Origin of the sequence: Pseudoalteromonas sp. bablab_jr011 (genome assembly GCF_016464045.1) — a bacterium.
In the GTDB taxonomy this organism is placed as follows: Bacteria; Pseudomonadota; Gammaproteobacteria; order Enterobacterales; family Alteromonadaceae; genus Pseudoalteromonas; species Pseudoalteromonas lipolytica.
Genome location: NZ_JACDWU010000320.1, coordinates 1 through 115,343, shown reverse-complemented (window position 1 = coordinate 115,343; position 115,343 = coordinate 1). Strand labels below are relative to the sequence as shown.

Annotated in this window: 113 protein-coding genes (1 of these 113 running past the window's edge); 57 read left to right on the top strand and 56 right to left on the bottom strand. The window is 40.8% G+C overall.

Features of this window, described 5'->3' with window-relative positions; all coding sequences use genetic code 11:
• Positions 1–2,009 carry the 3' portion of an efflux RND transporter permease subunit gene (locus JIG41_RS21320; RefSeq protein ID WP_199525436.1) on the top strand. The gene continues 1,066 nt to the left of window position 1, outside the view, so only the last 2,009 of its 3,075 coding nucleotides appear in the window; the start codon falls outside the window, past its left edge; it ends in the stop codon at positions 2,007–2,009.
• 1 nt (position 2,010) lies between these two features.
• Entirely contained in the window at positions 2,011–3,471 is a 1,461-nt protein-coding gene (locus tag JIG41_RS21315; RefSeq protein WP_199525435.1) for an efflux transporter outer membrane subunit, read from the top strand.
• Between the two features lie 67 nt (positions 3,472–3,538).
• On the opposite strand, the gene JIG41_RS21310 is transcribed toward JIG41_RS21315, so the two are convergent.
• The 5 genes from JIG41_RS21310 to JIG41_RS21290 all read right to left on the bottom strand — a co-directional run bounded on the left by JIG41_RS21310 (position 3,539) and on the right by JIG41_RS21290 (position 10,785).
• The gene (locus JIG41_RS21310) at positions 3,539–5,116 is read right to left on the bottom strand and encodes a BCCT family transporter (protein WP_199525434.1); all 1,578 of its coding nucleotides are present in this window, start codon (positions 5,114–5,116) and stop codon (positions 3,539–3,541) included.
• A gap of 329 nt (positions 5,117–5,445) precedes the next feature.
• A complete protein-coding gene (gene asnB, locus JIG41_RS21305) occupies positions 5,446–7,113 on the bottom strand; it encodes an asparagine synthase B (protein WP_065979900.1) in 1,668 nt (555 codons plus the stop codon).
• A gap of 391 nt (positions 7,114–7,504) precedes the next feature.
• Positions 7,505–8,446 (bottom strand): biotin-dependent carboxyltransferase family protein, encoded by a 942-nt coding sequence (locus JIG41_RS21300; RefSeq protein ID WP_199525433.1) that lies wholly within the window; start codon positions 8,444–8,446, stop codon positions 7,505–7,507.
• Positions 8,443–9,108 (bottom strand): 5-oxoprolinase subunit PxpB, encoded by a 666-nt coding sequence (gene pxpB / locus JIG41_RS21295; protein ID WP_199525432.1) that lies wholly within the window; start codon positions 9,106–9,108, stop codon positions 8,443–8,445. Before pxpB ends, JIG41_RS21300 begins: the two co-directional genes overlap by 4 nt.
• 153 nt (positions 9,109–9,261) lie before the next feature.
• Positions 9,262–10,785, bottom strand: coding sequence for a leucyl aminopeptidase (locus tag JIG41_RS21290; protein ID WP_199525431.1), 1,524 nt, complete (start codon positions 10,783–10,785; stop codon positions 9,262–9,264).
• Between the two features lie 199 nt (positions 10,786–10,984).
• Between JIG41_RS21290 and msrA the strand changes: the two genes are divergently transcribed.
• Both msrA and JIG41_RS21280 read left to right on the top strand, forming a co-directional pair.
• A complete protein-coding gene (msrA, locus tag JIG41_RS21285) occupies positions 10,985–12,211 on the top strand; it encodes a peptide-methionine (S)-S-oxide reductase MsrA (protein WP_065979991.1) in 1,227 nt (408 codons plus the stop codon).
• A gap of 77 nt (positions 12,212–12,288) precedes the next feature.
• On the top strand, positions 12,289–13,059 hold the full coding sequence (locus JIG41_RS21280) for an amino acid ABC transporter substrate-binding protein (RefSeq protein ID WP_199525430.1): 771 nt from the start codon (positions 12,289–12,291) through the stop codon (positions 13,057–13,059).
• Between the two features lie 106 nt (positions 13,060–13,165).
• On the opposite strand, the gene JIG41_RS21275 is transcribed toward JIG41_RS21280, so the two are convergent.
• Together JIG41_RS21275 and JIG41_RS21270 are read right to left on the bottom strand one after the other, a co-directional pair.
• A complete protein-coding gene (locus tag JIG41_RS21275) occupies positions 13,166–13,585 on the bottom strand; it encodes a hypothetical protein (RefSeq protein ID WP_036968511.1) in 420 nt (139 codons plus the stop codon).
• Between the two features lie 282 nt (positions 13,586–13,867).
• Positions 13,868–15,910 carry a winged helix-turn-helix domain-containing protein gene (locus JIG41_RS21270; RefSeq protein ID WP_199525429.1) on the bottom strand — a complete coding sequence of 681 codons (2,043 nt, stop codon included), beginning with the start codon at positions 15,908–15,910 and terminating at the stop codon, positions 13,868–13,870.
• A gap of 221 nt (positions 15,911–16,131) precedes the next feature.
• Here JIG41_RS21270 and JIG41_RS21265 point away from each other — a divergent pair, with 221 nt between their 5' ends.
• The 3 genes from JIG41_RS21265 (at position 16,132) to JIG41_RS21255 (ending at position 18,805) form a co-directional block, all read left to right on the top strand.
• Positions 16,132–17,508, top strand: a complete 1,377-nt coding sequence (locus tag JIG41_RS21265) for a serine hydrolase (RefSeq protein WP_227006819.1) — start codon at positions 16,132–16,134, stop codon at positions 17,506–17,508.
• A gap of 227 nt (positions 17,509–17,735) precedes the next feature.
• Positions 17,736–18,170: a GNAT family N-acetyltransferase gene (locus JIG41_RS21260; RefSeq protein WP_036968502.1), complete on the top strand. Its 435-nt coding sequence runs from the start codon at positions 17,736–17,738 to the stop codon at positions 18,168–18,170.
• A gap of 107 nt (positions 18,171–18,277) precedes the next feature.
• Positions 18,278–18,805, top strand: coding sequence for a hypothetical protein (locus tag JIG41_RS21255; RefSeq protein ID WP_199525428.1), 528 nt, complete (start codon positions 18,278–18,280; stop codon positions 18,803–18,805).
• 124 nt (positions 18,806–18,929) lie between these two features.
• Here JIG41_RS21255 and JIG41_RS21250 read toward each other — a convergent pair whose 3' ends face one another.
• Entirely contained in the window at positions 18,930–19,352 is a 423-nt protein-coding gene (locus tag JIG41_RS21250; RefSeq protein ID WP_199525427.1) for a hypothetical protein, read from the bottom strand.
• An 869-nt stretch (positions 19,353–20,221) separates the two neighbouring features.
• Here JIG41_RS21250 and JIG41_RS21245 point away from each other — a divergent pair.
• The 4 genes from JIG41_RS21245 (at position 20,222) to JIG41_RS21230 (ending at position 28,255) form a co-directional block, all read left to right on the top strand.
• Positions 20,222–21,145 (top strand): diguanylate cyclase, encoded by a 924-nt coding sequence (locus tag JIG41_RS21245; protein ID WP_199525426.1) that lies wholly within the window; start codon positions 20,222–20,224, stop codon positions 21,143–21,145.
• A 71-nt stretch (positions 21,146–21,216) separates the two neighbouring features.
• A complete protein-coding gene (locus JIG41_RS21240; protein WP_199525425.1) occupies positions 21,217–22,485 on the top strand; it encodes a PotD/PotF family extracellular solute-binding protein in 1,269 nt (422 codons plus the stop codon).
• Between the two features lie 9 nt (positions 22,486–22,494).
• Complete coding sequence (locus tag JIG41_RS21235; RefSeq protein ID WP_199525424.1) at positions 22,495–24,777, top strand: ATP-binding protein; 2,283 nt, start codon at positions 22,495–22,497, stop codon at positions 24,775–24,777.
• Between the two features lie 10 nt (positions 24,778–24,787).
• Entirely contained in the window at positions 24,788–28,255 is a 3,468-nt protein-coding gene (locus tag JIG41_RS21230; protein ID WP_199525423.1) for an ATP-binding protein, read from the top strand.
• A gap of 64 nt (positions 28,256–28,319) precedes the next feature.
• On the opposite strand, the gene JIG41_RS21225 is transcribed toward JIG41_RS21230, so the two are convergent.
• From JIG41_RS21225 to JIG41_RS21185, 9 genes are all read right to left on the bottom strand, one after another.
• A complete protein-coding gene (locus tag JIG41_RS21225) occupies positions 28,320–29,198 on the bottom strand; it encodes a LysR family transcriptional regulator (protein WP_036968484.1) in 879 nt (292 codons plus the stop codon).
• A 388-nt stretch (positions 29,199–29,586) separates the two neighbouring features.
• The gene (locus JIG41_RS21220; RefSeq protein WP_065979908.1) at positions 29,587–30,243 is read right to left on the bottom strand and encodes a 3-oxoacid CoA-transferase subunit B; all 657 of its coding nucleotides are present in this window, start codon (positions 30,241–30,243) and stop codon (positions 29,587–29,589) included.
• 11 nt (positions 30,244–30,254) lie between these two features.
• Positions 30,255–30,953 (bottom strand): CoA transferase subunit A, encoded by a 699-nt coding sequence (locus JIG41_RS21215; RefSeq protein ID WP_036968475.1) that lies wholly within the window; start codon positions 30,951–30,953, stop codon positions 30,255–30,257.
• Between the two features lie 11 nt (positions 30,954–30,964).
• On the bottom strand, positions 30,965–31,870 hold the full coding sequence (locus JIG41_RS21210) for a hydroxymethylglutaryl-CoA lyase (protein WP_118844254.1): 906 nt from the start codon (positions 31,868–31,870) through the stop codon (positions 30,965–30,967).
• A complete protein-coding gene (locus tag JIG41_RS21205; RefSeq protein WP_199525422.1) occupies positions 31,867–33,834 on the bottom strand; it encodes an acetyl/propionyl/methylcrotonyl-CoA carboxylase subunit alpha in 1,968 nt (655 codons plus the stop codon). The genes JIG41_RS21210 and JIG41_RS21205 overlap by 4 nt, the downstream gene beginning before the upstream one ends.
• Before the next feature lie 8 nt (positions 33,835–33,842).
• Positions 33,843–34,613, bottom strand: a complete 771-nt coding sequence (locus JIG41_RS21200) for an enoyl-CoA hydratase/isomerase family protein (RefSeq protein ID WP_036968466.1) — start codon at positions 34,611–34,613, stop codon at positions 33,843–33,845.
• 10 nt (positions 34,614–34,623) lie between these two features.
• The gene (locus tag JIG41_RS21195; RefSeq protein WP_199525421.1) at positions 34,624–36,231 is read right to left on the bottom strand and encodes a carboxyl transferase domain-containing protein; all 1,608 of its coding nucleotides are present in this window, start codon (positions 36,229–36,231) and stop codon (positions 34,624–34,626) included.
• A gap of 11 nt (positions 36,232–36,242) precedes the next feature.
• Entirely contained in the window at positions 36,243–37,418 is a 1,176-nt protein-coding gene (locus JIG41_RS21190) for an isovaleryl-CoA dehydrogenase (RefSeq protein WP_036968459.1), read from the bottom strand.
• Between the two features lie 50 nt (positions 37,419–37,468).
• Positions 37,469–37,903, bottom strand: a complete 435-nt coding sequence (locus JIG41_RS21185; RefSeq protein ID WP_036968456.1) for a MerR family DNA-binding transcriptional regulator — start codon at positions 37,901–37,903, stop codon at positions 37,469–37,471.
• Between the two features lie 341 nt (positions 37,904–38,244).
• Here JIG41_RS21185 and JIG41_RS21180 point away from each other — a divergent pair, with 341 nt between their 5' ends.
• The 15 genes from JIG41_RS21180 to JIG41_RS21110 all read left to right on the top strand — a co-directional run bounded on the left by JIG41_RS21180 (position 38,245) and on the right by JIG41_RS21110 (position 52,759).
• Entirely contained in the window at positions 38,245–39,426 is a 1,182-nt protein-coding gene (locus JIG41_RS21180) for an acetyl-CoA C-acyltransferase (protein WP_036968453.1), read from the top strand.
• A gap of 85 nt (positions 39,427–39,511) precedes the next feature.
• Positions 39,512–41,002 (top strand): CoA-acylating methylmalonate-semialdehyde dehydrogenase, encoded by a 1,491-nt coding sequence (locus tag JIG41_RS21175; RefSeq protein WP_065979912.1) that lies wholly within the window; start codon positions 39,512–39,514, stop codon positions 41,000–41,002.
• Between the two features lie 99 nt (positions 41,003–41,101).
• Positions 41,102–42,259, top strand: a complete 1,158-nt coding sequence (locus tag JIG41_RS21170) for an acyl-CoA dehydrogenase family protein (RefSeq protein ID WP_036968447.1) — start codon at positions 41,102–41,104, stop codon at positions 42,257–42,259.
• A 10-nt stretch (positions 42,260–42,269) separates the two neighbouring features.
• Entirely contained in the window at positions 42,270–43,049 is a 780-nt protein-coding gene (locus tag JIG41_RS21165) for an enoyl-CoA hydratase (RefSeq protein ID WP_065979914.1), read from the top strand.
• On the top strand, positions 43,049–44,191 hold the full coding sequence (locus JIG41_RS21160; RefSeq protein WP_036968442.1) for an enoyl-CoA hydratase/isomerase family protein: 1,143 nt from the start codon (positions 43,049–43,051) through the stop codon (positions 44,189–44,191). Before JIG41_RS21165 ends, JIG41_RS21160 begins: the two co-directional genes overlap by 1 nt.
• 5 nt (positions 44,192–44,196) lie before the next feature.
• Positions 44,197–45,087, top strand: a complete 891-nt coding sequence (gene mmsB, locus JIG41_RS21155; RefSeq protein WP_199525420.1) for a 3-hydroxyisobutyrate dehydrogenase — start codon at positions 44,197–44,199, stop codon at positions 45,085–45,087.
• A gap of 9 nt (positions 45,088–45,096) precedes the next feature.
• Positions 45,097–45,858, top strand: a complete 762-nt coding sequence (locus tag JIG41_RS21150) for an SDR family oxidoreductase (protein ID WP_199525419.1) — start codon at positions 45,097–45,099, stop codon at positions 45,856–45,858.
• A gap of 95 nt (positions 45,859–45,953) precedes the next feature.
• Complete coding sequence (locus tag JIG41_RS21145; RefSeq protein WP_199525418.1) at positions 45,954–46,442, top strand: hypothetical protein; 489 nt, start codon at positions 45,954–45,956, stop codon at positions 46,440–46,442.
• Between the two features lie 59 nt (positions 46,443–46,501).
• Positions 46,502–48,322, top strand: a complete 1,821-nt coding sequence (locus JIG41_RS21140) for a protein kinase domain-containing protein (RefSeq protein WP_036968435.1) — start codon at positions 46,502–46,504, stop codon at positions 48,320–48,322.
• A 513-nt stretch (positions 48,323–48,835) separates the two neighbouring features.
• Positions 48,836–49,381, top strand: a complete 546-nt coding sequence (locus JIG41_RS21135; protein WP_199525417.1) for a DUF7010 family protein — start codon at positions 48,836–48,838, stop codon at positions 49,379–49,381.
• Between the two features lie 185 nt (positions 49,382–49,566).
• Positions 49,567–50,040 carry a DUF6624 domain-containing protein gene (locus JIG41_RS21130; protein ID WP_249406730.1) on the top strand — a complete coding sequence of 158 codons (474 nt, stop codon included), beginning with the start codon at positions 49,567–49,569 and terminating at the stop codon, positions 50,038–50,040.
• 177 nt (positions 50,041–50,217) lie between these two features.
• On the top strand, positions 50,218–50,562 hold the full coding sequence (locus JIG41_RS21125; protein ID WP_227006818.1) for a lipoprotein: 345 nt from the start codon (positions 50,218–50,220) through the stop codon (positions 50,560–50,562).
• A 121-nt stretch (positions 50,563–50,683) separates the two neighbouring features.
• Positions 50,684–51,790 carry a serine hydrolase gene (locus tag JIG41_RS21120; protein ID WP_199525416.1) on the top strand — a complete coding sequence of 369 codons (1,107 nt, stop codon included), beginning with the start codon at positions 50,684–50,686 and terminating at the stop codon, positions 51,788–51,790.
• A 342-nt stretch (positions 51,791–52,132) separates the two neighbouring features.
• Positions 52,133–52,327: an antitermination protein NusB gene (locus tag JIG41_RS21115; RefSeq protein ID WP_075593573.1), complete on the top strand. Its 195-nt coding sequence runs from the start codon at positions 52,133–52,135 to the stop codon at positions 52,325–52,327.
• 108 nt (positions 52,328–52,435) lie between these two features.
• Complete coding sequence (locus JIG41_RS21110) at positions 52,436–52,759, top strand: low molecular weight protein tyrosine phosphatase family protein (protein ID WP_199525415.1); 324 nt, start codon at positions 52,436–52,438, stop codon at positions 52,757–52,759.
• A 143-nt stretch (positions 52,760–52,902) separates the two neighbouring features.
• On the opposite strand, the gene JIG41_RS21105 is transcribed toward JIG41_RS21110, so the two are convergent.
• Complete coding sequence (locus tag JIG41_RS21105; protein ID WP_074988219.1) at positions 52,903–53,118, bottom strand: 4-oxalocrotonate tautomerase family protein; 216 nt, start codon at positions 53,116–53,118, stop codon at positions 52,903–52,905.
• Positions 53,119–53,287: 169 nt separating this feature from the next.
• On the opposite strand from JIG41_RS21105, the gene JIG41_RS21100 reads away from it, so the two are divergent.
• A complete protein-coding gene (locus JIG41_RS21100) occupies positions 53,288–53,965 on the top strand; it encodes a helix-turn-helix domain-containing protein (RefSeq protein ID WP_199525414.1) in 678 nt (225 codons plus the stop codon).
• Positions 53,966–54,308: 343 nt separating this feature from the next.
• Positions 54,309–54,521, top strand: a complete 213-nt coding sequence (locus JIG41_RS21095) for a CPXCG motif-containing cysteine-rich protein (protein ID WP_074988217.1) — start codon at positions 54,309–54,311, stop codon at positions 54,519–54,521.
• A gap of 82 nt (positions 54,522–54,603) precedes the next feature.
• Here the strand turns inward: JIG41_RS21095 and gloA are convergent, their stop codons facing one another.
• From gloA to JIG41_RS21075, 4 genes are all read right to left on the bottom strand, one after another.
• The gene (gene gloA, locus JIG41_RS21090; protein ID WP_199525413.1) at positions 54,604–55,137 is read right to left on the bottom strand and encodes a lactoylglutathione lyase; all 534 of its coding nucleotides are present in this window, start codon (positions 55,135–55,137) and stop codon (positions 54,604–54,606) included.
• Positions 55,138–55,543: 406 nt separating this feature from the next.
• On the bottom strand, positions 55,544–55,960 hold the full coding sequence (locus JIG41_RS21085; RefSeq protein ID WP_036968414.1) for a VF530 family DNA-binding protein: 417 nt from the start codon (positions 55,958–55,960) through the stop codon (positions 55,544–55,546).
• Positions 55,961–56,053: 93 nt separating this feature from the next.
• On the bottom strand, positions 56,054–57,046 hold the full coding sequence (locus JIG41_RS21080) for an MDR family oxidoreductase (protein ID WP_199525412.1): 993 nt from the start codon (positions 57,044–57,046) through the stop codon (positions 56,054–56,056).
• A 69-nt stretch (positions 57,047–57,115) separates the two neighbouring features.
• Positions 57,116–57,748, bottom strand: coding sequence for a TetR/AcrR family transcriptional regulator (locus JIG41_RS21075; protein ID WP_199525411.1), 633 nt, complete (start codon positions 57,746–57,748; stop codon positions 57,116–57,118).
• 360 nt (positions 57,749–58,108) lie between these two features.
• On the opposite strand from JIG41_RS21075, the gene rmf reads away from it, so the two are divergent.
• Entirely contained in the window at positions 58,109–58,279 is a 171-nt protein-coding gene (gene rmf, locus JIG41_RS21070) for a ribosome modulation factor (protein ID WP_036968408.1), read from the top strand.
• Between the two features lie 66 nt (positions 58,280–58,345).
• Here the strand turns inward: rmf and fabA are convergent, their stop codons facing one another.
• Positions 58,346–58,861, bottom strand: coding sequence for a bifunctional 3-hydroxydecanoyl-ACP dehydratase/trans-2-decenoyl-ACP isomerase (fabA, locus tag JIG41_RS21065; RefSeq protein ID WP_036968405.1), 516 nt, complete (start codon positions 58,859–58,861; stop codon positions 58,346–58,348).
• A 207-nt stretch (positions 58,862–59,068) separates the two neighbouring features.
• Between fabA and JIG41_RS21060 the strand changes: the two genes are divergently transcribed.
• The 3 genes from JIG41_RS21060 to JIG41_RS21050 are packed head-to-tail and all read left to right on the top strand — an operon-like array spanning position 59,069 to position 61,180.
• Positions 59,069–59,926 (top strand): 6-carboxytetrahydropterin synthase, encoded by an 858-nt coding sequence (locus tag JIG41_RS21060; RefSeq protein WP_196857746.1) that lies wholly within the window; start codon positions 59,069–59,071, stop codon positions 59,924–59,926.
• Positions 59,919–60,737, top strand: coding sequence for a M23 family metallopeptidase (locus tag JIG41_RS21055; RefSeq protein ID WP_199525410.1), 819 nt, complete (start codon positions 59,919–59,921; stop codon positions 60,735–60,737). The genes JIG41_RS21060 and JIG41_RS21055 overlap by 8 nt, the downstream gene beginning before the upstream one ends.
• Positions 60,738–60,742: 5 nt before the next feature.
• Positions 60,743–61,180, top strand: a complete 438-nt coding sequence (locus JIG41_RS21050) for an acyl-CoA thioesterase (RefSeq protein WP_036968399.1) — start codon at positions 60,743–60,745, stop codon at positions 61,178–61,180.
• A gap of 278 nt (positions 61,181–61,458) precedes the next feature.
• Here the strand turns inward: JIG41_RS21050 and JIG41_RS21045 are convergent, their stop codons facing one another.
• The 26 genes from JIG41_RS21045 to JIG41_RS20920 all read right to left on the bottom strand — a co-directional run bounded on the left by JIG41_RS21045 (position 61,459) and on the right by JIG41_RS20920 (position 82,075).
• Complete coding sequence (locus JIG41_RS21045) at positions 61,459–62,781, bottom strand: Na+/H+ antiporter family protein (protein WP_036968396.1); 1,323 nt, start codon at positions 62,779–62,781, stop codon at positions 61,459–61,461.
• Positions 62,782–62,789: 8 nt separating this feature from the next.
• Positions 62,790–64,745, bottom strand: coding sequence for a transglutaminaseTgpA domain-containing protein (locus JIG41_RS21040; protein ID WP_199525409.1), 1,956 nt, complete (start codon positions 64,743–64,745; stop codon positions 62,790–62,792).
• A 2-nt stretch (positions 64,746–64,747) separates the two neighbouring features.
• Positions 64,748–65,560: a DUF58 domain-containing protein gene (locus JIG41_RS21035; RefSeq protein WP_199525408.1), complete on the bottom strand. Its 813-nt coding sequence runs from the start codon at positions 65,558–65,560 to the stop codon at positions 64,748–64,750.
• A gap of 150 nt (positions 65,561–65,710) precedes the next feature.
• Positions 65,711–66,604 carry a MoxR family ATPase gene (locus JIG41_RS21030; protein ID WP_065979925.1) on the bottom strand — a complete coding sequence of 298 codons (894 nt, stop codon included), beginning with the start codon at positions 66,602–66,604 and terminating at the stop codon, positions 65,711–65,713.
• Between the two features lie 22 nt (positions 66,605–66,626).
• Entirely contained in the window at positions 66,627–67,007 is a 381-nt protein-coding gene (locus JIG41_RS21025; RefSeq protein ID WP_199525407.1) for a response regulator, read from the bottom strand.
• Between the two features lie 518 nt (positions 67,008–67,525).
• Positions 67,526–68,668: a phage minor head protein gene (locus JIG41_RS21020; protein ID WP_199525406.1), complete on the bottom strand. Its 1,143-nt coding sequence runs from the start codon at positions 68,666–68,668 to the stop codon at positions 67,526–67,528.
• A 1-nt stretch (position 68,669) separates the two neighbouring features.
• Positions 68,670–69,212 (bottom strand): hypothetical protein, encoded by a 543-nt coding sequence (locus tag JIG41_RS21015; RefSeq protein ID WP_055021328.1) that lies wholly within the window; start codon positions 69,210–69,212, stop codon positions 68,670–68,672.
• Positions 69,213–69,653 carry a hypothetical protein gene (locus JIG41_RS21010; RefSeq protein WP_199525405.1) on the bottom strand — a complete coding sequence of 147 codons (441 nt, stop codon included), beginning with the start codon at positions 69,651–69,653 and terminating at the stop codon, positions 69,213–69,215.
• A gap of 10 nt (positions 69,654–69,663) precedes the next feature.
• On the bottom strand, positions 69,664–70,278 hold the full coding sequence (locus tag JIG41_RS21005) for a DUF3164 family protein (RefSeq protein ID WP_138617678.1): 615 nt from the start codon (positions 70,276–70,278) through the stop codon (positions 69,664–69,666).
• Entirely contained in the window at positions 70,271–71,776 is a 1,506-nt protein-coding gene (locus tag JIG41_RS21000) for a DUF935 family protein (protein ID WP_199525404.1), read from the bottom strand. Before JIG41_RS21000 ends, JIG41_RS21005 begins: the two co-directional genes overlap by 8 nt.
• The gene (locus JIG41_RS20995; RefSeq protein WP_199525403.1) at positions 71,769–73,508 is read right to left on the bottom strand and encodes a hypothetical protein; all 1,740 of its coding nucleotides are present in this window, start codon (positions 73,506–73,508) and stop codon (positions 71,769–71,771) included. Before JIG41_RS20995 ends, JIG41_RS21000 begins: the two co-directional genes overlap by 8 nt.
• Positions 73,508–74,014 carry a DUF1804 family protein gene (locus tag JIG41_RS20990; protein WP_063530259.1) on the bottom strand — a complete coding sequence of 169 codons (507 nt, stop codon included), beginning with the start codon at positions 74,012–74,014 and terminating at the stop codon, positions 73,508–73,510. The genes JIG41_RS20995 and JIG41_RS20990 overlap by 1 nt, the downstream gene beginning before the upstream one ends.
• Positions 74,014–74,352 carry a hypothetical protein gene (locus JIG41_RS20985; RefSeq protein ID WP_138617672.1) on the bottom strand — a complete coding sequence of 113 codons (339 nt, stop codon included), beginning with the start codon at positions 74,350–74,352 and terminating at the stop codon, positions 74,014–74,016. The genes JIG41_RS20990 and JIG41_RS20985 overlap by 1 nt, the downstream gene beginning before the upstream one ends.
• Before the next feature lie 9 nt (positions 74,353–74,361).
• The gene (locus tag JIG41_RS20980; RefSeq protein ID WP_199525402.1) at positions 74,362–74,805 is read right to left on the bottom strand and encodes a hypothetical protein; all 444 of its coding nucleotides are present in this window, start codon (positions 74,803–74,805) and stop codon (positions 74,362–74,364) included.
• Between the two features lie 397 nt (positions 74,806–75,202).
• A complete protein-coding gene (locus tag JIG41_RS20975; RefSeq protein WP_180311571.1) occupies positions 75,203–75,421 on the bottom strand; it encodes a hypothetical protein in 219 nt (72 codons plus the stop codon).
• Positions 75,418–75,612: a hypothetical protein gene (locus tag JIG41_RS20970; protein ID WP_180311572.1), complete on the bottom strand. Its 195-nt coding sequence runs from the start codon at positions 75,610–75,612 to the stop codon at positions 75,418–75,420. Before JIG41_RS20970 ends, JIG41_RS20975 begins: the two co-directional genes overlap by 4 nt.
• Positions 75,613–75,859: 247 nt before the next feature.
• A complete protein-coding gene (locus JIG41_RS20965; protein ID WP_063705226.1) occupies positions 75,860–76,267 on the bottom strand; it encodes a Mor transcription activator family protein in 408 nt (135 codons plus the stop codon).
• Positions 76,264–76,461, bottom strand: a complete 198-nt coding sequence (locus JIG41_RS20960; protein ID WP_199525401.1) for a hypothetical protein — start codon at positions 76,459–76,461, stop codon at positions 76,264–76,266. Before JIG41_RS20960 ends, JIG41_RS20965 begins: the two co-directional genes overlap by 4 nt.
• Positions 76,462–76,860 (bottom strand): phage protein GemA/Gp16 family protein, encoded by a 399-nt coding sequence (locus JIG41_RS20955; protein ID WP_199525400.1) that lies wholly within the window; start codon positions 76,858–76,860, stop codon positions 76,462–76,464. It lies immediately after the preceding gene.
• Positions 76,857–77,216 carry a hypothetical protein gene (locus JIG41_RS20950; RefSeq protein ID WP_063705220.1) on the bottom strand — a complete coding sequence of 120 codons (360 nt, stop codon included), beginning with the start codon at positions 77,214–77,216 and terminating at the stop codon, positions 76,857–76,859. Before JIG41_RS20950 ends, JIG41_RS20955 begins: the two co-directional genes overlap by 4 nt.
• A 36-nt stretch (positions 77,217–77,252) precedes the next feature.
• A complete protein-coding gene (locus JIG41_RS20945; RefSeq protein ID WP_199525399.1) occupies positions 77,253–78,512 on the bottom strand; it encodes an AAA family ATPase in 1,260 nt (419 codons plus the stop codon).
• A gap of 4 nt (positions 78,513–78,516) precedes the next feature.
• Entirely contained in the window at positions 78,517–80,172 is a 1,656-nt protein-coding gene (locus tag JIG41_RS20940) for a Mu transposase C-terminal domain-containing protein (RefSeq protein WP_199525398.1), read from the bottom strand.
• Complete coding sequence (locus tag JIG41_RS20935) at positions 80,172–81,089, bottom strand: hypothetical protein (protein ID WP_199525397.1); 918 nt, start codon at positions 81,087–81,089, stop codon at positions 80,172–80,174. The genes JIG41_RS20940 and JIG41_RS20935 overlap by 1 nt, the downstream gene beginning before the upstream one ends.
• A complete protein-coding gene (locus JIG41_RS20930; protein ID WP_199525396.1) occupies positions 81,079–81,261 on the bottom strand; it encodes a hypothetical protein in 183 nt (60 codons plus the stop codon). Before JIG41_RS20930 ends, JIG41_RS20935 begins: the two co-directional genes overlap by 11 nt.
• A gap of 48 nt (positions 81,262–81,309) precedes the next feature.
• Positions 81,310–81,759 carry a hypothetical protein gene (locus JIG41_RS20925; RefSeq protein WP_199525395.1) on the bottom strand — a complete coding sequence of 150 codons (450 nt, stop codon included), beginning with the start codon at positions 81,757–81,759 and terminating at the stop codon, positions 81,310–81,312.
• 52 nt (positions 81,760–81,811) lie between these two features.
• The gene (locus JIG41_RS20920; RefSeq protein ID WP_199525394.1) at positions 81,812–82,075 is read right to left on the bottom strand and encodes a helix-turn-helix domain-containing protein; all 264 of its coding nucleotides are present in this window, start codon (positions 82,073–82,075) and stop codon (positions 81,812–81,814) included.
• Positions 82,076–82,169: 94 nt separating this feature from the next.
• Here JIG41_RS20920 and JIG41_RS20915 point away from each other — a divergent pair, with 94 nt between their 5' ends.
• On the top strand, positions 82,170–82,883 hold the full coding sequence (locus tag JIG41_RS20915; RefSeq protein ID WP_199525393.1) for a LexA family transcriptional regulator: 714 nt from the start codon (positions 82,170–82,172) through the stop codon (positions 82,881–82,883).
• 29 nt (positions 82,884–82,912) lie between these two features.
• Positions 82,913–83,887, top strand: a complete 975-nt coding sequence (locus JIG41_RS20910) for a hypothetical protein (RefSeq protein ID WP_199525392.1) — start codon at positions 82,913–82,915, stop codon at positions 83,885–83,887.
• A 14-nt stretch (positions 83,888–83,901) separates the two neighbouring features.
• Here the strand turns inward: JIG41_RS20910 and JIG41_RS20905 are convergent, their stop codons facing one another.
• Positions 83,902–84,558 (bottom strand): hypothetical protein, encoded by a 657-nt coding sequence (locus JIG41_RS20905; protein WP_199525391.1) that lies wholly within the window; start codon positions 84,556–84,558, stop codon positions 83,902–83,904.
• 304 nt (positions 84,559–84,862) lie between these two features.
• Between JIG41_RS20905 and JIG41_RS20900 the strand changes: the two genes are divergently transcribed.
• From JIG41_RS20900 to JIG41_RS20795, 22 genes are all read left to right on the top strand, one after another.
• Positions 84,863–85,033: a hypothetical protein gene (locus JIG41_RS20900; RefSeq protein WP_199525390.1), complete on the top strand. Its 171-nt coding sequence runs from the start codon at positions 84,863–84,865 to the stop codon at positions 85,031–85,033.
• Between the two features lie 106 nt (positions 85,034–85,139).
• The gene (locus JIG41_RS20895; RefSeq protein WP_199525389.1) at positions 85,140–85,622 is read left to right on the top strand and encodes a hypothetical protein; all 483 of its coding nucleotides are present in this window, start codon (positions 85,140–85,142) and stop codon (positions 85,620–85,622) included.
• A 732-nt stretch (positions 85,623–86,354) separates the two neighbouring features.
• Positions 86,355–87,491 (top strand): hypothetical protein, encoded by a 1,137-nt coding sequence (locus JIG41_RS20890; protein WP_199525388.1) that lies wholly within the window; start codon positions 86,355–86,357, stop codon positions 87,489–87,491.
• Positions 87,492–87,495: 4 nt separating this feature from the next.
• On the top strand, positions 87,496–87,891 hold the full coding sequence (locus JIG41_RS20885; protein WP_182396351.1) for a DUF2190 family protein: 396 nt from the start codon (positions 87,496–87,498) through the stop codon (positions 87,889–87,891).
• A 41-nt stretch (positions 87,892–87,932) separates the two neighbouring features.
• A complete protein-coding gene (locus JIG41_RS20880; protein ID WP_199525387.1) occupies positions 87,933–88,871 on the top strand; it encodes a capsid protein in 939 nt (312 codons plus the stop codon).
• Between the two features lie 75 nt (positions 88,872–88,946).
• Positions 88,947–89,414 (top strand): phage protein Gp36 family protein, encoded by a 468-nt coding sequence (locus JIG41_RS20875; RefSeq protein WP_199525386.1) that lies wholly within the window; start codon positions 88,947–88,949, stop codon positions 89,412–89,414.
• A 2-nt stretch (positions 89,415–89,416) separates the two neighbouring features.
• A complete protein-coding gene (locus JIG41_RS20870) occupies positions 89,417–89,839 on the top strand; it encodes a phage virion morphogenesis protein (protein ID WP_199525385.1) in 423 nt (140 codons plus the stop codon).
• 22 nt (positions 89,840–89,861) lie between these two features.
• On the top strand, positions 89,862–90,305 hold the full coding sequence (locus tag JIG41_RS20865) for a hypothetical protein (protein ID WP_199525384.1): 444 nt from the start codon (positions 89,862–89,864) through the stop codon (positions 90,303–90,305).
• On the top strand, positions 90,302–90,505 hold the full coding sequence (locus JIG41_RS20860) for a hypothetical protein (protein WP_199525383.1): 204 nt from the start codon (positions 90,302–90,304) through the stop codon (positions 90,503–90,505). The genes JIG41_RS20865 and JIG41_RS20860 overlap by 4 nt, the downstream gene beginning before the upstream one ends.
• Positions 90,502–91,398: a hypothetical protein gene (locus tag JIG41_RS20855; protein WP_206770834.1), complete on the top strand. Its 897-nt coding sequence runs from the start codon at positions 90,502–90,504 to the stop codon at positions 91,396–91,398. The genes JIG41_RS20860 and JIG41_RS20855 overlap by 4 nt, the downstream gene beginning before the upstream one ends.
• Before the next feature lie 4 nt (positions 91,399–91,402).
• Positions 91,403–91,585 carry a hypothetical protein gene (locus JIG41_RS20850; RefSeq protein ID WP_199525382.1) on the top strand — a complete coding sequence of 61 codons (183 nt, stop codon included), beginning with the start codon at positions 91,403–91,405 and terminating at the stop codon, positions 91,583–91,585.
• An 8-nt stretch (positions 91,586–91,593) separates the two neighbouring features.
• Positions 91,594–91,920, top strand: coding sequence for a hypothetical protein (locus JIG41_RS20845; protein ID WP_199525381.1), 327 nt, complete (start codon positions 91,594–91,596; stop codon positions 91,918–91,920).
• A 20-nt stretch (positions 91,921–91,940) separates the two neighbouring features.
• Entirely contained in the window at positions 91,941–92,291 is a 351-nt protein-coding gene (locus JIG41_RS20840; RefSeq protein WP_199525380.1) for a hypothetical protein, read from the top strand.
• Positions 92,251–95,202 carry a tape measure protein gene (locus JIG41_RS20835; protein WP_199525379.1) on the top strand — a complete coding sequence of 984 codons (2,952 nt, stop codon included), beginning with the start codon at positions 92,251–92,253 and terminating at the stop codon, positions 95,200–95,202. Before JIG41_RS20840 ends, JIG41_RS20835 begins: the two co-directional genes overlap by 41 nt.
• Before the next feature lie 53 nt (positions 95,203–95,255).
• Complete coding sequence (locus tag JIG41_RS20830; protein ID WP_199525378.1) at positions 95,256–96,095, top strand: hypothetical protein; 840 nt, start codon at positions 95,256–95,258, stop codon at positions 96,093–96,095.
• 74 nt (positions 96,096–96,169) lie between these two features.
• Complete coding sequence (locus tag JIG41_RS20825) at positions 96,170–96,778, top strand: hypothetical protein (RefSeq protein ID WP_206770833.1); 609 nt, start codon at positions 96,170–96,172, stop codon at positions 96,776–96,778.
• A complete protein-coding gene (locus JIG41_RS20820; protein ID WP_199525377.1) occupies positions 96,778–97,368 on the top strand; it encodes a hypothetical protein in 591 nt (196 codons plus the stop codon). The genes JIG41_RS20825 and JIG41_RS20820 overlap by 1 nt, the downstream gene beginning before the upstream one ends.
• Positions 97,352–97,762 (top strand): DUF6950 family protein, encoded by a 411-nt coding sequence (locus JIG41_RS20815; protein ID WP_118844310.1) that lies wholly within the window; start codon positions 97,352–97,354, stop codon positions 97,760–97,762. Before JIG41_RS20820 ends, JIG41_RS20815 begins: the two co-directional genes overlap by 17 nt.
• Complete coding sequence (locus JIG41_RS20810) at positions 97,755–104,903, top strand: hypothetical protein (protein WP_199525376.1); 7,149 nt, start codon at positions 97,755–97,757, stop codon at positions 104,901–104,903. The genes JIG41_RS20815 and JIG41_RS20810 overlap by 8 nt, the downstream gene beginning before the upstream one ends.
• 16 nt (positions 104,904–104,919) lie before the next feature.
• The gene (locus JIG41_RS20805; RefSeq protein WP_199525375.1) at positions 104,920–107,889 is read left to right on the top strand and encodes a hypothetical protein; all 2,970 of its coding nucleotides are present in this window, start codon (positions 104,920–104,922) and stop codon (positions 107,887–107,889) included.
• The gene (locus JIG41_RS20800; protein ID WP_199525374.1) at positions 107,879–108,532 is read left to right on the top strand and encodes a hypothetical protein; all 654 of its coding nucleotides are present in this window, start codon (positions 107,879–107,881) and stop codon (positions 108,530–108,532) included. Before JIG41_RS20805 ends, JIG41_RS20800 begins: the two co-directional genes overlap by 11 nt.
• A 243-nt stretch (positions 108,533–108,775) precedes the next feature.
• Positions 108,776–109,249, top strand: coding sequence for a DUF3653 domain-containing protein (locus tag JIG41_RS20795; protein ID WP_118844314.1), 474 nt, complete (start codon positions 108,776–108,778; stop codon positions 109,247–109,249).
• A 247-nt stretch (positions 109,250–109,496) separates the two neighbouring features.
• On the opposite strand, the gene JIG41_RS20790 is transcribed toward JIG41_RS20795, so the two are convergent.
• The 3 genes from JIG41_RS20790 to JIG41_RS20780 all read right to left on the bottom strand — a co-directional run bounded on the left by JIG41_RS20790 (position 109,497) and on the right by JIG41_RS20780 (position 112,355).
• Positions 109,497–110,375: a hypothetical protein gene (locus tag JIG41_RS20790; protein ID WP_199525373.1), complete on the bottom strand. Its 879-nt coding sequence runs from the start codon at positions 110,373–110,375 to the stop codon at positions 109,497–109,499.
• Between the two features lie 57 nt (positions 110,376–110,432).
• On the bottom strand, positions 110,433–110,588 hold the full coding sequence (locus JIG41_RS20785) for a hypothetical protein (RefSeq protein ID WP_199525372.1): 156 nt from the start codon (positions 110,586–110,588) through the stop codon (positions 110,433–110,435).
• 195 nt (positions 110,589–110,783) lie between these two features.
• Positions 110,784–112,355 carry an ABC-F family ATP-binding cassette domain-containing protein gene (locus tag JIG41_RS20780; protein ID WP_199525371.1) on the bottom strand — a complete coding sequence of 524 codons (1,572 nt, stop codon included), beginning with the start codon at positions 112,353–112,355 and terminating at the stop codon, positions 110,784–110,786.
• Positions 112,356–112,600: 245 nt separating this feature from the next.
• Here JIG41_RS20780 and JIG41_RS20775 point away from each other — a divergent pair, with 245 nt between their 5' ends.
• On the top strand, positions 112,601–113,320 hold the full coding sequence (locus tag JIG41_RS20775) for a metallophosphoesterase (RefSeq protein WP_249406729.1): 720 nt from the start codon (positions 112,601–112,603) through the stop codon (positions 113,318–113,320).
• On the opposite strand, the gene JIG41_RS20770 is transcribed toward JIG41_RS20775, so the two are convergent.
• From JIG41_RS20770 to JIG41_RS20760, 3 genes are all read right to left on the bottom strand, one after another.
• Positions 113,309–113,680 carry a hypothetical protein gene (locus JIG41_RS20770; RefSeq protein WP_199525370.1) on the bottom strand — a complete coding sequence of 124 codons (372 nt, stop codon included), beginning with the start codon at positions 113,678–113,680 and terminating at the stop codon, positions 113,309–113,311. The two genes, JIG41_RS20775 and JIG41_RS20770, sit on opposite strands and share 12 nt — an antisense overlap.
• 168 nt (positions 113,681–113,848) lie before the next feature.
• Positions 113,849–114,421: a tRNA-(ms[2]io[6]A)-hydroxylase gene (locus tag JIG41_RS20765; protein ID WP_075593564.1), complete on the bottom strand. Its 573-nt coding sequence runs from the start codon at positions 114,419–114,421 to the stop codon at positions 113,849–113,851.
• 49 nt (positions 114,422–114,470) lie between these two features.
• Positions 114,471–115,109 carry a sulfotransferase gene (locus tag JIG41_RS20760; protein WP_180311603.1) on the bottom strand — a complete coding sequence of 213 codons (639 nt, stop codon included), beginning with the start codon at positions 115,107–115,109 and terminating at the stop codon, positions 114,471–114,473.
• Between the last annotated feature and the right edge of the window lie 234 nt (positions 115,110–115,343).

Sequence of the window (115,343 nt, the reverse complement as noted above, 5' to 3'; positions counted from 1 at the left end):
TGTTGATTTTTATGGGCTGGCGCAGTGCGACAATCGTTGGCGTTAGTCTGTTTTTAACTATTTTATTTACATTAGTGTATATGAATATGACTAATGTGGATCTGCAGCGCGTGTCACTTGGTTCATTTATTCTTGCCTTGGGTATGTTAGTTGATAATGCGATTGTAATTGTTGATTTATTTGTCGCTAAGTTAAAGCAAGGTATACAAAGAACAGAAGCAGTCAAAGAGTCAATTTCAGAAATGGCTTGGCCATTATTAGGCGCAACAGTTATTGCGGCTATGGGAACAACGCCTGTGTTGTTTTCACAGACAGACTCTGCCGAGTTTTCTCTATCAATAGTGCAAGTGTTATGTAGCTCATTATTACTCTCGTGGGTTGTAGCAATGATAATTACGCCACTACTATGTTGGGCGTTTATCCGTGTTGATCACAACCAAACAAAACAGAAAGAATCTAAGTTAATGGCAGGGTATCGCAAAGCAGTTAACTGGACTGTCGATAATCCTAAAAAAGCAGTTTTAATGGTAGTTCCTTTGCTTGTAGCAACACTCCTAGCAGCACCAATGCTAAAAGTGAACTTTATGCCAAGCTCAGACCGTGCAATTGTGTTTTTAGATTATTGGCTACCCAATGGTGGTCGAAGTGATGTTGTTTCTGAGGACATGAAAAAGGTTGAACAATGGTTGCTCGCACAGCCAGAAGTGAAAAGTATTTCAAGCTACATTGGTGAAAGTGCACCCCGTTTTTCTGTAACAGTTGAACCTGAGCCTCTAGATTCAAGCTATGGCCAAATCCTCATTAATACACAAAATTTTGCAGACATAGCACCATTAGTAGAACGAGGCGACCAATGGTTAGCTGCTGAGTTTGCACATGCCGAACCACGCTTTAGGGATCTAAAATTAGCGACGAAGGATAAGTATTCAATTGAAGTTAGATTTGAAGGGTCGGATCCAGAAGTATTAAAGCAACTGTCAAAACAAGCAAAAGACATTATGAGCTCACATCCAAATACCAAGTATGTGCGTGATGATTGGCGTCAAGAAAGTAAGGTTCTTGTTCCAATTATAAATCAAGAAGCGGCAAGGCTTGCAGGTGTAAACCGTACTGATATCGCTAGAGCACTTAACCAAGCTTCAGAAGGCATGCAAATAGGCACTTTGAGCCAAGGTGATGACTTAATCGCAATTAAGTTAATCAATAGCGATAGTAGTATCGAGCAGCTTGATAATATCCCCGTAAGATCATTATTTTCGAGCCATAGCGTGCCACTTGGGCAAGTTGTCGATGATATACAAATAAAAGGCGAGCAAAGTGTAATTTGGCGTCGAAATCGTCAACCAGCCATTACTGCACAAGCGGGTGTAGTTAACGCAACTCCTGCAACAGTACGTTCTGAATTAGCGCCTCAAATAGAGTCGATGACTTTACCTAAGGGCTACAGCATGCATTGGGGAGGAGAGTATTATGATGAAAAACGCTCGATTGATGACCTTTTAGAGCAGAACCCTAAAGCGACAGTATTAATGCTGCTTATCTTAGTGGCTATGTTCAATGCGTACCGCCAGCCATTAATTATTTTTATCACTTTACCACTTGCGAGTATTGGGATTATTTGGAGCTTAATTGCATTAGATAAACCATTTGGCTTCATGAGTATTGTCGGCATGATTTGTTTGTCGGGCATGATTATTAAAAACGGTATTGTACTGATGGATCAAATTGAGCTTGAGCGAAAAAATGGCAAGCGCATTGTTAATGCCGTGAAAGATGCAACGCTCAATCGTACCATGGCAATTTCAATGGCTGCGTTAACAACGGCACTTGGCATGATTCCTTTATTATCAGACAAGCTATTTGACCAAATGGCCGCCACTATAATTGGAGGCTTGATGGCCGCTTCAGTTTTATCACTGTTTATTATGCCTGCACTGTATCGTTTGTTTTATGCAAAAGAAGAGCGATTAGAAAAGCAACTGCAACACGATAAAGGCGAGGAGTATTAAAATGAAAAAACTTACATTAACAATCATTTCTTCAGCATTACTTATTAGTGGTTGCTCTATGACGCCAGATTACGAAAGACCAAGCGTGAGTGTTGCTGATGTGTATTTACACGCATCAAATTCAAAAGAGATACAGCAGCAATTAACACAACAAAATTGGTGGTATAAATTTGCTGATGAACAACTTATTGAGCTTGTTGAGGATGTTCAACAGCAGAACATTAATATTAAACAAGCCAGTGAAAGGATCAACGCAGCGAAGGCTTATCATCAATCAGTGGCATCGTATAAAGTTCCGACTCTTTCTTTAAATGCAGGAGTGGTTGATTTACGTTTTAGTGAAAATGAAGCCGTTGCTGGTGGATTAATTGGTGATATTGCCTTACCAGACAGTTTTGGTGGGGGCTATATCTCGGGTGCCAGTAGAGATAGTAAAGATCATTTCATCGGCTTAAATGCCAGCTGGGAGCTAGATATATTTGGACGTATAGACAGTATGTCTGCCGCTGCAAAAATTAGAGCTGAACAAGCAGAGGTTATGAAAACAGCTGTTAATACAGCTGTTACAGCCGATGTTATCAACAACTATTTGCAGTACCGAGGCGCGCAGTCTCGTCTTGCTATTGCGCAGCAAAATGTAGTGCAACAAGAGCAGTCTTTAGCGCTCGTTAGATCATTATTTGAAAATGGTTATAGCTCTGAGTTAGATATAGCCAATGAAAAAACAATGCTCGCGACGACGAAATCGGCACTCTTGCCACTTAAAACAGCGCAGCAAGTTCACCTGAATCGCATTGCTATTTTGCTTGGTGAGTCTGTGAACCAAACTAAATTAAGGTTTACTGATGCACCATTACCACAAATGCAAGGACTGGTGCCAACAGGGTTACCTTCACAATTGCTTACAAGGCGCCCTGATATAGCACTGGCGGAGCGAGAAATTGCTGCCAAAAATGAAGAGGTGGGTGTGGCTATCGCCGCTAAATACCCAAGCCTTTTTCTTACTGGTGCGCCAAGCTTTGTAGCGGGTGACTTTGATGATCTTATTAATTCGGATTCAATATCTTGGTCATTAGGCGCAGGAGTAAGTTGGAATATATTTGATGGCGGTCGAGCTGAGGCCATGGTTGATATGCAAAAAGCCAGTTTTAAACAGTCAGTGTTAAGTTATCAGCACACTGTTAATGCTGCATTCAATGAAGTTGAAACAACTCTCTACGCGTATGCGAATGCTCAGCAATTCAATACTCAAATTTCAAAAGCTGTAAGTCATGCTGAAATGGCATTGAATAAAGCAAGAGTTTTGTATCGTGCTGGTTTAATTGATCATATTTCAGTTCTAAATGCGCAAAAACAGAACAATCAACTAAAAGATGCAGAAGTGTTAGCGAGATTAAACACTGCAACCACAGTCGTAATGTTACATAAAAGCTTAGGAGGGGATTGGCAGATAAAAAAATAGTTTAAGAAATTTCATATGTTGAAACAAAACCCAACAAGAACTGACTCTCCTGTTGGGTTTTTATTTTTTATCGTCCTCTTGGCTCTGTTCTAAGGCCAAGCACTAAACTCACACACATAAGCAACAGCACGAATGTAAAAGGTAAGCCTGTTGATACTGCACCAGCTTGTAACGCCTCTATGGCTTGTGTTCCACCAATCCATACTAATGCAGCCGCAATTGCGCCTTCAATGGTTGCCCAGAAAATGCGCTGTGGTACAGGGGCATCAACCTTACCGCCTGCGGTAATCGAATCGATAACTAATGAGCCAGAATCAGAAGACGTGATAAAGAACACTAACACCAGCACAATAGCAATGAACGACAGCACTTGAGACATAGGTAATGCTTCAAACATTTGGAACATAGCCAGTGGTACATCGGTTAGGCCTTTTTCACCTAGTACACCGACTTTATCAACCACTTGTTCAATTGCGATACCACCATAAATTGACATCCAGAAGATAGTAACAACAGTAGGAACGAGTAATACGGCAATTAAGAACTCGCGAATTGTACGTCCTTCAGATACGCGCGCAATGAACATACCTACAAACGGTGACCATGAAATCCACCAAGCCCAGTAGAATACAGTCCAGGCGTGCATCCATGTTTCGTCTTCACGGCCATGTGGGTTACTCAGTGGAATAATGTTTTCGACATAACCCATCACCGTATTCGGGATATTACCAAAGGCTGCAGCAAAACCAACAATAGCAACAAATACAAGCAGTACAAAGGCAATCACCATATTGATATTACTTAGCAGTTTAACACCACCATCAATACCACGTATGACCGAAATCACCGCAAGCAAGGTAACACCAGTAATAACGCCAATTTGCAAACCGATGCCCGCATCAGTCCCAAATACATGATTAATGCCGGCAGAGGCCTGCTGAGCGCCTAAACCAAGCGAAGTGGCAAGGCCAAATAAGGTCGCAAGCACAGCCAGAATATCAATAAGGTGGCCAGGCCATCCCCATGCTTTATCGCCTAAGATAGGGTAGAAAATTGAGCGAATAGATAAAGGTAACCCTTTGTTATAACAAAAGAACGCTAGTGATAGTGAAACGACTGCATAAATAGCCCACGGGTGAAGGCCCCAGTGAAACATGGTTGCACCCATAGCCATTTTTGCGGCTTCAGGGGTATTTGCTTCAACACCGAGTGGTGTTTCATACCAACCTGTGTAGTAAGCAACCGGTTCAGCAACGCCCCAAAACATTAAACCAATGCCCATACCGGCCGCAAATAACATGGCAAGCCATGAAATACGCGAGTGAGTAGGGCGAGCTTCATTTCCACCTAAACGAATATTACCGTAGGGTGAAATGATTAATGCAAAGCAAAACAATACGAATAAGTTTGCTGACCACATAAAAAAACCATCAAAATTATTAATAATGTCGTTTTTGATACCGTTAAGGGTTGCTTTTGCAATTTCGGGGTCTGAAATAAGTGTTGCAATTAAAAAGATTGCAATTAAACCTGCACTAATGCCAAAAACAGGGTTGTGAACATCGAACCCCCATTTTTGTACATTGTCTTGGCCGACAGTGTAATCCGTATTGTCGATGCTGTACTTGTCATGATGTTCGCTCATGAATACCTCTTGTTGTAATTTTATCTAGCAGAAAGCTAAATGGCCGGTTGGAACACGTTTGCCCAAAGAATATTTTTACGCAATAAACGTGAAAATAGTTTGAAGACAAATCAATTTAGTACCAAATAGTAGTCTTTAGTGTAGGAGTTAGAGGGAAAATGTAAATGCTTTAGGCGCTAAATAGCCGAATAAAATCAATTTTCTCAGTTTTTTGATGGGTTTTTAAACAAAGTTAAGAAGAAAGTAAAAAAGTTTAATGACAGTATTGTTTCAGAACGAACAGATTAATACTAAAGAAGCTGCAAGCTTATGACTTGCAGCTCTCGCTACTATTTTTTATAAGCGTCGTTGTGAACGCCAGCAGCACGACCCGAAGGATCCGCATTATTTTGGAATGATTCATCCCAAGCAAGTGCTTCAGGTGTTGAACATGCAACAGATTTCCCATGAGGAACACACTTTGCTGATGCATCTCCAGGGAAATGATCTTCAAAAATACTGCGATAAAAATACGCTTCTTTTGAATCCGGTGTATTTATAGGGTATTTATATTTTGCGTTGGCAAGTTCTTGATCGCTAACTTGCATGCTCACATATTCTTTAAGGGTATCTATCCAGTTATAACCTACACCATCAGAAAACTGCTCTTTTTGGCGCCATAATACTTCATCCGGTAAGTAACCATCGAATGCTTCGCGAATGATGTGTTTTTCAATTTTACCGTCTTTGCACATTTTGGCTTCTGGGTTAATGCGCATTGCAATATCGACAAACTCTTTATCTAAGAATGGTACGCGAGCTTCAACACCCCATGCCGCCATTGATTTATTCGCACGCAAGCAATCAAACATATTAAGTTTAGAGACTTTACGATTTAGCTCTTCATGAAACTCTTGTGCGTTAGGGGCTTTGTGGAAATACAAGTAGCCACCAAATAATTCATCAGCTCCCTCGCCAGAAAGCACCATTTTAATGCCCATTGCCTTAATTTGACGTGCCATTAAGTACATGGGGGTTGATGCACGGATGGTTGTTACGTCATACGTTTCAATGTGGTAAATGACTTCACGCAGTGCATCAATACCTTCTTGAATGGTAAAGTGAATAGGGTGGTGAATAGTGCCAATCATATCGGCTACTTTTTGTGCTGCCGCTAAATCTGGCGAGCCCTCAAGCCCAACCGAAAAAGAGTGAAGTTTAGGCCACCACGCGTCTGACTCGTCGTTGTCTTCAATACGTTTTGCTGCAAAGCGTTGCGTAATTGCAGAGATAACAGACGAATCTAACCCACCAGAAAGTAATACACCATAGGGCACATCGCACATTAATTGACGTTTAACGGCTGCTTCTAAACCGTTTTTAACATCACTCACTTTTGCATCATTGTTTTTTACCGCGTCATAGCTTTGCCAATCACGTGAATAATAACGACGTAGCTGACCGTCTTTGCTCCATAAAAAATGCCCCGGTGGAAACTCTTCAATATGTTTACAAATTGGCGATAGTGCTTTTAATTCTGACGCAACATAAAAGTTGCCATGTTCGTCATGACCTGTGTAAAGCGGAATAATACCAATGTGGTCTCTACCGATTAGGTAGGCATCTTGCTCTTCATCGTATAAACAAAAAGCAAAAATACCATTTAAATCATCTAAAAACTCAGGCCCCTTTTGTTTGTACAGGGCTAATATAACCTCACAATCAGATTGAGTTTGAAAGGTAAAATCGGTTTCTAAATTTGCCGCTAGTTCTTTATGGTTATAGATTTCACCATTGACAGCGAGAATATGTGTACGCTCTGGATTATAAAGCGGCTGTGCACCACTTGACACACCAACAATGGCAAGTCGTTCATGAACTAAAATTGCTTTCTCTGATGAATACACGCCAGACCAATCGGGTCCGCGGTGCCTTAATAGTTTTGACATCTCAATTGCTTGGCTTCGCAATTGGGCAGGATCAGATTTAATATCTAATACCCCAAAAATTGAACACATAGTGACTCCTCATTCCAATTATGTGCGCAGTTAACAATAATTTTAAAACTGCGAATCTTTGTTTTAACAGAAATAATTACCTAAGTCACACAGGTTTTTTAATTATTTAAGAATAATCTATGCACCGAAAACACAGGCTTTGCACCAGATTGATCCAAAAGCTTTGTATGAACAATAGTGAACGAATTATTTTTAGTAAAAATGAAGAAATTTGATGAAATAAGCGACGTAAAAATTATTTTTGCTGCACCAATTTGGCGCAGCAAAAACAATTTATATCACTGTAAACAATGTCTCAAAAAGTAAATACACTCTTGTATAGACAACTTAGTTTAGGGGGTAGTCATTTATTAAACGCCAAACGAGTTTAAACACAGGGCATTTTAGACTGTTAACTTTTGGCATTTTTATACTTTAAAGCAATTGCAAGTTGATTTAGATGAGCAACGAGCTTTTGCTGGGCTGAATGAGCTTGCTCAAGACTAACAAACTCAAAGTGTAAGAAGTCACCGGGTTTAAGCTGAGCAAAATGACGCAAGTCAGCCTCAATAACAATACCAATTATTGGATACCCACCCGTTGTTTGCGCATCATTCAGTAAAACAATGGGTTCACCATTGGGCGGTAATTGAATACTTCCGGGCATAACTGCCATTGAGGGCAGCGACAATGAATGTGCTAATTTACACTCATCGCTTAATAATCGAGCGCCCATTCTGTTACTGCTAGGCGAAATATGCCATGAATGCTCTGTAAACTTTTCACATGTTTTATCAGGTAATATTGAGGCATGCGGACCGGCAAGAATACGAATATGTGTACTCTTTGGCGGTAACATGGCACCTAATCCGATTTTAGTTGCATATTTAGGCGTTATATCGAAACGATCACCCGCCTTTAAAGCATGACCATGCAAGCCACCAAAGCCTGCTGCAATATCTGTTGAGTAAGAGTCTAAAATAGCCGTTGGTAAATGCCAGTCACCACCAATAGCTAAATAGTTTCGAAACCCATGTCGGGCTGCGTTTAGCTTTAGTATATCGCCTTTTTTTATATAAAAACTCCAGCCCGGTTGAACTGCATTGCCATTCACAGTTGCTTTCATGTTGGTGCCATGTAAGGCGATGTAATAGTCGTTATCAAACTGTATTTCGGCAAGTCCAAGCGTGATCTCAATCACGGGATGGTTATCAGGATTGCCAACAAGACGATTAGTGATGATTTGTGCATAAGGGTCAACACACCCTGATTGACCAATGCCTAAATGGCGAGAACCTACGCGGCCTTGATCTTGTATAGACATTTGCATGCCGGGCTTGAGTATGGTGATCATTTTAGCACCTCCTGAATAACAAACTCTAACGTATCGCCCGGTGCAATTGCACACGGTGTCTGTGCATTTATATCAAACAGTTTGAAATCTGTATGACCTATTATTTGCCAACCACCTGGGGAGTCTTCGGGGTAGACACCAGTTTGCTCACCGCCTATAGCAACCGCGCCTTTAGGGACATGAATGCGTGGTTTTTCGTGACGCGGCGTGTATAACTGGGGGTTTAAGCCTGCTAGGTATGCAAATCCGGGTTGAAAGCCCAAAAACAAAACATGATACGTTGCACTGCTGTGCATTTGAGCCACGTCGTCTATGGTTAAATTATGGTATTTAGCAACAGCTGAAATATCGGGGCCATAATCGCCACCATACACCGTGGCGAGCTTATGATGCGTAGAGGTAAAATCATTGCTTTTAATCTCATGCCAGTGACTAAGTAATGAAGATTGCCACTTAGCAAGTAAAGATGACTCTTTTAAGTAAAGGGTGAGGTTATTATTAGCAGGCACCACATCAATAAAGTCTCCTGAATTTCGACAAAGTTGCGCGAGTGCCCAAATCTTTTTTTGTGTTTCAAGCACATCTTGCCCTGACTCATAGACATCGAAAAAAATGCAATGCGTAGTCAGTGCTGTGATCTGTGGTCGTTGAGTAGAAGCCATTGTATGTCACACTTATTATTATTTGTTGATGATAATTAGCATATAGGCCCAGTGGTGATAATGTAAATGAGTCTTTAGCGTTAATTAAAAACTCAACACTGCCAAGCCGTTATAAAATAATGATAACAGCTTGGCAGAGAGTAAAGGAAAAGGCTACTTATTGTTGTTTAGTAACCAGTTAGACAATAAGCGTACACCGTAGCCAGTACCGCCTTCAGCGAGTTCATCTTTTGCTTTATTGTTAAGTGCGTTACCCGCGATATCGATGTGTACCCAACGTGTGTCACCCGCAAAGTTTTGTAAAAAACTTGCCGCTGTTGTTGCACCAGGACCGTGAGAACCAATATTTTTTAAGTCTGCAATGTCAGATTTTAACGCATCGTCGTAGCCAAGCGGTAAGCGCCAAAGATTTTCGTTTACTTGCTTACCAGCCAGTGTTAATTGCTCAATTAATTGATCGTCTTTTGAGAATACGGCGGCGTATTCGTTGCCAACAGCCCCAATTTTTGAGCCAGTGAGCGTTGCAACATCAATCATAATAGAGGGTTTGAACTTATCGCGTGCATACCACATAGCGTCACTTAATACTAAGCGTCCTTCTGCGTCTGTGTTTACAATCTCAACGCTTAAACCTTCAGCTGTGCGAACAACATCACCCGGTGCAACAGCAAATTGTGAAACCATGTTTGCTGCCATCCCCATGACCGCAACAACATTGGTGTCGGCTTTAGCTAACGCCATTGCTTTTACAGTGCCTAGTACGGCTGCAGCACCCGCCATATCTGATTTCATACGTGCAATTGAAGCGCCAGTTTTAAGGCTATAACCGCCAGAATCAAAGGTAATACCTTTACCTACTAACGCGATAGGTGTGTTTTTATTACCTTGATAATGGGCAACAACAAGGCGTGAACCTTCTTCACTACCACGGCCAACCGCTTCGAGCGCACCCATACCCAGCTTTTTAATTTGTTTAGGTTCTAGAACCGTGATTTTAACACCTAACTTTTTAAGCTCTTTTGCGGCTTTAGCAAAGTCAGCTGGAGTCATCTCTGTCGCTACTTCACTGGTTAAGTCGCGTGCTAAAAATACACCTTGTTCAATATGTTGTAGTAAAGTGTGGTTTTTGACCACTTGGTCTATATTTTCAACATCGACAGTGTAATTAACTACATGGGTGTCTTTTTCTTTTTTGTATTCTTCAAAACGGTGGTCACGTAGGTTAGCACCATGAGCAAACTCGGCCGCATATTTGGCGTTTGTGTCTGTTTCTTTCAACACCGAAAAATCAAGACTAACCGAAGCTTGTTTCGCACTGTGAAGCTTAGCGTGAACATTACCTCCTAGCTTTGCCATTTTTGCAGCATTGAGTTCTGCTTGCTCACCAAGCCCAACAAGTAAAATACGTTGATGTTCACTGTTGTTTGGAGCAATGACTTCTAATGTTTTTCCGTACTTGGCTTTAAAGTCTGCAAAGTTAACCACTTTATCTAAGTGGGCTTGCGTTTCAGCGCTTAGGTAATTGAAATCAGAAACACCTGTTTTTGAATCAAAAAACAGCACTAACGTGTTGTCAGTTGGTTTAATAGATTGTGCGAAAGTGAACTCTGCTGCATTCACTTGCGTAGCAAGTGTTATACCCAATGCGAGAGCGGTTAGGCTATGTGCAATTCTCATTATTATATCCCAATGTAAAAAGGTGCTTTTTACCTTAAATATACAAAAGAGTTAAATTGTTAGCGGTGAATCACAGCTTAGACGCGTTTAAGGTGAAATGATTTATTAAACTCGCCGGTCTTTTAAATATACAGGCTTTAATGAGGAAATTAGTATGACAATTAAGTCAATGTTACTGATATTACTGACCAGTAGTGCCATGATGACTGCAAGTAAAGTGTATTCACAAGACACCATGCAAAACGCCACGCAGCATATTGAAACTATTGTACTTGGCTCTGGCTGCTTTTGGGGGGCTGAAAAACGCTACGAAGCACTGGATGGGGTAATTGATGCTGTATCAGGCTATGCAGATGGTGAGGGATTTAAAGCAACGTATAAAAATATTACCCGTCAGTCACGTCGTTTCGACGATAATAACTATGCTGAAGTGGTAAAGGTCACTTATAACAGCAATGAAATAACCACTGAAAGCCTCCTTAAGCACTATTTTGAGAATCACGATCCTACGCAACTTAATCGCCAAGGTAATGATGTTGGTACACAGTATCGTTCTACAATTCTTACCAGCAACGAACAGCAGCAACAAACAGCCATTGAATTAAAACAGACGTACCAAGTAAAGTTAACGGCCGCAGGCTACGGAACAATTGTCACAAAAATTAAGCCGCTCAAGAAATTTTACGCAGCAGAAAATTATCACCAAGATTATTTAAAGAAAAACCCGAATGGGTATTGTCCTGATCATTCAACAGGCGTGGTATTTGATTCAACCAACAAACCCAACGTTGATAATAGTGCCTTACTGACAAATAAACAGATTGTGGTTATTGATGCGAAGGGGTATTGCCCATACTGTGAAAAGTTCAAAAAAGAAGTTGCCAATAACTACCAAGGTACTATTCCCATGACCTTTCGTTATGCCGATGAGCTCGATGGGCTGACAATTAAGACCCCAACTTGGGCAACGCCAACTTTATTGTTTATAGAAAATGGTGAAGAAGTGTATGGCCGTCAAGGGTATGTAAGTAAAGATGAATTTTACAAAGCGCTCGGTGCGTTTAAGTTGGGTGACAGTGAGGCGTTTAGGGTTGCATTTCATGCTCGTACCGACAGTCCATATTGTAAGCAATATGATATTTTTAAAAATACGCCAGAGGGGGTTTTTATTGATAAACTCAGTGGTGCCCCATTATTTGATACCCGAGACCGCTTTAATTCGGGTACAGGTTGGTTATCGTTTACCCAAGCCGTTAAAGGCAGCGTCACCATGCACGAAGATAACAGTTATGGAATGCAGCGTATTGAATTAAAATCGAAAAGTTCAGGGATCCACCTAGGCCATTTATTCCCAGGTGAAGGTCCACAAGGTAAAGATAGGTATTGTATTAATGCAACGGTGCTTGAATTTGTTCCAGCAGAGTAAAATGTCGATACGCAATTAGTTCAAAGTCATTTTTTAGCCTAAGCTTGTATGTATGCCCAAAAAGTGACGTTTGAAATGTGAAAATAAATTTAATAAGTGGTTTGAGTGCTGTTGTAGTAAGCTTATTTTCGTTGCAGTTATTATGCGCAGAAAGAGCCTCGTATGTAGTAGGCGTAGAGAACATTGAATATCTACCTTATTACGAAGGGAGCGATAACAATAACTCACGGTTCACTGGATACAGCGCACAGTTATTGAAATTATTCGGTCTTAAATACGACTATAATATAGTGTTTTACCCAACGCCTCTAAACCGCCTTTATAAAGATTTTATTACGCAAAGTTACCTTGATTTTAAATACCCAGATAACCCGCAATGGCAAAAAAGTTTTAAAGATATCTACACAAAAACCAAGCAAATAGTCTATTCAAAGCCTGTTGTAACAACTGTAACCGGAATTGCGAGCCTTAATCCTGATACACAATTATCTGATTGCACCCGGTTTGGTAAAGTGCGTGGTTTCACCTCACAACGTTTTAAAGCATATTTTGTAAAAGAGGGAATTGCCGTTATCGAAACTGCGGATACAACGGAGCTTATTTCTTTGCTTTTATTGAACCGAATAAATTGTATTTATATCTCGCGGGATGTTCTTAACTATAAATTACGGAAAAAGTTAAATGTAACGACCGATGTCTACTTCCATGAATTGCTCGGTGTAGATGTACAAGACTTTCATGTATCAACGATTAATCATCCAGAGATTATTACTCAGTTTAACCAATTTTTAGCTACGTATAGTGAAGAAATTCAAGAACTGAAAGAGAAATTTAGTATCGGCCAATAGGGGGTTACAGTTTGCTTATTGGTTTATCATGTAAATCAGGCGCGAAAAAAAGCCCGGTCAGAACACACAAGAACCGGGCTTTCGACAACAATTTGGTGGGGTAACTTTACAACGCTAAGTTTTGCTTTGCGCGAGTTAAGTTATGATTTACAAGTTCGTTTTTAGAAATTTGAACTGCTTCATAAAAATCAGAAAGAGCTGCAGTATCGTTTTCTGACATGATGCGTGCAACACCACGATTACTTAATGCAAACGAAGTTAATTCGCGACGTTTGTATCCAGGTACTTTACTTGTACTAAGAAGTGAAATTGCCTCGGTACACAGGCTTTCAGCTTCTGAAAAATTCTTTTCTTTTACGCTCAATGCACAACGGTTGAAAGCATTTTCGTATGTGCTGTTTACGTCGTTTGAAGAGTGAGCTTGCTCGATAACCATCAGTTTATAATCAGCTTGGTTGGCTACTGCCATCGCTGAGCAAGTTAATAAAGAGCTAAGTGCAATAGTGGTTACAAGTGTTTTAAACATGATAGTTTTCCTCTGAATAAGTTGGTGTTTCTTGCCAACGAGTGAACTTTAAAATATTCCCCAAAGCTAAACAAACGATTAAATTAAACCTGATAGATGAAGAAATTTAATCTATAGAGTAATTACTCAATTCTCAGCGATTTAGTAGTGAAAATTAGAGAGGAGAGTGTCTGAAAATTACTTTCAAACACAATAAGCTTTGTTTTGTGAATGCTATTTATGTACTGATGTGATCAGTTTGGTTGAAAACACATACTCTAGATCAGCTAGTTATGATTGAAGCTATTTATTTAATGTAATATTCAAAACTAAAATATCTGCTGTATCAGTTTGTTCTTTGAGTAAGATAGTATTACCGCTTATAGCAGTTATTTGACTGCATAAATCCGCACAAAACTTTTCAAAATCAATACTTAAATTTTGAACACCAAGTTCATAATCGTAAAAATTCATTGTCCTAGAGTCGTTTTCTTTGTATTGAAGATAGAAGCCATTTTTAATTGGGTAAATGCTTGAAATAAAATGCGTATTATCAATTAGATTGGTACCAGAAGCAGTCATTACTTGGCCACTTGAAAAACTAAGTAATTCGTCGTTATGATTTAAAAAAATATCTTTATCTTTCAATTGCGTTTTTAATGACACTATTTCGTCAGTAACTAAATCAAATTTAACTATTTCATCATTGTGAGTGTTCTTATCAACAAACAAAATAGCATCTGACTGTCTATACCACCCGATTGGATACCCAATGATTCCATTTAACCATTCGATTGCGAACTGGTCTTCCTCTAGCTTAATAAGAAATGGTTTGTTATTTATACTGCTTGCGATACGTGTTCCAGAGGGGTCCCATATTGGTTTTGATAAAGCATATTCTTGCTCAGTGTTAACGAACAATAATTGTTCTTCTTCAGTCTCAATATGTTTAATAAAAAGTTGTGGAAGTCCATTTTTCATTGACATGTAGGCGATGAGTTTTTCATCAGGTGAAAGTGCAGCTTCTTTATCAATGGTATTAGAGTTTACGATTTTTATAGGAGTAGAGAGTGAATCTAAAGCGCTAATCAAAATATCTTGATCAGACTTAGCCTCAATAAAATACAGTTTGTCCTTAACGATTTGTGGATAAATCAAAAAGTTATAGCTTTTAAAATAAAGAGTCGTTAATTGGCCGTTTAATTCAAGTTGTTTTAACTCACTGCCATTACTCAATAACAAAGACTCACCATCGTTAAACCAAGTCATAAAGTGCCAGTTATGATCAATTTCACCGACTGATTCAAGGTTAAAACTCGATAAATTTAATAGTTTTACCTCCGAGATTGCATCTTCATTGAAGCCAATTATCGCTAATTGTTTCTGGTTAGGTGATAAAGCGAGCTTGTAGGGCTTGAAATCATCACTTGGTTGAAGAATTTCGTAAGAATGGCCAGTAATCAAGTTATGTCGATATAGGCTTACATTACGGCTGTGTTCGGAACTGTTTTGATTTGCTAAATAGAAAAGGTTTTCTTGTTCATCTATAAAAAACAAGCTGTTCCAAGTTATATCTGTACGAGAAAAGAGTTTTTCTTCGCTGATCACGTTCGCTTCTGTATCTAATTGCAGTCGATTGAATGAAATACTCCCTTCATCTTGAAACGAATATACAAGCGTATTTGCATCTGTATCCCATGCAAGGTAGGTGAACGCTTTTAAGTCTGTACTTAATTCTTTATATGAATTTAATAGTAAATCTTTGATTAAAAGCCTTCGCTTATTAGGACGATTGGTATTTTGTATGTAAGCCATGAAACGCCCATCAGGACTAACTTGTAGGTAACGCTCTTTTTCATTGCTTGCAGTGATAGGCTTAAGATCTTCTAAAGAAATGTGTTTATCTTCGTTAAGGAAATTGAAAAGGAAGATAATGATAAACAAAGCAGGGATAATTAAGAGTGCTAGTTTTGTATTTTTTATCTGATGTATTTTTGTTAATGGAGTGCTCGTTTTTTCATCAGAAAAACGTATTTCAGCCTCGAGACTATAGCCCCGTTTTGGGTGTGTTTTTATAATGTGCTTTTCTTCATCGGATAACGCTTGTCTTAACAAAGCAATATTTCTGCGAACTGAATTAGGGCTGTAAATAGCTTGTGGCCAAACATTAGCAAAAAGCATTTCGGCTGATAACACTTGATGTGGTTTTTGCGAAAATACTTCAAGAAGTGCCATCACCTTAGGCTCTAAAACAACAACTTTACCATCTGTTTGAATTTCGCCAGTCTCAAAATTAACTAAAGAGTCATTAAGAAAAAATTGTTTTGATAATTTACTTTCACTCAAGTTGATAGTTATCCATTTGTTATTATTAATTATTTTCAGCTTAATGTTTTCTTAAGCTTTTCTTAATCACTACTTCATCGCTTTTTGTTATGCGTAAAAGTAAAAGTATCGAAAGGCCAAGCGCCATATTATTCAATAAACAATAAAAGGAATGTAAAGTGAAGCGATATTTACTAATGCTCATATTTTTTATGTGTTTTATTAGCCATAAAGCACACGCAATGAAAGAGGTAGACTATAACAAATTGGCAAGTCAATTTATTACGGTTTTAAACACTAAAAATTTAGATGAGATCGAAAAATTTGTAGTAAAGAACTTCTCGCCAAATTCTCTTGCACGCTGGGAGGGTAAAGGTAAAGACCGTTATGTTGGGTATTCGATGAATGTTGCGCTTTTTCATGGAGAGTTGAGTGTTATTTCTACAGAACTTGATACGTCAACTAATCGCATCCGTCATATCAGTAAAGTTTATTCAAAGAATACAGATATGCAGCATCAAGTAGTGTTATTTTTTAATGATGACCAATTACAAGCAATAACAGGGTGGTCTATCGAAGAAACTCCACAAAACCAAGGTTCAAAAGGCTCTTTAACTGAGTCACAATTTATTGAAGAGATCAAAATCTATACTGATAAACTGGCGCAAAGAGGTAGTTTCTCTGGCACGGTATTACTTGCTAAAAATAATGACATTTTGTTCAGCGCTGCATATGGCTTTGCTTCACGTCGCTATGATGTGAAAAATAACTTAGAAACTAAGTTTCAAATTGGCTCAATGAACAAAATGTTTACTAGCGTCGCTATCTTACAGCTAATAGAAGCTGGCAAAGTATCGCTTGATGATCCGCTCACTAAATTTATTGATAAAAGCATTTTAGGGAAAGGTGATTTTAGCAAAATTAAGATTCGACACTTATTAAGCCATACATCAGGGATTGGTAATATTTCTGGGTATGACGAGATACAAAATAAGGTGCGGTCTCTTAAAGGTATCCAACATTTATACAGTTCAATTGATGCTACATTTGAACCCGGAACTGAATGGCGTTACAGCAATACAGGTATGGTTTTACTTGGTCAGGTGATTGAGAATGTAACTGGTGAAAATTACTATGATTACATAAACGAAAATGTATATAAAAAAGCTAACATGCAACAAAGCGGAAGTTATGACTTAGATGTGCCTGTCAAAAATACTGCCCGTAATTATTGGTTTTCTGTCGAAACTGGTCAAGTAACTGAAAATTTGATGTTTCAATCGGTAAAAGGGGGACCTGCAGGCGGAGGTTATTCAACTGTAGGCGATTTACACAAATTCGCCATGGCAATGCAAAATGCTCAACTAGTAAGCCGTGAACTCTCTAATAAAGCCTTATCAGCAAAACCTGAGCTAAATGCACCAAACTGGGGATATGGTTTCTCTGTGAGAAGTTCAGCAGGGAATACAACTGTTGGTCATAATGGGTCCCATTTAGGCATGACAGCAAGGTTAAATATCTATCAAGAAAAAGGCTATATTCTAGTTGTTTTGGGGAATTTTCAATCTTCAGCATGGCCTGTTGTGGCAAAAGTAGATCAACTCATAAAGCGTTTGTAAAAATTCATTAAAAATAGGGGCGTATTAAAGCCCCTTATAAACAACCTGCAAATCTATTATTGTTAAATTTAATAACAATGTAATGGTTTTACGTTGTGGTAGTGTTCGTGTCAGTAGGCTATATCATGTTAAAAATGCGTTTTAATTATATATGTAGCAATCATTTAGTAACTTTGTTAAAACTAATCCTCTTAAATAACAGGTGTTAACATCACAAAGGAATACTGGTGCAAGGATATAAAATCAGCACGGATAAAAATTACCTCGATTTTGAAGTAATTTACGGTTTTATTTCAAAAAGCTATTGGGCGTCCGGAATACCAAGGCAGACGCTAGAAACAGCCATTTCAAACTCATTTTGTTTTGGTGTCTATGATAGCCATGATTATCAAATAGGTTTTGCCCGCCTCATAACAGACAAAGCAACATTTGCCTATCTTGCTGATGTATTCATAGTAGAGAGTCATCGAGGCAAAGGTTTGAGCAAGTGGCTTGTTGAGAGCATAGTCTCTCACCCAGAGCTTCAAGGCTTAAGGCGTATGGTATTGGCAACAAGAGATGCGCATGGTTTGTACGCGCAATATGGTTTTCAACCAATTAAGAATCCAGAGATGTTCATGCAAATTTGGAATCCAAATGTTTACCATGAGCTAGAGAAATAACAACAATTTAAAGGTTACATGGAACCAACTACTTTTAGTTTGTGGTGAACTTAGTGTTTGATTGCAGTGTTATCTTATAAGGCACTAGTATAATTAAGGACAGAATTATGAAAACAGGAATTTTATCTATCGGGTTATTATTTACATCAAATCTTGCTTTTGCTGATTGTAAAGTAGCGCTTGAAGAAAGGTTAAAAGACGATTTGAACCTCACATACCAACAATTTGATCAGACATACGATGCTGGGTTTAGATTGTTAGAAAAATCAGGTTGCCATGCTGAAGCCGCAATTCTGATAAAACGTTTTATCTCTCACAATAATTCAAAAGAAAGCTCGTTAACGTGGCATTTAGCTCAAATGGAAGGGCTAGCTGGTGATTTTCAACAAGCTGTTTTTCACGCAAAAAAAGTATTGGACCCCGATGAAGAGCTAAGTGGTTCAAAAATGTATTGGAATGACTTTGTGTTAGGAAACATTGCTTTTTGGAATAAAGATAAAGAAAAGCTAAAACAACACATAGCAAATATTGAAAAGGGACAAAGCTTTAAACCTAACCAGATAAATCTGAACTACCTGAATCAGTTGCTCAAACATTTTGATTTAAGTTACAAACAAGCATTGTCTGAAGCTTAAGGTAAGCTTCGTTAGCTTAATTTCTAGATTGCTACTCGAATTTGAAAGAAGCATAAAATGATCAGTACATAAACGACAAAACCCAGCCTAAGCTGGGTTTTGAGACAACACAATTCTGTAAAACTTATAACGCTAAGTTCTTTTTCGCACGTGTTAAGTTGTGTTCAACTAACTCGTTACCTGAAATTTGTACTGCTTCGTAAAAGTCAGACAATGCAGCAGTGTCGTTTTCCGACATGATGCGAGCTACACCGCGGTTGCTTAACGCAAATGACGTTAATTCACGACGCTTATAAGCTGGTACTTTGCTTGTGCTAAGTAAACTGATTGCTTTTGAACAAAGCGCTTCAGCTTCTGTAAAATTCTTCGCTTGAACACTTAACGCACATTGGTTAAATGCCACTTCGTATTGACGGTTAGTCTCTACTGATGCTTGTGTAGATTGGTCAATCACCATTAATTTGTAGTCACCCTGATCAGCCACTGCCATCGCTGAGCAAGTTAATAAAGAGCTAAGTGCAACGCGTTTCATAAGTGTACTAAACATAATTTTTTCCTCTGTTAGAGCCAGCATTTATTACCGACAATTCAACTTTAGTTGAGAGAGGAAAATCGAACAAACGATAAAAAAACACCCAATAGGTGAATAAATTTAACCTATAGACTTTAGTCGAATAAAAGGCTTGAAAAGTGAGGCTCTCATGCTAAGAATAGTGTTGCTGCAAGGCTTAAGCTGTATCAGGAGAGGGCAGTATCAAAAAAATTATATTCTTCGTTTTTATGATTAACACATTAAATACGTTTAAAAAAGTAGCATTGTCCCCATTTATCTTTTAAAGGTTATTAATGGAAAGGTAAATGGATTTAATCACTATAGCACGGGTTGTTATTAGTAAACTGTGTGGCGGAACTGTATTGTTTAAATACATTGTTTAATCTGCTCTTTAAGCTGGTACTCTGGGCTAAAAAGATGCCAAAAGGGGCATATTTATTTATGGCCATATTCCCACTTCTTTCGCTATTTCCTATTCCCCCCCCTGTATTTGAAAATGTGGCTAAAGCAAAGCACGAACAACGTAAAAAACAAAAACGATATGATAAACCCACTTCATGACAGGATTAGCTATCTATTCACTGTAATAACCTTATGTTTAAGTGCATGGCGCATGCAATAAATAGCCATCATTCTTTTATACTACAAATAATGAAAAATAGTTAAGCATTAAATAGTGCTTTGACTATAATTACTGTTAAAACTTATTGAACTAACAGTTAGTTGCAGAATTAATAACATACTAAAGTGACCTTCTCATGAATAGTATGTTTTCAAAAGTTACAAGGTAAGTTAGTAAGCGATTATGCCTTAAAGAGCTGCTGCAAAGCGAAACTAAACAATAATAAAGATGAAGAATTTATATGCCTTTAACTCTAAAACCATTGTCAGAATGTAAAATACTTGTAGTTGATGATGATGAAATGATCAGACTTACACTTGAAACAATATTAGAAGAGCACTTTACTGTTTTACCATTTAGCGCTGGAAATAGTGTCTTAGAATACTGTAAAGAAAACACTGCTGATTTAATTTTGTTAGATGTGAATTTGCCTGATATCAATGGGTTAAATGTATGTAGGCAAATAAAAGACGATCACGCCTTTGAAAATGTACCTATTGTTTTTATTACATCGACCTACGATACCGATTCACAAAATGCCTGTTGGGAAGCCGGAGCAACAGATTTCATTGGAAAACCCATCACTGCTTCAACATTAATACACCGCACGAAGAATCATATTGAGAATAAACTTCGCCTCGAAAAGCTAGTTGAATTGACATACAAAGACTCTCTAACAGGTTTGTTTAATCGCCATTACCTAGACTTAGAGGTCTCTAATGTTTTTAAGCAAGCTATACGTGACAAAAGAGCTTTTAGCCTACTGATGTTAGATATCGATCATTTCAAGCGTTATAACGACCATTATGGCCATCCACAAGGCGACGTATGTATTAAAAAGATTGCTGAGGTATTAAATCGTTCAGTTAAACGCCCGCAAGATACGGTTGTACGATATGGAGGAGAAGAGTTCCTTGTGCTCTTACCTTACACAGATTTTGATGGAGTAAAGCAAGTCTGCGAGCGAATTAATCATGAACTAGCGAGCGAAAATATTCGTCACGAAGAATCTTCTTTAAATAGGGTGTCAGTCAGTATCGGGGGAGTTGTGTATTCTCACCAAGAGATGAAACAGTTTGATGAACTTGTCTCATTAGCTGACGAAGCATTATATGAAGCAAAAAATGCGGGTAGAAATTGCTTTAAATTACATGCAATTGACTGATGAAATAATCAGATTTTAACGTTAAAAATTTCATCTATACTCATAGTTGCTTATTTACTAGGTGAATATGTATGGCTAACTTAAAAGACCGTCGATGTTTTCTAAAAAAAATGGGTGTGGGAGTCGCTGCTTCAACACTGGCATTTAAAGCACCGTATGTTTTTGCAAAAAACACTGTCACTTTGAGAGTGATGGGCACACATGTCACCTTGCAAGAAGAGTTACGTCAACGAGCAATGCGTGAGCTTGGCATTAATATCGAATTTACTCCAATGGGCAGTGCTGCTGTTTTACAAAAGGCGGCAGCGGATCCAAGTTCTTTTGATTTGTACGAACAGTGGTCTGATTCAATTAATATTTTGTGGCAAGCTGGGGCTATCCAGCCATTAGATATTGATAGGCTTATTTATTGGAACGAAATTAACCCACTAACTAAAACCGGGCGTGTAATACCTGAAGCAAAAATAGGGGCGGGGGATTCACCCAATAAGCTTTTGTATGTTCAGCCTGATGGTCGTCTCGGTACGACGCCTAGCAAAAAAATCAGTTATATGCCGTATGTTCACAATGTTGATTCCTTTGGCTATAACACGCAATTTATTGAGCAAGGTATTCCCTATGAAACCGAATCGTGGGCATGGTTGCTCGACGAGAAAAATAAAGGGAAAGTAGGATTAGTTAATGCGCCCACCATAGGTATTTTTGACGCCGCACTTGCTGTTCAGGCCCAAGGGCTGATGAGTTTCAATGACTTAGGAAGTATGAGTATTACAGAAATTGATCAGCTGTTTAAAATTTTGCTCGAGAAAAAAAGGCAGGGTCACTTCTCTGGATTTTGGACATCGGTTCCACAGTCGATAGACTTTATGAAAACTAACCGTGTGACTATTCAAAGTATGTTTTCACCGGGAGTAAGTGCATGCAGAGGACAAGGTATCCCTGTTGTGTATGCTTCACCCAAAGAAGGTTATCGTGCTTGGCATGGGGTTATGTGTTTATCGGCCAATACGCAAGGGCATGTAAAAGATGCAGCGTACGATTACATGAACTGGTGGTTGTCAGGCTATCCCGGTGCATTTATAGCGCGTCAGGGCTATTACATTTCTAACCCAGAACGAAGTCAGCCTCTTATGTCTATACCAGAGTGGAATTACTGGTATCAAGGTAAAGAAGCGGTGACAGACTTAACAGGCACTGATGGAAAAATCTCTGTTAAAGCTGGGCAGGTAAGGGATGGAGGCAGCTACATTAAGCGCTTTTCTAATATCGCGGTTTGGAATACCGTCATGCCAAATTATGATTACAGTTTAGATAAGTGGTTTGAACTGCTTAATTCTTAAGGAACTGCCTTGTCGAATATTTTCTCACGCTCTGTTGCTGCAAAAATGTTATTAGCGTTGATGCTAATTTTACTTGCTATGAGCGCCAGTTACTACGTTATGAATAAACGCCTAAATACAATAGAGGTTGCTTTTAACGATATAAGCCGAATCAGTAATTACGCTGTCAGTATTCTTAGGATCAATAAAGACATAGTCGAAATGCAACGCGATATCTCTGTGTATGGCGGGAGTGGAAGCAGTGCTGTGTTTGAAAAAATCGTCGAAAATTTTCAAAGTATCAAAACACGTCTAAGCGATGTTGAGCTTAAAAATGAAGAGAATGAGAGTCAAATTTACCTCAACGCCATGTCTGAACTAGTAAAGAGGTACGGCGAGAATTTACAGGTCTTGACCAAGCGCTACGAAATAAGAGCAACATTGACAGAAAAAGAATTACCCCGAATTTACGCTGATGCAACGACACACCTTGATAACTTAATGCGAAAAGTAACCACTGTTGAAGAAAAGTTATTTATTTCTGAGTATCTCAATCTGTGGCATTCGTTGCATCGAGATGCGTATTTGTTTTTAACCAAAAAAGATTATGCAAAAAGAGCGTCAGTTAACGATGCTTTACGAATGATTTCGACGAAATTAAATGCCTCTGTGCATATTCAAAAAAGTGAATACCGCTCTGAAATTAACCAACTTTCAAAAATGGCAGATACTTATAGTCAGGCATTTGCGAGGAGTATTCAAGCAAATCGCAATTATTTAAGTTTAGTCAATGTTGTAATGGCCGGTGACGCAATTGAATTTAGTACTTTAGCAAATGAACTAAGAGAGCAATCATTAACAAGGTTAAGCCGTATCAAGGAAGAAGCAGAAAAAACAGTTTCTAAAACAGAGCGTATTTTAAAGCTACTCGCGTGGGGAGTGTTAATTTACATTATTGCCTTGTCTGCTTTTTTCCATTTGCAGATCTCCAAGTCTATTAAACGCCTTACGGTGAGCTTTAAACACTTTCTTAATGGCGATTTATCTGCACCAATTTATGACTTACATAGAAAAGATGAAATAGGTGTACTTGCAAAAGCGGCAGATAGCTTCAGAATTTTAAGTAAAGATTTATCAGATGCCAAACAAACCGCCGAACATACCACTAAAGTTAAGTCAGAATTTTTGGCGAATATGAGCCACGAAATACGAACGCCTATGAACGGTATTTTGGGTATGGCACGTCAATTGAGTCGTACACCATTAAATGCTGAACAAGAAAAAATGTTGGCCATCATACACTCTTCAGGTGCGAGCTTATTAGTAATTATCAATGATATTTTAGATTTAAGTAAAATCGAAGCCTCAAAAATTGAACTGGAAGAACAGCCAATAGCATTAAACTTATTACTCGATGAGCTAACGCATTTATTTAAAGCGCAAGCTAATAATAAACAAGTCGAACTGTTTATTTCAGTGTTGCCTGAGGACCCCAATTTTATATTTTTAGGGGATGAAACACGCCTTAAACAAGTGCTTATTAATTTAATTGGCAATGCAATTAAATTTACAGAAAGAGGCAGTGTATCGTTAAATGTGAGTATTCATCAGCTATCTAATGATGAATTTAGCATTATATTCCACGTTTCAGATACCGGAATTGGCATAGCGAAGGAACAGCTTAATAGCTTGTTTGAGGCCTTTTCACAAGCAGATGCCTCAATTACACGACGGTTTGGTGGTACAGGACTCGGTTTAGCCATTTCTAGTAAGCTATTAAAATTAATGGGGACTTCATTGCACGTTGAAAGTGAGTATGGTGTTGGCTCAGACTTTCATTTTGATCTCAATGTTATCCGAGCGAATGAGTCTGTTTATAGTGAACAACAGCGCATGCAAGAACCCCATGAGCAAGCAATTGATTTCTCTTGGCTGAATGTACTGATTGTCGAAGATAACGAAATCAATCAAATCGTTATTGAAGCGATGTTGAGTGAGTTTAATATCAGCTCTATCAATATGGCCGATAATGGCGAGCAAGCTATTCTTCAGTGTGAAACACGGGCGTTTGATCTCATTCTTATGGATATGCAAATGCCTGTCTTAGATGGGCCGCAAGCGACATTAAGGATCAGAGAGATGCCTTCCTATAAAAACACTCCCATCATTGCTTTAACTGCCAATGTATTAAGTGCCGACAAACAACGCTGTATTGATGCCGGGATGAATGACTTTATTGCAAAACCAATTAATTATGAGTGCGTTAAAGCTATTTTGTTGAAATGGTGCACAAAAGCAGCTGATGAACGGTAAGGGGAGCTGAGTGAATATTTTACTAAAAGAAAATAAAAAAGCAGCCTCATTGAACCCATACTTTGCTTTAGTGTCGATAGTATTTGTTGTTTTTATAGCAATCGCCGTTAGCTTTTTTGAAGGGCAAGTAAAAGAAGATGTTTTAGACTCGATAGACCAAGAGTTCGTCGAAACGAATCAAAGGCTAAAAGAAATTGTAACAACGACACTGTCAGAATATAAATCAGATTTACGGTTTTTGTATTCAACCCCGCCAATTTCAGGCTTACCAAGAGCCCATTTTAACAATGGAATAGACCCATACGATGGCACTAGTTATCAGCAATGGAAAGAGCGATTAGAAACTATTTTTATTGGTTTTATGGAAAATAACCTCGCCGTTGAACAGGTGCGTGTTATTGCGGTGACTGCTGAAGGTAACGAACTTATTCGTGTTCAGCGTGTTGGCGCATCTGTAGAAGCCTCTGCGGATTATTCATTACAATCTAAAAGTGGCGAGCCTTATTTCTTGCCCAGTACGTTGCTTGAACCAAAGCAAGTGTATATGTCACCACTGTCTTTAAATCGTGAGTTTGGTGAAATTGAATTTCCTTTTAAACCGATGATTCGGTTTTCGATACCAATATACAGTGAGAACGGTAAGCGTTTTGCTTTTTTAATTATGAATGTTAATGCCAGTACATTACTTAATAACCTTAAAGAAACAGTGTTTGATACCTCACAACTTATTATTAGTGGCTCTGATGGAGATTTTATTATTCATCCACTTGAAAGCTATCAATTTTCTAGAGATTTAAATCCCAGTGTAAATTGGCAGGCTGTTTACACCGAAAACATAAAGTACAACGGTATCTATTTAATAAAGTCAAAAGCGAATACAGAAGAACAGTTCTATGTACGTTCAGAAAAGTTGTATACCAGATCAGGTAATAAATATGGTTTTGTTAATTTTAACCTACTTGCACCTAAAGAATATGTGGATAATTTGATCAATGAAAAACGCTTGATCACCTACAGTCTGTTATTTGCAGTGATTGTTTTCACATCAATTCTTTTAATTACATTTTATCGTAATGCGATTAGAAGCCAATTACTCGCAGAAACCAGACAAGAAGCATCAGCAATTGTCGATGGTTCTATCGATGCAATTATTGCCCTTAACTTAAAAGGGTATCTGACCAGTTTAAACCATACTGCAGAGCGATTATTGCTCATTTCAAGTAAAGCGGCAGTAGGGAAATCGAGTAAGGAAATTGAATTTCTATCTAATTTACCAATCGATGAATATGTAAAAAAAATACAGAGTTCTAGAGCTCAAATAAAGGACGAGTGTTCATTCGTGCAAGGTGAATATATCGCGCATTACGCTATTTCAGTGAGTCCTGTTTTTTCTGAGCACAGTAACCTAAGTGGTTTGGCTTTAATAATTAGAGACATTAGTAAAGAAAAACAGGCTGAAATTAAAGTTAAACGTCTTAACTCTGAGCTTGAAGCCAAAGTGCGTAAACGTACACACGCACTTGCAGAAGCAAAAGACGAAGCAATTAAACACAGCGAGGTTAAAAGTGCATTTATATCGAATGTGAGCCATGAACTGCGAACATCATTAAATGGTGTCATTGGCACGCTAAATATTTTGAAACGAGAAGCGCTAACAGACAAGTCACGCAAGCTTGTTGATATGATGGAGTTGAGCGCATCAAGCTTAAACTTATTAATTAACGATATTCTTGATTTGTCGAAAATAGAGGCAGGAAAACTCGACTTAAATATTCAGTTGATAAACCCGCTGCTACTGATTGAAAGTTTGGTGAGCTCGTGTGCTGTCAGAGCCTTCGATAAAGGGGTTGATGTGTACTTAGACACCACAGAACTTACATGCGATAAGCTAGAAGTAGACCCCCTTAGACTAACTCAAATTATTAATAACCTGATTAGTAATGCCATTAAGTTTACTGAAAAAGGGTTTATTAAAATTAAAGTGAGTACGGAGCATGTTGCTAATAATGAATATAAATTAAGGGTTAGTGTACAAGATACAGGAATTGGCATTGATCCTCTTTCGCAAAAACGACTGTTTGGTGCATTCCAACAAGCGAGTAGTGCAATTACCGAGAAATTTGGGGGGACGGGATTAGGAATATCGATCTGTAAGCAGTTATGTCATGCAATGGGTGGAGAAATTTACTTAGATTCAACTTTAAATCAAGGCAGTACATTTAGCTTTTATATTAAGGCACGCGCAAGTGAAAGAAACTTAAAGCAAGAACAGAGATGTTTTTCCTCTAAACATGTTTTAGTGTGTAGTCAAAATGCACATATTATAGAAATAATTGAAAAATTGGTTGTTTTATATGGCGGGCACGTAAGCGTTTCATCGCTTAGTGAATTAGACCTACACGATGATGAGAACATTGATTTTGCCATCATAGACGACGAAGAAATCAATAATAATACGAGCTTAGATCACCTGCATGAAACACATAGCAGCACTCACGTTGTCTTATTGCATCAATCTGATACTTCAATACCAAAAAGCAAAGCGGGCAAAGTGAGTAAAATAAGTAAACCCCTTACACAAACAGCCCTATTACGCGTTGCAGGGGTTGAGCTGCGTGATTACGAAACACACACGTTATTACATGACAACAGTGATGGTGAGTTCGCAATTTCAAATGAACGTTTATCACAAATTAAAGGCAGTAAGGTACTTATTGTCGATGACAATAAAATTAACTTAGAAGTAGCGAAAGGGGCACTTGACGAGCTACCCATTGAAATACTCACGGCCAACAATGGCCAAGAAGCCATTGAACATTTATTGCAGAGCGAAGCAAGCGGAGCGCCTGTAAACTGTATACTACTCGATTGTCAGATGCCAACTTTAAATGGCTATCAAGTGTCTGAAAAAATACGTTCAGGTGAGGCTGGTGGCGCTTTTATTAATGTGCCTATGATTGCCATGACTGCGAGTGCGATGATGGGCGAAAAAGAAAAATGTTTATCAGTCGGTATGAATGATTATCTTAGCAAACCAATTAAAGCAGATGATGTGCTATCAAAAGTTGTGAAATGGATTTTATCTGATCATGAACAGCAAACAGAAGAACACGTTAGCACAGTAGATGAAGCGCAGTCATTATGGAATCGTCAAGAAGCGCTTGTACGGTTACTTAATAAAGAGGCTTTACTAAAAAGAATATGCCAAATATTTATGATCAACGCGCCGAAAAAACTCACTGATTTAAAAGAGCAGTTTGCAGTGCAAAATCATGCAGAAGTACATCAAACTGCGCATGCTTTAAAAGGGATGTGTGGTGAGCTGAGTGCCGATAAGCTCAGAAAATTATGTGAAGAAATTGAGTTAAAAGCACGCGAGCAAAACCTCGAAATCAAAGACACACTTCAAAAACTAGAGCGCCTGTTGCCACAACTAATGGCTGAGATAAAAGGGTGGTTAGAATCGCTAGAAAGATGAAATTACTCACGACAGAGCCCGTGTGAATGATGCCTGTGTTATGCACAGGCATCCAGATAAGTGATTATTTTAAATGCTTAAACGTATCAATCATCCACTTTATAAATAACTCTAGCTGTGCGTTAGTTTCACTCGGTTCGTGCTGGACTAAATAGTATTTATCTTTGGTTTTTAATGGCATATCAGTAAAATTAAATAGCCATTGCTCTTCAAACCAGGTTTGACTAATAGGCAAAGGAATAAGTGCAATTCCCATCCCTTGCTGTGCAGCTCGCGCAACCCCGAACATACTATCAACCTGAATAATTTGTTTTGGTGCGAAGTCTTCAATACCTGCATGTTCAGCCCATTGGTGCCATGCCCAAGGACGTGCTTTATGCAGTATTAGGGGCACTTCATTAAGGGCTTGAAAAGGGTTTTCGTGCCATGCTTGCCAGTTTTCTTTATTACATGCCGGTGTATACGACAACGAAAATAATTCGTGTACAACCCCTTCGTGTGGCTTAGATGACGATAATACAATTGATAAGTCACTTTGCTTGGTCAGTTCTTTGCGCGTTTTTAAGGTGTTTAGCTGTAAGTTAGTGTTTGGATGATCGGCGGTCCACTCACTCAACTTTGGCATTAATAATTCACTGGCAAAAAACTCAGGCAGAGTAATGCTTATAGTGATATTTTCTTGTAACTGACTAAATTCATTAATGGTTTTTTCGAGAGCTTTAATCAGAGGTGACACTGAATCATAAAAGTTCTTACCCGCAGCGGTTAAACGAATAGAGCGAGTTTGACGTTCGAATAGCTCAATCCCCAATTGCTCTTCTAATTGCTTGATCTGATGGCTTACGGCTGATGGCGTAAGATAAAGTTGGTTTGCTGCATCTTTAAAGCTCAGTGTGCGAGCAGCGAAACAAAATGAGCGTAGGCCACGAATAGGTGTTTGCATAGTTAATTTCAGTAATTCTCAATAGCGCGTTTTATGAAGTTAAGAGCTAAGCAATTATTATCCCAATATTTAAAAACTAACAGACTAAAGGGTGAATATAGCTAACTTTTGCGATAACGCCTAAAAATTAAGCGTTAATTGCTTGTTTAATCTAGTTTTTCGCCTCAAAAAGCAAAAAAGGCGAGTGTAGCAGTTTTTATTTATTGGTAACAAGTAAAGTGCTCCTTACGTGTTACTCACAAGTTTAGGGCATTTTATACTAATTGTGTGACAAATTGGTGCAGTGAGGGGGATATAAAAGATAAAAAAAATCCCTCTTGCGAGGGATTTTGGGTAACTCAGCGCCATTGGCACTGGGAATGAGGTCGGTACATTGGGATGTCAGTGGTTAGAAAACCATTTCAGGGACATCACCTTCAATAAGCAATTTTCCTGCCGTTTTGCTTATGATTTCATCTACTGACACGCCTGGTGCGCGCTCTAGTAGATGAAAAGCGCCGTCTTTGACTTCGAGTACGGCTAAATCAGTTACGATTTTCTTTACACAGTTAACCCCAGTTAACGGTAAAGTGCAACTTTCTAATAACTTAGAGTCGCCATGCTTACTTGCATGCGTCATCGTAACAATAATATTCTTCGCGCCAGCAACAAGGTCCATCGCGCCACCCATGCCTTTAATCAGCTTTTTTGGGATCATCCACGATGCGATGTTTCCGTTCTGGTCAACTTCAAATGCACCTAATACTGTTAAGTCTACATGACCACCCCGTATCATGGCAAAACTATCTGCACTATTAAATATTGCTGCACCTGTTGCTGCTGTCACGGTTTCTTTACCCGCGTTGATCATATCTGCATCAACTTGGTCTTTAGATGGGTACGCACCCATTCCTAACAGACCATTTTCAGATTGCAGCATGACTTCTATGCCATCGGGTACATAGTTAGCGACAAGGGTAGGGATACCAATCCCTAAATTAACGTAATAACCGTCTTGTAGCTCTTGTGCAACGCGCATAGCTACTTGTTCACGTGATAATGCCATTTTAATGCTCCTTAATCGCGAGTCGTTACACGTTCGATGCGTTTTTCAAAGTTACCCTTGATCACACGATTAACGTAAATGCCTGGGGTGTGAATTTGGCTCGGCTCCAGTTCACCCGGCTCTACGATTTCTTCGACCTCAGCAACGGTAATCTTACCTGCGGTTGCAGCCATTGGATTAAAGTTCATGGCTGTGTGACGAAACACGAGGTTGCCATAGCGATCGGCTTTCCATGCTTTAACAATCGCAAACTCACCTGTAATTGATTCTTCTAAAATGTATGGGCGGCCATCAAATTCTTTAACTTCTTTGCCTTGTGCAACAGGGGTGCCGTAACCAGTTGCAGTGTAAAATGCAGGAATACCCGCACCACCAGCACGCATTTTCTCAGCAAGTGTACCTTGTGGCGTAAGTACTACGTCAATTTCGCCATTAAGTAACTGTTGTTCAAATAAGGCATTTTCACCAACATAAGAGGCGATGATTTTTTTAATTTGCTTGTCGTGTAGCAAAATACCTAAACCAAAGTCGTCAACACCACAGTTGTTAGATACAACCGTTAAGTTTTTTGTTTGTTTACGCTTTATTTCGCCGATAAGTCCTTCAGGAATACCACACAAGCCAAAGCCACCAGCGATAATGGTATCGCCATCTTTTAAACCTTCCATCGCAGCTTCGTAACTCGAAACCACTTTATCAAAACCGGCCATGAGCCTACTCCTTAATTATTCTGCGTGTTCTTTAGAGCAAGTGAAACCTTGCTGACAGGTTGTTTATTTAATGCGCTACAAATAGCCCAACCAGCTTTCGCCAGTCTTTCTAAATCAATTCCATGCTCTATGCCAAGCCCTTGCAGTAAGTAAACCACATCTTCAGTGGCAACATTTCCTGACGCTCCTTTGGCATAAGGGCAGCCACCAAGGCCTGCAACGGCACTGTCAACTGTTGAAATACCTCGCATTAGCGCGGTGTAAATATTTGTGAGCGCTTGCCCGTAGGTGTCGTGAAAATGTACAGCGAGTTTTGACTTATCAATATGTTGCAGTAATAAATCTAATAACTCGTCCACTTTTTTTGCTGTTCCTACGCCAATTGTGTCACCAAGGCTAATTTCGTAACAACCCAAGTCTAATAAACGCTGCGACACCTTTAATACATCAGTGTAGTCAACGTCACCTTGGTAAGGGCAACCCATTACACAACTTACATAGCCACGAACACGAATATTATTTTCTTTCGCAAAGTCCATGACCTCTTTAAAGCGGTCAATACTTTCATCAATCGAGCAGTTAATGTTCTTTTGACAAAATGCTTCGCTGGCTGCGGTAAATATAGCAAACTCTTTAATGCCCACTTGATGAGCGGCTTCTGCACCACGTAAGTTAGGGGTTAGCGCACTTAAATTAACATTAGGTAAGTTTAATGCGTTGATCACATCACGTGAGTCAGCCATTTGCGGCACCCATTTAGGTGATACAAATGCACCCGCTTCAATATCGTTAAGACCCGCGTTGGCTAGGGCGTTAATTAGTTCGATTTTATCTTGGCTGGTGACGGCTGCTTCATTTTGCAGTCCATCACGGGCACCCACTTCAACAATACGTACACACGCAGGGAACTGTGTCATACCGCCTCCTGTTCCTCGACTATGGCGAGCATATCGCCATGGCTAACTAATTCACCTTCACCAAAACAGTAGCTGGTTAATACACCATCATGTGGAGCATTAAGCGTGTATTCCATTTTCATTGCTTCGATAATTACAACCGCATCGCCTTTAACAACTTCGCTACCCACAGCAACAAGGTGTTTAACGACTGTGCCGTTTAATGGGGCCGCAAGAGGAAGTGCATCACTTTCATGTTCACTAATGTAGTGTTTATCGATGAGTTCAATCACTGTTTGCTGAGCGTTATACATTACAGTGATATGCGTGTCTGTTTGGATAACATGCGCGACAACTTTTTCACCATTAATGACTAAGCGAGCAAGGCCATTTTCAACGGTGCCTGAACTTGTATAGTCAACTGAGTTGAGGTTGATTTTAAAACCATCGGCACACTTTTCAGCTTGCACCGCAACATCAGTAAATGGGATTTTTGTTAGCGCAGCGCTGTTTAGCATAAAGCCAGTTAATTGCTGCCATGGACTCGCACTACTGCCTTTTAGTGTGCTCATGTATGCAAATGCAGCGATTACTGTCGCGAGTGTATGTTGTTGCTCGTCTTTAGCGACTAATTGCGCACCTTGATCTTCAATAAAGTGTGTATCAGGCGCACCAGCTTGAAACGTTGGGTGGTTAGCAAGGTTGTGCAAAAAGTTAACGTTACAACTAAATCCAGCTAAATGAAATTGTTGCAGTGCTTTTGATAAACGACCAAGCGCTGCCTCACGGTTGTCATCGTGAACAATGAGCTTAGCAATCATTGGGTCGTAAAACGGGCTAATTTCATCGCCAGCGGCAATGCCTGTGTCTATGCGTACAAACTCTGATTCAGTCGGGGTGAATAGGGCATCAATACGGCCAGAACACGGGATAAAGTCATTGCTTGGGTCTTCTGCATAAATACGTGCTTCAAAGCTATGACCTTGCAGCTGAATATCCGCTTGTGACAGCGGCAGTTTTCCACCTGCAGCCACATTAATTTGCCAGCTTACTAAGTCAACGCCAGTGACCATTTCGGTTACCGGGTGCTCTACTTGTAAACGAGTGTTCATTTCCATGAAGAAGAACTCATCGCCACACAGTAAAAACTCAACAGTACCCGCACCACGATAGTTAATTGCTTGTGCACAGCGTACAGCGGCTTGACCCATTTCTTTTCGTAGCGAATCAGATAAACCCGGTGCCGGTGCTTCTTCAATTACTTTTTGATGGCGACGTTGTAAAGAACAGTCACGATCGCCTAAATAAACACAGTTGCCATGATTGTCTGCAAATACTTGTACTTCAACATGACGGGGTTTAGTAACGTAACGCTCTAGAAGCACTAAATCATTACCAAAGCCAGCTTTAGCTTCACGCTTTGCCCCTTCAAGCGCACTGATAAAGTCTTTTGCATGCTCTACTACACGCATTCCTTTACCGCCACCGCCAAAGGCTGCTTTGATAAGGACAGGGTAGCCAATTTTTTCTGCTTCGGCTTTTAAAAATTCAGTGTCTTGGTTATCGCCATAATAGCCCGGCACTAAAGGGACATTGGCTTCGTGCATAATTTCTTTTGCACGCGTTTTAGAACCCATTGCTTCAATACTTGATGCTGGAGGACCAATAAATGCAATGTCGTTTTGCTCACAGGCTAGGGCAAATTCACTGTTTTCAGATAAAAAACCGTAGCCGGGGTGAATGCAATCAACGGAGGTCTGTTTTGCAACGTCGATAATTTTATCTGCGACTAAGTATGAATCTTTACTTGGTGCAGGACCAATGTGATAGGCCTCATCGGCCAGCTTTACATGTTGCGCGTGTTTATCTGCATCTGAATATACAGCAACCGTAGTTAGGCCCATTTGTTTTGCTGTGCGCATAACTCGGCAGGCAATTTCACCACGGTTTGCAACGAGAATTTTTTTCAACGTTTTTGTTGTCATAATGGATCCTATTTCTGCCAATTTGGGCTGCGTTTTTCAAAAAATGCGCTAAGACCTTCTTGTCCTTCGTCTGATACACGAATACGCGCAATACGCTCTGCTGTTAAATCGATTAGTGTTTCATCAATGGCTTTACCCGCAACATCATTGATTAGCTGTTTGGCTGCTTTCACTGCAATAGGCCCATTATTAACAAGGCTTTGCAAGTGCTTGTCTAATGCTGTTTGTAAGTCACCGGTCACTTGATGAATTAAACCTAATTGTTTCGCTGTGTGTGCATCAAAGATTTCTGCGGTTAAAAAGTAACGGCGTGCAGCACGCTCACCAATCGCTTTGATCACATACGGACTAATCACAGCTGGAATTAAACCTAACTTCACTTCGCTTAAACAAAATTGTGCATCGTCTTGGCAAATAGCAATATCACAACAGGCTATTAAGCCTAACGCACCACCAAATGCAGCCCCTTGTACGGCACATAGCGTTGGATGAGGGCTTGTTGCAAGCACATGCATTAATTTGGCAAGTTGCTTTGAATCTGCGAAGTTTTCTGCAAAGTCATTGCCAGCCATCGACTTCATCCAATTTAAATCAGCGCCTGCAGAAAAATGCTTACCTTGTGTTTTTAATACCAAAGCACGTACATCACAGCTATTGGCGTGCTCAATGCACTGAATGAGTTCGCTAATCACGTCCTCATTAAATGCATTGTGTTTTTCTGGGCGGTTTAAAACGAGGACAGCCACATTTGATTTTGTTATTTGTAGTGTTACTGACATACGGCCTCCATTACATTCTAAATACGCCAAACTGAGAATCACGCTCTGGGGCGTTTTTAGCAGCACTTAAAGCAAGACCTAACACATTACGTGTATCGGCAGGGTCGATAATGCCATCATCCCACAGTCGTGCACTGGCATAATAAGGATGACCTTGTTTTTCGTATTGCTCGATAATTGGCTTTTTAAATTCGCTAATTTGCACATCAGTCATGCTTTCGCCTTTGCGTGCTAAACCGTCTTGCTTCACTTGAGCAAGTACGCCAGCTGCTTGCTCGCCACCCATAACCGAAATACGGGCATTAGGCCACATCCACATCATTGTTGGTTCAAACGCTCGGCCACACATACCGTAGTTACCCGCACCATAAGAGCCACCAATTAACACGGTGAATTTGGGTACATCAGCACACGATACCGCGGTAACCATTTTGGCACCGTGTTTTGCGATACCTTCTGCCTCGTACTTTTTACCCACCATAAAGCCGGTGATATTTTGTAAGAAGACTAAAGGGATATTTCGCTGCGCGCACAACTGAATAAAGTGCGCACCTTTTTGAGCTGATTCACTAAATAAAATGCCATTGTTAGCAACGATACCAACAGGGTGGCCAAAAATTTTCGCAAAGCCCGTTACCAAGGTTTCACCAAAGTAGCGTTTAAACTCATCAAATGATGAGTCATCAACCACTCGTGCAATGACTTCACGTACATCAAATGGCTTTTTAAGATCAGTACCAACAATGCCGTAAATCTCGTTAATGTCGTAACGTGGAGGTTTTACGTCTTCAAGTAATGGTGCAGTAGGGCGCTGATAATTAATGCGCTCAATACATTGACGTGCAATAGACAGTGCATGTGCATCGTTTTCAGCATAGTGATCGGCCACACCCGATGTTTTACAGTGCACATCGGCACCGCCTAGCTCTTCAGCGCTAACTTCTTCACCTGTTGCGGCTTTTACAAGCGGTGGACCCGCTAAGAAAATAGTGCCTTGTTCTTTTACGATAATGCTTTCATCTGCCATTGCAGGCACATACGCGCCGCCAGCAGTACATAAGCCCATTACCACCGCAATTTGCGGAATGCCTTTACCCGACATACGTGCTTGATTATAGAAAATGTGACCAAAATGCAGTTTATCTGGGAATACATCGTCTTGTTCAGGCAGGTTTGCACCGCCCGAATCAACTAAATAAATACACGGTAAATGGCAACGCTCTGCAATGTCTTGTGCGCGCAGATGCTTTTTCACTGTTAGTGGGAAATATGTCCCTCCTTTAACAGTGGCATCGTTGGCGATAATCATACATTCAACGCCTTTAACACGACCAATACCCGCAACAACGCCTGCACATGGAATCGCTTGCTCGTAAACACCAAACGCCGCAAATTGAGAAATCTCTAAGAACGGCGAACCTTCATCTAATAATGTTTCGATACGATCGCGTACAAATAACTTACCACGGCCAACATGGCGTTCGATTAAAGCAGGGCCACCGCCTAAGCGGATGTCGGCCACTTTTTCACGTAAGTCGTTTACAAGGGCAGCCATGTTATCGTGATTTTGCAGAAATTGCGGATCGTGTGGATTAACACTCGATTTTAAAATCGTCATAACTTTAATCCTTATCGGCTCTCAGTGAATAATTCGCGACCAATCAGCATACGGCGGATTTCAGAAGTACCCGCACCAATTTCATAAAGTTTAGCGTCACGTAATAAACGGCCTGTCGCGTACTCGTTGATATAACCGTTACCGCCTAAGATCTGAATTGCATCTAATGCCATCTTAGTTGCCAGTTCTGCTGCATATAAAATGGCACCAGCCGCATCTTTACGTGTTGTTTCACCGCGATCGCATGCGCGAGCTACCGTGTAAACATATGAACGCGCTGCATTCATTTGCGTGTACATGTCGGCAATTTTGCCTTGAATTAATTGGAATTGACCAATTGGGCTATCGAACTGTTTACGTTCATGAATGTACGGTACAACAATGTCCATACAGGCTTGCATGATACCAAGTGGACCCGCGGCTAATACAACACGCTCGTAATCAAGGCCACTCATTAAGACTTTTACGCCTTCGTTTAAGTTACCTAAAATGTTTTCTTCTGGTACTTCACAGTTTTCAAATACAAGTTCACAAGTATTCGAACCGCGCATACCCAGTTTGTCTAGTTTTTGTGCGGTAGAAAATCCTGGTGTGTTGCGCTCAACGATGAAAGCAGTGATCCCTTTAGGGCCTGCATTTAAATCGGTTTTGGCATAAATAACGAACGTATCAGCATCGGGACCATTGGTGATCCACATTTTGTTACCGTTAAGAACAAATACGTTGCCTTTTTTCTCGGCCTTTAATTTCATTGATACTACGTCAGAACCTGCATTGGGTTCACTCATAGCAAGCGCACCAATGTGTTCACCGCTGATAAGCTTTGGTAAGTATTTTTCTTTTTGCGCTTGTGTTCCATTACGGTTTATTTGGTTTACACATAAGTTTGAATGAGCACCATAACTTAGGCCAATTGAGGCACTTGCACGGCTAATTTCTTCCATGGCAATAACATGTTCTAAATAGCCTAAACCCGCACCGCCAAATTCTTCAGCTACCGTCATTCCTAATAAACCCATTTCGCCAAGTTGTGGCCAAAGTTGATTTGGGAACGTGTTGTCTAAATCTGTTTGTTCAGCAAGAGGGGCAATCTCTTGGCTTGCGAAGCTATTAACGTGATCACGGATCATGTCTGCGGTTTCGCCAAGTCCGAAGTTCATTTCTTTATAAAGTGAAATAGTGCTCATAATATGTGTTCCTGTGAGAGTCTGTTGACGCGTATAAAAAGGGTGTCAGGTTATTCGTCTAGGTTATTGAGGGTTTCACGACAGCGACGTTCAGCGGTGACTAATTCCATAAGAACAACTTTAATGTCGTCCATTTGTTGGCTTAAATCCGCTTTCTTTTCTGCAATAAGGTCAAGCATAGTCACTAACTGTTTAGCGCTTGATTTATCTGCGTCGTAAAGTTCAAACAAACGGCCGGTTTCGGCAAGTGTAAAGCCTAAGCGTTTACCTCGTAGGATCAGTTTTAGCCTTACTTTGTCACGTTTCGAGTAAATACGGGTTTGACCGTTTCTCTCAGGTGAGATCAAGCCTTGGTCTTCATAGAAGCGAATAGAGCGCGTTGTAATATCAAATTCTTTTGCTAGTTCGCTGATACTAAACGTTTGCTCATTGCTGGCAGGCTCGACTGCTGCACTTTCAAAGTTTGTTTGATTGTCTTGTTTCATGATTTATTTACCTCATTCGAATAACACCAATATAAGTGAAGTTTACGTAAAGGTAAAGTGTCATTGTGAAGTTATACTTTAGACTTATAAGGTTAGCGCTTAAAATTTATTTCAGCGCCTTATTTATATGGCTTTGTGAGGAAATGTTTGATTTTTAATACAGCAAAATACAGATAAGTTTACAGTTTTACCGGCCGCAAAAAAGTTGATTTTAGATTTACGTTGGCGTAAACGTAAATATTATGTATGCTGAATTAAATCGAAATTAAACTATAACAAATTAACTGTTTGGTTACACATGATTTGAACACATGATGATAACCACTAACATGGAGCCAATTATGACTACTGAAGCCGTTGTTATTGTTGCCGCAAAACGCACACCTATGGGTGGGTTTATGGGCGCACTTAGTGGCGCACACGCAACTGATTTAGGGGCGACTGCCATTAAAAGCAGTTTAGAGCACGCGGGATTATCTGCGGATAAAATCGACGAAGTGATTATGGGCTGTGTATTACCGGCAGGTTTAGGTCAAGCACCAGCGCGTCAAGCAATGTTAAAAGCGGGCCTAAATCAAGGCACCGGTGCAACGACTATCAATAAAGTATGTGGCTCAGGTTTAAAAGCGGCGATGTTCGCGCATGATCTAATTAAGTCTGGCTCTATTAATGTTGCTGTTGCTGGTGGTATGGAAAGCATGAGTAATGCGCCTTACATGCTACCTAATGCACGTGGTGGTATGCGTATGGGTCACGGTGAAGTGAAAGACCACATGATGTGTGATGGCCTCGAAGATGCCTATGACAACAAAGCAATGGGCTGTTTCGCACAAGACACCGCTGATCAATATTCAATTGGCCGTGAACAAATGGATAACTTTGCATTAAGCTCGTTAACCAAAGCCAATGCCGCCATTGAATCAGGTGCGTTTGAGAGCGAAGTTGCTGCACACACTATTTCAACGCGTAAAGGCGATGTAACGGTTTCTATTGATGAGCAACCAGGTAATGCTCGCCCAGATAAGATCCCAGGCTTACGTCCTGCATTCAAAAAAGATGGCACTATTACGGCGGCTAACTCGTCGTCAATTTCTGATGGTGCTGCTGCTCTTGTATTAATGCGTGAGTCTGACGCACACGCACAAGGTTTAACACCGCTTTGTCGCATTGTTGCTCACAGCACACATTCACAAGCCCCTAGCGAGTTTACATTAGCACCTGTTGGTGCAATGAAGTCATTACTAGATAAAGCAGGTTGGTCTGTAGAAGACGTTGACCTTTGGGAAATCAATGAAGCATTTGCCATGGTAACTATGCTTGCAATCAACGAGCTTAAACTCGACGAAAGCAAAGTGAATGTTAACGGCGGTGCATGTGCATTGGGTCACCCAATTGGTGCCAGCGGCGCACGTATTTTAGTCACCCTAATTCATGCATTAAAGAATCGTGGTCTTAGCAAAGGCGTTGCCTCACTGTGTATTGGTGGTGGTGAAGCGGTTGCGATGGCAGTCGAAGCTATTTAAGCATTTTTTAGTCTCTCACAGCCGCAACGTATTTTAAAAACTATCATGTTGCGGCCTCTTAATACCCACTGGGGAGGAGTGCCTCATGCACCAAGTACCTTTATTTATCAACGGCGAATTTACCCAATCAAGTTCAACGCAGCTTATTGATGTTATTAATCCTGCAAACCAAGAAGTTTTAGCACAAGTGCCTTGTGCAACAGATGCCGAAATGGATGCCGCAATTGCTTCGGCTAAAGAAACGTTTAAAACGTGGAAAGAAGTGCCTATTTCTGAACGTGCGCGCATTATGATGAAATATGCCGCGCTATTAAAAGAAAATCACGATGAGCTAGCAACGATTATTTGTCATGAACTGGGCAAAACATTCGAAGATGCGAAAGGTGATGTATGGCGTGGTATCGAAGTTGTTGAACAAGCCGCAAATGCGCCTTCGTTAATGATGGGCGAAACCATGGAAAACGTGGCGCGTAAAATCGATACATACTCGTATATGCAACCGCTTGGTGTGTGTGCTGGTATTACGCCGTTTAACTTTCCTGCGATGATCCCACTGTGGATGTTCCCACTGGCTATTGTGTGTGGTAACACGTTTATTCTTAAGCCATCAGAGCAAGACCCACTTACACCAATGCGTTTAGCCGAGCTGTTTGTTGAAGCGGGTGCCCCTAAAGGTGTTTTACAAGTTGTTCATGGTACTAAACCACAAGTAGACCGCTTACTAGAAGACCCTGCTGTACGTGCAATTTCATTTGTGGGTTCGTGTGGAGTCGGTGAGTATATTTACTCAAAAGGCACTGCGAATCTTAAACGTGTTCAAGCTTGTGTTGGCGCCAAAAACCACATGGTTATCATGCCTGATGCGAGTAAATCACATGTTGTAAACAACCTAGTAGGTGCTTCGGTTGGTGCTGCGGGTCAGCGTTGTATGGGTATTTCGGTTGCTGTTTTTGTTGGTCAAGCGAAAGACTGGGTTGATGAAATTAAAGCGGGTTTCGAAAACGTGCGCCCAGGTGTGTGGGATGATGCGAATGCAGCATATGGTCCGCAAACATCAAAAGCGGCAAAAGACCGTATTTTATCGCTTATTGCTGGCGGTAAAGCACAAGGTGCAACCTGTTTAATTGATGGCTCAGACTTTACTGTTGAAGGGTATGAGCAAGGTAACTGGGTTGGTCCAACGTTATTCACTGATGTTACAACCGAGATGGATTTATACAAAGAAGAAATCTTTGGTCCAGTACTGGCGTGTATGTTTGTTGATACGCTTGAAGAAGCAATCGCGCTAATTAATAACTCACCATACGGTAATGGTACGTCATTATTTACCTCAAGCGGTGCAGCCGCACGTAAATTCCAACACGAAATCGAAGTAGGCCAAGTAGGCATTAACGTGCCAATTCCGGTGCCACTGCCGTTTTTCTCATTCACTGGTTGGAAAGGCTCTTTCTATGGTGATCAACACACGTATGGCAAACAAGGTATTCGTTTTTACACTGAAACGAAAACCATTACGTCTCGTTGGTTTGAGGACGATATTGCCTCGGGTCCAAACATGAGTATTAACCTTAAATAAGCGCCGGTAAGCGCGCTTTATAAGGAATGAGCGAGGCTGTCCTCGCTCTTTAAACACCGATTTATACAAAGAATAAGACAACAATTTAAGAGGTCTACTATGGACTTTAATTTAACCGAAGATCAGCAAGCCTTTGCTGAAACAGCCCGTCAGTTTGCAGAGTCTGAACTGGCACCTTACGCCGCTAAATGGGATCAAGAACACATTTTTCCAAAAGACACCATTAAGGCAGCGGGTCAGCTTGGTTTTTGTGGTTTATACACGCCAGAAGAAGCGGGTGGTTTAGGGTTATCTCGCCTAGATTCAAGCATTATTTTTGAACAGCTTGCGATGGGGTGTACAGCAACCACCGCCATGCTAACGATTCATAATATGGCAACCTGGATGGTAGCAAGCTTCGGTACCGATGCAGTAAAAGAAAAATACTGCGAACAACTTGTCATGGGTGAATTACTTGCCTCGTATTGCTTAACCGAGCCGGGTTCAGGTTCTGATGCTGCATCACTTAAAACAAAAGCCGTTAAAGAAGGCGACGAGTATGTGATTTCAGGCTCTAAGATGTTTATCTCTGGAGCGGGTGAAACTGACTTATTAGTGGTTATGGCACGCACCGGTGGTGAAGGTGCTGCAGGTATCTCGGCATTTGTGGTTCCTGCAGATGCAGCCGGCGTTGAGTATGGTAAAGCCGAAGAAAAAATGGGCTGGAATGCACAACCAACACGCTTAATTAGCTTTGAAGACGTGCGTATTCCTGCTGCAAACTTACTGGGTCAAGAAGGCGAAGGTTTTAAATTTGCGATGCAAGGCCTAGATGGCGGTCGTATTAATATTGCAACGTGTTCGTTAGGTACGGCGCAAGCTGCACTTAATACAGCGCGCGAGTATTTAAAAGAGCGTGAGCAATTTGGCAAGCCTTTAGCCGCTTTCCAAGCGTTGCAATTTAAAATTGCTGACATGAACACGGAGCTTGTAGCTGCGCGTCAAATGGTACGTTTAGCGGCGTTTAAACTTGATACGGGCGACAGCGAAAAAACCACCTACTGTGCAATGGCAAAACGCTTTGCCACTGATGTTGGCTTTAAAGTATGTGATGATGCACTGCAAATTCACGGTGGCTATGGCTATATCAAAGAATACCCGCTAGAGCGTCATTTTAGAGATGTGCGAGTACATCAAATACTTGAAGGTACAAACGAAATTATGCGTGTGATTATTGCGCGCCGTATTTTAGCTGAATCAGCTAACGACATTCTATAAGGAGCGTGCTATGTCTAATCCATCTATCGATCTTGTTATTGAAGGCAACGTAGCGGTGTTAACAATGAATAACCCGCCTGCGAATACCTGGACACACGATACACTTACCGCCTTAAAAGACACGGTGACAGAATTAAATGCCAATAAAAACGTATATGCATTGGTTATCACAGGTCAAGGCGAGAAGTTTTTTAGTGCCGGTGCCGATTTAAATGTATTTGCAAGTGGCGATAAAGGCGTTGCGGCAACCATGTCAAAAGTATTTGGTGATGCATTTGAAGCATTAACAAACTTCCGTGGTGTTTCAATTGCTGCAATAAATGGCTATGCCATGGGCGGCGGTCTTGAAGTTGCCCTTGCGTGCGATATTCGTATTGCAGAGCAACAAGCACAAATGGCGCTACCTGAAGCAAAAGTAGGCTTACTGCCTTGTGCTGGCGGGACGCAAAATCTTGCGTGGTTAGTGGGCGAAGGTTGGGCAAAACGCATGATCTTATGTGGTGAGCGTTTAAAAGCCGACAAAGCACTTGAAATTGGACTTGTTGAAGAAGTTGTTGCCCAAGGCGAAAGTTTAAATGCAGCAATGGCGCTTGCTAATCAAGTCGCTGAACAGAGCCCTGTTGCTGTTACTGCGTGTAAAGAACTCATTCAAAAAGGCCGTACTCAGCCTATGGCTCATGCATTACCACTTGAGCGTGAACTGTTTGTTCAACTTTTCGACAGCAAAGACCAACGCGAAGGTGTGAACGCATTCTTAGAAAAGCGTAAAGCAAACTGGGTAAATGGCTAATGAGTAATTTAACACTACTAAATCATCAAGATGCGCCAGTGGTGTTCGAAACTGCAGAGGCTGCCAGCGGCCTCATTGCAATTGCAACACTTAACGCGCCAAAGTCGTTAAATGCATTAAATTACGACATGATCCAGTTACTTGAGCCACAGCTTAGAAAGTGGGCTGACGATGACTCAGTAGCGATGGTTATTTTAAAAGGTGCAGGTGAAAAAGCGTTTTGTGCCGGTGGCGATGTGGTTAGTTTACACAAAGCGATGAGCACAGGTGAGCCTGCCAGCTACATTGAAGATTTCTTCACGTTAGAGTACAAGCTTGATTACCTAATACACTGCTACGAAAAACCCATTATGTTATGGGGTAACGGTATTGTGATGGGCGGGGGCCTTGGCTTAATGGCGGGGGCAAGTCATCGAGTCGTAACTGACACTTCTCGAATCGCGATGCCTGAACTTACTATTGGCTTGTACCCAGATGTTGGCGGCAGTTACTTTTTACATAAAATGCCAGATCAAGTGGGCCTATTTTTAGGTTTAACGGCGGCCTCTATTAATGCCGAAGATGCATTATTTGTAAACTTAGCCGATCATTATGCAACGGCCGATAAATTTGATGCCATTTTTTCTGCTATCACTGCTGAAAAATGGGGTAAAACAGCCTCATTAAACCATGAAAAGCTAACTCAAATTTTAGTCTCTATCGATAACATTTCAGGTCGAGTACCAAAGGGGAATGTGAAAGCTAACCTAGCAGTTATTCAAAAGCTTGCTGAGTTTGAAACTCTAGAAGACAAAATTGACTATATCCAAGCAATCGACACAGAAGATAAATGGCTGTCACGTGCTCAAAAATCGTTGGCACATGGTTGCCCGCTGAGTTGTGCATTGGTAGAGCGCCAACTTGCTGCATCGAAAGGCAAAACACTTGCTGAGTGTTTTAAAATGGAGCTTGGTATGTCGGTACGATGCGGTGAAGTAGGTGAATTTCAAGAGGGTGTGCGTGCTTTATTAATTGATAAAGATGGCGCACCTAATTGGCAATTTAAGTCACTATCAGACATTGAACCTGATTTACTAGAAAGCTTTTTTACATCACGCTGGGATGAGCAAACTCACCCACTCAATGTGTTAACCAAGGGGTAATACAGATGGCTAAATTAACAATAGGTTTTATTGGTTTAGGCAACATGGGTGGCCCAATGGCGGCTAACCTAGTTAATGCCGGCCACACAGTACGCGTATTTGATTTAAATAAAGCGGCGGTCAGCGAACTTGAAGCAAAAGGCGCAATGGCCGCAAGCGATGCTGCTGAGTGTGCTATTGGTGCCGATATTTTTATTAGTATGCTACCAGCAAGCAAGCATGTTAAGTCGCTTTATCTAGGTGAAACGGGCTTAATTAATTTACTAGACAGTAAAACATTGGTTATCGATTGCTCAACCATTGATGCTGAATCAGCTCGTCAAGTAGGCAGCGAACTGGCACAAAAAGGCATTGATTTTGTTGATGCGCCGGTATCAGGTGGTGTTGCAGGTGCAACCGCGGGTACGCTGACCTTTATTGTCGGTGGTGAGCAACATCACTTTGAAAAAGCCAAGCTTGCATTGGTTGATATGGGCAAAAATATTTTCCATGCGGGTGATATTGGCGCAGGCCAAGTGGCTAAAATATGTAACAACATGCTGCTTAGTATTTTGATGGCAGGGACAAGTGAAGCTCTGCAAATGGGCATTAATAATGGCTTAGACCCCAAAGTATTGAGTGACATTATGACCGCCAGTTCAGGCCGTAACTGGACCTTAGAGCTTTATAACCCTTGCCCAGGTGTGATGGAAACCGCACCGGCTAGTAATGATTATAAACCGGGCTTTATGGTTGATTTAATGGCAAAAGATTTAGGTCTTGCTATGGAAGCAGCCCAGCAAAGTAATTCATCAACCCCAATGGGGTCAATGGCTAAAAATTTATACACCATGCTGCAACACCAAGGTGCAGGCAGTGATGATTTTAGTGCCATTTTTAAATTATTCTCGAAGTAGGAGTGTGTTGTGGAAATTAAAAACAACAACATCGTTATTACTGGTGGTGCGCAAGGTTTAGGCTTTGCGATGGCCGAAAAGTTTGCATCGCTTGGCGCAAATATTGCGCTGATTGATATGCAACAAGACATCCTCGATACCGCGGTATCTGCCTTGGCTAAATACGGCACAAAAGTACAAGCCTATGCTGCAAATGTGACTGATGAAGATGCAGTCGTTGCAACATTCAACACGATTAATAATGACTTTGGTCATATTGGTGTGCTTATCAACAATGCGGGTATTTTACGTGATGGTATGTTTATCAAAGCGAAAGAAGGCAAAGTGGTTGATAAGATGTCGCTTGCCCAATTTCAGTCTGTTATTGATGTAAACCTGACGGGCGTGTTTTTAGCCGGACGTGAAGCAGCAAGCCACATGATTGAGTCTGGTAAAGGTGGCGTTATCGTTAATATGTCGAGCGTTGCACGAGCAGGTAATATTGGTCAAACGAACTATGCTGCTTCTAAAGCGGGTGTTGTTGCCATGACAACGGGTTGGGCAAAAGAGCTAGGCCGCTTTGGAATTCGTGTGGGTGCAATTGCACCGGGTGTTATTCGCACTGCAATGACCGATGCAATGAAGCCAGAGGCAAAACAGCGTATGATGGCTGTAACCCCAGTGGGTCGCTTTGGTGAAGCAGAAGAAATTGCACAAACGGCACAGTACATTGTTGAAAACGATTTCTTTACAGGCCGTGTTGTTGAAATAGACGGCGGTATTCGACTTTAATTTCAATTACCCATTGAATACCAAAACGGTAAGCTTAGCTTGCCGTTTTTTTGTTTTTAGATTAGGGTGAGTTTCTGATTAATAAGGAAATTACAATGACAACAGAGAACGTTAAAGCTTCACTGATGAAGGGAATAACAGCACAATTTACGTTAGGCAAGCATGTTATTGAATATTGGGGGTCAGCCTATACCGGTAAAGAGACCTTAAAAGTCGATGGTGAATTAATAAAAGAAGCCCGTAGTTTTAAAACTTCCTCTTGCCATAAATTTGATATTGATGGTAAAGCCTGCAAGCTAGATGTAATCGTAAAGCCCTTTAGAAAATCTACCGCAGTTATTTCATTAATGTGTGATGGCGTTTTAGAGCAAAGCTATCAGCTTAAGTACGGTACAATACGAAAAGTTGCATGGTATTTTAAAGCGATTCAACTTATGGCATTTTTTGCTCTAGGCTGGATGTTTATGAGCGACGTAATAAGTGTGATGGAGTTAATTATTCTGGCAGGCATCATTTTAACTGTTTCAGAACTGTTTTTTAAACAACATGGTTGGACCATTGAAGAGCAAAATCCTTGTAATTAACTTACCAACATTCAATAATTAAACGGCTAACAATGCCGTTTTTTATTTTGAGAGATGCAGTGAATCCCAAACAAATCCGCAATTTTTATATCAACGAAGAGCAGTCTGTATACTTACTGTCTCACCATGATGCAAAAAAGCACCGTCGATGGCTCAACATATGTATTAAGCAATTAACCTTGCTTGGTTACACGCAGGTTGAACTAATTGGTTCAGGGGCATTTGGTTTTGTTTTTGCGGGGATTGATGATGAAGGCGTGCCATGGGTATTTAAGTTTTCGCGGATAACACTGGCACAAAGCGTTCGTGACCGCCTAGAAGACGAAGCTTACATGCTTTCTCAAGTAAATAACCCCTTGGTGCCGAAGTTTTACGCCTTTGAAAGAATAAAAAAGCAAGGCATCTTAATGATGGAACGCGCCCTTGGCGAAGATTTAGAAAAAATATCCATCAAGCAAGGGCGTTTTAGTGCAGCAAAAATTATGTCGCTCGCGCTTAAGCTCAGGAATGTACTGGTTGATTTGCGTGAGCACAAAAATGGCATTAGCCCACAACCCATTGTGCATGGTGATATTAAGCCTTCTAATATCGTGTATGACGAACAAAGTAATAAATTATCTTTGGTTGATTGGGGCAGTTCTGTGTATGCCCAAATCGACAGTGAAGGGAATCCGGTTGCCAGCAATTTTATGGATTTAATGTCGGCAGATATAAGCACCACCAACGCACGTATGGGCGATGTGTACTTTATTGGTGATGAGCAGATGTCGGGCGGTCAATCATCGCCACGGTTTGACGAGCAAGGCGTTGCATCAACCTTGTATGCATTAGCATCTGCGCAATCATGCCGCTTTGGCGCAAAAGTTATTCCTGCCACCAGTCTTAACTTACCCATTGAGCTTGCACGGGTAATTGATGGCATGCTTTCAAAAGATAAAGCAACGCGAGATGGTGCGGGCGATTACTTTATGCGTAATATGCCAACCATGGCTAAAGCATATTTACCAGAGCTGCCCCGTGAGGTGATACGCCCCTATATTCCCTACTGGTTTAGCGACATAGACGAGCACCCTGATACCGTAGTATACAGCTCGCGTAAACAGTTTTTGCGCCAAGCTGATCATAATCAACAACTGCTCGATGTAAATGATGCACAGCTTGATAGATACTATAAAGAGTTCTTATTTGATACCGGCGATACCGAAAAAGCATTTTTGGCGGCAATCAGTCGATTAGCTAAATACCCGGTAGTAGGGGGCTTAAGTTTTCACTGGAAAGAAAACTCCGTGTTTGTTGAGTCATCCTTAATTTTGCATGACGAAAGCTTAGGCACTGCCTTTACAGACGCTATAAATAATACCGTGATGCTTGCTCAAGGTATTGAACAAAAAGGTCTGTTTAAGTGTTGCTTATTCGATGCGCGTAAAACTATTCAATTAGAACGTGACGGCACAGGGGCCTTTAAGTTTGAACATTTACCAGAGCTTGATTACGAAGTGATGGATGTACAGGCCTCTGATGTAACGCGACCACACTCGTACTTTGAAGACGGCAAAGACCCTGATGAGCAACTACAACTGCCTAAAAAAGTGATTAAATGCGTATTTGAGCTAAACCAAATACATCATACAGGCTGTATCATTTTTGAAGCTTTGCCAGATAGAATGAAAATTCACCATTACTACCGCTTACTTGACGCCAGTAAAGAACCTGAATTTAAGCGCTTACTAAGTAAGTTGATGCAATATGCTGTTAGCATTACCGATGTAGGCGTTGCTGGTTTTATGAAACTCCCGTATAAAAACACCCGTGAATTTGACTTATGTGCCAAACAACCGGATGAATTCTACCCTCGGGATCCAAAAAGAGTCGCTCTGTAATGCGCTGGGCTTAACATAGCCAAACAAAGCCAAAATACAGAGCTCACTTTTTTACCTGCCACTTTATAAAGACGTCGCGTAAGTTGTTTTACCGCTCACTTAGCCATTTCTAATACCAATATCAATCCGAAGTAATAGAAAATCATTTTGATATCAACGATGTTTTATTGTCTCAAGAGTACTTAATTTAGCGAATTGGTACAATTTTCTTACATGCAATGCACTGATTTAAAGGAAGCTAAATTGGCTTAAGACTTAGTTTTAATTGATGGATTTTAGGTGCGGGCACGGTAATCTACATGGTACTGTGTTTATATACAGTTATGAGTGCTTGTGCCCAATAATATTAAGTACACTGTTTTGAAGTGGATTTTTGAAGTCTAAATATGCTTTTTAATTATGTGTTTACAAAGATGTTTATGTGTAGAAAGATGGGTGTATAAAAAATAAGCCATCAAATGCGTTATGAAGCAGTAAAGTGGTTGGGTATTAAAGGGCATGTAAGGAGTAATTATGACATTTGAAGATGCACAAAAAGATATGAATACTTCTTACTGTGGTGGCGGAACCGGCGTTTTAGCATCTGGGGTTATCTGGTGTTTAGCGGGGATAGTTGCACTTCAATACTCATATCAATCTAGCATGCTCGCGCTTTTTTTTGGTGGCATGTTTATACATCCTATCGCTATATTTTTATCAAAAGCACTGAAGCGTTCAGGAAAACATAATGCTAAAAATCCGCTCGGAAAACTTGCTTTAGAAAGTACGATAATTTTATTTGTTGGGTTGTTTATTGCCTTTGCTGTAGCAACATTAAAGCCTGAATGGTTTTATCCAATTATGCTAATGATAATTGGTGTACGTTATTTAATTTTCAATACTTTATATGGCACAAAAGTGTATTGGATTTTAGGGGCTCTGCTTTTGATATCTGGCGCGCTGTGCATATTTTTCGCGAGTGATTTTGTAATTGGTGCGTTTATTGGGGCTGCATTAGAAATCGTGTTTGCGGTCGTAATTTTAAATCAGTCAAAAAATTTGCATCTAAAAATAACATAACACGCCTTGCTAGTGTGAATTTTAACTGGCAGTTATACAGATTGGAGAAACATGGAAGAACTTTACCTAGAAATAGCGTTTACAATAGCGGTCGCTCTGAACCCTTATTAAAACGCTGTTTATAGTTAAATCGGTTGTCGTTCATGCCACAGCGATAAAACTCATTTTACAAGGAAGAGAAAATTATGCGTTATTTAATACTTATCTTATTTATTCCATTTTTTACTTTAGCTGAAAGCAGTCCAGAACTAAAAAAGGAATTAATGCAAATGGAAATTCAAGATCAAAGTATCCGCAATAAAATAGGAAAAGTTGGCTGGCAAAATCCCCCCAAAGAACTCATAAACCAGCTAAAGATAATAGATGAAGCTAATACAACTAAGCTAAAAGCTATTATCAAAGAACATTCATGGCTAACAAAAGAATTGGTCGGTGATGAAGGAGTGAGTGCTGCTTTTTTAATAATTCAGCATTCATCAGATATTGAATTTAAAGCAAAAATGCTCCCGTATTTAGAGACGTCATATTTAAATAATGAAGGTATAACGGGACAGCAACTTGCCCTACTAACTGATAGGGTCCTTATTGCTCAGGGCAACAAGCAACTCTATGGCACTCAGGCTGACTTAATTGAGGGTCAAATAGTATTTAGTCCTTGAAGACAAGGCTAATGTTGATAAACGTCGAGCAAAAATGAAAATGCCACCACTCGATTTTTATAAAAAGTTAATGGAAGAAATGTACGGTATAAAAGATCACCCTGAAATAGATCTTAATTAATACAACGATAAAAGCAAAATTAAGCTCTTTTAAGACAGGTTTTCGGTGGGATCTTAATGGTAGAAATGAAAAAGTTTATTTTACTGGTTTTAGCTGTGCTTACTTTGACTTCTTGTAGCAAGCCTTTGCCAGCGGATAAGTTATCTTACGTAGGTGAGTGGGAAAGCAAAGAAATGTACTTGCTTATCCATCAAGACGGTACGGTGGTATATGAGAGGGTCCAAGATGGTGGGTCAACATCTATAAACGCGCCGTTAAAAGAGTTTATAGGAGACGACTTTGTAGTAGGTGTGGCTTTTTTAACCTCTAATTTCGATGTGACAGAAGCACCACATTTGGTTGGTGACGAATGGGTAATGGTTGTTGATGGCGTGAGATTAACAAAAAACCAAGGTTATTAGATATTGCTGTAAATATTTATAGGAACTTACTTAAATAATTAATATTAGGTTGTTTTTATTATAAGAGATTCTTACTTTAGAAGCGTGTATTTGCGTTATTTAGTGTTTCAAAAGGGATGTTATGAATAAATTATTATTTTTTATTGTTTTTTTCGTTATTAGTAATGCTCAAGCAGCTGACGCGACTTATTTCTCAGAACTAAAAGCCGAGCTTGATCAGGCTGTACCAAAGATTTTAGATAAGCATAAAGCCCCTGGTGTTGCCGTTGCCTTTGTTCAAGGCGAAGAGGTTACCGGATTTCTTTCTTATGGCTTTGCAGATATTGAAAGTCAAAAAGCCATTACAGAAAATACCATGTTTAATGTAGGCTCAATATCAAAAGTAGTGACTTCGTGGGGGGTTATGCAGTTGGTGGATCAAGGTAAAGTTGAACTTGATAAACCAATAAATAATTATTTAAAACGCTGGAAGATACCTAAGTCTGAGTTTGGAACTGAAAATGTAACGTTAAGAAATGTTCTGTCGCATACATCGGGCTTGTCTCTCGGTCCTTATTCTGGCTGGGGCTCACCGACAGATGTTCCTTCGATTGTAGATTCATTAAATGGCAAGAATAATGGTGCAGGCGATGTAAAAATAATACATACACCAAATACAAAATGGTCATACTCAGGTGGTGGGTACTCTATTGTTCAGTTACTCATAGAAGATGTATCGGGTTTAAGTTTTGAAGACTATATGCAGAAAAATGTACTTAAGCCGCTTGGAATGAATAACTCAACATTTAATGTAACACCTGCTGTTATGAGTAAATCAGCAACACCGTATGATGAAAATGCAAAGAAAACATCCATGATCTACTTTGCTGAGCAAGCCGCTGCGGGTTTACAAACAACTGCTATTGATTTAGCACGATTTAATTTAGCCGTGCTTAAAAATAAGGAAAATAAATACAATGGCTCTCGTTTTATATCACAAGCTCTAATTAAAGAAATGATTACACCTGTAGCAAATACAGGGGGTCGCTGGAGTATGAGTTATGTTGTCGATTCAGAAAATAAAAGTTTAGGGTTCGCTGGATTTAACCAAGGGTGGATAGCGTTAACACGGTCGATTACAGACCAAAATAGAGGCTACGTTATACTTACCAATAGCAGCATAGGAAGCGTTAGTAATGATATTGATAGTCTTATTTTATCTAAACTGCGCAAGCCTAAAAGTGAGTAGTTTATAGCAACTAAGCTTACTTAATAGGTATTTTTGATACTTAATAAGGTGGTTATGTTGAAAAGCATAGAGATAATAACAATCTATTTAGTATAGAGCTCAATAATAGGGAGTCGTACTGATGAAACGCTTTCCCAGGTCTTTATACAATTTACAACAGTGATGGTTTGGAAAGTGAAGCCGCAGGGTACGTATGCGAAATTTTATTACTAAGCAACTAACACCAAAAAATTCCTTGGCCCTAGTTATTTATCGATAGTTAAGCTACAAATTTATGTTTCAGTTTTAAAAGCGTTTGCGGGCCGATTTTTCGGCGTAATTAATTAAATGAAGGAAAGTACGATGAATGGAAGTGAAATTTTGTCAGGTGGCGGTCAATATGTGATTGGTTTAGGGACCTTAGCATTATTAAATGCAGGCTTAGCTCAAAGTAAAAACAGAAGTGGGCTATTATGGTTTTTTATATCCTTGCTCTTAGGCCCATTAGCAACATTTTTATTAGTTGTTCTGGATAAACAACCAAACAGAAATTACTAAAAATTATTAGCATGGATACAATCAGGCAATTTAAATTCAATTTCGCTTGATTACATTAAATTTTTGTCGACGAATAAACAGCCCCTTATAAGGGGCTTAAAGGTGAAAATGAATCTATTATTTGTTTGCTCAGAAAATCGCTTGCGCAGTCCTACCGCAGAAGAGGCGTTTTCTGAATACGAAGGTATTAATGCGATAGGGTGCGGAACAAACATCGATTCTGAAACACCTTTATCTGGTGATCTTATCGAATGGGCAGACGTTATTTTTGTGATGGAAAAAACTCACAAAAATAAAGTATCGAACAAATATAAAGAGCTACTTAAAGGAAAGAAACTTGCCTGCCTAGAAATTCCTGATAATTATCAACGGATGCAACCAGAACTTATTAAATTGCTAACAAGCAAGGTGCCAAGGTACGTTCGATTGTAAATGATGACATGTTTTACCAATAAAGTTGGGTCTGTAGGTATATATAAATCATGTAATAGTTAGTTAAGTGAACTGCGCAAATACTTTATAAAAAGTATCTGTGCAGTCTAATTTTTAAAATTTAAGAACGATAGAGTGTTAACTTATCCTTGAGCCATTGCTTTGACGTCGTTTGCGGTCAACGTTTGACCACCGATCCCCCAGTCACCTTGTTTGACTTCATTAATTTTTACCCATGTAACACCACGTAAATTTTCACCTTCTATGGACACCATCGTGTCAGTCACCTTCTTAATCATGATTTGTTTTTGTTCAGCACTAAAAACACCTTCAATAATATCGATATTAACGAGTGGCATAGTTTTATCCTTTGTATAAGTGTTGTTTGGAAATGTAAGTCTGAGTGAAGGCGTTTGCTCTAGCTAGTGTAGAAACAGGAGCATATCCAGTACAGTTTTTGTACTAGTAGATAGGTCACCAAGCGTATACACTGGAAAATACTTGATTTTTAGCTCTGGAAGAAATGGAATGTCTCAAAATAGCTATAACCAATTTTGCCCTATCGCCAAAGCCTGTGAGGTGTTAGAACCTCGTTGGACATTACTTATTATGTGTGAAATGTGGTCTGGGTCTAGTCGTTTTAATGAAATTAGAAGGGGGGTGCCTGGGATGTCGCCAACATTACTTTCTAAGCGCCTAAAAGGTATGGAAGAGCAGGGCCTTATTAATCGAAGTGAAAATTCAAAAACGGGCCATATCGATTATAAAATTACAGAAATTGGACAAGAGCTTTCACCGATTGTATTTGCGTTAGGTAAATGGGCTCATCGTAATATTGATGCTGATGTCACTTTAGAAAAACTCGATGCTAAATTACTCATGTGGAATGTAAGACGCAAAATTGATTTTTCAAAATTTACTTCCCAGAAAAAAGTCATTCAATTTGTTTTTAGTGAGTTGCCAAAAGAAAAAAGATCTTTTTGGTTAATATCGCGTCCAGATACAAGTATTGACCTTTGTACAAAGGACCCAGGCTTTGATGTGGACCTTTATATTAATGCAGATCTAAGAGCACTTACCTCAGTATGGTTAGGGCTTTCTAAAATGAATGACGAAATTTTAGAGAAAAAAATTAAATTAGTAGGGGATCAAACACTGGCTTTTACCATAAATGAGTGGATGGTCAGAAGTGCTTTCGCCGCCTAATGGTCTCCTTTTATTTTTTTGGCAATCGTGAGGTTCTTGTAATTGAGATTTAATGCTTTTGTTTAATACCTCACTATGGTTATCTCTATTCTTTACAGCTTATGCTGTATCGGCTAAGTTAATTTGAACGAGAGCTTTAATTTGAACGAGAGGTTTAAACTAAAGTGCAGTAATAGATAACCCTATATGAACTGTGTGAAGCAGAACAAAAAACACAGTTGCTATAATATGTTGTAACCTCATCTATTCGTACGATGGTAATTATCTTATTGTGTAAAACATCGTTACACTATGCTTAGGTTAATTACGAATTAAGCAAAATACCGATAGAGGATGCTCTGTTATGAATCAATTAACTGAAAAAACGATTGCGTGTCCGTATTGTGGTGAACACATTGATGTATTATTAGACCCCGCTGATGTTGATCAGCAATACATAGAAGATTGCCAAGTTTGTTGTAAGCCTATTAATTTTTTGGTTTTTGAAAGCGCTGATGAAACGCTTTCAGTGACAGTATCCAGTGATGATGCTGGTTATGGGTTTGCGTCTTATTAGATTACGGATTGTTAGCTATTTTTATGCTTAACGCCACATTAAACAAAAACCTGCATATTGCAGGTTTTTGAATGTTAAAGTTTTATGGCTTCTGAGCTTCTATAATCTCAGTGATCCCCTCAGCCGAGAGTATTTCTATCCAATATCCATCAGGGTCTTTAATAAAGGCTAAGCCTTTCATTGAGCCATCATCAGGCTTTTTCACAAACTCAACATCATATTTAGCAAAGCGTTCACAGGCTGCGTATACGTCAGGCACGCTAATACCAATATGACCAAACCCTTTGGGTTCTTTATTTCCATTATGGTAACCCTCAAAGCTGTCGTCGTTTTCAGTGCCCCAATTATGTGTAAGCTCTATGAGCGCTGGGCGGCGAAATACCCACTGTGCTTTTTCTTTATCAGTCCCTTTTGGTATAGCTTGCTCATAGCCTAAAAAGTACAGTGTAAATTCCATTGCCGGAAAATCGTACTTGCCTAATAGTTTCATTCCTAAAACGTTTTGGTAAAACTCTAATGAAGGCTTAGGATCTTTTATACGCAGCATTGTTTGTTGCATTACGTAATCTTGTGTCGCATTTGCGATTTGTTCTGGCGATTCATTGTAGTCAGACATACATGTCCTTTGAAAAGTTAGAGGTGAAAAAACATAAATGTAGTGTAGTAATCATAATCAACCTTCATTGAAATTTAAACCATGATACGTAAAGGCTATCTAATAAAGTGAACTACTTTCTTTAAAATAGGTGTATCTGTTTATGTCACTTAATACACGGGCCGATGCTATTAAAGACGGAATAGATATTTATAAACCAAGGAGGAAATAACGATGAGGGTCTTTACGAAAACGTCTAACAAATTGACTTAAATTGATTGGAACTTTGATTAGTACTTTTTTAACAGATACTTTTTAACTGGTACTTTTTAACAACTACTTTTGATTAGTCGTAAAAAAGCAAAGAAACAACCTAAATAAGCCGCTCTTAAAAACGGCTCATTTAAACTTAAAACATGAAGCTAGATTAATTACCCCAAGGGTTGCTCGCGCTTGAACGCTGTTTACGCGCACGGGCTTTTTGTTTCGCTTCTTTTTTCTCATGAATGCGTTTTGCATCAGTAAAACTAAGCTCACACGGCTCACCAGGTTTTTGATCTGCTGGGATCACACGATCGCGTGGTGGTAGCTCGTAGTTAACGTCATCAGGGCGCGGTAAGTTTTTTAGGCGGTACAGATAAAAGTTCTCGACCTTTTCTTGCGCCCATTGAGTTTTTCGCAAAAACTTAACGGCAGATTTTACATCAGGGTTATTTTTAAAGCAGTTTAAACGCAGGTAGGCATGGAGTAATTCCCAGCCATACTGGTCAACAAGTTCAGTGACAACCTGCTCAATGCCCACACCCTGTAGTGGGTTATTGCTGAAAATTTCTTTATTACTCATTCGACTGTCCGGTATTTCTCAAAACTAGGGTAAGTATAATTGCCTTTACCCTAGTTTTATACCTAACGAAGCAAGAAACTGTATTTTGAGTGGTTATTCTTTACAGTTAACCACAACACGGCCACGTATTTCGCCTTTTAATAATGCATCAGCATGGCTAATGGCGTCTGATAATGGAATTTCTCGCGAAATTGTATCTAGATACTCAGGCTCAACTAACTCGCTCAGACGTTGCCATGCTTCGATACGGTCAGCTTTAGGGCGCATAACACTGTCTATACCTATTAAGCTGATACCACGAAGAATGAATGGCGCAACGGTTGCTGGGAAATCCATGCCTTGTGCTAAACCACAGGCTGTAACAACACCCCCATAGTTAATTGATGCACAGACATTTGCCAGTGTATGACTACCTACCGAATCAATGGCTGCCGCAAATTGCTCTTTGGCAAGTGGTTTACCAGCAGTGGAGAACTCATCGCGTGATAAAACACGTTTTGCTCCAAGTTTTTGTAAGTGTTCGGCCTCGTTCATACGACCCGTTGTTGCTACAACGTCAAAACCGAGCTTATTGAGTAAGTAGATGGCAAAACTTCCCACTCCACCATTTGCTCCAGTCACTAATACTTCGCCGCTTTGTGGGCTAATACCGTGCTTTTCAAGCGCAATAATACTCAGCATTGCGGTGTAGCCTGCGGTGCCAATTTGCATTGCTTGTTTAGGGGTTAAATTAGCGGGGAGGGGAATAAGCCAATCGCTCTTCATTGAGGCTTTTTCGCTAAGACCGCCTAAATACTTTTCGCCAACACCAAAGCCATTTAATAATACGGTGTCGCCCGGTTTAAATTCGTCAGAATTGGATTCGCTAACCGTGCCTGCAAGGTCAATACCTGGGATCATAGGAAATTGTCTTACCACTGGTCCTGTCCCCGTTATCGCCAGAGCATCTTTATAATTGAGGGTGCTGTAGTCAACATCAATATTAACATTATGCTGGTGGATGCTCTCAACAGGAAAATCTGTGTACTTGGCGTGATAGCCTTGATCATCTTTATTTATAACTATCGATTTGGCTGATGTTGTCATGGTTGACTCCTTTTAGACCGATCGTCTTTTAATGGTTAAATTAAAACCGTTAATTGATTTATAACGGCTTTATAAGATTAAACGTAAAAATTGTGCTGTATAAAGGGTAAGGGGTTCGCTTGATTTATCAAGCTTTGAGCGCATAACGGCACCTTCCCAGCCAATCCAAAAAAATTCAGCAAGCATTTTGCAGTCTGTTGATTTTGCGATTTGTTTTTGTTCTTTCGCTTCAATTAAACACTGCTCAACTAATTGCTGCCAATGCGTATACGCTTGTTTAATGCGGGCTATCATTGCGTCATCAAGGTGGCTGAGCTCTTGGTTAAGATTGCCAATAAGGCACCCTCGTTTAAACGTATATTTTGCCATGCCTTGTTTGGCATCGTTAGCAAATAAAACAACGCGTTCAAGTGGACTAATGGCGCTATTAGTGAGATGGCGTTTAAGCTTTGCTTGAAAGTAACTGTCGTAAGCATCGATTAAGGCTAAACCAAAATCATTTTTACTTTTAAAGTAATGATAAAAAGAGCCTTTAGGCACTTGCGCCGACTTTAAAATTAAATCGATACCTGTGGCGCTAAAGCCTTTTTCAGTTAATACAGCTAACCCTGTATTAATTAGCAATGCGCGGGTATCTGCATTTGTGCGCTCAATTTTTGGGGGCCTGCCACGACGGCTTGGCTGTATTATTTTTGTTTCCATAGCTCAATATTAGACCGATCGGTTTTTAACATGCAAGCAATTTGTTGTCTAAATTGTAATCATAATAAAAATGTCATAATTACAAATTAATGGGGAACTTTACTGAAATAGCCTGTGTCACAAATAATGGCTATGCAATTTATAGCTCGTTTTTACTGTATTTATAGGTGGTTTGAAATATAGAGGTATGACCACTTAAAGGTTTTAAATGTTAATTCAGTTGATCATCAGCACGTTACTCATTGTCAATTTATTTAATTGCTTTTGTCATTTGAATTTAACAGTTTTATTAACTATTCATTAAATGTAGATGTCAATTTCGCTACATATCTATAAATATAAAAGGTGAGGATATTACCTATGAAGAGACAGAAAAGAGATCGTTTAGAAAGAGCTCATTCTCAAGGTTATAAAGCAGGCTTGGCAGGCCGTTCCAAAGAACAATGCCCTTATCAACAAATTGACCCTAAATCAGAATGGTTAGGTGGATGGCGAGAAGCAATAGAAAACCGAAATATGTTCAAAACTTAAAATAGGCATCTTATTTACGCAAAAAAGCCCCAAAAGGGGCTTTTTTGTTTCTGCATTCTGGGGTTATTAGAATGCAGTTGTATCTTGGAAAAGACCTACTTTAAGATCTTTTGCTTCATAGATTACACGACCGTCTACTTCTACAGTACCGTCAGCCATACCCATGAACAATTTACGCTTGATAACACGCTTCATATCTAAACGGTAAGTTACTTTTTTAGCCGTTGGTAAGATTTGACCAGTAAATTTAACTTCACCTACACCCAGTGCACGACCAAGACCAGGGCCACCTGACCAGCCAAGGAAAAAGCCAACTAATTGCCACATTGCATCTAAACCAAGACAACCCGGCATTACTGGATCACCTTTAAAATGGCAGTCGAAAAACCAAAGATCAGGGTTGATATCAAGTTCAGCAACGATTTGACCTTTACCGTGTTCACCACCATCGGCAGTGATAGAAACGATACGATCCATCATTAACATGTTATCGCTTGGAAGACGACAATTGCCTTCGCCAAACATTTCACCTTGACCACAAAGGACCAATTCTTCTTTTGTATAGCTGTTTTTAGGTTCCATAACTCTTTTTCATCGCTTAGAAATTGCCCCGTACTTTAGCGTACACTTGTACGCTAAACAACTCGGAGCAGTTAATTTTTTGCTATTTTTCGTTTGTTTTATGACCATTTAATTAAACTGTTGCTGTTAAAGGGAGATAAAACCGCGCATTGTGTATTAAAAATCATTATAATTGCTGTGATTCTTTAACCAGTCTAAAGGAAATTTATGATCCTTTTTGTAAACTCACTGACAGTGATTGATTTTTCTTACTTGTGTAATAAACGCGGCGCAGTTGGCGAGAGCTGGATTGTTGATTTAACCCTGCATGGCCAACTTAATGATGAGTCTATGGTGCTTGATTTTGGTTTAGTTAAAAAACAAATCAAAGGCATTATTGATGAATGTATTGATCACAAACTTGCCGTGCCTGCGAAACTAAACGGTTCACTTACTCAACACGATGAACATAGCGTATTAGATTGTCATTTTGGTGACAACCATCACTTAGCGATGAGCGCACCAAACCAAGCCTTTTGTTTAATTGATGCCGACGTGATTGATGAGCACTCAGTGACCGCGTTTTTAATTAAAACGATAATGCCGCAATTGCCTAGCAACATCGAAAAAATTGAAATTAATTTATACCCTGAGCGCAGCCAAAGTTTTTACTACCACTACAGCCATGGTCTTAAAAAGCATGATGGCAATTGTCAGCGCATTATTCATGGTCACCGTTCGCAAATTGGTATTAGCCTTGATGGCATGGCTATGCCGCGTTTGCAAAAAGAGTGGGCCGATAAATGGGAAGATATTTATTTAGCGACAGCTGAAGACGAAGTCAGCAAAGCAGAGTTAAAACATGTTACAGCAGAAGATAACGATGTGTGCTTTGCGTATACATCGCAGCAAGGCTACTTTGAAATGGCCATTGCTGAATCGCGTTGCGACATTTTACCGTGCGATACCACGGTTGAATGCATAGCTGACTATCTTAGCACGCAAGTTAAAAACGAATACCCAGAGTCTGAGGTGAAAATCACCGCGTACGAAGGGGTCGGCAAAGGATCAATTAGCTATGCGTAAAGGATTACTGCTAACCACGTTGGCAAGTTTGTTGTCTATACATGTAAATGCGGTTGAACTAAAAGGACATTTAACCCAAGGTGGTTTAGTCACAGGCCAACTTGAAAACGTTAAAAGTGTGAGTTTTAACGGTGAAAACTTAAAATTGTCGCCTCAAGGTGAATTTGTATTCGGTTTTGGCCGTGACGCAGACACACAGCACACATTAACGTGGGTTGATAATGACGGTGTCGAGCATGCGCAAGCCATTGTTATTACAAAGCGCGAATACAAGATTGACAAAATTACAGGCGTGGCAAAAAAGTATGTTTCGCCGCCCAAAGAGGTATCAGAGCGAATTTCTCGTGAAGCGGTTGCTGTACGAAAAGCGCGAGAAGTTAATTCTGACCTCCGTTATTTTTTAGATCCGGTTTATAAGCCAGCACAAGGCCGTATTTCGGGTGTGTATGGCAGCCAGCGTTACTTTAACGGTGAGCCACGTAGACCACACTTTGGCTTAGACATCGCAAATAAAACTGGCAGCCCTGTGTATGCGCCTGTCAGTGGTACCGTCGTTTTTGCTGAGCCTGATTTATATTACTCTGGTGGCACGCTGATTCTTGATCATGGCCATGGTGTGACTTCGACTTATATTCATTTAAGCAAATTAGATGTAAAAGTAGGGGATACCATTACCCGAGGCGATAAAATCGCTGAGATAGGTGCAACGGGCCGAGTAACAGGACCCCATTTAGACTGGCGTTTTAATTGGAAAAATGAACGCCTTGACCCTGCGCTAATGATGCAAGACACATTAGCTAATGAAAAGTAGAGACTATGACACAACAAATCGATCGTGACGCTATTATTGCCCAGCGTATTGCTGACTCAACAACGTCGGTAACAAAAACAGTATTTCCTGGCCGCACTAACCATCACAACACCTTATTTGGTGGTGACGCGTTAGCGTGGATGGATGAAGTTGCTTTTATTGCTGCAACTCGTTTTTGTCGTAAACCTTTAGTAACGATTTCGTCTGACCGTGTTGACTTTAAAGAAGCGATTCCTGCCGGTACGTTTGCAGAACTTATCTCTAAAGTAGTCTATGTTGGTAATACCAGCCTAAAAGTAGACGTAGAGATATTTTTAGAGAGAATGCATAAAGACGATAAGCATCTTGCTATCTCGGGTAGCTTTACGTTTGTAGCGGTTGATGATAACCACAGACCAACACCGGTTGTGTGCGATAAAATGATCTACGGTTTCGACAGCTAACACACTCAAAGATGGCTAAAATAAATAAGTACCTGCGGGTACTTATTTAATTAACCAGAAAGAACACATCATACTATATATTGTAATATGTATTACTCAGCACTTATGAATCCTTTACCTTCAATTAAACAGGGGATAGCTCAATATGTAATTTAAGAGCAAAGCAAAAAAGTGTTTAAAATTGGCCTTAACAAGGTAATAAAAAGCCCCACATATGCAGGGCTAACGTCTTTTTAACTGGCTGAATAACTTTTGAAGTTGCAGTACAGTGTTTTAATTTAAAGTACCATTGCTGCTATCCAACCCGATATCAATAGCGGAATATTAAAGTGAATAAATGTGGGTACCACTGAATCCCAAATATGATCATGTTGGCCGTCGGCGTTCAATCCAGACGTTGGTCCTAAGGTAGAATCAGAAGCAGGGGAGCCCGCATCACCTAATGCCCCAGCAGTACCAACAAGTGCAGCCGTTGCCATAACAGAAAAGTTAAGTTCTAAGCACAGTGGTACAAAAAGGGTCGCAATAATTGGCACCGTAGAAAAAGAACTACCAATGCCCATGGTGATCAATAGGCCAACTAATAAAATGAGTGCAGCGGCAAGCGGTTTGTTTCCTTCTATCATACCAGCAGCAGAGCTTACTAATGAGGTAACGTCGCCAGTTGCTTTCATAACGGAAGCAAAGCCTTGTGCCGAAATCATAATAAAGCCAATCATTGCCATCATGGCTACACCTTTACTAAAAACGTCGCTGTTCTGCTCCCACTTAACAATACCAAACAGACTAAATATCATAACTCCAACAAGGCCACCTAGAATCATAGAACCACTCACATTTTGAGCCAGCAATGAGCAAAGTACGGCAGCAATGCCAACAGCCAATACCTTTTTTGGTTGTTCGATAACAACGTCTTGCTGTTTTTCTGTTAGGGCGTGAGCCTCATAATGACGTCGCTTTTTGTAGCTAACAAATACCGCGATAATTAAGCCAACTAACATGCCAAGCGCAGGAATTATCATAGCGATAGGGACTTGTGTATTCACAAGTTCTAAGCCGTTTTCAGTGAGGTTTTTATGTAAAATTGAATATAAATAGATTCCACCAAACCCATACGGAAGAACCATATAAGAGGTTGCAAGACCAAAAGTTAAAATACAGGCAATGGCACGTCTATCTAATCGCAGCGTGTTAAATACAATAAGTAACGGGGGAATTAATATAGGAATAAACGCGATATGTACCGGGACTAAGTTCTGCGACGAAATCGCACACAATAATATGATGCTTAAAATTAAGTAGCTTAGGGTTGTTTCGCCTTTGTGGCTGTTATCACTCACTTGCTTGAGCAATTTGGCTGCTAAAATGCGTGTTAACCCTGACTTAGAAATAGCCACAGCAAATGCACCTAGCATTGCGTAACTTAGTGCTATTTCAGCGCCGCCCGATAACCCTTCGTTAAATGCATTAAGCGTATCTGACAAGCCAAGCCCGGCCGTTAAACCGGCAACAATGGCACTTAGTGTCATCGCGACAATGACATTAATACGGCAAAGTGTCAGTACCAGCATTAATATAACGCCAACAATTACTGCATTCATATTGTTCTCTATTTTGCTGTTTTGAGAGAGTTTAACAGAACTCGAGCAGTGGTTTTACGTTTTTGAGTAAATGCGAGCTGTTGATAGCGCACTTCGATGATTATCTGTTCAAATTTAGCCAATACGCTGGATAAATGGGGCTTTTGTTTTTTTATATTTGCAATATTTTGCAAAGGAGTAAGAGTGACATCGGTTTTAATACCCCGTTTATTCGCCCAACGGTAAAGCTGTTCTATTTCGTTAATAAGTGGCTCATTAGAGAGAGGCGTGCGCTTTGAATAGAAAAAGTAACCTAGAAAAACAAAGGCCAGCGTAACCAAAACTACAAGTGGTGTTATCCAGTTCGCTTTATTTCCAAATAATGATTTTAAAAAGTTTTGTTGTGATTGCTGATCAAAAGTCAGCACCCAATTCGTCCATTTATAATCTAATTCTTCAAGGTGATTTCTAAGCCAATTTATTGCTTTAAAGTGACTCCAGCGTTTTAGGCCAAACCCTAAATTTTCATTAAAGCTTTCATTTAATTCGCTTAATTGTGATAACGAGCCATTTAACCGCTCTGGAGCAACAACCGCGGTTGCATCAAACACATGCCACGCATTATTAAAATGTACTTCTACCCAGGCATGGGCATCATATTGATAAACGTTTAATGTTGAACCTTGCTTTTGTTCGCCGCCTAAGTAACCAGAAACTACACGCGCAGGAATTTTGGCAACCCTGAACATAAAGGCTGCTGTACTTGCGTAATGTCCACAAAAGCCACGTTTATTATCAAATACAAACTGGTCAATTGTATTCTCGCCAGTCATTGCTGTTGGTATGAGTGTGTAGCTAAATGCTTGTTCATTAAAATAGCGCAATAAAGCATTAAAATAGGCTTCTTCGTTGGTATATTTTTCAGCGAGAGATAATGACAGTGTGCGCGTTTTAGGGTTCACGTTGCCAGGAAGTCGCGTATACAGTCTTTTTTCAAAGTCAGACAGAACAACATTATTTAATGAGCCGCTTTTAACGGTGTATTTTATATTCTTATTTAAATTGCCTTTGCGTTTTAGCAAACCATTATAGTCGGAGACTACAGCCGTATTATCACTTGTTGCATACCCTAAACCATATAACCAATTAGCCGATGAAGGCTCTGCAATAATTTGATATTGAACGTAGTTTTGAGGGGCAACTGGCTTGCGAGTAAGGTTAAACTGTTGAGATTTTAAAATGTCCGATATTAACCATTCGTTACCATTAAACTCATCATGAATAAGGCTTCGCCAATAATAGGGGGGCTGCAGAGCTGTATTATTAGGCTCTTCAACTCTAAAAACTAGCTCGTCTGATTCTGCCAATTTGGCAATAGAAAACGGGTTTACCTGTTCAGACAAACCTGTTTTAGCAAGCTTTGGCCCCGGTAATTGCCAAAAAGCAGGAAGTCTTGGTAAAAATAAAATTAGAAATGCAGCAATAGGTAAAGCGAACAAAATGGTCTTAACACTCTGTTTATTAGCCGTTTTAAAGCTATTAGGGCTGTCTAAATAGCCAAGGACTGCAAAATTAACGATATATAAGCTGCTTACCAGCAATGTTTCGAGTAAACCTTGATGAAAGAGGTACAGGGTCGATAAGTTAAAAAACACGAGTAAACACACGGTTTGATATTGCTTGGTTGTTCGCGCTTGCAATAGTTTAAATGTACTTGCAAGTAGCATCATTGAAACAAATAACTTAACTGTGTCAGACACACCGACAACAACAAATAAAGCGATTAGACAGGCCGCAGCTAAAATATTAGCCACCTTACCATTGAGCTTTTTATAGAACTTTCCAATAAATAAATTAAGGCAGCTTAAAGAAATTAAAATGGCGAGAAAAAGAGCAGGGACCTCAGTAAACAAAAATCCACTCATAATGATGAATATGAATGAAAGTGCCGAATTTATTAAGCCTGCATTATGCATCTTCAGCATATTTAAAACTCCGCCAGCGCTTGAAGGCACGATTTTTGATGTTTTAAACCGCAACCCGAAGCAACCTCACTATTTGGCAACGTTAAAGAAAATGTAACGTGCTGTTCAGTGAGCTTATTGACTAAATAACATAGTTGACTGAGCCTAGTTTCAGTATTGCCGTTTAAGTTATTAAAGTTAAGTGCCATTTTGGCAGACGAATGACTCGTAAACTCCTTGCTGAGTAACTGCTGAGTTTTTGCGTAGTGTTTCCAAGATACTTTATTAAGTGCTGTACCGGGGATAAAAGGAGACAGTTGGTGAAAATCATCCGATCCCGGCTTTTGTTGGCTTTCATGCTCTTCGCTATCGCCTAATTCCAGTGTGTCAAAAACTAAACTAGGGTCATCGATTGGCTCTGGGTATATATAAATTGCATCACTGGGCTGAATATAACTCCATACAGACACAAGCCCAAAAGGAAAAGAGCTATAAATTTGGACTTTTTCGAAGCAATAACGCCCACGTTTGTCTAAGTTTAACGAAATATGCGTATTTACTACTTCGTTATTACCGACATCAATGAGCTGTGATTTTGTATTTTTATATCCAAGCGCAACACCTTGACACGCGCTCTTAGCTTTTATAGAAAAATGAGCGCTTGGTTGATTGGGTGCATAGCATGGCGTTACGTGATTAAACTTTACACTGAGACCACGTAGATTTTTATAACCCGTTAAAATGGCGAACACTAATAAAACAACCATAAGGTACGCCATCGCTAAAATAAGGTTGTTTTGATAATTAATACCCATCACAAAATTTAACAGTGCCACAAATAAAAATTTAGCTCCTAAGCGCGATGGCAAAACGTAAATTGTATTATGACGCAGTGTAATCTCGTTTGTTTTATGCTTATTTTTTAATAACTTATTTATAAAAAAGTGCGTAAAACGAGTTGCAAAAGTAGGGCGCTTAAGCATCTTTTACAAGCTAACAGGAACATGTTTTAGTGCATAAGCACTGTCATCTTTATTCAACCCAAGACGATGGTCGGTCACACTTGCAAACACCGCTTGAACGTCTTCAGGTAAAACAAAATTACGTCCTTCAATGTAGGCCCATGCTTTAGCTGCACGAGAAAGCGCAATAGATGCTCTTGGCGATAAAGGATTAACAAAGTGCTTGTCTTGGCGAGTAAATGCAACTAACTCTAAAATATAATCAACAACGGCATTGCTGAGTGTGACCTGAGTAATTTCTGTTTGAATAATAGAGAGTTGCTTAGTTGTTATACGCACGGGTAAATCGTCGTAGTTACGATTATTTAAACCCAAAATTAAATTTTTCTCAGCCTGTTTATCAGGAAACCCTAAACTAATTCGCATAAAAAAGCGGTCTAACTGTGACTCAGGTAAAGGATATGTACCAGACTGATTTACTGGGTTTTGTGTAGCAATCACAAAAAAAGGCGATGGCAGGGCGTGTTTAACAGAGTCGACCGTGACTTGCTTTTCTTCCATTGCTTCTAACAGAGCGCTTTGTGTTTTAGGACCCGCGCGATTTATTTCATCTGCAAGGACAACTTGGCTAAAAACAGGCCCTTGATGAAATGAAAAAGTGTGTTCTTTGGCATCAAATATATTTGTTCCTAATATATCTGACGGAAGTAAGTCACTGGTAAATTGAATGCGTTGATACGATAAACCTAAAACCGCCGCAAGTGCATGCGATAAAGTGGTTTTACCCATACCTGGTAAGTCTTCAATTAACAAATGACCTTGGCTGAATAAACAGGCTAATGCCAACTTAATTTGTTGTTGTTTACCAAATATTACTGTCGATAGGTCATCTATAACGCGTTCAATAGTCGAATTCATAAACTTCTTAATTTGTTATGGTTTACATCAATTCTAGACGTTTCATAACAGTATCGACTTTTTTTGCGTTAAATGGTTTAGCAATAAAACCTTTCGCGCCAAGTTCCCACGTGTTTTGTACATTTTCGAGACTGTTGTGGCCAGAGCACATAACAACATGTGTGTGTGGGTAGTTGTCGTTTAAGTATTCTAAAATCTCTGTGCCGTCTGTGTTGGGGAGCTCTATATCGAGAAAGATGACGTTAGGCGCTTTTTCTTCAATAACTGTTTTAGCTGATTCAAAATCTCGGCTTTCTAAAATATCTTCAAAGCCAAGGCCTGTTAATATCTGATTGAGATAGTCTCTGATATCTTGCATATCATCAATTATCAAAATGGGTTCTAACGGTTTCACAAATTCCATATTGTTTACATCTTATCGTTACATCTTAGTTTGATAGTTTTAATATATGCCATGCAATACCTAAGCTCAAGAAACAGTCGATAATTAAATGGATTATATAGCAAAACAACCACCTAATGTCCGATACCGTCTAGTATTGGACTTAGTGTCACTGAGGACAGCGCTCAGATAGATATAAACCATTACTTCCTATAATTTATATTATGTTAAATTACATTATTCCCGTGTAAGGGGTTGTTCATTTCTAGAATTATGGAGGTATGGAGATTTTCGCCCTCGTGTTTTGGAAAAGCCCGTAAATACTGACCTTTGCCAATCCCAAGCCGAAAATTCATGGTTTTTGAATTACGCTTGTTTTTAGACTCTAACCGTTCAAACTGACTCATTATCTGATCATTCCTGCTCATTTTACGTTTAGAATTAGATCATTTCTGATCGTTTAACTTTCCTTTAAACGCACTTTAAACGCACTTTAAACGCCATTTAAACGCTCTTTAAATATTCTCAGCGAGCAATCTTTAAATCTTTTCTGCTGCTACAACCGTATTAAAATTTGGTCCCAGTTCAATTGTGATCATAAAGCCCTGGTACGTCATTCTAATTTTGTTATCTATATATGTGTACGCATTTGGTTTTTGAATAGCGTTCATTAGCTGGTGGATTTGTTCAATTGTAAGTTGGCCAGCTAATAGCTTTTCAATTTGCGAGCTGCTAATCGTTACAGCGCTACTATATATAGGTGCATTTTTACGTGATAGCTCATTTAGGAAAAATGCAGGCAAGTGCCCTAACGTAAATTCTTGGCCATCGACTACCGGTTTTTTAAGTGCAATCTGAGCTGCTTTTAAATTTACCTGCTTTTTATAATATTGCTGTGACTTCAAAACAGCTTCATTAAATTGCGGTACCGCTAGTTGTTGAAGTTCTTTCGATAACTTCACTACTGACTTACCAGCTGCTATGTCAGCACCTAACCATGCTTTACCTGGATTATAGTCCCAACCTAGATCTATGCCAGGTAACTTATCAAGTTCTTCACCTGTTGATGCATCGACGACCTTGAATGACTGCATAAACTTATTAACAGACTCTGGTTTTGTGATCGATAAGCCCATACGTGCAATATCTCGTTTATTCAGTGAAACCACATTACAACGGCAGTTATAGCCATTTGGTGGATAATGCGTGTCCCAAAACGGATGGTCTACAGGCAGTAATATATAGTTCCATTTATTGTGATCAGGCCTAACTCGGCTATCACCAGCAGTGAGATAAAGTAAATAAGGTCTACGTTCTTTTAATCGGTTCTGTTGTTCCCAGCGCCCTGCTGCTCGCGCTGTATTTTTGTTGTTCTGGTAAATTACTTGAGTGCGCCAGCCACGCTTACCTTTATAAGACCAACCATGATCATCAACAATTTTATCAAAGCGTTTTCTAAAGTCCGATATTGTCTCGCCATCACTAATTGCTTTATCTACTGCTGTATATAGCTCATTCAGGATTTCGATTTCTGTTGCACCTGCAACGGTGAATGCTTTGGCATGAATTAAGCCCTGTAAGTCTTTATATGACTCACTTGTCAGCTTAATTTTGTCTTGAAAGTGTGAAATGGCTTCCTTGAATTTAACAAGGTCGCCATATTGTGGAGCTGATAGAGCCATTTTAATGCTCTTTTAATGACTGTTGAATGTCTTGAATTTCATTTCGACGAGAGTTATCACGGCTATTACCAAAGAAGAAATTCAATATTGACGCTATAACAGTGCCTAAAACAAACCCTAAAATGGTATCTGCAAAGCGTGTAGAGCTCTCAGGAATAGGCATAAACGTGATAAAACCTATATATAGAGCCGTCGTAATTGACCAAAACCACGCATAATAATAGATGAAGCGTTTAGAAAACTTATCATCTTGGTTTAGTGCTTGGATCTGCATATTGCGGGCACTCTGGGTATTTTTAAACGCAAGCTCGTCAAGTTCTTTCTCTCGATTGAGCAATGTGGTTCTTAACTCATGCGCAAATTTTTCAGAGTCTTTAATACGGTTTAACGCTTCTTCTGGTGAACCTGACCCCGTTAAGGTTTGGGCTATATCAACGACTTTTGAAGCAACTGCTTCACCATTTGTGCCCCCTATCCAGTTACCTATTTTTTTATCTAGGCCAGTTAGCTTAGCAAGGCCAAGTGCAATTGTGATCGGTTCCATTTAAGCCTCCATTGACTCGTAAGGTACGCCACCAATAAGCATTAATTCGATACCTTTGATCCGTTTGAATTGGCGAACTAATGATTTAGCTGTCGTAAAATAACAATCAAGAAATTCCTTTTGCTCATTTAAGTTGGGGTAGCGTTTTTTAGCTTCGCGTTTCCCAAAGATTTTAATAATCTGTTTGATATCTGCCTGTTTATAAATTGAGATATAGCGCTTTCGCCATACTTGTTCTAAACAGGCAGGACGCGTTTCTTCTTTTGTGTGCCATTCACCTTTTATATAGCCATCAATATAAACAGCTAATACAGTGGTAGACTCTGATTTTCTAACACGCTGTATCGAGATTTCATGATCGCCCAATTTAAATAAAGCACTACCTAAAAACCCAGCCAGCTCGTTTTCAATTTTTTCCCATTGCTCTTTAGAAATAGCCATAAGCGCCCCGCTACAGCTTTGCTATATCAAGTGAAATAGCTTGTTCAATGCCTTTCTCGTCCTGCTTGTAAAAGCGGATAAAACGGCATGAATCGATAACACCTACTGACTCTGCAATGATATTCATCGCCTTTTGCCATTTACCGCTTTCATCAGTGATTTCAAGCTTGCGTAACGCAAGGATACGTTGCGGGTTTAATGATCCTTGCTTATCGGTATTAAAGGTTTTACTGACAATGGCTCGTATGTTTTGATTGCCGCCTTCGGTCCATTCATCTAGGCACTCATCAATCAGCTGTTTAGCGAGGGATAGCTCTGGGCCAAGCTCGATACGTTCTTGTGTTTGAATGTTCACGCGCAAAGTGTTATCGAATGAACGTAACTGCGTATTGCCTTTCTTACCACCTAAACTAACACCATGTTCTTGCGCTAAAAGCTCTATAAAGTCGTCAGCTTCAGCCATCAATGAACGTTTGAACTCAGCTAATTTTTCCTGCATTTCAAGTGCTTTCGCACAGGCTTTTTGTACAAACTCATCTTTGATCAAATCCGTTTGCTTAACGTTAGCAATTGCTACTAAATTGCCTTTACCGTCTTTTAAGTAACCTTCAGGAATGTTATTCATCGTCTATCTCCACAGTTTTAGAATTAGCCTCGTTCATACCCGCCATAAACTCATACTGCAGAGCTTGCTCAGCCACTTGTGCTAAAGCAGACTCAGAGATGGTTTGGAATTGTGAGGTTATTTTTTGCTTAAGTTCGTCCAGGTCTTTTGATGCCTGGGCAAAATGCCAAATCTTTTCAATGGTGTCGTTTGAAGCGTGATCGAACACATCAAACTCATCGCTAATTTCAGTACTAGCAGAATCAGACTTACCAAATTCTGTGCTTTTAGCAGCTGAGGCAATGCCTTGGCCGTCATCAGGTACTTCAAGAATGTCTTCGCCTGGTTTAGGTTTTGGAATACCTAACTCTTTGTATACGTAATCAGTGCTTACAGGTACCAAGCGTGCAGATTCGCGAACGCGGCTTACCGTATCGGTATTAATTTCGCGCTTATCTTTAAAGATGAATTGCGGCGGCTCGCCACCCTCAAAATTGACAGTGTGAAGGGTATTGATGATCTGATTACGATAAGAAGCAACAAGCGCCCTATCTGCGCGTTGATTATCGCCAGCGCGTTTTGCATGCGTTTCACTTGCAGCACGTGCGCCGCCATTCTTTTGCTCTGTGGCCAATGTTTGGCTGGTTAGCGCCTTACTCATTTCAGCATTACAGAAATTAATTAAACGCTCGGGAATTGGTTCACCGGATAACTTACTTTCAAGTACTTCAATACTGGTATCGTCAGGTATTGCGGCTATACCGTCTTGAACTAACTTAGCAAGTCCATTTAAAAGGCTGTCTATATCAGCATCTTTTGCACCAATAGGGTATTTACCCACAGGGAACGGGACACCAAAGCGTTCACAGAATTGAACAAAGAACTTAAAGCCACCGTGCTTAAACATCCACGGCCAAAAGCAGCTGCTCAGTAGTGCAATACCATACGGGTTTGTTGCACTAGGCATATGACGAACACAAGACCAACGACGCGGATCTACTTCTTCGCCTTGTGGGTTTTCTCTTGTTTTAACAAGCAGCTCGTGATCACTATTAAAAGCAAAGCGGCTATTACGCCATGTTTCAATGTATTCAGGCTGCCACGTACCATCACGTTTAATAAACTTGCCCAAATGCGTCACGCTGAAGCCATGTAAAATAGCACTGTAGTTGTGCCAATCCATATCGGCCCACTCTGTATGCTTGCAAGGTTTACGCTTAAAAAACTGTTTTGCTAACTCGTAGCTTTTCATACTGGCCGAATCGGTTCCGCCAGGTACTAACTCAGTATTAAAGCTATATAAACCGCTACGTAATGAGCGCAATTCACCAATAATGTGCGCGTCACGGGCAATTTCTTCATAAATAGCCGTGTTTTTACCTGCTTTACGTAAAATCGGGTCAGGGTTTGGGAGCTCTGTTATCAACGACGAAAAGCCAGGGTCCAATTGATTTTGTTCAAACATACGAACAAGGGCACCATAAGCCCGTGAATTAATGCGTGGCTTAGACTTAAACATGATAGCCCCCTATTTGTTTGGTTACTTTGCGGCTTCGGACTCTAGGCATCCCGCCTGCGCCAGTGCTTGATATCATCCATAAAATGGCTAATGCACAACTCAAGTCGTAGTGATGTGTTGATTGTTTTTCTGGCCAGTTTTCGAGTTCGTCGAGCAATAAACGGCAGCGTGAATGAAAGGCTATTTGTGCAGGTGTATTGGTCACATAGGTTTCGAGTGAGCCTATGCGTTCTTCAGCCGGTAATGTGGCCGTAACACCACGTAAAGGGAGTGCAATGCCCTGCTCTAATCCTTTGGTGATAAACTCGCTGCGCATAAAATCAAAGGCGTTGTTATTCTCAAAGCCCCACACTAAGCAGTTATATTCTTTTTGAGCGCGAATTATGTCGTTAAGTAAACGGCTGGTACCGCGCACTTTTCGGCTTTCGTATTCAACGTGCAGCTTTTGTAAGTCTTTTGAATAAAAGCCAACAAGTATCGCACTTGGGTCAGATTTTTCTGTTTTACCCATACTTGGATCACATGCACCGTATGGTACCCAATCGTGTAAACGGTCAACCCAAAAATCGAACTGGTAAAAAATCGCTTCTTCATCGCTTTTTGCAATACCTTGCATCTCGCGGTTAAACTCGCGCTTGTTCGCAGCCCACATACACATTAAATCGTAAAGTGTACGTACACTTGGCCAACTGGTTTTAGCACCCTTAAGCATTGCGCGTTTGTTCTTGATCCAAAACTTAAACGAAGGCTTATCTTCAGTGGCAACAGCAATACCTTTTGCCGCTTCGCGCTTTTCAAAGCGTTTATCATCATGAACCATGAGGTCGCGACATTGCTCCCATAAGTCCATGCGCTCAGGCATTTGTTTAATTGCTTTAAAGCGGTGAACAATGTGCCCAGGTGCTTCTTCTGCACGGCTAATTGGGTCATCATTATTAAGAACGGTGTTCACACCTAAGAATTTTACGGTACCATCGGGTGGTCCCAAGTACTGCACAGCAGCTTCAAGGAATCGCCAGCGGTTCTCACGCTCTGTGGGTGACTTGGCTTCGGCATCGGTAATGATATCGTCAGAAAGTAACAGCTTAGGACGGCTTGCACCGTGGAACGTCCCTCGAACCGATTGCTCAGCACCACGGCTTTCAAAACGCACACCTTGCGCCGTTACAAACTCGCCTAACTTCCATACTGGTGATTTTTCGCATACTTCAGGAAAGTCTAAGGCTAAGTTGTTATTGTTCAACAACTCCGTTTTAACGACTTCAAGCGTCTTGGTTGGCATTTTGGTTTCAGCACCAAACAAGATCACAAAATCAATAAAGAGAGGTGGCTTTTCTAAGCCAAGTTCTTGGCGTACCTCTGCGTCTTGCAGCAGCGCCAATACAGAAACATACACAGGGGCGATTTTTACGCTAAGTGTACTTTTACCTTCGCCACGTGGAGCAACAAACCAGTTTTTCCAACCGTTTTTAAGCTTTAGTGCTTCTGGTAGCCAACTATTAAAATAAGCCTGAAACTCAGATGGTTTCTGCCCATCATCTAGCCACATATGGTGTGGGAAATAGGTATATACAAAAAACTCAAAATCACCGCTTAAAACACGTTTACGGCGCTCTCTAATGGCTTCAGGACTTGGATCAATATGACGTTCTTTAGCTTCGATATCGCGGCGTAACGCACTGGTTACTTGCTCTATCTCTGCTAAAAAATCACGTGTATTTAAATCAGCCATTAGTCGCTTAACTCCTTATCGAGCTGAGGACCAAATGCAGTAAGAATTTCGACTAATTGCGGTGCATAGTCAGGGTGATGTTTTGAAACAAATTTAGCTAAAATCTTGATAACTTCAGCAGCGACAGTGCGTTTTTCTAGGCGCTTATTGCCGCCAGATACTTTCATTACTTTGCTCATCATATCAGTGAGTGAGCTAAGTACTTTAGTGCGCTGCTCTAATGGAAGTGCTAAACCTTCTTCAGATTTTAAAAGCTCAAAGGTTTCGTTTACTTGAATAGTAAACTCTTCGATAAAGTCGGTTGTAAACTCACCTGCAGCACCCTCACTACGACGGCTTGCAGCACGAGCAAGATCCCAATCATCGCCCTGGTCTTTCGCTTCCATCTTCCAGCGGCGGGCTGTGCCATCTGCAACACTATGCTTTACTGCTGCAACACTTAAAGCAAGCAGTTCGTTTACATAGCTGTGACGTAAAGCGTTTTTCTTTTCTGCTGGGTGTGCCATTAGCTAAACATCCCACTTTTAACAGCGTAAGCAATTAAAGAAACAGCTAAACCAGCAGAGCCGCCCATTGCAGCTACTTTAACGCGCTGGTTAGTTAGCTTTTCTTCGACTTTTGTTAATCGCTCAGCATGGGTCTTAAGCGCCTCAGCTTGGCGCTGCTCACTTTTTTCGATATCTATTTTTAAGCTATCAGTGATCTGCTTTTGACGGGCTTCACTCTTTTCTATGCTGTGGTGAATATCAGCCTTAAGACTTCTAAGATCATCCAAAATGGCTGATTGGCTTCCTTGAATTTCACCGATTGCTTGAAATAGCTGGTTCTCTTGTTCTGGTGTCATGAGGTGTCCTTACGGGTAAAAAACTTTAATGCCGATCCACGTAGGTGTGCGAACATCGAAATGGAACCAATCCACATCGCCCTCGATGGCTGTGATGTAAGGAAATTCTTCAGGGTGAGCTAATACGTAATCACGTACTTGCTGAGCGCTGTAGTTTTCAAAACTACAATCAAAGCCTTTGCCTAGTTTGTGCTGGCTGCGCTTTGCGCCAATTTGGCAATCTAACGGTCTGTAACCACGTAAGTGGTTAGCACCACCCCATAGCCAGTTATTTACTGTGCATGGGCCAAACTTATCACGCAGCTTTTGCAGCATGCGTAAGGCTCTTTCATCAAAAAAATTTAAAAGAAAAAGGGGATCGTCTTTAAATAAATTAAAGATTTCTTCAGGCACTATTTCCTGAAATAAGAAACTAGGTGCAGTTGGGACTTTAACTCTTATTTTGGCCGCCATGTTGAGTCCTCAGATTAGTTAATCGTTGTTTAATTAGGACGTAACAGGCAGGCAAACGAGTTTTCCGCGTTGGCTTTTGGTTAGCTGGGTTTAATAGCTCTTTTACGCGTGTGCGTAGTGCTGGCAAATCTTTTAACGGGCAACGGCGTGATATAGCGATTTGCTCGTCTTTAGACTTGGCCGACACAATAAGCTGAGCTAATAACTCAATAAATGGCGCATGCACTGTTTTTGTCATGCGTTAAGTAAATCAATTTAGAGGGGGGCATTCCGCTGTAAAGTTTTTTTCAGCGTTGTATTTTGCGGGTGTCTTATTAGGTTAAAATGAAAAGGCTTGCCATTACAATAGGGGCAAGCCAATTAATTTAAATTAAGTTTAAACATGGTTTAAATACAATTAGAGTTGTTTGATACTGGCGTCCCAGTCACTGTAATCCGTATCGATAAAATCACTAGGTGAGCGGGTTACTTTAAGTTGTACTTGAATCTCTTCTTTACCACTTACTAATACCCCTAATGAAACCTCATTGTCTGCATAATCACCTGCAAACATATCACTTAAAAGCTCTTCTATGTTATCAACCGCTTTTTCGGCTATTTCTCTCGCTCCACTCATTTCTTACCCTTAATTTCTCTAAACGCTTCGTGATATTCGGCCATTAACCCTGTTGTTGTTAGGCCAAATAACTTGCGTTGGTTTATGTAGCGGTTTAATAGGTTTAAACCAAATTCAAGTTGCCACTGCTTTGGCTTTTTTCCTCCACTGAGTTGCAAAGCAGTGAGCAACACAAAGTTATTGTTTTGCATGACCAAGCGAAGGCGGAACTTGAGCGCGAACTTCGTCCTGTGTCGCTATCTTGAAAAAACCAGCACCACAATGCCAACAGGTAGACAATGTGTCCCATATAACACCTTTTGGTGGTTGTAAGGTTCTAAGCTCCTTACTGCAGCACGGGCATTTAAAAGTAATAACAGGGGTACCACGAGCCGATGCCTCGCTAAAATACTGCTCAGCTTAATTTTTCAAATCAGAAATAGATTCCATGATGATCCCCTATAAGCTTAAATTTAACTGTGTTTCGCCTACACGTTCTTGTTGATACGTGCTGTAAATACTGCTTACTTGCTGGCGCGTGATCTTAAAACGCTTTACCAGCTGCTGAATGCTGCAGGTTTTATTATCAAGCGCGTAGCAAATCTCTTGGTTGCGTATTTGCTGCAGTACTTTGTGCAGCATTGGCATTTGGTAATGCTTGTTTTCGTATTCATCAACCAGGGCTTGTACTAACTCAATACCAAAAATCTTAACGGCCTCATGGTTAGCTGTTGGCTTACGCGGTATATAAAACATTTGGCCCTGGTGTTCAGTAAGTAGCGCGATTGTTTTATCGACACCTAGAATTTCAACAAGCTTGCGCAAGCCATAAGGCAATGCGCGTAAATCTAACTCAGGTTTGTTCATGACTGTTCATCCCATAAGTAGTCAAGGCCATATTCTCGATCGATTGCGCGCTGTTGATGGTACGCTTCAACATCACGGCGAATACGGCACTTACGTTTGTCTTCAGCTTTAACTGGGCGCTTACTTTCCATCTCGCTATAAGGCTGTTTACGCGGGTTGATAGTGAAGTTCTGATAGTCTTGGTAATTAGCCATTTAAGCCCCCTGCTTTGCTTTGTGGCGCGCTAACCATTGTTTAAGTACTTCAATGATGTGCGGCCATTGCTGGGCGCTTTGGCTTAGCTTTTTACCTTGTAAGTGGTTTTCACAAAACGATTCACAAGCGCTTTTAGAGTCAACGTTAACTGCACCGGCTCTGTGTAATTGCCCCCACAGGCTATAAATCATTTTAAGCTGTGGTGGTAATTGCTTTTTCCCTGCGTTCGGGTTCATTGCACGGTAACGAGCAAGCAGCTGTTGTTGTTCGAGCTTTGTTAAACCAGTACACGTGTTAGTGCGTTGGTTAGAAATATACGCAACATTAAGTTGGTGGGTATCTTGATCGATACCCGCCGCCTTTTGCGCAATTTTGATTTGTTGGATCAAATTACTCACGCGCTTTCCTCCAACATTTGAATTTCAAAGTGAGGCGATGCCTCTAACGAGATAATCTTAATTCCCCAGTCTTTCATTCCTTCAGTAAAGATAAGCGGGAACTCGCGGCAAATTGTGTTAAAGCGGCGCGCGGTATGCGCTGGGCCATTCACCTCATGAACATGGTGAATGCTAAAAAGCTTATCTGCTGCAAGCGTGGCAAACGCTGCTTTAATATTGCCGTTGCATTTGTCGATTAGCTCACCTTGTGGGTCTTTCTTAGCTAAAAGAGCAAGCATTACTGCATTAGTCACTAAAGAGCTAAACGCAAGCTCAGCTGAATAACGCGGTGTGTTTAATTTGATTGAAAATGCCATGATTTAATCCTTCTTTAAATGGTGTTTAACTAACGTTTAAACTGCTGGTTTGTTTAGTACTGAACTGAAAATGCCATTGATAAGTAACTTATCGATCGCAACATCTGGTTTTTTGGCGGCATGGTTTAAAACATGCGGTAATAGGTTTTCTACTAACTCCCGGGCATTACCTTCAACACGCTTGTGAAGCCATTGCCACCAAGCTGCATCGTCACTTGCAAGCTTTATTGTTCCTTCAGTTAGCTCTATGAATAAGGTTTGAATATCTTCAACCGTTACTTGCCCGATTGGTTTAGGCCAAAAGCACACACGGCTGGCGATTAGTTCGTAGCGTTCTTGTGTTTGAAGTTTGTCGACTAATTGAATATTGCCTACGAGCGTTACACCCACAATGGCTTGGTCACTGATAGTTCGTAACGGGTCAAGCGCATTAGGTTTGCACTTATCGGCTTCGTCTAAGATGATCAGGCGGTCTGTATCACGCAGCGCCATGATAATCTTTTGCATGTTTTTGTAGGCGCTTGGGCAACGTGACAAGCCTAATGCCAGGATTAATTGATCGAGTACTTGTGTACTGCTGGTTTGTTCACTGCCGGCAATTAAAATGGCTTCTTTGTTATTGCGGCAATACTCGCTAATCCCTTTTGTTTTACCTAAACCCGCTTGGCCTGCAAACACACTAAAGCGGCGGCGCTGTCTTGCTTGGTCGCAAGCCATCGCAATAAGCTTAGAAGTGCTAGTAGGAATAAACGGTACCTTACCGTAAACAATACTGACCTGCTTACGTTCTTCAGGTTCTACTAGTTGTTTATCAGCTGATTGCTTTGGTTGTTCAAGTTCAGCAGGTTGTAAAATGCCCCAAATGTTGTGCAAATGTTTGCTTGGGTTTGCGTTATATTTGCCGTTAATCAGTTGGCTAATAGTTGCAGCACTTTTACCCATGCTGGCTGCAATACTCGCACTGGTAATGTTTTGGTCGCGGATTTCAGGCGATTGCAGGCGTAAACAAATGCGTGTGCATAAATCACGGTCAGCCTTTGAGTACGACTTGTTAAAGCCATTACGTTTCTGAATTTCATTGATGCTGGCATCGTTAAAAAGCTCTTGCCACAGTGCATCAATAATCTTTTGCGGGTTGATGGTGCATGTAAATGCCAGAGTTTCTTTAATTGACTGCAGTGCATAACCACAGGTTAATTTTTCAGGTGTTAAACCTAACGTCGACATTTCTTGGTTGATCAGCTCAACACGAAGTGTTTGCTCGTCTGAATAGGTAAATGGTGTTTTATATGTCATTGGTTTATTCCTTTTCATCACTTGTAACTGGGCTCAAAAGCTCTTCTAAACTAATCGGTTGCTCTTGCTTGATTGGTGCAGCGGTATAGTCAAAAATGTTCACTGGAACGTGTTTTTCTTCTATTGATTTAATTGGCTCTGCATATTGCTCAACTGCCTCAACATCAATAATTCGACCAGTTGCTTCTTGGGCACGGACTTCTTGAATTTTCTTTTGTAATCGGTTTTCACGGCCTGCTAAACGTTTAGCAACCGCTTCTTCAGCGCGTGATGTTGGTATCGCATGCGACTTGGTTTTAAGGTTGGCAACCATTAAGAACTCACCGTTTAACTTATAAAGCTTGGTGTAGGTGTCGTCTTGCATGTCGTATGCAGCTATAAGCTGTTGGCCATTAAACTGATGTAGGAAGTCACCTGAATAATCGCGCTTATGTAAGCGGAAGCGACCGCGACGAATATTTACTAATTCACGTGGTAGTACTACAAAATCAGATTCGAGTGGTGGTACACGTTCTAAACCTTCATCCCACACTTGCTGGCGTGTTTTACCCTTTATTTCTGGGTGTTCGCTATTGTGGTAGTCATTTAAAAATGCTTTAAACTCGGCCATCCACTCGTCTACAGTGGGTAGTTCACGCTTACCTTGCTGTGCTTCTTTAAGCATTAATCGTTTATGGCGATCATCGTGATGGCGGCCACAGTAAGTACTAAAACGTTTACCAACGCGGTCTTCCATGTGTAAGAAAAAGCGTTCTATCCACTTAGCTCGTGCATTGCCTGGTATTGCAAAAATTACGTCGATTTCGAACTGTGCATAAAAGCCAGTTGTTTCATCGTTCATTAATTTGTTTTTATAACCAGAGCCGTTATCTAAATAAAACATGGCGGGTACGTGGTTTAAGTCACGCATAGAACGGCTAATTGCTGTTAATGTATCTACTGCGTTCTCAGCAAAGCCCAGTTCCCAGCCAACGATGCAGCGGCTACCCACATCTTGAAACGCTGTAAGTTCTGCGCGGAAAGGTTTACCTGTTTTAGGGTGTGCTAAGTAAACATCAAGCGTATGGCCATCGCCGTTATATAAAACACCAGGCTTAATGTTTTCTGTTGAGCGCAATAAATGATCTTTATGCTTTTCACGGTACAACTTAGCACCCATACGGTACGGGCTTTGTGGGCCCAGTTCGTGCGGTAAGCCATTAATAAAACGGCGTACTTGATGGTGCTCTGCTTTGTAGCCCTCTTTATTTAGTTGATCAGCTACTTGCGCAAAGCTTGGGCTATTAGGGCTGTGGTAAAGCTCTAAACAACGTGCAAGCCAGCTGTATTGTGTTTGGGCTTTGCCTTTGTGGTTAGGTAATAGCCCAGGTAAACCTTGCTCTTTATATGCATTAAACCAGTTATACACAGTCGCGCGCGCTGGTAACTTGCCAAGTGCTTGCACGGCGTTTTGTACTAATGTAGGGGCAATGCCTTGGCGTACTTGCTCGGTTAGCGTATTAAACGCACCTGACAAGCCACTGTGCTGTTGTTTTAATAAATACACCACAATAGCAGCACGCGTTTGCGCGGTATTACGGGCTTTATTACTCGCACTGTTCCACGGTGATTCGACCTGTTGCACGGGTAAGTTTTTAAATTTGATCACGGCTGGGTGCATTATTTGTCTCCTTTGCGGGTGCTGTAACGGTCGCTGTATTGCGCCATCATGAATTCACGATTGGCTTGGGCGTCTTGCCATTCGTCTTCGCTAAAGGCAGGCAATGTTTCAGGGCCTGCAAAATGTTCGTCGCCAAATTCTGCCACCACACTCTTAAGCACCTTGGTAATGCGATGGTTTACACCTAGCCATAAGTGGTAAACAGTTTGTGCAGCTCCGATACGGGCATCAAGGTCAAGGTCGCGCTGTTGAATTAGCGCTTCAATTTCGCTTATGTTTTGCTCTAGCGATTCATTCACAATGCTTGAGTGGGCAAAAGCTTCTTTGCGTACTTGGGCGCACAAGGTGGGTATGCCATACATTTGCTTTGGCGCTTTATGTAAGCGTTCATTTTCAAGCGCGTTTATCAGCGTGGCATTTTGTTCTTCAATGTCTGTTTGCTTTTCTTTGAGTTTTTTAATCTCTTTTCTAAACTCACGTACAGATAACTCGTTAAGCGTTTCTAGGTCGTCTTCGTCTAGCGCTTCAACGGTTTCAACAGGTAAGCGTGCCATTTCAATCAGCTTGCTTTTGTTCATGTTCAAAAGCGCAGACGTCTGCGTTTTTGAATCAGGCAGCGCTAAAAACATTTTGGCTACAGCTATACAATTTTGTGTATTTCTAATTGCTATACCGTAACCTTTTAATTTATGTTCAAACTCACCGTGACCGAGGTGCATTTTTATCGATAAATAAAGTAGGCCGCGTTTAGCAGTATCAATTAGCGCTTGTTCTTCCATACGAACAACCAGTTGCCATGCTTCATCAACGGAATCAGGCATTACCAATTGAATGTGCCCTGCTATTTTCTCGATCTTTGCAGTAAGTTGCTGTTGTTCTTCTGGACTAAAAATTTGCTCTGCTAGATCAGTGTTCATAACGTGCTCCTAGCGTAGGTGCCAAGTACGTAACTTTGCCCGTTTTAAGGTGGGTTAATGCATTTAAAACTGGCCTAACAACCTGTTTTTTATTGTTCGTTAACACCATAACATCAGCCTCAACACTGATTTTTATCTGTTTTTTAGACGGTTCTTGGTCTTTGAGTGTCATTGTTTTAAGCCTTAATTGGGTTTTATATCGGGTGGTGTAATGGTGCTGTCATTCGTCGGTGGTGTTACTCAGTAACGACTCTGAAATGTAGCGCTGCATGGCGGCACGTTCTTCAATTTCCATTTGCAGCTCGGCATGTTGTTGCAGGAGTTGGGCGCGTTGATCCACGGCTTTATACAAAATGGGTTTAAGTAACACGTTAGCAGGCTCGGTTGAGCGCACCGCATAGCACAGCGCTGGTAAGTAATGCATGGGCATAAAGTGCGGCTGGCTTGGGGCTAACCACTTGTTTAGTTTTGCTTGGTCAACATCGCACTCTTGGGCACGTAGTGCATCATTCATACGGTCGGCAATAACTGGGCGGCTAAAGCCTGAGCGTTTCATGGCTGAACACACGCTGTGAATAAACAAGTTGTAGATATCGCAATCGGGCGCTACATCGGCCTCGAGTATGCTTTTAGTCAACTGATTTTGTTGGGCTTGGCTTAAATTCGTCATGGTAAAAATCTCTTACAAAATTACTTTGATTTACGCTGCGTTATTGCCGATGCTATTCACTGGCTAACAGTTCGCGTAGCGCTTGTATTTTTTTACTGCGGGTGTCTTTGTTTTTGGTGTAAGCAGGCACCCCCGGGAATACTTGCTCAACGGGTAGCTCAATAATTTTGGCGATAGCAGACGCTACTTTGTAAGAGGTGGTGTGTTGGTAAAGCACACTGCTGACATGAGACAGGTTTAACCCCAGTGCAGCAGCAAGGATCGACAGTGAATACCCTTTTTCGTCAAGGGCTTGTTTAATTTCGTCTGGTTTCATTGTAAAGTACCTTTTGGTTTACATTCCCTTTTATGTTCTTTGGCGAGATGAAAAGGGAATGTTTTTGTTAATGTGTGGTGAGGATAGGACATATATGTCTACATATCAACCCTTGCAAGACATAAATGTCTGCGAATTATTTAAAGAAGAACGTAACAGACTGAATTTAAGCCAAAAAAAAATTGCTGATTTTTTAGGGATGTCGTCAAAACAAGTTAGTAGATGGGAAAGCCAGATTGCAATACCAGCCGATAAGTTATCCTTATTAACTGAGCTGGGATTTGATGTTAACTACATAATTACAGGGAATAGCAGTAATTCTTTATCACTTATACCAAGTGAAAACAAAGCACTCCAACCCAGCCATACAGATTTAACGGTCGTGCCGCAATATGATTTGGCGGCCAGTGCGGGTGGCGGTGCATTGGTTGTTGCTGAGCACCCTATAGCCCGATTTGAACTGTCTAGCCGCTGGTTACAACAAAATAACTTACATAATAAAAAACTGACCGTTGTGCCTGTACGTGGTGACAGCATGGAACACACCCTGTATGACGGTGATTTAACGCTGGTATCACTGGTTGAAGACCCCACTGACGCCCGTGAGGGGGTATGCGTACTGCGTTTTGACGATGAAATTTTTGTAAAACGTATTCAGTACGATTTTAAAAGTAAAGGCTACAAAGTCACCAGCGACAACAGCGCCTACTCAGGCTTTTTTGTTGATGCAGATGATATTAGCGCCGGGCGCTTTAGTGTACTTGGTCGCGTAGAACGTGTGCTGCAACGCGCACGTAAAGTGGATTGATATAAGCAAAAATAACCAAGGATGGTTACATGAGCACAAAGCCAATAAACTACAAAAAAATCGGTAATTTCGAAACCTGTTATGAGCCTCATTTGCCTTTACCCTACGTTCATTACCCTACGCTATATGAGATATTTATAACGTATAGCGCTAGCCCTTACGGTGAGCAGTATCTGTGCGCTTGCCAAGAAAAAGCCGTTAGAGTTTATTTGCGCTTTAATTACTATGAAAATGATTGTGAGCTGCCAGCGGAATTAAGCTTAGGACAGTTAAACGCTGCTATAACAAAACATAATTTAAGGTATCACAGCGTATTATGGGCGCTTGAAAAGGTAAACTTTAAAGCTGATATTTGCCATTTGTGTAATGTAACAGTGCCCTATCGGCTATATTGCCACCCTATGTATGGCACCTTGCTTGAGCAACATTATGGCTGGTTTACAAAGTGTGCTGAGCTAAGCGAAGGTATTCAATTAGTTGAATGTGGCATTGAAGTCTATGCACAAGCGTTAAGAACAGAGTTGACGACGTTGTTAACGCCAATGGTTGTTGAGCTACCAGCTACTGGTAAGAAACGTTTTAGTTTAGAAACTGGTGATCGTGCAGTTATTAAAAAACTCATACAAAATGAAATTAGAGGTAAATTAGGTATTGGCACCAGCAAGGCTGAATCATTTAATGAAAAAATACTGCTTATGATGGTAAAAGCTTTGTTCGCAGACTATGAGATTTTAAGTAGAACTTGCCCGTCTTTTTTGAGTGGTTTGGAACTAGATATTTATATTCCTTCACTCCCATTAGCTATTGAATACCAAGGTAAGCAGCATTACAAAGCTATTAACTTTTTTGGTGGCGCTGATGCGTTGGATGCAGTGAAAAAACGAGATGCTAAAAAAGTACGACTATGCAAGAAGGAAGGTGTACCACTGGTAAAGTTTAATCACCGTGAAGTATTAAGTTGGGAATTGGTACAATATAAATTGGCTGATTGGTTAAGCCCCTAGTTAGGGGCTTGTTGTTAGTTGAAGTTTTTAGTCACTGTGTATGTGATTTTATTATTTGTTGCCTCATGAATGGTCATTCTTGATCCTTTATAGCCTATTTCGTTTCCTTCGTTTAAATCCATTTTAAAGTCCGTTGTGAACGCATCTCTAGCAAGGCCACCTGAGAATTCACGATACGTAAAGTTGAGCACTGAACCTGAACGCCCATTGTATTCTATAATCTGCTGTAAGTAGTTTGTTTGAATGACAAATTCATTTTCTGTATATGAGATTGACATTTCAGTGCTGTTATAGCAGCTCAATGGGCTTGCACATACTTCGTTTGACGCTGTATCATACTGAACATAGTTTGTATAACTTACGATCTCGCCAAAACCGCCTTTAGCAGCCACGGCTTGTTGATCTTCACTATAAAAATAGTTACGCCTTGTATCGCGTTGACAAAACTTACCTGCTTTTATCGTTGATTGATATCCGCTTGCCCCCCCAACAGTTACACAATTTGCATAATATCCTCTTGCTTGCATAAGCATTTTTTCACCTAAATAGGCGGTAGATTCTTTGCTAAGAGTTGGTATAGATACATCTTCATATTGGATGGCTGGACCACTTGTGCTTTTACAACCACCAAGAACTGCCACAACTGAGAGGGTTAAAAGTAGCTTTTTCATATGTTTCCTTTTTTGTTTTTAATCCTATTGGTTACATTATCGACAGCATTTTTATATGTAAAGGTTTTTCAATAATGGGTTTTTACCATGCTGAGTTATGGTGAATGGCTATAAATTTAACTTAGAGAAACCCTATGACTGAAAAAATAGTTTCAATATTGCTGATTGTTGCACTAATGCCATTTTGTTATTGGCTGAGTAAGACGGTTGTATATCTAGCCCTGTGTAAGCTATTTGGTGTTATTTATACTTATAAAGAAAAAGTGAACGGTGTTTTTGTAACAAGAAAAATCAGAGTAAAAAAATGATCAACTTACTTAAAAGGCTTTTTACATACCAAGCGTGTACAGATGAAATTAAAGTTACCGTTAACGGTAAGCGCTTTGTGGCTGATTTAGATTCGCTTGCGCAAAGCGAAGTAGTCAAACAGCAAGTTAGGCAAGCAAAGAGCTATGTTAACCCTAATAGATTTTAGTTTGTGTATGTAAAGGTTTTTCCCGCAGCAGGTGTTACCACCTATCGATATCTTAGACGCTCAATAACTCTATTTGTTTTAAACCCTATTAATTGAGCGGAGAAAGATGATGACTAACTTAACCTGGACAAAAGCTAAGCCAACACTACCAGGGCACTACTGGTTTAGAATGCTTGATACTGCATTTAGCGTACAAGAACCTCATGTTAGGCAAGTTGTAATTTTGGACGATGAGCTATTTATTACAGACCCTGATACTCATCCTGTTTCAGAACTTAGCGATGACTTTGAATTTGCTGGGCCAATTGATTTACCAGAAGAAACTGTAGTAACAGCTAAAAAAACAAAGCCCTTTGAGTTTGGTTATACAAGCCCAGGTTTGGATAACAGAGAACAAAATTTGGTAGCTCTTAAATTAATTAAAAACAACCGCGCATTGTTTGAAGAGTTGAGTACGCTTGATGCCCGAGAAGTATTAGAAAAGGCCAGCTTTTGGCTGACCTGTTTGGCTGGGGTTAATGCTAGTTCGTTTGACGAGATTGATTTAGCTTCTCGAGAATTTGCGAAGAACTACGATCAATTAAGTTAATAGCCTCACGTTCATAGTTTGTAACTATTTTTTTGCCATGTACTTTATCTTTGATTTCTAAAGTACTTGCCAATGTTAAAACTTGAGCAACATAAAGCTGCTCTAATAATTTATTATCCATAATTTACCTTTTTATGTTGGGTTAAGCCCTCTTAGTTTTTTGACTAAGGGGGCTTATTTTTTAGCACAGTTTTAAAAAAAAGGTAAAACGCCTGTAAGCGATTTTAAGGTGTGTGTTTTTGTGATTGGCTGTAATGGCTCGTGTTTAAATCGTTTAAACGCTCTCAGTTAAATTTAAACACGGTTTAAACTTGGTTTAATGAATATTTAAAGGTGTATTTAAGTTGGTATACCAATTTTACAAGATTTAACCCTTTCGTCCTCGCCTTGGCTCTTTTTTGTGAGCGCATTTATTTGAACAGTAAAAATAGCCATTTAACTTAATGGGTGTATAGAGTGGTGAATTACAAAACGTACATAACAAATATGCTTGAGCATGGCTGTCATACTCACAGTCAGAGCAATGATCATCTAGACATGATTGCTCTTTATTAGTAAGAGCTGTTTGATAACTTGAACAGTGGGCCATAAAAATTCCTTGCGACTTTTTTGATACCCGCTTAGCCTATATTAGTTACCCCATACCCTTAGCTGTAAAGTCTTTTCCAGCAGTCTCCCCTTTCTTTGATTCATAAACTAGGTGCCAGTTAATTCATTTTTGGCACTTACATCATGGCAAAGAAAGCAAGCACAAATACTCAGTTCGATTGGTTTGAAGTTTTTAAAGCTGGCACCCAAACAGACAGCAAAGGCAATACCCAAACTTTTAGTAACGCTGATTTAAATAGCGTTGTTACTAACTTCGCACCTAAAACCGCACCGCTTGTAATCGGCCACCCTAAAATGAATTCACCAGCATGGGGTTGGGCCAGTGAACTAAAAGCCGAAGACGGCGTACTTTACGCTAAAGCAGATGAAGTAAGCAGTGAGTTTGCTCAAGCTGTTGAAGATAAGCGCTACCCTAACCGCTCAGTTAAATTAGAAAAAGTCGAAAACGGCTACAAACTTGCCCACATTGGTTACTTAGGTGGCAAGCCCCCTGCTGTTGACGGTTTAGCCTGGCAATTTAACCAGGATGAAAATGCCGACACCCTTACCTTTGAATTTGCTGCCGGTGATATGGACAGTATATCGCTACGCACATCAAACACCCTCACACGCCTTATGGGCAATTTGCGCAACTTTATTACTGACCGTTTTGGTAGTGAAGCGGCAGATAAAGTTGTGCCCGAGTATGAATCAGAGTGGTTAAAAGAAGAAACCATTATTGCTGAACATGAGCGAGCCAAAGGTAACGCCGAATTTAGTAAAGGTGGCGATGATGACGCCACGCCCCCGACCAATGAGGACAATGCGATGGATGAAGAAGAAAAGAAAGCACTTCAAGACCAGCTTGATGCAGCCAATGCCAAGAACAAGCAACTTGAATACAACCAGCGTGTAACAGCCGCTAAAACGTTTATCAGTGACGAAGTTAACAGTGGCGATGCACCGCGCTTAACTAACACAGATGGCGTTGCTGAGTTTATGGCAAGCCTTGGCGATGGCGACACAACGTTTGAGTTCGCTGCAGCGGATGGCGAGAGCCAAACACTTAAACCAGCAGAATGGTTTAAGGGCTTTCTAAAAGGCTTACCAGAGCAAACTGGCTTAACCAGCGAGTTTAATAAAGATGATACAAGCGACGAAAACGGCAACGACACAGCTGAAACGCTTGCTGCTAAAGCGCTTGAGTATCAGCAATCACAATCTGACAAAGGCATTACGATTAGTATCTCGTCTGCGTTAGACCACATTAAGAAGGTATAAAACCATGGCGCAACCAGGATTTATTAGAAACTTTTCGGCTGTTTCAGCAATTGCAGCGAATCGCCTTGTAGTTGTATCAGCACTGGAAGATTTTCATGTTGTTGCTGCAACAGATGCAAGCGCGGTATTTGCTGGCGTAACAGAGCAAGGCACTGATAACCACCTTCGTGTTGATGTAGTGATGACACAAAGTGCCCCAGTTGAATTTGGTGGTGATATTGCAGCTGGTGACTTAATTGTTGCTGATGCTGAAGGTAAAGCCATTGCATTGGATTTGGCCGACTATGTAGGTGAAACCCAAATTCATGTTGCTGGCTGGGCAATGGAAACCGGCGATGCTGGCACCATTGGTGACATCTTTTTAGCGCCGCAACTCATTGCGACAATTCCAAGCGCGTAAGGCGCTTGGGTTAACTTAATTTCATAAAGTGAGGAATTGCCATGAGTAATGGTATGCCATTTACACCCGATACAGAGCAAACGGCCATTGCCATTGCTTATAAAAACAAAAAGCTAATTGCTGACCAATTAGCCCCCTATTCGCCTGTTGGTAAACGTGCATTTAAATGGACTGAGTACAATAAAGGCGACAAGTTTACGTTGCCAGATACTAAAATTGGCCGTAAATCGAGCCCAAATCAAGTTGAGTTCTCAGTTACCGAAAAAGAAAGCTCAGTTGTAGACCACGGCTTATCAGACGTTATCCCAAATGATGATGTGGATAACGCTCCTGCTAACTATAACCCGCGTACACATGCGGCTGAAAGCATCACCGATTTAGTGCTACTTGGCCGTGAGGTTCGTGTTGCAGAGCTGTTTAACACCGCATCGAACTTTGGTAAGTCTGAAAGTTTATCGGCTCAAGGCTTTAAATTCTTAGATGATCCAGCACTGGATATCTTGCCGTTCTTCCTTGAAATGCTTGATGAGCCATTGATGCGACCTAATGCAATGAATATGTCGCAAGCTGTTGCTACTAAAATTCGGACACATCCAAATATCGTTAAATCATTCAACGGTTCAAGTGGTGATAAAGGTTTAGTGCCTTGGAGCTGGATTTTAGAGCAGCTTGAACTAGAGCATATTAATGTTGGTCAAGCTCGTTTAAACACAGCTAAAAAAGGTAAAGACGTTAACTTAAAACGTGCCTTTGCTGACAACTTATCGTTTACCTATCACGACCCGCTTGCGTCGTTCCAAAATCAACGAATGACATTTGCTTTGACTGCACGTTATGGCTCGCGTGTTTCTTCTAACCGTGATGTGGCTGCAGGCTTAAATGGTGGTGTAGAAGTCATGGTAGGTGAAGCAGTTAAAGAAGTCGTGATTGCAAAAGACTGCGGCATCTTGCTAACCAATGTACTAAAACCTGCAGGTTAACTTTAACGCGTTGTTCCCTGATAAAGCCCCCAGTTCCGACTAGCTCGGGGGCTTTTTTTACTAACTGAGGCATACATGTTTACGACAACTCAAACAGTTATCGACAAAATTGGCATTAATGTGCTGTTGCAATTTGTATCTGCAAAATTTGCAGAGCCAGGTGCATACCCTACCCGTGACGATGTAGAAACGGCGTTACTGGGTGAGCCTGAAACAGAGTTGCAACAGCAGATTGCTGCTTGGTACAGCGAAGTACAAAAAGACGTTAACGCCACTATTACGGGCTTTGTAGCGCGTTTTAAGTTAACACAAGACGATATTAACACGTCGGTTTTGCCAGGCATTGCGATTGACTTAATGCACTGCGAATTGGCAACCAATATCGCCGACGAACACCTTAAAGAACTGAATAAAAAGGCCATGGCCCTATTAGATAAGGTTAGTAAAGGTGTGATCCAAATTAAGGAAGATGCGCCTGCAGGCTCAAGAACTGGGATGCGAACAAAATCTGCAGGCTCTCAATTTGACTGGGACAGGTACTAACGATGGCTGGGGTATTTATCGATATATCGGGTAATGCACTGCCTCGCTTGATGAAAATTGCAACAACCAGTGAAAGAGCTACCGATGTATTGGACGATATCGGCGCATTTTTAGACATGGACGTCACCACCCGCTTTTTACGTGAAATGACACCTGAAGGGCGTAAGTGGGAACAGTCACAGGCTGCAAAAGACCGTGGCGGTTTAACACTAACCGATACGCGCAGCTTAGCTGGCTCTGTTACACACAACGTAAGCTACAACACGTTAGTACATGGCCTGGGTGAAAAGTATGCCGCCATACACCACTTTGGTGGTGAAACAGGACGCAATAAAAACGTGAAGCTGCCTGCTCGGCCAATACTTGGCATAGCAGCAATACAAGAAACAGAAATTAACGACATCGTTGAAGACTGGTTAATTTAAAGTGAGTTTAAAGAGGGTTTAAATGTCATTTAACTTTGATTTAAACAAGGTCGAAACCGTCCTTAAACAATCTGCAATTAGAGCAACGCTTGGCTTTTCGAGTGACTTTAACGAAGTAAGAAAACGTGCGGTGCATAGTTCGCAACTATTTGTTTTGCCCCTTGCTGAAGATAACCAGAACACAAACCAAGTACCAGGGCTTGATGAATACCAGGTGCATGAAACATTTGCAGTGATGATTGTTATTCCTTGCCTTACAGGCAACGCAACCAGTAATGCCGAAATTAAAGAGTTAAGAGGCCAAGTGAAAGAAGCCATAGCCGGTTGCCAGTTTCAAGGATGGGACCCGATTAAGCTAGATAAAGGCCGCACTGTTGAGCTTAACAAAGAAACAAACAACTTAATTTATCAGTGCCAGTTCAGTGTAACTGGTATTCATACCGTAACTGTGAAGGTGATGCCATGAGCAAACAAACCGAATCGCAATCGACAAAACCAGCACCAGAAAAAGGCGTTGTTATTACACAGCCTAAAGTGTCTCGTGCTATGGCCATTGCGAACAATGTAAACAAGGTACTTTCAAGTAATAAGGCCGCTCGAACCGAACTGGCTGGTGCGTTTAACTTGAAAGATGGCGAGTTAATTAAAGTGGAGGTTAAATCATGAGCTGGCGCTTTAAAGATAAACTAATTTTAGCAGATGCCCTAGGCACCACACTCACAGGCATGCATGCAATTTATGCAAGTGAAGTTGAACTTGCCATCGAGAACGAAAGCGAAAAAGACGAGCTTGAAACAAGCTACAGCGGTGCAAGCCTAGAAACGTTTTACGGTGAGCACATAAGCCTTAACTTTAAAACCCCCTTAGCCATGAGTGGCGTTGCAGGTAATGAGCCTGCCTTTGCGCCCCTATTACTTGCCTGTGGCATGGTGCAAGTAGCTGATGCTACAAGTGTGACGTTTACCAAAGGTGCCGCTGTTGCAGTTAAATGCCTGGTTCGCTTTGGTAAGAACACGCATGAAATAAGCGAAATGAAAGGTAATGTGAGCTTACAACTTGAAAAAGGTAAGCCAATGCTGAATTGGCAGTTTAAAGGCTTATTTAGTGCGCCTATTGCAAGTGCAGCTGCGCCTGTAGTGGATTGGGCGAGATGGGTTCGCCCTGAAGTACTTGGTGTAAGTAATAGCTCTGATTTTAAGTTAAATGATGTGAAGCGAACCCTACACAAGCTGACCGTTGATTTGGGTAATAACGTGGTATTTGACCGTGCCATTAACCACGAAGAAATTATGATCACCGGTCATGAAAGCAGTGCCAACTTTACGCTTACAGCTGAAGAACTGGCCAGCTTCAACCCCTTCGATGATGTTGGCAAAGTACAGATGTTTGAATTTACACACGGTACAGCTGCAGGTAAAAAAGTCACCATTATTGGCCGTTATCAAATGCCACCACCTAAATACACAAGCCTTGACTCTGAATTAACCGGCTATGAGTTTGATGGAAAGCTAGTACCCAGTGGTGCGGGTTACGATGAATTAAACATCGTATTTGAGTAATACCATGCGTTTTCAAGCCGTCAACGTCACAAATATCGACACAGGGAATGTTGAATTTTACACGGTCATTGCAAAGCCAAAGGGAAAAGCGCCAAGTTACTGCAAAGATAGCAGTGGCATTCTTGAATTTAGTAGTCATAAAGCCGCAAAGGATGAGGCTAAACGACTGACTAATGCATATAAGTGAACTTAAAAATGAAATTAAAACTTTTAGATGAATTGAAAAACACATCAGCTGAAGCGCCTTTAAATTTTACCTTTGCGGGGGTGCAGTTCAAATTCACAGCGAAAATTAAAATTGTTGATGAACAAACGCTTGAAGAACTTACTAGCAAACAAGGCGCGAATGATAAGGAAATTGTTCGTGACTTACTTATTGGCTGGGATGAGTTTGTTGATGAAGGTAAGCAAGTACCCTTTGCAACTGACACACTTGAAGAAATGCTTGCGTATCCAGGCATAACTGCACGGTTAAGTGTTGAGTGCATTAACGCGCAATACCGTGTACAGGAAAAAAACTAAACGATGTTGCTAGGTGGTTTGTGGGCGACCTAGCAGCACAAAGCCAAACATTAGATGACGACGAAGCCCATTTTGGTGCACCTGTTAAAGCTGCGCCTAAAAACGACAAAGACGACACATTATTTGTATTGCCGGCTAACCACGTTGCAGTAATCGCTATAACCACCGCATCGAGTCAATGGCAGTTAGATAATAATGGGATTGAGTTTGCCCTTGATTATGCCAGGGCTGATATTGCATGGCGCTATGCAAACATAACACTTACCCCACCCGACTTTGACAAAGTACAAACCCTTGAGCGCACCATAATTGGATTGATAAGGCGACCTGATGAGCAACAACTTGAATTTGGCGTTACGCTTAAGTTATGACGGCAAAGCTGTTACTGCAGGTGCTCGCCAGAACGTAAATGAACTAAACCGAATTAACCAGGCTGTACAACGCCAAAGTGCAGCCAACCAACAATTAGGTGTAAGCCAAGCGGCTGTGATGCGTCAACAAGGCGCAATGACACGCCAGCTCGGTTTAATGAATACGGCTTACGGCCAATTAGGTGCAACGCTCACTACCCTTGTGAGTATTGGTACCGCGACGATGTTTGTACGTGATACCGGTGCTGCACAACTTCTCGATACCCGCCTAAAGGGGTTAACGAGCTCAGTGCGTGAATATGAAAAGGTGCAAGCCTATTTATTTGAAACAGCTGACAGATTAAACACCGGTTACACCACCCTAGCCGATTCATACAGTAAAATATTAACGCTTCAAGATGCGGGTGTAGTTACCCAAGAGCAAGGTATAGCGATACTTGAAGGCATGGCCAATGCGGCTGCAAAAACAGGCGCAAGTAATGTACAGCTTGGGCAAAGCTTGTTTGGTATGACGCAAGGTATGACAGCGGGTGTATTACGCGCTGAAGAGTTAAACCAGGTTACTGAGCCTATGCCTGGCTTATTACAAAAACTCGATAAAGCAGCAGGTAAAGCCGCTGGCGGTTTTAGACAAATGGTGAACGATGGCCAAGTAACTAGCCAGATGTTTAAAAACTATTTGATCAAAGCACTTGAAGATTATGCGGGTGCAGCTGAAGCGACCGAAGGCAAGATAAACGCAAGCTTTGCTGAAATGGGTAATGAATACCAGCGCTTAATTCGTAAATATGAAGAGCCAGTCAACTTTGCTGTTACCAGTGTTGTGGACAGTATAACGGACACGATGGCGTATTTACGCGAGAACGAAGAGGTTGTAGACGACTTAGTATTTGCTACAGGCGCATTAGCAACGGTTCTAGCTGGGCGTTTAGTGTCAAGCCTAGCTACTAGCGCGCAAGGATATATTGCAAATGTAGCCGCAAAGAATCAGGCAATACTTGCTGATGCTGCTCTAGCTAAGCAAGCCAAAATTAATGCGATTGCTGAGCGCGAACGTGCCTTGTATGAAAATGCAGCGGCAAAACGTCAGTTAGTTTCTGCATCAACTGCAGGGACACGTGCAGCGGCCATTACACGCTTAGCAGCAACGAACAATAGAGCCGCTGCATCTGAAGCTAACCTTGCTGCAGCGACAAATTCTTATACTGTAGCTGCAACTAGAGCAACTGTTGCATCACGTGGTTTAAGTGTTGCCATGGGGTTTTTAGGTGGCCCTGTTGGTGTGATCATGACCGCTGGCCTTGCCCTCGCCTATTTTGCGAGTCAAAGCGACACATCAAGTAAAGCAGCAAAAAAGCTTGAAACTAACCTTTATGATCTATCTACTGCTTTTGACACACTTGCGAATAAAAAAGCCACTACACAGCTACGCAACAATCAAAATGAAATCAGTAAATACAGTAAAAATATTGAAGATGCCTATAGCAAAATAGCTGATTTAAAAGCGCAACAAGACCAAGCACCAACTGGGCGTGCTGCCTCTGCCTATAGCCGTCAAATTAGAAGTTTAGAGTCGTACATTGATAAGCAAACCGAGTTACGCGCTAAGTTAATGGACACGGCTACAGAGATTGCAAACTTTGAAAAGAACTTAAGCGAGATTAAGTGGACCGCACCTAAGTCAGATCAACCTGAATCAGCAACAGAATTACCAGAGAATATTAAGCGGTTGCAAGAGCGCTTGGCGGGTGAGGAAGCAAGGCTGAAGATCAGTTACGACAAACAGCGCCAAATGGTGATCACTGCCCGTGAAAACGATGTTGCTAATAAAGCAAAATATGATGCCATTCTTAAACAGTTAGATACAAAGTACTCTGACGATGTACAAGCGTTAGTCGAAAAGCGTGAAGCAGAAAAAACTCGTATTCAAAACCAAGCGGAAGAAAAGCGAAAAAATGACTTACGCAGAGATCTAGATAATCGTATAGCAATTATTAAAGGGTTTGCAGATAGAGAGCAATTAGCGGCCTATAATAATGAGCTACGTGTTGAGCAAGCAAGGCAACAAGCACGAGTTGATGCAAAACGCCGCGCTACTCTAGGTTTGGCTGCTAACGATGACAGTGGCGAGCTGCAATACAACGCTGATAATCAAATTCGTGATCTTGAACGTCAAACTGAATTAAATGCAGCAGCCGGCTATTTCAGCCAACGTGAAGCCGATGAAGCTGCGCACCAGGAGCGTTTATTTCAGATTAAGAACCGCTATGCCGGTGCCTTACAAAGTAACATTGTTGCTTTTGCTAATTTTGAAAAACAAACCGAAGCAGACAAAGCACAGGCCATTGTTGGCTTAGGCGCTGCTACTTTCAAAAGCATGGCTGGCCAAAGCAAAAAGGCATTTAAAGCTTACAAAGCCTTTGCTATTGCGCAAGCTGTTATAAATACCTATCAAAGTGCCACGGGTGCATTTACATCACTTGCATCCATTCCTATTGTTGGCCCTGTACTGGGTGGTATCGCCGCAGCTGCTGCAATTATGCAAGGTATGCAGCAAGTAAGACAAATTAAAGCACAACAACCAGCAGGTATTGCACACGGTGGTTTAGATTACGTACCAAATGAATCAACCTATGTATTACAACGCGGTGAGCGTGTATTAAGCCCTAAACAAAACACTGAAATTAGCCAAATGGCACGCCGCTATAACGCAGGAACTGCTGCAGCTAATGATTCAGTTAGTCGTGGTATTACGTTAAGCATTACAAACCAAATTAACGTACAAGGCTCAGCAAATGAACAAAGTGCTCAGCTTATTGGCCAAGACATTGCGCGTGAAGTGGTTGGTGTTGTTGTAGCGAACATTCAAAGTAATGGTGCAATTATTCGCTCTATACGCGGAGCTGCTTAGTTGTTAAGTGATTGAGATTCGTGTAAAAAGGAATTTTTAAGCGAGGGAATGTAATGAATAATCATAATAAAAAACATATAAGGCTATATGTATTTTCTCTAATTTGCATATTTATAGTCGCCTTAATTATCTTCTTTATTAGATTTGACTTCAACTTTAACGCAACAATAGATAATTGGTTAAAGACTGCGAACTTTTTTAATTCCTTGCTTACTCCCCCATTGTTAGCAATCACCTCTATCCTTATTTTTCTAACTTGGGAAACCAGTAAGAGAGAATTAGAAACCACTAATAGCGCTATATCATTAGATATACAAATTAAGATTTATTCTGCAATGCTTGAATCATTCATCAGAAAATTAGACGAAGAAGTTGACCAAGATATAAAAGATAGAGCCTTCATCCGCTCTTGGAATGAACTCACTTCTGGGGAAGTCAATAAAATATCTAAGGATTTTCATGAAAAATTACTTCAGGACAGAGCTTCTAAGAGAGAGAGAAATTACCAACAACTATGTTTTCAAATTCCACTAACTCACAGATATTGCTTAAGCAATTATTCAAAAATGAACAGAATAATTGCAAGTGGCTCACAAATGAGTGCATTGGACATTTTAAAGCCAGTTTATAAAGATCATGTAATTGGAGAGTATCGTAAAAGCTCATCATTCACTAAGGAAAAAAAGCTCCCTACAATCAAAAACTTTATAGATTTGCTAGATTTTATAGAAAAACATAAAGAACAAAAGACATATAAAGAGCATTTAATAGACCTCTTTTTATATTATATTGACCAAGCTACTATATATGGTGTTAAATTTGATGTGGATATTGCAAAACATCCAGTGTACCAAATTATAGAAGAGTCTTTAGATCATAAGAACCCATTGTAAACTCCTTTCCAGCCGAAAGCTTATCTCCTAAATTTTATACTCGTTACCAGTGTTTTACTTAAAGCCTGGTAACGATGACAGTCCCACTTCCCTTACCCAAACGCCCTAAACGCTCTAACTTTAAGTTAGTGCCGAATAGCCAAGTGCATTTAAACAAAGCTAATAACGCCACTGAGGTGTATGACCTAGAAGGTGCTTATTGGGAATTTGAAATTGAATTAGCCAATGTGCCTGAGCGTGAAGCGTTGGCGCTTGATGCGTTTATTGCAAGCCTGCGTGGGCAAGTGGGTACCTTTACCCTATTTGATTATCGTCGAGAGCAACTAGATAAAGACTTTACTGGTTATGTACGTGGTGAAAACCAAGACGGCAATACACTGGTTATTGATGGTTTACCGCTAAACCAAACCTTGTTGGTTGCCGGCGAACGTATGCAAGTGGGCGTTGGCCAAAATACAGAACTAAAGATTTTAACCGGTGATTTGGTCAGTGATTCACTTGGCCGTGCCACTGTCGTGTTTGAATCACCCCTGCGTAAAATCCCTGCTGATAACACCTTAATCACCTTTAAACAGCCGCGTGGTTTGTTTCGCCTTGCGGATAACAACCAGGGCATCGATAGCGCTGAATATAAAAAAGGCATTGTCACCAGCTGGAAGATTAAAGGACGGGAGGCGTTTTAATGGAGTCGTTAAACGCTGGGTTACTCACTGATTTAGCCACTAGTGGTCGCGCCCGTTACTTTGTTCGCCTGGCATTTAAAAGCGGTGATGTATTACTGCATACGGGTGTGGGTGAACGTCGCTTTAAAAACCTAACCTGGCATGGCTTAGGCATGCTAGGCACCGTGAGTGAAATCCCTGCTAATGACAAGAACGACAGCGCCCGTATTCGCTTAACCCTTCACACGCAAGACACTGCCGTACTGGCTGAAGTCGCTGAAAACGACCCTATTGGCCACACCTGCGAAATCTACCTTGTTACCGTAGATGAACACTACCGCGTAAGCCAAAGTCAGTTGCTTGAAAGTGGTTACATTGTGGCGTGCGATGTAGAGCGCGGTGCAGTATCACAAGTGCAATTAAGTGTGGCAGGTGAAAGTGAGCGCTGGAAAGAATCACGCTTACACCAGCGCTGGAATGATGCCACACAACGCGCCCTCTTCCCTGATGATGCTTTTTTTAGTGAGCAAGCGTCTGCCAATAAACAAAACCTACCTGACACACAACCTGGTAACTACATAGGAAATAAACGCCGTGAACGCCACCGTTAAACTAGCCGCCTTTATAAACCAACGTAATTGCATGCCGTTTCAGTGGGGCAAAAATGATTGCTGCCTACTTGTGGCAGATTGGGTTCGCTTTGCGACAGGCCAAGACGTTGCTGCAGATTTTCGGGGTAAATACCGCTCTGAGAATGGTGCGTTTAAACAACTCTTTAAACGCGGTTTAAACGATGTTCAAAGCGTATTTAAAGACCGTTTAAACCCTGAAATTCCTATTGCGTATGCGCGCCGTGGTGATTGCGCCCTTGTTGAATTTAACGGTGAACTTGTTGGCGGGATAGTCACCGTTAATGCGGTGGTGTGTGTGGGTGAATATGGCCTAGTCACCAAACCTATGAGCTATGTGAAAGCAGTTTACCCATTGGAGCCGCGCAATGTCTAAAGTTGTCGATACCGTTGTAGATACAGGCGGCGACTTATTCGGCATTGGTCGCAGTCTCTTTGATAAAACGGTGGGCGCTCTGTGGGACTCGCTCACCCCTGATGTGCCTGAAGAAGACTTAGCCACACTTGCTAAGGGCTTACAAAAAGGCATAGACCAACCGCGCCGTATTACCTTTGGCCGTGACCGTGTCGGTGGTGTTATTGCCCACCAAGCTGAAGTTGAGCGCGATAAAAAGAAATTTGTTCAAATGGTGGTGCTGATTAATGGTGCCCCGATTGATGCCCTTGAAGAAATCTACATTGCTGATAAGCCATTGACTGAGTACCCAAGTGAAAGCTGGGACTATGAATTAAGCGATGGCCGCCACACAACCGCGAACAGTAAAGCGGTGGCTAAAATGGCAGGCTGGACAGCGGCACACATTGGGTATGGCCAAGCGCATATCTTTGTTGAGTTTGAAAATAACCGTGAAGTCTTTCCGGATGGTATTAGCGATACTGAGTTTTTAATTCGCGGTGCCCGGGTGTGGGACCCTCGCGACACAAATCAAAACCCTGATGATGAAACCACCTGGCTTTGGTCACAAAACGCGGTGTTATGTGCCCTGCACTATGTACGTTTTTATGGCGCGCATGAAGTCCCTTTTGAGCGCTTACCGCTTGAGTGGTGGATTGCTGCCATTAACGTGTGTGATGAAGAAGCCGAATTTACTGATAAAGACGGCAATATCACCACTGAGCCACGTTATACAACAAACGGCAGTTTTACCTTTACCACGAAACCCCTTGATGTATTAAACCAACTTGAATCCTGTTTTGCGGGTAAGATTTTTAGGCAAATGGGCCAATGGTATGTGCGTGTGGGTGCCTGGTATGGCAACCCGACATACACCATTAATGCAGATGATGTTCACGGGAACATTAAGATTAAATGGCATGCCGATTTACGCGACCGCGCCAATGTGGTTCGCGCTACATTTACCGACCCCGAGCAAAACTACGAGCGCACAGACGCGCCACCGGTAATATCTTCGGCATACCAGGCGCGTGATAACCAGATATTAGAAAAGTCGATAACTTTACCCTTTGTTAGAAGCAGTACCACAGCACAGCGCTTGGCTACTATTCACCTTGAACAAACACGCTTAGGTGAAATTGAATTACCACTTAAACACAAAGGTTTAGCCGCTGCAGTCGGTAGAACCGTTTACCTAAACTTACCTGGTGAATCGATTACCAATAAAATCTACCGTGTGACAGATCGTCGTTTTCGTTTAGATGGCGGCGTAACGTTAATGTGCATTGAAGATGGCCCAGGCTTATGGGGTGATAACTTAATACCAGGCGCACAAGATTTAACACCGAACAGTGATTATTTGGTGGGCCGTCCACAGCCTATTTTTGATGTACGGGTAACGATTGATGGCGATGGAAACGGCATTGTAAAATGGAACCACCCTACACCGCTTGCTGTGCATGAATACGATGTTGAGTTTATTAATACATCATCAACAGAACCTGTATTTAAAACAACGGTAACGTACACGCAAGTCACCATCCCTAAGCTTGCCCTTGGTGAATACACCGCACGTATTAGCGCTAGAAATATTTTTGGCCAACGCTCTGATACGGTCGGTGTGCAGTTTAGCGTGCTTACCCCATCGATACCTGTTGTACATGTACTTGCTGATTACAATCAAATCACCCTGACAGCCGAGCTTGCTGCTGCAGGCATTGGTACCCAGTTTGAATGGGAGTTCTTAGGGACAACCGCACAGCCGCAATCGGGTGAACGTGTTTTAGCACAGATTTATAACCGCATTGGTTTGAAGAGCGAAACGGAATACAACTTTAGAGTACGCAGTGTGAACCACTTAGGTTCATCCGCGTGGGTGGATGTATCGGCCACCACGACGACAGTCGACTTAACCGAGTTTATTAATGAGCTTCCCCTTACGCGTTTAAGCCAGGAAGCACAAAATTTAATTAACGATATTAATCAGCAAGTCGACCGTTTACGCCCTGAGACTGAAGATAATTTACCTTCGCTCATTACCAAGAATATCAATGCAATTACGGGTCTTGCTGAAAAAGTAGAGGTCATTGATGCTGATAACCCGAACAACTTACAAAGCCAGCTTGCACAATCAAACAGTAAAATAAATGAGTTAGAACGTGTTACCGAAGTATTGGATGCATCAAAGAACAACAGCCTCCCTGCACTGATTAAAATCAATCAAATTGCTATTGAAAGCCAGCGCCTACAGCAACAAGATTTAGGGTTAAGTGTTTTAAATGTGACGGCAGCCTATACCAATTGGCGCAATGAGTATGAGCGCAGAGCCTTTAACAATGAGCGTTTAATCGATGCAGCTGTGTATGTTGATCCAGATACCGGCACCATCGTTAACCGTGCATTTGCCTACACAGATGAAAGCTTTAACAGTGCGCAGCTACTTATTGAAGGCGCTGAAAGTAAAATCACGCTCAACGCGAAGCAAATAGCGCAATCACAAAACCGTATTACGCAAGCCGAAGCAACGTTAGTTATTCAAGCGGCCCAAATTAATCAACGGGCGACGTTTGCACAAGTTGAAGGCCAAATAGCCGGTGCCCTTGCGGCATTACAACCAGCCTACAGCTGGCAATTTAATACGGGCGTTGAAGGGTTTGCGGGTGCGGATAGCCACCATGCCCAAGGTTATATTGTGGCCACCAACCCCGTCTCTACACCTGTAATTAGCTACGATGCCACTGAAAACCCGATGTTTCGTATTCGCGTGCGTAAACACGCGGGTGCAACATGGAAAGGTAATATCAGCTTTAATGGTGGCGCTACCATGCTCCATTTACGTGAGCCAACAACGGATGACTGGGAAACATTGACCCTTGATGCAACCGGCACAAATGGGTATGTAGGCACAATTACCAGCCTTGCTTTTGATTTAGGCCCGTGTGATATCGACTCGATAGAAGTCGGAAAACGTGGCGCGAATGATTTAGCCCTTGCTGATATTACCGCGCGCACGACAACACTTGAAAATGATATCAATGCCCGTACCGGTATCATGGCGCAGTACGCAACAACAGCCTGGGTCAATGCGCTGGGGTTTCAAACACAAAGCAATGTACAAACCTTAATTGACTCGTTTAATACCCAATACAATATTAGTGCGGTTTTACAGGCGTTTTCAGACAACAACACCATTTTAAAAGCGAACGCTGCACAATCATGGATTGATGGCGCAAACGCCACTATACGCGACCAAGTTACCAGTATTCTAAACAATGAAGATGGCGTAAATCAGCGCATAGCGAGTGCCGAGCAAAGTTTAGATGCGATTAAAGGCGAAATCAGCCAAAGCGTAACGCAAATAAGCGGCCTTGAACTTGATGTAAAAGAGCAAGGTTTAGCAGATATCCTTCAAGCGTATAACCAGTTACAGCAAGACAAGGATTTAGCCGAGCAAGGCTATAGCTTAGCTGTTGCTAATGAAAAGCTAACGGCTGTTACGAATGACGTTGGCTCATTAGCGACGCAGCAATTAGAGTTAGCCGGTGCTTTTGCTCAAAACCAAGCCTATTTAACAAGCTTAAATCAAGCCTTTGCTAATGAACGTTCAGCACGAAGCAGCACCGAACGTGAGTTAAGAGCTGAAATTACCCGAGAAGGCGAACGCTCAGTTGCGCAAGCAAACGAACGGCTTGAGGCGACTGTGGGCTATTGTATCGATGCAGATGGAAACCACGTTGATGAAGTTGATGCCCTAGCCTGTATTGCCGCTGGCCATGAATGGGTAGCAGGTCCATTAGTTGAGCTAATTAACAACTACACAGCAGTATTTGTTGATGCGCAAGGCTTCCAAACCGCGTCTAACGTACAGCAATTCATTAGTACGTTTGACGGTGAGCATGGCATTACAGCAACAATCCAGCAAATTAACGATGACGGTGTTATTGAAGCTGCTAAAGAAGCCCAGCAATGGATCAACGCAGCGGATGGGACAATTACTAATTTAATTACTCAGTTCGTAAATAGACCGAACGGTATAAATGATTCAATCGCGTTGGCTGAAGAACAAATTCGCGCTAATGCGGATGACCTATCGACTGAAGTAACAGCACGTGAGCAATTAAGTGCACGGATGGGAGAAGCTGAAGCTGACTTAATATCGTTAGATGAAGCTATTATCACTGAACAGCAAGCCCGTGCCAGTATGGGATCGCAACTTCGCATCGAGTTTCAAAACCAAGACTTAGCAATGCTGGCTACGGCAAACGAGTTTACCCGTGCAGTCACGGGCTATTGTGTTGATGCACAAGGCAACCGTGTTGATGAGGATGATGCCATTGCATGTGAAACAGCTGGCCATACGTGGGTTGATGGTCCAGCCGTGCAACGAGCCGTTGAAATTAGTGCTGCGTGGGTGACGCTGCAAGGGTTTCAAACACAAAGTAACGTACAGCAATCACTTAATACGTTTGATGCAACATATAAAGTCAGTGCTACACTGCAGCAATTTTCAGATAATGACACACTCCAAAAAGCAAACAATGCCCAGCAATTCATAAATGGTGCGGAATCTTACATAGCGCAGCGCATTACGGCGTATAACGCACAAGAAGACGGTGTAGACGCCAAGTTTTCAGACGTACAAGAGCGCTTAGATGCCGCTGAGGGCACAATATCAACCAGTATTGTGCAAATTCAGGGCTTAAACCAAGCTCAGCAAGCAACCGACTTAAACGCCGTTATTGCAGCATACAATGCACTCCTCAGCGATAATGAATTAGCGGAGCTAGACGTAAAAGCCGCATTCGCGAATGAGAAGCTGCAAGCCCAAACCACAGAACTTGAAAGCTTGGCACAGCAGCAGCTTGAACTTGCCGCGTTATTTAACGACAGCAAAGCAATTATTACGAGCTTAAACCAAGCGGTATCTAACCAATATCAATCGAGTGTAATACGTGACCAGCGCTATCAAGCAACGTTTGATAATGTTAGCGCTCGCTTTAGTGATGTAACTTCGGCGATTGCGACAATTGATGAAGCGAACACACTGCGTGATCAAGAGTTCGAATCGTTTGTTGCTGACACAATCGCGCAATTTGATGAAGTGGCCGAAACCTTTGCAAGTCAAGACCAAGCTTTTAGTACCCTGCAGCAAACGCTGACAGCCAAAATCAATGACGATACCGAAGCAGCCAAAAACGAAGCTATATCAACATCACAAGAGTACACCCGTACTGCCGTTGGTTATTGTGTCAATGCTGAGGGCCAAATCACCAATGAAAATGATGCGGTGCAATGTGTGGCGGATGGTGGTTCCTGGGTTAAAGGGCCGCTTGCTGAGTTTATTGCCAACATGCAAATCAGTGATGGTGACAGCAGCGCCAGCATTAAACAGCTACGCCAATTGTTTACAACAGTAGACGGTAAACTGGTTGCGCGTGGTGGTTGGACGCTCGATAACAATGGTCGCGTTGTGGGAATAGCCGGTTATAACGATGGCGAAGTGGGCAACCTAGATTTAGTGGGTGATGTGATCCGCCAAGGTGTGATGATAGGTGAGACCTTTGTACCAACCTCATACGTTGATAATTCAGACCCAGCTAACCCTGTTCATACATTCAAAGGCCGTTTAGTACTGGGTGACGGCCACACTGTTAGCAACCTTGACGATATCAAAGCGCAAAACGGCAAAGATGGTATTACCCCCACATTATCAACTAATCCTGATGGTTCTTACACAATTAGCAATGGCACAGATAGCATTACTATTCGTGATGGTGAAAAGGCCCCAATCCCAACAGTAACTAATAATGGCAATGGTACCTACACGGTAACCGATGGCAGTGGTAACAGCGTTGTTGTTAGGGATGGCGAAGACGGTTACACGCCCATTAAGGGGACTGATTACTTTGACGGTAATGATGGCAGCTTTGTTAGTTACATATTTAGAGCTTCAGTATCTAAACCTATCCTACCATCGGGAGGTTCATTTGACGGTACAACAGAATCATTCCCAAGCGGTTGGAATGATACCCCCATCTATGTAAGCGGTCAGATCACATGGGTATCTAAAACGAGGTATCGCATCGTAAACAATACTTGGACTAAGACGGAATGGTCTTCGCCTGTTGAGTACATAATACAAGGTGAAAAGGGCGATAAAGGTGACAGCGTAAAAGGTGATGCTGGCGCGGATGGTAGTCGAGGTGCTGGCCGCTACTTCATAGCAACAAACGATGGTGTCTGGTATGACATCACTGCAAAAAACGCGGTACCAGATCAAACTCCTGTTTTAAACGACATTGTTACTATTTACAAATCGAATGATCCCAAAGTCGAAACGACTAAACGATTTAATGGTACTTGGTGGGTAGAATATGCCCTGCACGTGCATGGCGATACACTCATTGATGGCACAGTTGATGGGCGTGTTTTCAGAGCAAACACCCGCATTGAATCACCGCGTATTGATTTGATAGGCACTAACTTTATGAAAATAGAGTTAGCAAGTGGCTTTGGACCTGAAAACTTATGGTACTGGTATGGCCCTAAGTTTATGAAGAACGGATTGCCAGATTTAAGTATGTGTACCCGCGCAAACGCGACGGAATGGAAGGATACTAACGGCAACAGTTTTACTAGAGGCTCATTCATTGCGGGTTCGTTAGAAAGTAGCGTTACGACTTCGCATTTAGTTAATAACCCAAGCCGCGAGCTTGAGATTACATCAAATGGCAACACAATAAGTTTCGCGGTAAGTTATAGCCATCGCAGAACACATTACGGACCAACTAATGGCGACCCTACGTCTGTCAACTGTCCATCAACACAACAATTTCAGCCAACAAGTGGAACGCTCTATTTAGAACGTTGGAACGGTAGTGGTTGGACGGTAATTCAATCTCAATCATTTTCAGGTAGTTACAGCTGTACTGATGGCTACTTTGAAGCTGAACAAGGCACTCCAAACGTGCCCTACATTGCATCATCATCTTCAAATAAATCATTTACAACAACACACCGACCAGGCTCTGGCTATCAAAAATACCGAGTTAGAGCGCAAGTTAATAATTTTTATGCTGTTTCGGGCGTAGGACAATACCTGTCACTCGCTGCGAGCGAATAATTTAGAGGACTAAAGAATGGCAGCATTTACAGCCGAACAGGCCAGTATAAATAACGGCTCTAAAGTCGTACAAATCAACAGTGGCGAGAGTATCGCCAATATACGTAGCGGTGACTTTTTAGTCCTTGCAGGCTTTATAGTTGAAATAAACCGCGCATTTGTGGGCGCAGCAAACGAGCAGCTCATAGAGCTTGTAAAAGCCTGGTCACATAGCACTCAGAGCAATCAACCATGTATAGTTATACCTACAACAGCCGAATTCAAAACCGTTATTGCGGCATTAAATGAAGCCAACGCGCTTGTAAATAACAATTATAAAGCGATGCAAGATTGGCAAACTAAAATGGGGAACGTAACGTTTACCAACAAAGATGGCACAACGACAACAGTTAAAACCCTCAAGCAGATTGAAGCCGATAACGCCGCACAACTGGATGCGTATCACCCCTACCCGTGGGCCATGCGTAAGGTCGAGTTTGAAGCTCGCCGTGCAGCTAATACTGAAAAGTTTGCTGCAAGTGGGTTTGTGCATTTTGGTAAGCACAACAGCGATACCGAGAGTGTAAATCAAGGGCTAAGTCCAAGACCCCTAAGTAAAAGTGAAAACCGTTTATATCTGGGCCGCGAGTCTATATTAAATGTTGGGGGGGATTCTAAATCAAAAACACCCGTGATTAATATTTCAGGTGTAATTACAAAGTTGAGGCAAGATAACTCTGACGGGTTTTCGGGCGCTTATTCTTGCCCCGTGAAATTTCCACCCGAAGAAGATGGTACTCGTACTTATGATAGCGCTACGGGCACCAGTGTTAACCATGCCACAGCTGCAATCGCGTTTGCAAGTGAAACTGAAACCAATAAGGTTGTTACTGACCGCGTTGATATGTGGGGTTTTGAAGCCTTCTTGCGCGAGATTAATGATCCCGACCCATTTGTTTATGAATATGGGTTAATTCAAAGCCAAGCAACCAATATTAATGGCGTTACTACTGTCAGTGATAATGTACGCCCTGTTACGTATTTTGCATGGTATATAGGTGATACAACTAGCCGTGGTAAAGGTGTTAACTGGCAAACAGCTACCGAAGCACAGCGCATAGCAATTGCAATTGATCCTAAAAACAATATCTACTTTGATGATGCCACGGGTAAATTTTATCAATGGTGTGTCCGAGGTCGTAGTTTTGCGGGGGCGGGTAATGGTGATTGGAATGCAATTGATACCAGTACAGGCTCATCCGCAAACTATCTGTTTTTTGACGCTAAGTATAGACCCGAAGTTCAAGGGCTTGCAGATTCAGCGAGTACCCTTGGTGAAGTCGGCCCGCTAACTTATGGTACAGGTAATGCTACAGGTATTTCTTTAAATGCTAAATCTGATATTGCTATTTATACAGGGAGAACAGTTGGAAATAGAGCGGTGAATGACGAATGTTACTTTTTGGTTTGTGGCACCGCGAGTAGGTTGAATAAAGGAGCATATCACCCTTTTAATCCATTAGGTTCTTCAAGGTTAAACTCTACAGTATCATCCTCGGCGGGACGATATTGGCATCAGTCAGAGGCTATCATACCAACAAATAAAGCAGATCTTTTTAACCCAGTTGATGGGGGGGCTGACAATACAAGTGCAGGATACACAATAGGCTCAGGAAATATTAATTCGGGTTTCTCTGGTAGAGAAGATGGTAAGCTTTGTGATGCTATCTATTCAAGCGGACAAGGTGGTGTTTGTAGAGATATGCGCTATAAAGCTTCGGGGCTAAATGATGTTGATTTCGCTGAGGCTGATTTAAGTATAAAAGATGGCACTTATCGAGGAAGAGAGTTTTTAAACATAACACAATTTTTGACCGAAACCGTAACAGTAAGCGCCCCAGCCACTTACAGCTTAGCAAATAACAACACAACCTCTTTCTCAACCTCTGCTTCGGATAATCCAAGGAACACCACAACCTTTGTATTTGAAAACAAGGGTGCTACCCATTGGATACTTGTAGGTGATAATAATCAAGCCATGGTTATAAAAAGGGTAAACTTCCTATCTAACTATGCTGCTTGGCCCTTCTCTAACAACGGGGCTTATTTATATGGTTCTGGAGATATAACTAGTGAGTTTAATTCTAAATTCCCTATAGACACAAAATTATGGATAGGTGCTTATTATCCCAAAGATGTTGAGATATCCCACAAATACACACAGCTTGATGTAATAGGTGCTCCTTTAGATATCCTCCTTTGTGATGATTTAAAAGGTGGTTGGAGTGGTGGTTGGATATCTGTTATTCCAGACGGAACTAGCAAAAAATTCCCCCTTACTAGACCTTTAGTAGAACAACTCCCTTTACAATCCACAACAGATGCTGGTGTTACGTGGACGAATTACAATGCTTGGACTTCCTTAGCCTATTTTGATTCTATTAAAGATGAATGGTCACACTCTTTCCCTTCAAATGCTGTGTATCTTATTAATTACACAACTAATGCCTTATCTTGTAAACCCAGTAGTAATTACAAGCCACTAGGTGGGCTAAAAGGATTAGGAGGGGTTTATGTTACGGCTTTTGCTGACGGTGACGGTGGTCATGCTAACAGCGGTTTCTTTTGTCAGGGGCTTATAGGCAAAAGGACAACAACAAAAACAACAGCAGCTTACCCATCAACAAGTATGTTAACAAGCGTTAGTATTGGATCAGGGGGTTCTCTAAAATTACCGCTTCCTATACATACCAGTATCTCTCTAGGATCAGCGAGTGCTCAAGCGGTTGGGGTTAAGGCACTGAACTATAACTTATCTGATAACCAACAAGGTTTTATCAACTACGCATACACAGAGCTTAAGCACAATGGCACGGATTGGGGTGATGATGGCAAAGTTCATATCGCCGATAACCAAACCACAATGCTCGACGAAAATGGTAACACTGTTTTAGTTGGTACAGCTCGTTGTGTAGAACCATTAGGATGGATTAAAAATGACAAATAAACTCGAACCAATATTAGATTTTATCGTTCTCGATGATGAGAAAAATCCCGCTCTTAACGAACAAGGTTTGCCAACGTTGCTACAAGGGCCTGTAGGCGCGAAAAATATTTCAGAACTGATAGCAAAAGGTAAAACGGATAACCTTCATAAGTTTGCTGAGATTCAAAGTGAAACTGAGCAATGGCAATGGGCTAGCGCCTATTTCAATTACTTAGTTGAACTAAACGAAGTTGAACAATACAACGCTAACTTACCCGAGCCGGTTGCAAATGAAGATGGAAGCATAACGGAAGCAGAACCTAAGCCTTTACCTACAGCACCAGAGCGACCAGCGATAAGAACGGTCGGTGAAGTACTTGAACCCTACAAAGTCACTATTTTTAAACTTGAGCGCCAAAGCCAAATTGATAATGCGATTGTTGAAATATCAACAGGCAAAAAGTTCGATGCCGACGAGCTGAGTATTACGCGACTAGCCAATGCACTTATCAAACATTGGCAGTTAGGTGATTCAGATATTATTCCTTGGTCAACTGCTGATGTTGGAACTGGAATAATGATTGATTGTACGAAAGCCGAAATTATAGAAGCACATCAACTAGCAACTGATAACTTTGCTCAAACATGGGCTTTAAACAGCTAAGCCCTTCTTTAAGTTTAAAGGTAGTTTAAATCAGTTTTAAACTGCCTTTAAATCACTAACCTTACTCTGAATTAATTAAAACTTGCCTTATTTAACATAATTAAGCAATTCTAAAATCTTACGTCTTTTTTTCCAAAAACAATCGGCGGCTTACATTGAAACCCCTTTTAGCAATCTAAAAAAATCATCGTTATTTTTTCCGCGCAGGCTCAGCCTACATACGTTCGTCAAGGATTAAGGATAATGACTAATTTTAAGCAGTTACTTTTTAGAGCTGGGTTTATGAGTTTTGGGCGATTAGATCGCCGCGCAGCAATGGAATTTCTAACTATAAATACGGAGCGCACTCTCGAACGCTGGATAGCAAAAGATAACCCCTGTCCAAGGGCGGTAAAATTATTGGAACAACGGATTAATGGCTCGGTGTCTAGACATACATCATGGAATGGTTTTTATATTTGTCGCGATGGTTACTTATGGACACCAACCGGCAAACGATATGACTCTAATTTCATCAACAAAATTGAGTTCTTACAACGCTCTGTTCGCTATAACGAAAGCCATGTAGATGCTCTGCAAGCTCAAATTGCACACCTGTATGACTTAGTTGAAGCCAGTGAAACACTAAAAATCATTGGTAATGACTTAATCAAAATGAGTGACCAGCTTGCTCTAAAAGATATTGTTTTGAAGTACGGAGATAAGAAAACAGCATAAAAAGAGGCCTGTAATATGGCCTCTTTCAATTTATTTACTTTTTTTCTCGTCGTTAAACGCTCTTGAGCGTGGCGCTACTGGTGGAGTTGGCGGCGGCGGCGGAGAATCCTTTGTTGCATCTAACATTTCTTACCCTTTTTTCTCATTTATAATTTTACTTCTAGCCGGTGGCTTTCCATTTTCTTTTATTACTCTGGTATCAGGCGGCAAAGGCCTAACCGGTGGCGGTGGCGGTACCCTTTTTGGCTCATTTACTTTCAATTGACCCTCCTAGAGATTGTTGTCCCTGTTGGTTATTCGATTTAGTTTCAATTTTCTTTAATGTTCTTTCTAATATTTCATTTAACTTTAATGTTAACTGATAAAGCCTAATACTTTGTTCGCTAGTAGCTTCAATTGAATTTAAATATAGCTGATTTATTTGATATTGCTGATTTACAACTTCTACTAGCTGTTTCTTACTCATTTCGTCACTTGATAATTGAAACTTCTGAAAAATAGCATTTGTTTTATTTAGCTCACTAGAAACCGATGTATCTTTAATCAAAATTTCTTTTCTTGGTGAAGATGTATCAAGATCATTAATTACAAATATTATGCTTGCTATTATGAATGGCACTGCTGAAAATAAGAGCCACCTAATAGAATTATGTAAATACATAAACCTTGTTTCATTTGCTAAAGAATTATTTGTCGAACACTCTGTTAGTTTACTGTGATAAAAATCACTCATAATCTCATTAATTTTAGGTACTTCCTGACTATTTTCAGGGTAATTTTTATTGTAGTCTTTCACCTCTGAAATATATTTCATCATTTGACTGTAGTAACTGTTTATTTCGTCTGAATTTGGTACAGCTCTATACTCAGTCCCCCAAAATGCGCGGACTAAATAATACAAACCTTTTAAAGATATGAGTATGCTAATTATTGATAACGTAAGAAATGATGCGATTGCAACCACACTAGAATTAAAATCCAGAACCCGCCACATATAGAATATTATGGAATAGCCAGTAAAGAATATAGCAAAGTTAATTTGAACTCGGGTGAATGTACTTTCCCTTATATTCAGCTCGTGAAAATATAGCTTTTCGAAAAGGCTAGTTAGATCCTTTTTATTCATATTAAAGTTCCTTCTTTTTAATTAAATCTAGCCTTGTTTTTTAAATTTTACAATAGTTTATTCTAGTGCATTCGAAAGTGCCTCAACCAATTCATCATCAAGTTTGTTTTCTGACTTGCTAGCTAAGTGCTTAGCCGTGGCTAAACACACTCGTTTTATATATGCTTCGGTTAGTAATTTAACTACTAAATATTTACCTAATGTCGCTATCATAATTTGTCCTGTAATTTCGTTATATCTTCACCATGTTTTTTGATGACTTGCTTTATCCAAGTAATATCTGTTTTACTGCGGCAACGGTGGCGAATGCGCCACCAATTTGAACAATAACAATGAAAAGCAAGTTTATTGAGTTTGCACCGATGGCCATACCCTACCCCTTGGCCGCTATCGTTATAGTTTCAGCGTTTATAATGCAATTTTCTTATGACAACCAATTCCCTCTATAAAGTACTGGTCATGGCTGACTATGATAAACCCGCCATTAAATGCGTGTAATGCATCGGCTAAAAGCTGTTTTGATTCAAGGTCTAGGTGATTATCGGGCTCGTCGAGTAACAAAAAAACATGCTTTTCAATATGGCTTACGATACACATTGCGAGTTTCATTTTTTCGCCACCACTTAACTGTGCGGCTTGTTTATAAACGTCGTCTTTTCTGAAGTTTAAACTAGCAAGGAGTGTTCGGGCTGTATTGTGGGTTAACTCGCGGCAATAGAACATTAGATTATCAAGCAGGGTTAAGTCATTATTTATTAATGAAAAATGTTGGTCTAAATAATAGAGTGGTTGATTAACATGTATCTGCCCTGCTCTAACTGGCAATTTAGCCATCATCGTTTTTAAAAGTGTTGATTTGCCGGTGCCATTGGCGCCCGATAAATGTATTTTTTCATCATTATAAAGCGATAAATTTAAGGGGATGTTCGTTCCATACTGCAATACAACGTTCTCGAGTGTTACTGCTTTTTGGCGTTTAAATTCTGTTTGATTTAAATAGAACTGTTGGGGTTTTATTTGCTCAAGTTGAGATATAAGCACTTGTTTATTTTTAGTGATTTGCGCCTCTCTTTTTGCTGCGTTTTTACTTTGCGATGATTGATTTGCTGAGGCTCTGTCTTTTTTAGCATCTTGAAGTACTTTGGGCTGGCTGCCTGATTTTTGAAGCTTTGTGCCTTTATTCGCGCGTTTTTCTGCTTTTTGCTTATTAACGTGCTGTTGAGCTTCAAGCTTACTTTGTTGTTTTGTCGCTGTATTAAGCTTGTTTTCTAATGCTGTAACATGTTGCTGTTTTTGGCGGGTGTAATCTGTAAAGTTGCCACCATAAACAACTAACCCCAGTGAAGATAGTTCCCATATTTCATCAACAATTTCTAGTAACTCTCGGTCATGGCTGATCAGTAGTATTTGCCCTGGATATGATTCAATTTGATTTTTTAACCATGCTTTACCGTGATTATCTAAATGATTTGAAGGCTCATCGAGAATCAAAATATCGTGCTTTAAGGTAAATAAAGCCCATAATTTTAATTGACTGAGTTGCCCCCCACTTAAGGAATTCGCACGCGCAGTGGCAGTGATGTTTTTAAGGCCTAATTTATTTAATACAGAATTAAAGCGTTGTTCTAAATCCCAATAACCATCCACTAATGTTAAGTCGTGTTCTGTGAATTGGCCTTCATTAATGGCCTGTAAGGCGTTGAAGTAATGATCAAGCCCTATAGATTCAGCAACTGTGAGGGTATTTAACCGTTTAATGTCGTCGACTTGTTTATATATACCCATTACGCCGCTGCTGTTTACTGTTCCTGACGTTGGTGAGCGCTCTTTACAAAGTAACGATGCTAAAATTGATTTACCACTGCCATTGCGACCAACAAGTGCGGTTGTTTTTGCTGTTAATGACAGTGTTATATTGTTAAACAGACGTTTGCCATTGGCATGCTGAAAGCAAAGGTTAAAAGCGTGAAGTTGTGGCATAGAGCCTCCTGTATTACAGGGGCAGAAAGCGTTAGTAACGCAAAGACAATTTACGCGTGTAAAGTGATAGTGAGCAACGCCTACTAACCCTGTTGGTCCAAAGAAAAAATGAAATTGGATAACAGGTTTAGTTGTTCATGTTGGCGCGTGCTCCTAAATAATGAGACTAGATAATATCCAGCCCTTGCCAAAAAGGCAACGAGTTATGTTAGGCTAATATTCATAGAACGTGAAAGGAATGCATTTTGAATTTAGTTAATTGCCAAGCCATTCTCAATAATACTGTGCAAGTAAAACTGACACTTGATGCTAAAAAACGTGTTTTTGTTATTGGTGATTTAGATGCCGACCTACACAAGTTTGAACGTGCGTTAGCATCGGTAAATTTTAATGCAGCGAACGATATATTATTTGCACTTGGCGATGTTATTGATAGAGGTGCACACAGTGTTGCCCTATTACAGAGGTTTAAAGAGCTGGGTGTTTATATGACTCTGGGTAATCATGAACATATGATGCTTGAATCAGTTCTTGCACAAGATAGTGGTTATCACGCGTTATGGGTTGAAAATGGCGGGCATTGGCATTACGAATTAAGCGAGGCTGAACGTGTGGATGTTTGCCTGCAACTCCTTAATTGCCCTCTTTCTTACCTTATTGAATATGCAGGCATGACGATTGGTTTGTCGCACACGGTGCCACAAAATTGGCATTGGCAAAATATTCCTCGCAATCATTCTCAAGCCGTTACCGGCTTACTTTGGGATAGAGCTATTACAAAACAAGGTAAGGTTTTGCACAACCAAGGCGTCGACTTTTCTATTCATGGCCATAACTCGACCCCTCTGCCCTATTGGATTGGGAACACTTATCACATCGATACAAATTATTTAGGCGGTGAGCCAACACTTGTCGAGCTCAGTTCTTTAATAAGCGACTTTAAACAAGCCCAGTCAATGGATTGACGCAAGTTCAGAGGGAATGTTTTCTTCGAGATACTGCTTGTACTTATACCTTGCGTGCCAAAGCTGTTCATCAGATTCTTGCAGGTAAATAAGTGGACCGGTATTTTTCTTTGCTAAACTGGTTAGTTTAGAATATTCACGGGTATCGATTTTGCCATCGCTAAAGTAACTATTTGAAATAGTTAGAAACTCATCGTCTTTGTACACTTCACTGTGCCAAATAAGAGAACGATACATACTGGCGGTTATTTCGGTTGGCTTTTCGTTGCTCTGAAAGATTTTCACTTCAGAGTAAATTGAGTTACCCGTAATTACGATACCAATTAACGATAGCGTTGTGAGAGTCATCATCCATTTCATGCTTTTATCCTCACTATTGATTACTTTAACTATAGGAGGAAAGCGAGATGTTTGATGTTTATTTAATCAATCACAGTTTGAAAAAGTATTTTCAAAATGCTTAATTACTGTTTTGTAAGTACCTATTTTGTGCATAGGACTCACTGAGCCCTATGCGCGTGATACCATTTAGTGAAGTGCGGCTGTAAACGGAATGCTTTCACAGATTTTGGCTTCAGCAATAAGAATTTCTTCTAGTCGTGTATCTACTTCATGCTTGTCGAAATACTCGTAGGCAAGTTCGACAAATAAGTTTTTATGCTTTTCTTCAGATTTTGCGATGGCCACATAAAACTCTTTTTCTTTGCCAGCAGGTAGCGCTTCGGCAACTAATGAAAAGCGTTCATGCCCTCTTGCTTCAATAACACCCGCAACGAGTAGACGATCCATTAAAAACTCGTCGCGGCCATTTCTGAATAAGCCACGAATTTGCTTAATGTAAGGGTCTTTTTGATCGTTACCCAATGAAATATCGCGTTCCATTAATAGCTTGAGAACTTGCTTAAAATGAATCATTTCTTCAAGCGCTAAGTCGGTCATAGCTTTAACAAGTTTACGACGATCTGGGTAATGCGACAGCATTGACATAGCCATACCCGATGCTTTCTTTTCAGCGGCAGCATGGTCTTGCAAAAAGGTGTTGAAGTCCGCTAAGACACCTTCTGTCCATTCAAAGGGAGTGTGATATTTTAATTCAAACATGATAAGGAACAACTTAACTTATAATGGCGGCGATTTTAACGCATTTTGGTTATAAAATCTTGTGATTGTAACCAAGGGATTTATCTATTTTTCCATTGCGGGTTGAGGCTATTTTGTCGGGGTGTTTTATGTCATTCCAAGCCGTTACTTTACCGGCCATATTCAGTTGTTTAAAAACAATTGGTTGCTCGGTTTGTAAAAATGCTTTGAGTGCGTCAGGGCTATGCTCGTCTGCAACATCAAGTGTTAATAGTTGCTGTTTTTTATCACTAAAATAGTTTTGCACTTGCTGTTGATGCCGCTTGTAACATGCAATAAGGTACTCATCTGATTCGATATCTGCCAGTGTGTAGTGGCCAAACACCTCTAAATAACAGCGTTTTAAATGGCTATTAAAGCCGCCATCTTCGCGCATTAAATTAGTATGCATGCGCGCAAGCAGTTGTCTTATTGAGGGGATCCATTTTGATAAATCACGCTGCAAATTAATAAAAATACTGTTTGGGTAATGCTTATCAAGTAACGGAAACTCACTAAAGACGGGAGTGTCAGCTATAACCTCTGCACTTTCAATTGCCGCTTGTGTATACGCTGTGTGGGCCGTTTTATAGCCTAATTGTAAAAAGCTATGGCAAATACTGGTAGTGCCTGTGCGCGGCAGACCTATTATAAAAATTTTATTCTTCATCTTAATTCGTATTAATTATGTTGGCATGAGCACTGGGGTTGCTTAATGAGTGGCGTTTTAACCCAGTCATTTTAGTGTCATTGCTAACGTTAGCAATGACATATATGGACGCTCCCTTGAAGTCAAGACGAGCTAATGTATAAACATCAAAATTGATGCCTTTATTTTATTATCATGTATCTCATATCACAGTAATGATGCGTCACAAGCTTGCTGAAAAGCAAAGGTACTGAC

What these genes read in the sequence shown, in the direction of transcription:
- JIG41_RS20935 (WP_199525397.1), bottom strand. Translation starts at nt 81,089, where the DNA reads ATGAACACTGATCTAGCAGAGCAAATTTTTAGTCCAGAAGAACAACAG.
- JIG41_RS21160 (WP_036968442.1), top strand. Translation starts at nt 43,049, where the DNA reads ATGAGTAATTTAACACTACTAAATCATCAAGATGCGCCAGTGGTGTTC.
- JIG41_RS21120 (WP_199525416.1), top strand. Translation starts at nt 50,684, where the DNA reads ATGAATAAATTATTATTTTTTATTGTTTTTTTCGTTATTAGTAATGCT.
- JIG41_RS20980 (WP_199525402.1), bottom strand. Translation starts at nt 74,805, where the DNA reads ATGGCGGCCAAAATAAGAGTTAAAGTCCCAACTGCACCTAGTTTCTTA.
- JIG41_RS20925 (WP_199525395.1), bottom strand. Translation starts at nt 81,759, where the DNA reads ATGACGAATTTAAGCCAAGCCCAACAAAATCAGTTGACTAAAAGCATA.
- JIG41_RS21010 (WP_199525405.1), bottom strand. Translation starts at nt 69,653, where the DNA reads ATGGCTATTTCTAAAGAGCAATGGGAAAAAATTGAAAACGAGCTGGCT.
- JIG41_RS21175 (WP_065979912.1), top strand. Translation starts at nt 39,512, where the DNA reads ATGCACCAAGTACCTTTATTTATCAACGGCGAATTTACCCAATCAAGT.
- JIG41_RS20785 (WP_199525372.1), bottom strand. Translation starts at nt 110,588, where the DNA reads ATGATAGCGACATTAGGTAAATATTTAGTAGTTAAATTACTAACCGAA.
- JIG41_RS20855 (WP_206770834.1), top strand. Translation starts at nt 90,502, where the DNA reads ATGAGCTGGCGCTTTAAAGATAAACTAATTTTAGCAGATGCCCTAGGC.
- JIG41_RS21190 (WP_036968459.1), bottom strand. Translation starts at nt 37,418, where the DNA reads ATGAGCACTATTTCACTTTATAAAGAAATGAACTTCGGACTTGGCGAA.
- JIG41_RS20940 (WP_199525398.1), bottom strand. Translation starts at nt 80,172, where the DNA reads ATGCACCCAGCCGTGATCAAATTTAAAAACTTACCCGTGCAACAGGTC.
- JIG41_RS20945 (WP_199525399.1), bottom strand. Translation starts at nt 78,512, where the DNA reads ATGACATATAAAACACCATTTACCTATTCAGACGAGCAAACACTTCGT.
- JIG41_RS21050 (WP_036968399.1), top strand. Translation starts at nt 60,743, where the DNA reads ATGACACAACAAATCGATCGTGACGCTATTATTGCCCAGCGTATTGCT.
- JIG41_RS21105 (WP_074988219.1), bottom strand. Translation starts at nt 53,118, where the DNA reads ATGCCACTCGTTAATATCGATATTATTGAAGGTGTTTTTAGTGCTGAA.
- JIG41_RS21300 (WP_199525433.1), bottom strand. Translation starts at nt 8,446, where the DNA reads ATGATCACCATACTCAAGCCCGGCATGCAAATGTCTATACAAGATCAA.
- JIG41_RS21200 (WP_036968466.1), bottom strand. Translation starts at nt 34,613, where the DNA reads ATGTCAGTAACACTACAAATAACAAAATCAAATGTGGCTGTCCTCGTT.
- JIG41_RS20960 (WP_199525401.1), bottom strand. Translation starts at nt 76,461, where the DNA reads ATGGCTAATTACCAAGACTATCAGAACTTCACTATCAACCCGCGTAAA.
- JIG41_RS20835 (WP_199525379.1), top strand. Translation starts at nt 92,251, where the DNA reads ATGAGCAACAACTTGAATTTGGCGTTACGCTTAAGTTATGACGGCAAA.
- JIG41_RS20870 (WP_199525385.1), top strand. Translation starts at nt 89,417, where the DNA reads ATGGCTGGGGTATTTATCGATATATCGGGTAATGCACTGCCTCGCTTG.
- JIG41_RS21085 (WP_036968414.1), bottom strand. Translation starts at nt 55,960, where the DNA reads ATGAGTAATAAAGAAATTTTCAGCAATAACCCACTACAGGGTGTGGGC.
- JIG41_RS21310 (WP_199525434.1), bottom strand. Translation starts at nt 5,116, where the DNA reads ATGAGCGAACATCATGACAAGTACAGCATCGACAATACGGATTACACT.
- JIG41_RS20885 (WP_182396351.1), top strand. Translation starts at nt 87,496, where the DNA reads ATGGCGCAACCAGGATTTATTAGAAACTTTTCGGCTGTTTCAGCAATT.
- JIG41_RS21015 (WP_055021328.1), bottom strand. Translation starts at nt 69,212, where the DNA reads ATGGAACCGATCACAATTGCACTTGGCCTTGCTAAGCTAACTGGCCTA.
- JIG41_RS21215 (WP_036968475.1), bottom strand. Translation starts at nt 30,953, where the DNA reads ATGGCCGGTTTTGATAAAGTGGTTTCGAGTTACGAAGCTGCGATGGAA.
- gloA (WP_199525413.1), bottom strand. Translation starts at nt 55,137, where the DNA reads ATGTCTGACTACAATGAATCGCCAGAACAAATCGCAAATGCGACACAA.
- JIG41_RS20915 (WP_199525393.1), top strand. Translation starts at nt 82,170, where the DNA reads ATGTCTACATATCAACCCTTGCAAGACATAAATGTCTGCGAATTATTT.
- JIG41_RS20985 (WP_138617672.1), bottom strand. Translation starts at nt 74,352, where the DNA reads ATGACACCAGAACAAGAGAACCAGCTATTTCAAGCAATCGGTGAAATT.
- JIG41_RS20850 (WP_199525382.1), top strand. Translation starts at nt 91,403, where the DNA reads ATGCGTTTTCAAGCCGTCAACGTCACAAATATCGACACAGGGAATGTT.
- JIG41_RS21045 (WP_036968396.1), bottom strand. Translation starts at nt 62,781, where the DNA reads ATGAATGCAGTAATTGTTGGCGTTATATTAATGCTGGTACTGACACTT.
- JIG41_RS20920 (WP_199525394.1), bottom strand. Translation starts at nt 82,075, where the DNA reads ATGAAACCAGACGAAATTAAACAAGCCCTTGACGAAAAAGGGTATTCA.
- JIG41_RS20800 (WP_199525374.1), top strand. Translation starts at nt 107,879, where the DNA reads ATGACAAATAAACTCGAACCAATATTAGATTTTATCGTTCTCGATGAT.
- JIG41_RS20830 (WP_199525378.1), top strand. Translation starts at nt 95,256, where the DNA reads ATGAATAATCATAATAAAAAACATATAAGGCTATATGTATTTTCTCTA.
- JIG41_RS20780 (WP_199525371.1), bottom strand. Translation starts at nt 112,355, where the DNA reads ATGCCACAACTTCACGCTTTTAACCTTTGCTTTCAGCATGCCAATGGC.
- JIG41_RS20770 (WP_199525370.1), bottom strand. Translation starts at nt 113,680, where the DNA reads ATGAAATGGATGATGACTCTCACAACGCTATCGTTAATTGGTATCGTA.
- JIG41_RS21135 (WP_199525417.1), top strand. Translation starts at nt 48,836, where the DNA reads ATGACATTTGAAGATGCACAAAAAGATATGAATACTTCTTACTGTGGT.
- JIG41_RS21210 (WP_118844254.1), bottom strand. Translation starts at nt 31,870, where the DNA reads ATGACACAGTTCCCTGCGTGTGTACGTATTGTTGAAGTGGGTGCCCGT.
- rmf (WP_036968408.1), top strand. Translation starts at nt 58,109, where the DNA reads ATGAAGAGACAGAAAAGAGATCGTTTAGAAAGAGCTCATTCTCAAGGT.
- JIG41_RS21100 (WP_199525414.1), top strand. Translation starts at nt 53,288, where the DNA reads ATGTCTCAAAATAGCTATAACCAATTTTGCCCTATCGCCAAAGCCTGT.
- JIG41_RS21315 (WP_199525435.1), top strand. Translation starts at nt 2,011, where the DNA reads ATGAAAAAACTTACATTAACAATCATTTCTTCAGCATTACTTATTAGT.
- JIG41_RS20900 (WP_199525390.1), top strand. Translation starts at nt 84,863, where the DNA reads ATGATCAACTTACTTAAAAGGCTTTTTACATACCAAGCGTGTACAGAT.
- JIG41_RS20895 (WP_199525389.1), top strand. Translation starts at nt 85,140, where the DNA reads ATGATGACTAACTTAACCTGGACAAAAGCTAAGCCAACACTACCAGGG.
- JIG41_RS20875 (WP_199525386.1), top strand. Translation starts at nt 88,947, where the DNA reads ATGTTTACGACAACTCAAACAGTTATCGACAAAATTGGCATTAATGTG.
- JIG41_RS21205 (WP_199525422.1), bottom strand. Translation starts at nt 33,834, where the DNA reads ATGACAACAAAAACGTTGAAAAAAATTCTCGTTGCAAACCGTGGTGAA.
- JIG41_RS21180 (WP_036968453.1), top strand. Translation starts at nt 38,245, where the DNA reads ATGACTACTGAAGCCGTTGTTATTGTTGCCGCAAAACGCACACCTATG.
- msrA (WP_065979991.1), top strand. Translation starts at nt 10,985, where the DNA reads ATGATGACTGCAAGTAAAGTGTATTCACAAGACACCATGCAAAACGCC.
- JIG41_RS20950 (WP_063705220.1), bottom strand. Translation starts at nt 77,216, where the DNA reads ATGGCATTTTCAATCAAATTAAACACACCGCGTTATTCAGCTGAGCTT.
- JIG41_RS20880 (WP_199525387.1), top strand. Translation starts at nt 87,933, where the DNA reads ATGAGTAATGGTATGCCATTTACACCCGATACAGAGCAAACGGCCATT.
- JIG41_RS21145 (WP_199525418.1), top strand. Translation starts at nt 45,954, where the DNA reads ATGACAACAGAGAACGTTAAAGCTTCACTGATGAAGGGAATAACAGCA.
- JIG41_RS20970 (WP_180311572.1), bottom strand. Translation starts at nt 75,612, where the DNA reads ATGCAAAACAATAACTTTGTGTTGCTCACTGCTTTGCAACTCAGTGGA.
- JIG41_RS21030 (WP_065979925.1), bottom strand. Translation starts at nt 66,604, where the DNA reads ATGAATTCGACTATTGAACGCGTTATAGATGACCTATCGACAGTAATA.
- JIG41_RS21185 (WP_036968456.1), bottom strand. Translation starts at nt 37,903, where the DNA reads ATGAAACAAGACAATCAAACAAACTTTGAAAGTGCAGCAGTCGAGCCT.
- JIG41_RS20910 (WP_199525392.1), top strand. Translation starts at nt 82,913, where the DNA reads ATGAGCACAAAGCCAATAAACTACAAAAAAATCGGTAATTTCGAAACC.
- JIG41_RS20990 (WP_063530259.1), bottom strand. Translation starts at nt 74,014, where the DNA reads ATGGCACACCCAGCAGAAAAGAAAAACGCTTTACGTCACAGCTATGTA.
- JIG41_RS20795 (WP_118844314.1), top strand. Translation starts at nt 108,776, where the DNA reads ATGACTAATTTTAAGCAGTTACTTTTTAGAGCTGGGTTTATGAGTTTT.
- JIG41_RS21005 (WP_138617678.1), bottom strand. Translation starts at nt 70,278, where the DNA reads ATGAATAACATTCCTGAAGGTTACTTAAAAGACGGTAAAGGCAATTTA.
- JIG41_RS20890 (WP_199525388.1), top strand. Translation starts at nt 86,355, where the DNA reads ATGGCAAAGAAAGCAAGCACAAATACTCAGTTCGATTGGTTTGAAGTT.
- JIG41_RS21080 (WP_199525412.1), bottom strand. Translation starts at nt 57,046, where the DNA reads ATGACAACATCAGCCAAATCGATAGTTATAAATAAAGATGATCAAGGC.
- JIG41_RS21170 (WP_036968447.1), top strand. Translation starts at nt 41,102, where the DNA reads ATGGACTTTAATTTAACCGAAGATCAGCAAGCCTTTGCTGAAACAGCC.
- mmsB (WP_199525420.1), top strand. Translation starts at nt 44,197, where the DNA reads ATGGCTAAATTAACAATAGGTTTTATTGGTTTAGGCAACATGGGTGGC.
- JIG41_RS21060 (WP_196857746.1), top strand. Translation starts at nt 59,069, where the DNA reads ATGATCCTTTTTGTAAACTCACTGACAGTGATTGATTTTTCTTACTTG.
- JIG41_RS21265 (WP_227006819.1), top strand. Translation starts at nt 16,132, where the DNA reads ATGAAAGAGGTAGACTATAACAAATTGGCAAGTCAATTTATTACGGTT.
- JIG41_RS21125 (WP_227006818.1), top strand. Translation starts at nt 50,218, where the DNA reads ATGGTAGAAATGAAAAAGTTTATTTTACTGGTTTTAGCTGTGCTTACT.
- JIG41_RS21020 (WP_199525406.1), bottom strand. Translation starts at nt 68,668, where the DNA reads ATGGCTCTATCAGCTCCACAATATGGCGACCTTGTTAAATTCAAGGAA.
- JIG41_RS20860 (WP_199525383.1), top strand. Translation starts at nt 90,302, where the DNA reads ATGAGCAAACAAACCGAATCGCAATCGACAAAACCAGCACCAGAAAAA.
- JIG41_RS21195 (WP_199525421.1), bottom strand. Translation starts at nt 36,231, where the DNA reads ATGACGATTTTAAAATCGAGTGTTAATCCACACGATCCGCAATTTCTG.
- JIG41_RS20865 (WP_199525384.1), top strand. Translation starts at nt 89,862, where the DNA reads ATGTCATTTAACTTTGATTTAAACAAGGTCGAAACCGTCCTTAAACAA.
- JIG41_RS20995 (WP_199525403.1), bottom strand. Translation starts at nt 73,508, where the DNA reads ATGGCTGATTTAAATACACGTGATTTTTTAGCAGAGATAGAGCAAGTA.
- JIG41_RS21225 (WP_036968484.1), bottom strand. Translation starts at nt 29,198, where the DNA reads ATGCAAACACCTATTCGTGGCCTACGCTCATTTTGTTTCGCTGCTCGC.
- JIG41_RS21290 (WP_199525431.1), bottom strand. Translation starts at nt 10,785, where the DNA reads ATGAGAATTGCACATAGCCTAACCGCTCTCGCATTGGGTATAACACTT.
- JIG41_RS20845 (WP_199525381.1), top strand. Translation starts at nt 91,594, where the DNA reads ATGAAATTAAAACTTTTAGATGAATTGAAAAACACATCAGCTGAAGCG.
- JIG41_RS21055 (WP_199525410.1), top strand. Translation starts at nt 59,919, where the DNA reads ATGCGTAAAGGATTACTGCTAACCACGTTGGCAAGTTTGTTGTCTATA.
- JIG41_RS21110 (WP_199525415.1), top strand. Translation starts at nt 52,436, where the DNA reads ATGAATCTATTATTTGTTTGCTCAGAAAATCGCTTGCGCAGTCCTACC.
- JIG41_RS20820 (WP_199525377.1), top strand. Translation starts at nt 96,778, where the DNA reads ATGGAGTCGTTAAACGCTGGGTTACTCACTGATTTAGCCACTAGTGGT.
- JIG41_RS20765 (WP_075593564.1), bottom strand. Translation starts at nt 114,421, where the DNA reads ATGTTTGAATTAAAATATCACACTCCCTTTGAATGGACAGAAGGTGTC.
- JIG41_RS20975 (WP_180311571.1), bottom strand. Translation starts at nt 75,421, where the DNA reads ATGAGTGGAGCGAGAGAAATAGCCGAAAAAGCGGTTGATAACATAGAA.
- JIG41_RS20805 (WP_199525375.1), top strand. Translation starts at nt 104,920, where the DNA reads ATGGCAGCATTTACAGCCGAACAGGCCAGTATAAATAACGGCTCTAAA.
- JIG41_RS21040 (WP_199525409.1), bottom strand. Translation starts at nt 64,745, where the DNA reads ATGCTGAAGATGCATAATGCAGGCTTAATAAATTCGGCACTTTCATTC.
- JIG41_RS21095 (WP_074988217.1), top strand. Translation starts at nt 54,309, where the DNA reads ATGAATCAATTAACTGAAAAAACGATTGCGTGTCCGTATTGTGGTGAA.
- JIG41_RS21075 (WP_199525411.1), bottom strand. Translation starts at nt 57,748, where the DNA reads ATGGAAACAAAAATAATACAGCCAAGCCGTCGTGGCAGGCCCCCAAAA.
- JIG41_RS20760 (WP_180311603.1), bottom strand. Translation starts at nt 115,109, where the DNA reads ATGAAGAATAAAATTTTTATAATAGGTCTGCCGCGCACAGGCACTACC.
- JIG41_RS21000 (WP_199525404.1), bottom strand. Translation starts at nt 71,776, where the DNA reads ATGTTTAAGTCTAAGCCACGCATTAATTCACGGGCTTATGGTGCCCTT.
- JIG41_RS21250 (WP_199525427.1), bottom strand. Translation starts at nt 19,352, where the DNA reads ATGTTTAGTACACTTATGAAACGCGTTGCACTTAGCTCTTTATTAACT.
- JIG41_RS20905 (WP_199525391.1), bottom strand. Translation starts at nt 84,558, where the DNA reads ATGAAAAAGCTACTTTTAACCCTCTCAGTTGTGGCAGTTCTTGGTGGT.
- JIG41_RS21130 (WP_249406730.1), top strand. Translation starts at nt 49,567, where the DNA reads ATGCGTTATTTAATACTTATCTTATTTATTCCATTTTTTACTTTAGCT.
- JIG41_RS20810 (WP_199525376.1), top strand. Translation starts at nt 97,755, where the DNA reads ATGTCTAAAGTTGTCGATACCGTTGTAGATACAGGCGGCGACTTATTC.
- fabA (WP_036968405.1), bottom strand. Translation starts at nt 58,861, where the DNA reads ATGGAACCTAAAAACAGCTATACAAAAGAAGAATTGGTCCTTTGTGGT.
- JIG41_RS21245 (WP_199525426.1), top strand. Translation starts at nt 20,222, where the DNA reads ATGCCTTTAACTCTAAAACCATTGTCAGAATGTAAAATACTTGTAGTT.
- pxpB (WP_199525432.1), bottom strand. Translation starts at nt 9,108, where the DNA reads ATGGCTTCTACTCAACGACCACAGATCACAGCACTGACTACGCATTGC.
- JIG41_RS21220 (WP_065979908.1), bottom strand. Translation starts at nt 30,243, where the DNA reads ATGGCATTATCACGTGAACAAGTAGCTATGCGCGTTGCACAAGAGCTA.
- JIG41_RS21275 (WP_036968511.1), bottom strand. Translation starts at nt 13,585, where the DNA reads ATGTTTAAAACACTTGTAACCACTATTGCACTTAGCTCTTTATTAACT.
- JIG41_RS21025 (WP_199525407.1), bottom strand. Translation starts at nt 67,007, where the DNA reads ATGGAATTTGTGAAACCGTTAGAACCCATTTTGATAATTGATGATATG.
- JIG41_RS20790 (WP_199525373.1), bottom strand. Translation starts at nt 110,375, where the DNA reads ATGAATAAAAAGGATCTAACTAGCCTTTTCGAAAAGCTATATTTTCAC.
- JIG41_RS21255 (WP_199525428.1), top strand. Translation starts at nt 18,278, where the DNA reads ATGAAAACAGGAATTTTATCTATCGGGTTATTATTTACATCAAATCTT.
- JIG41_RS20965 (WP_063705226.1), bottom strand. Translation starts at nt 76,267, where the DNA reads ATGAACAAACCTGAGTTAGATTTACGCGCATTGCCTTATGGCTTGCGC.
- JIG41_RS20825 (WP_206770833.1), top strand. Translation starts at nt 96,170, where the DNA reads ATGACAGTCCCACTTCCCTTACCCAAACGCCCTAAACGCTCTAACTTT.
- JIG41_RS20930 (WP_199525396.1), bottom strand. Translation starts at nt 81,261, where the DNA reads ATGACACTCAAAGACCAAGAACCGTCTAAAAAACAGATAAAAATCAGT.
- JIG41_RS21165 (WP_065979914.1), top strand. Translation starts at nt 42,270, where the DNA reads ATGTCTAATCCATCTATCGATCTTGTTATTGAAGGCAACGTAGCGGTG.
- JIG41_RS21240 (WP_199525425.1), top strand. Translation starts at nt 21,217, where the DNA reads ATGGCTAACTTAAAAGACCGTCGATGTTTTCTAAAAAAAATGGGTGTG.
- JIG41_RS21115 (WP_075593573.1), top strand. Translation starts at nt 52,133, where the DNA reads ATGAATGGAAGTGAAATTTTGTCAGGTGGCGGTCAATATGTGATTGGT.
- asnB (WP_065979900.1), bottom strand. Translation starts at nt 7,113, where the DNA reads ATGTGTTCAATTTTTGGGGTATTAGATATTAAATCTGATCCTGCCCAA.